This is a genomic window from Micromonospora sp. NPDC051924, assembly GCF_055586005.1.
The window spans coordinates 1-114,068 of record NZ_JBVJJA010000008.1 but is presented as its reverse complement, the minus strand read 5'-3'; the positions used below and the strand labels follow the sequence as shown (position 1 = coordinate 114,068).

Annotated in this window: 99 protein-coding genes, 1 tRNA gene and 1 pseudogene (1 of these 101 running past the window's edge); 60 read left to right on the top strand and 41 right to left on the bottom strand. The window is 73.8% G+C overall.

What is annotated here, in order from left to right; genetic code table 11:
* Positions 1–546 carry the 3' portion of an NAD(P)/FAD-dependent oxidoreductase gene (locus tag ACZ6S5_RS08960; protein ID WP_465999278.1) on the top strand. It extends 423 nt beyond the left edge of the window, so 546 of the gene's 969 nt are visible here — the last part of the coding sequence; its start codon lies off the left edge, out of view; the stop codon is at positions 544–546.
* 9 nt (positions 547–555) lie between these two features.
* Here ACZ6S5_RS08960 and ACZ6S5_RS08955 read toward each other — a convergent pair whose 3' ends face one another.
* A complete protein-coding gene (locus ACZ6S5_RS08955; RefSeq protein ID WP_465999276.1) occupies positions 556–1,248 on the bottom strand; it encodes a TetR/AcrR family transcriptional regulator in 693 nt (230 codons plus the stop codon).
* A gap of 135 nt (positions 1,249–1,383) precedes the next feature.
* On the opposite strand from ACZ6S5_RS08955, the gene ACZ6S5_RS08950 reads away from it, so the two are divergent.
* Entirely contained in the window at positions 1,384–2,301 is a 918-nt protein-coding gene (locus ACZ6S5_RS08950) for an NAD-dependent epimerase/dehydratase family protein (protein ID WP_465999274.1), read from the top strand.
* 4 nt (positions 2,302–2,305) lie between these two features.
* Here ACZ6S5_RS08950 and ACZ6S5_RS08945 read toward each other — a convergent pair whose 3' ends face one another.
* Together ACZ6S5_RS08945 and glpX are read right to left on the bottom strand one after the other, a co-directional pair.
* Positions 2,306–3,277, bottom strand: a complete 972-nt coding sequence (locus tag ACZ6S5_RS08945) for a DMT family transporter (RefSeq protein ID WP_465999272.1) — start codon at positions 3,275–3,277, stop codon at positions 2,306–2,308.
* Positions 3,274–4,305 (bottom strand): class II fructose-bisphosphatase, encoded by a 1,032-nt coding sequence (gene glpX / locus ACZ6S5_RS08940; protein WP_465999270.1) that lies wholly within the window; start codon positions 4,303–4,305, stop codon positions 3,274–3,276. The genes ACZ6S5_RS08945 and glpX overlap by 4 nt, the downstream gene beginning before the upstream one ends.
* A 159-nt stretch (positions 4,306–4,464) precedes the next feature.
* On the opposite strand from glpX, the gene ACZ6S5_RS08935 reads away from it, so the two are divergent.
* From ACZ6S5_RS08935 to ACZ6S5_RS08925, 3 genes are all read left to right on the top strand, one after another.
* Complete coding sequence (locus ACZ6S5_RS08935) at positions 4,465–5,232, top strand: DUF4245 domain-containing protein (RefSeq protein WP_465999268.1); 768 nt, start codon at positions 4,465–4,467, stop codon at positions 5,230–5,232.
* A gap of 111 nt (positions 5,233–5,343) precedes the next feature.
* Positions 5,344–6,153 carry a hypothetical protein gene (locus ACZ6S5_RS08930; RefSeq protein ID WP_465999266.1) on the top strand — a complete coding sequence of 270 codons (810 nt, stop codon included), beginning with the start codon at positions 5,344–5,346 and terminating at the stop codon, positions 6,151–6,153.
* Between the two features lie 213 nt (positions 6,154–6,366).
* Entirely contained in the window at positions 6,367–7,209 is an 843-nt protein-coding gene (locus ACZ6S5_RS08925) for a hypothetical protein (protein WP_465999265.1), read from the top strand.
* Between the two features lie 49 nt (positions 7,210–7,258).
* Here the strand turns inward: ACZ6S5_RS08925 and ACZ6S5_RS08920 are convergent, their stop codons facing one another.
* Positions 7,259–7,471, bottom strand: coding sequence for an exodeoxyribonuclease VII small subunit (locus ACZ6S5_RS08920; RefSeq protein ID WP_465999263.1), 213 nt, complete (start codon positions 7,469–7,471; stop codon positions 7,259–7,261).
* Positions 7,472–7,485: 14 nt separating this feature from the next.
* Complete coding sequence (xseA, locus tag ACZ6S5_RS08915; protein ID WP_465999436.1) at positions 7,486–8,652, bottom strand: exodeoxyribonuclease VII large subunit; 1,167 nt, start codon at positions 8,650–8,652, stop codon at positions 7,486–7,488.
* A 194-nt stretch (positions 8,653–8,846) separates the two neighbouring features.
* Between xseA and ACZ6S5_RS08910 the strand changes: the two genes are divergently transcribed.
* Both ACZ6S5_RS08910 and ACZ6S5_RS08905 read left to right on the top strand, forming a co-directional pair.
* The gene (locus ACZ6S5_RS08910) at positions 8,847–9,833 is read left to right on the top strand and encodes a 4-hydroxy-3-methylbut-2-enyl diphosphate reductase (protein ID WP_465999261.1); all 987 of its coding nucleotides are present in this window, start codon (positions 8,847–8,849) and stop codon (positions 9,831–9,833) included.
* A 40-nt stretch (positions 9,834–9,873) separates the two neighbouring features.
* Positions 9,874–10,284, top strand: coding sequence for a hypothetical protein (locus ACZ6S5_RS08905; RefSeq protein WP_465999259.1), 411 nt, complete (start codon positions 9,874–9,876; stop codon positions 10,282–10,284).
* A gap of 68 nt (positions 10,285–10,352) precedes the next feature.
* Here ACZ6S5_RS08905 and ACZ6S5_RS08900 read toward each other — a convergent pair whose 3' ends face one another.
* Positions 10,353–13,616: a S8 family serine peptidase gene (locus ACZ6S5_RS08900; protein ID WP_465999258.1), complete on the bottom strand. Its 3,264-nt coding sequence runs from the start codon at positions 13,614–13,616 to the stop codon at positions 10,353–10,355.
* Between the two features lie 242 nt (positions 13,617–13,858).
* A complete protein-coding gene (gene rmuC / locus ACZ6S5_RS08895) occupies positions 13,859–14,995 on the bottom strand; it encodes a DNA recombination protein RmuC (RefSeq protein WP_465999256.1) in 1,137 nt (378 codons plus the stop codon).
* Positions 14,996–15,049: 54 nt separating this feature from the next.
* Here rmuC and ACZ6S5_RS08890 point away from each other — a divergent pair, with 54 nt between their 5' ends.
* Positions 15,050–15,895 (top strand): hypothetical protein, encoded by an 846-nt coding sequence (locus ACZ6S5_RS08890; RefSeq protein WP_465999254.1) that lies wholly within the window; start codon positions 15,050–15,052, stop codon positions 15,893–15,895.
* Positions 15,896–16,011: 116 nt separating this feature from the next.
* On the opposite strand, the gene ppc is transcribed toward ACZ6S5_RS08890, so the two are convergent.
* Positions 16,012–18,798 (bottom strand): phosphoenolpyruvate carboxylase, encoded by a 2,787-nt coding sequence (ppc, locus tag ACZ6S5_RS08885; protein WP_465999253.1) that lies wholly within the window; start codon positions 18,796–18,798, stop codon positions 16,012–16,014.
* A gap of 124 nt (positions 18,799–18,922) precedes the next feature.
* Entirely contained in the window at positions 18,923–19,975 is a 1,053-nt protein-coding gene (locus tag ACZ6S5_RS08880) for a hypothetical protein (RefSeq protein ID WP_465999251.1), read from the bottom strand.
* A gap of 83 nt (positions 19,976–20,058) precedes the next feature.
* Between ACZ6S5_RS08880 and ACZ6S5_RS08875 the strand changes: the two genes are divergently transcribed.
* The gene (locus ACZ6S5_RS08875) at positions 20,059–21,099 is read left to right on the top strand and encodes a S66 family peptidase (protein WP_465999249.1); all 1,041 of its coding nucleotides are present in this window, start codon (positions 20,059–20,061) and stop codon (positions 21,097–21,099) included.
* A 29-nt stretch (positions 21,100–21,128) separates the two neighbouring features.
* On the opposite strand, the gene ACZ6S5_RS08870 is transcribed toward ACZ6S5_RS08875, so the two are convergent.
* On the bottom strand, positions 21,129–22,040 hold the full coding sequence (locus ACZ6S5_RS08870; protein ID WP_465999247.1) for a cyclase family protein: 912 nt from the start codon (positions 22,038–22,040) through the stop codon (positions 21,129–21,131).
* A 289-nt stretch (positions 22,041–22,329) separates the two neighbouring features.
* Here ACZ6S5_RS08870 and mfd point away from each other — a divergent pair, with 289 nt between their 5' ends.
* The 4 genes from mfd to ACZ6S5_RS08850 all read left to right on the top strand — a co-directional run bounded on the left by mfd (position 22,330) and on the right by ACZ6S5_RS08850 (position 29,587).
* Positions 22,330–26,037, top strand: coding sequence for a transcription-repair coupling factor (gene mfd, locus ACZ6S5_RS08865; protein ID WP_465999246.1), 3,708 nt, complete (start codon positions 22,330–22,332; stop codon positions 26,035–26,037).
* 56 nt (positions 26,038–26,093) lie between these two features.
* Positions 26,094–26,867, top strand: coding sequence for a hypothetical protein (locus ACZ6S5_RS08860; protein ID WP_465999244.1), 774 nt, complete (start codon positions 26,094–26,096; stop codon positions 26,865–26,867).
* 5 nt (positions 26,868–26,872) lie between these two features.
* On the top strand, positions 26,873–27,868 hold the full coding sequence (locus ACZ6S5_RS08855) for a nucleoside triphosphate pyrophosphohydrolase (protein ID WP_465999243.1): 996 nt from the start codon (positions 26,873–26,875) through the stop codon (positions 27,866–27,868).
* Positions 27,869–27,967: 99 nt separating this feature from the next.
* Entirely contained in the window at positions 27,968–29,587 is a 1,620-nt protein-coding gene (locus tag ACZ6S5_RS08850; RefSeq protein WP_465999242.1) for a DUF885 domain-containing protein, read from the top strand.
* A 4-nt stretch (positions 29,588–29,591) separates the two neighbouring features.
* Here the strand turns inward: ACZ6S5_RS08850 and mgtA are convergent, their stop codons facing one another.
* The 3 genes from mgtA to ACZ6S5_RS08835 all read right to left on the bottom strand — a co-directional run bounded on the left by mgtA (position 29,592) and on the right by ACZ6S5_RS08835 (position 33,989).
* Entirely contained in the window at positions 29,592–32,222 is a 2,631-nt protein-coding gene (gene mgtA, locus ACZ6S5_RS08845; protein WP_465999240.1) for a magnesium-translocating P-type ATPase, read from the bottom strand.
* A 169-nt stretch (positions 32,223–32,391) separates the two neighbouring features.
* A complete protein-coding gene (nudC, locus tag ACZ6S5_RS08840; protein ID WP_465999238.1) occupies positions 32,392–33,300 on the bottom strand; it encodes an NAD(+) diphosphatase in 909 nt (302 codons plus the stop codon).
* Positions 33,297–33,989, bottom strand: coding sequence for a hypothetical protein (locus tag ACZ6S5_RS08835; protein WP_465999236.1), 693 nt, complete (start codon positions 33,987–33,989; stop codon positions 33,297–33,299). Before ACZ6S5_RS08835 ends, nudC begins: the two co-directional genes overlap by 4 nt.
* A 211-nt stretch (positions 33,990–34,200) precedes the next feature.
* Between ACZ6S5_RS08835 and eno the strand changes: the two genes are divergently transcribed.
* The 7 genes from eno to ACZ6S5_RS08800 all read left to right on the top strand — a co-directional run bounded on the left by eno (position 34,201) and on the right by ACZ6S5_RS08800 (position 40,009).
* Positions 34,201–35,484, top strand: coding sequence for a phosphopyruvate hydratase (gene eno, locus ACZ6S5_RS08830; protein WP_465999234.1), 1,284 nt, complete (start codon positions 34,201–34,203; stop codon positions 35,482–35,484).
* Between the two features lie 29 nt (positions 35,485–35,513).
* A complete protein-coding gene (locus ACZ6S5_RS08825) occupies positions 35,514–36,149 on the top strand; it encodes an FtsB family cell division protein (RefSeq protein WP_465999232.1) in 636 nt (211 codons plus the stop codon).
* 23 nt (positions 36,150–36,172) lie between these two features.
* The gene (locus ACZ6S5_RS08820) at positions 36,173–36,730 is read left to right on the top strand and encodes a DUF501 domain-containing protein (protein ID WP_465999230.1); all 558 of its coding nucleotides are present in this window, start codon (positions 36,173–36,175) and stop codon (positions 36,728–36,730) included.
* Position 36,731: 1 nt separating this feature from the next.
* Positions 36,732–37,244, top strand: coding sequence for an amino-acid N-acetyltransferase (locus tag ACZ6S5_RS08815; RefSeq protein WP_465999228.1), 513 nt, complete (start codon positions 36,732–36,734; stop codon positions 37,242–37,244).
* Positions 37,245–37,277: 33 nt separating this feature from the next.
* Complete coding sequence (locus ACZ6S5_RS08810) at positions 37,278–38,567, top strand: hypothetical protein (RefSeq protein WP_465999226.1); 1,290 nt, start codon at positions 37,278–37,280, stop codon at positions 38,565–38,567.
* A gap of 102 nt (positions 38,568–38,669) precedes the next feature.
* Positions 38,670–39,599 (top strand): Ppx/GppA phosphatase family protein, encoded by a 930-nt coding sequence (locus ACZ6S5_RS08805; protein ID WP_465999434.1) that lies wholly within the window; start codon positions 38,670–38,672, stop codon positions 39,597–39,599.
* Between the two features lie 56 nt (positions 39,600–39,655).
* Positions 39,656–40,009: a VOC family protein gene (locus ACZ6S5_RS08800; protein ID WP_465999224.1), complete on the top strand. Its 354-nt coding sequence runs from the start codon at positions 39,656–39,658 to the stop codon at positions 40,007–40,009.
* An 18-nt stretch (positions 40,010–40,027) separates the two neighbouring features.
* On the opposite strand, the gene ACZ6S5_RS08795 is transcribed toward ACZ6S5_RS08800, so the two are convergent.
* Positions 40,028–40,684, bottom strand: a complete 657-nt coding sequence (locus ACZ6S5_RS08795) for a hypothetical protein (RefSeq protein WP_465999222.1) — start codon at positions 40,682–40,684, stop codon at positions 40,028–40,030.
* Positions 40,685–40,761: 77 nt separating this feature from the next.
* Positions 40,762–41,391 (bottom strand): LysE family translocator, encoded by a 630-nt coding sequence (locus ACZ6S5_RS08790; RefSeq protein ID WP_465999220.1) that lies wholly within the window; start codon positions 41,389–41,391, stop codon positions 40,762–40,764.
* Positions 41,392–41,474: 83 nt separating this feature from the next.
* On the opposite strand from ACZ6S5_RS08790, the gene ACZ6S5_RS08785 reads away from it, so the two are divergent.
* The 10 genes from ACZ6S5_RS08785 (at position 41,475) to ACZ6S5_RS08740 (ending at position 50,255) form a co-directional block, all read left to right on the top strand.
* Positions 41,475–41,807 (top strand): PadR family transcriptional regulator, encoded by a 333-nt coding sequence (locus ACZ6S5_RS08785; protein ID WP_091114372.1) that lies wholly within the window; start codon positions 41,475–41,477, stop codon positions 41,805–41,807.
* Positions 41,804–42,784, top strand: coding sequence for an HAAS signaling domain-containing protein (locus ACZ6S5_RS08780; RefSeq protein WP_465999218.1), 981 nt, complete (start codon positions 41,804–41,806; stop codon positions 42,782–42,784). The genes ACZ6S5_RS08785 and ACZ6S5_RS08780 overlap by 4 nt, the downstream gene beginning before the upstream one ends.
* A 285-nt stretch (positions 42,785–43,069) precedes the next feature.
* Positions 43,070–43,756 carry a dienelactone hydrolase family protein gene (locus ACZ6S5_RS08775; protein WP_465999216.1) on the top strand — a complete coding sequence of 229 codons (687 nt, stop codon included), beginning with the start codon at positions 43,070–43,072 and terminating at the stop codon, positions 43,754–43,756.
* Positions 43,749–44,489: a uracil-DNA glycosylase gene (locus ACZ6S5_RS08770; RefSeq protein ID WP_465999214.1), complete on the top strand. Its 741-nt coding sequence runs from the start codon at positions 43,749–43,751 to the stop codon at positions 44,487–44,489. The genes ACZ6S5_RS08775 and ACZ6S5_RS08770 overlap by 8 nt, the downstream gene beginning before the upstream one ends.
* Before the next feature lie 20 nt (positions 44,490–44,509).
* The gene (locus ACZ6S5_RS08765) at positions 44,510–45,253 is read left to right on the top strand and encodes a DUF4129 domain-containing protein (RefSeq protein WP_465999212.1); all 744 of its coding nucleotides are present in this window, start codon (positions 44,510–44,512) and stop codon (positions 45,251–45,253) included.
* A gap of 28 nt (positions 45,254–45,281) precedes the next feature.
* Positions 45,282–45,863 (top strand): hypothetical protein, encoded by a 582-nt coding sequence (locus ACZ6S5_RS08760; protein ID WP_465999210.1) that lies wholly within the window; start codon positions 45,282–45,284, stop codon positions 45,861–45,863.
* 20 nt (positions 45,864–45,883) lie between these two features.
* Positions 45,884–46,870, top strand: coding sequence for an AAA family ATPase (locus ACZ6S5_RS08755; RefSeq protein ID WP_465999433.1), 987 nt, complete (start codon positions 45,884–45,886; stop codon positions 46,868–46,870).
* Positions 46,870–48,234, top strand: a complete 1,365-nt coding sequence (locus tag ACZ6S5_RS08750; protein WP_465999208.1) for a DUF58 domain-containing protein — start codon at positions 46,870–46,872, stop codon at positions 48,232–48,234. Before ACZ6S5_RS08755 ends, ACZ6S5_RS08750 begins: the two co-directional genes overlap by 1 nt.
* 16 nt (positions 48,235–48,250) lie before the next feature.
* Complete coding sequence (locus ACZ6S5_RS08745; protein WP_465999206.1) at positions 48,251–48,823, top strand: hypothetical protein; 573 nt, start codon at positions 48,251–48,253, stop codon at positions 48,821–48,823.
* A gap of 103 nt (positions 48,824–48,926) precedes the next feature.
* Positions 48,927–50,255 carry an NAD(P)/FAD-dependent oxidoreductase gene (locus ACZ6S5_RS08740; RefSeq protein WP_465999205.1) on the top strand — a complete coding sequence of 443 codons (1,329 nt, stop codon included), beginning with the start codon at positions 48,927–48,929 and terminating at the stop codon, positions 50,253–50,255.
* 141 nt (positions 50,256–50,396) lie between these two features.
* On the opposite strand, the gene ACZ6S5_RS08735 is transcribed toward ACZ6S5_RS08740, so the two are convergent.
* Positions 50,397–52,229 carry a hypothetical protein gene (locus ACZ6S5_RS08735; RefSeq protein WP_465999203.1) on the bottom strand — a complete coding sequence of 611 codons (1,833 nt, stop codon included), beginning with the start codon at positions 52,227–52,229 and terminating at the stop codon, positions 50,397–50,399.
* Positions 52,230–52,332: 103 nt separating this feature from the next.
* Between ACZ6S5_RS08735 and ACZ6S5_RS08730 the strand changes: the two genes are divergently transcribed.
* From ACZ6S5_RS08730 to ACZ6S5_RS08715, 4 genes are all read left to right on the top strand, one after another.
* A tRNA-Leu gene (locus ACZ6S5_RS08730) sits at positions 52,333–52,413 on the top strand.
* A gap of 112 nt (positions 52,414–52,525) precedes the next feature.
* Positions 52,526–53,371, top strand: a complete 846-nt coding sequence (locus ACZ6S5_RS08725; RefSeq protein ID WP_465999201.1) for a Bax inhibitor-1/YccA family protein — start codon at positions 52,526–52,528, stop codon at positions 53,369–53,371.
* Between the two features lie 123 nt (positions 53,372–53,494).
* Positions 53,495–54,253: a Bax inhibitor-1/YccA family protein gene (locus tag ACZ6S5_RS08720; RefSeq protein WP_465999199.1), complete on the top strand. Its 759-nt coding sequence runs from the start codon at positions 53,495–53,497 to the stop codon at positions 54,251–54,253.
* A 128-nt stretch (positions 54,254–54,381) separates the two neighbouring features.
* Positions 54,382–54,702, top strand: coding sequence for a hypothetical protein (locus ACZ6S5_RS08715; RefSeq protein WP_465999197.1), 321 nt, complete (start codon positions 54,382–54,384; stop codon positions 54,700–54,702).
* A gap of 4 nt (positions 54,703–54,706) precedes the next feature.
* On the opposite strand, the gene ACZ6S5_RS08710 is transcribed toward ACZ6S5_RS08715, so the two are convergent.
* From ACZ6S5_RS08710 to ACZ6S5_RS08695, 4 genes are all read right to left on the bottom strand, one after another.
* The gene (locus ACZ6S5_RS08710; protein ID WP_465999195.1) at positions 54,707–56,185 is read right to left on the bottom strand and encodes a CYTH and CHAD domain-containing protein; all 1,479 of its coding nucleotides are present in this window, start codon (positions 56,183–56,185) and stop codon (positions 54,707–54,709) included.
* 40 nt (positions 56,186–56,225) lie between these two features.
* Positions 56,226–57,488, bottom strand: coding sequence for an acetyl-CoA C-acetyltransferase (locus ACZ6S5_RS08705; protein ID WP_465999194.1), 1,263 nt, complete (start codon positions 57,486–57,488; stop codon positions 56,226–56,228).
* A gap of 76 nt (positions 57,489–57,564) precedes the next feature.
* The gene (locus tag ACZ6S5_RS08700; RefSeq protein ID WP_465999192.1) at positions 57,565–58,362 is read right to left on the bottom strand and encodes an SGNH/GDSL hydrolase family protein; all 798 of its coding nucleotides are present in this window, start codon (positions 58,360–58,362) and stop codon (positions 57,565–57,567) included.
* Positions 58,363–58,491: 129 nt separating this feature from the next.
* Positions 58,492–59,538: an SGNH/GDSL hydrolase family protein gene (locus tag ACZ6S5_RS08695; RefSeq protein ID WP_465999191.1), complete on the bottom strand. Its 1,047-nt coding sequence runs from the start codon at positions 59,536–59,538 to the stop codon at positions 58,492–58,494.
* 140 nt (positions 59,539–59,678) lie between these two features.
* Here ACZ6S5_RS08695 and ACZ6S5_RS08690 point away from each other — a divergent pair, with 140 nt between their 5' ends.
* Together ACZ6S5_RS08690 and ACZ6S5_RS08685 are read left to right on the top strand one after the other, a co-directional pair.
* A complete protein-coding gene (locus ACZ6S5_RS08690; RefSeq protein WP_465999190.1) occupies positions 59,679–60,035 on the top strand; it encodes a YkvA family protein in 357 nt (118 codons plus the stop codon).
* A gap of 75 nt (positions 60,036–60,110) precedes the next feature.
* Positions 60,111–61,481: a cystathionine beta-synthase gene (locus ACZ6S5_RS08685; protein WP_465999188.1), complete on the top strand. Its 1,371-nt coding sequence runs from the start codon at positions 60,111–60,113 to the stop codon at positions 61,479–61,481.
* Between the two features lie 135 nt (positions 61,482–61,616).
* Here ACZ6S5_RS08685 and ACZ6S5_RS08680 read toward each other — a convergent pair whose 3' ends face one another.
* The 8 genes and pseudogenes from ACZ6S5_RS08680 to ACZ6S5_RS08645 all read right to left on the bottom strand — a co-directional run bounded on the left by ACZ6S5_RS08680 (position 61,617) and on the right by ACZ6S5_RS08645 (position 70,020).
* Positions 61,617–62,567 carry a S1C family serine protease gene (locus tag ACZ6S5_RS08680; protein WP_465999186.1) on the bottom strand — a complete coding sequence of 317 codons (951 nt, stop codon included), beginning with the start codon at positions 62,565–62,567 and terminating at the stop codon, positions 61,617–61,619.
* Between the two features lie 70 nt (positions 62,568–62,637).
* The gene (locus tag ACZ6S5_RS08675; protein ID WP_465999184.1) at positions 62,638–63,147 is read right to left on the bottom strand and encodes a GNAT family N-acetyltransferase; all 510 of its coding nucleotides are present in this window, start codon (positions 63,145–63,147) and stop codon (positions 62,638–62,640) included.
* The gene (locus tag ACZ6S5_RS08670; protein WP_465999182.1) at positions 63,144–64,073 is read right to left on the bottom strand and encodes a ribonuclease Z; all 930 of its coding nucleotides are present in this window, start codon (positions 64,071–64,073) and stop codon (positions 63,144–63,146) included. Before ACZ6S5_RS08670 ends, ACZ6S5_RS08675 begins: the two co-directional genes overlap by 4 nt.
* A 465-nt stretch (positions 64,074–64,538) precedes the next feature.
* Positions 64,539–65,714 (bottom strand): osmoprotectant NAGGN system M42 family peptidase, encoded by a 1,176-nt coding sequence (locus tag ACZ6S5_RS08665; RefSeq protein ID WP_465999181.1) that lies wholly within the window; start codon positions 65,712–65,714, stop codon positions 64,539–64,541.
* Positions 65,711–67,537: an N-acetylglutaminylglutamine synthetase gene (ngg, locus tag ACZ6S5_RS08660; protein WP_465999179.1), complete on the bottom strand. Its 1,827-nt coding sequence runs from the start codon at positions 67,535–67,537 to the stop codon at positions 65,711–65,713. Before ngg ends, ACZ6S5_RS08665 begins: the two co-directional genes overlap by 4 nt.
* A gap of 2 nt (positions 67,538–67,539) precedes the next feature.
* Positions 67,540–69,324 (bottom strand): N-acetylglutaminylglutamine amidotransferase, encoded by a 1,785-nt coding sequence (locus ACZ6S5_RS08655; protein ID WP_465999177.1) that lies wholly within the window; start codon positions 69,322–69,324, stop codon positions 67,540–67,542.
* Positions 69,325–69,529: 205 nt separating this feature from the next.
* Positions 69,530–69,610, bottom strand: a pseudogene (locus ACZ6S5_RS08650) (peptide-methionine (S)-S-oxide reductase MsrA); the annotation flags it as partial.
* 53 nt (positions 69,611–69,663) lie between these two features.
* Positions 69,664–70,020: a YciI family protein gene (locus tag ACZ6S5_RS08645; RefSeq protein ID WP_465999175.1), complete on the bottom strand. Its 357-nt coding sequence runs from the start codon at positions 70,018–70,020 to the stop codon at positions 69,664–69,666.
* A gap of 323 nt (positions 70,021–70,343) precedes the next feature.
* Here ACZ6S5_RS08645 and ACZ6S5_RS08640 point away from each other — a divergent pair, with 323 nt between their 5' ends.
* Positions 70,344–70,820 (top strand): carbonic anhydrase, encoded by a 477-nt coding sequence (locus ACZ6S5_RS08640; protein ID WP_465999173.1) that lies wholly within the window; start codon positions 70,344–70,346, stop codon positions 70,818–70,820.
* 223 nt (positions 70,821–71,043) lie between these two features.
* Here the strand turns inward: ACZ6S5_RS08640 and msrA are convergent, their stop codons facing one another.
* Complete coding sequence (gene msrA, locus ACZ6S5_RS08635; RefSeq protein ID WP_465999171.1) at positions 71,044–71,703, bottom strand: peptide-methionine (S)-S-oxide reductase MsrA; 660 nt, start codon at positions 71,701–71,703, stop codon at positions 71,044–71,046.
* Positions 71,704–71,760: 57 nt separating this feature from the next.
* Complete coding sequence (locus ACZ6S5_RS08630) at positions 71,761–72,177, bottom strand: HIT family protein (protein WP_465999169.1); 417 nt, start codon at positions 72,175–72,177, stop codon at positions 71,761–71,763.
* 109 nt (positions 72,178–72,286) lie between these two features.
* Here ACZ6S5_RS08630 and ACZ6S5_RS08625 point away from each other — a divergent pair, with 109 nt between their 5' ends.
* The 4 genes from ACZ6S5_RS08625 to ilvA are packed head-to-tail and all read left to right on the top strand — an operon-like array spanning position 72,287 to position 77,048.
* Positions 72,287–73,429 (top strand): cystathionine gamma-synthase, encoded by a 1,143-nt coding sequence (locus ACZ6S5_RS08625; RefSeq protein WP_465999167.1) that lies wholly within the window; start codon positions 72,287–72,289, stop codon positions 73,427–73,429.
* A gap of 16 nt (positions 73,430–73,445) precedes the next feature.
* Complete coding sequence (locus ACZ6S5_RS08620) at positions 73,446–74,858, top strand: amidase (protein ID WP_465999165.1); 1,413 nt, start codon at positions 73,446–73,448, stop codon at positions 74,856–74,858.
* Between the two features lie 52 nt (positions 74,859–74,910).
* Positions 74,911–75,831 carry a DUF4328 domain-containing protein gene (locus ACZ6S5_RS08615; protein ID WP_465999164.1) on the top strand — a complete coding sequence of 307 codons (921 nt, stop codon included), beginning with the start codon at positions 74,911–74,913 and terminating at the stop codon, positions 75,829–75,831.
* Positions 75,828–77,048, top strand: coding sequence for a threonine ammonia-lyase (gene ilvA, locus ACZ6S5_RS08610; RefSeq protein WP_465999162.1), 1,221 nt, complete (start codon positions 75,828–75,830; stop codon positions 77,046–77,048). Before ACZ6S5_RS08615 ends, ilvA begins: the two co-directional genes overlap by 4 nt.
* A 146-nt stretch (positions 77,049–77,194) precedes the next feature.
* Here ilvA and greA read toward each other — a convergent pair whose 3' ends face one another.
* Positions 77,195–77,695: a transcription elongation factor GreA gene (gene greA, locus ACZ6S5_RS08605; protein ID WP_465999161.1), complete on the bottom strand. Its 501-nt coding sequence runs from the start codon at positions 77,693–77,695 to the stop codon at positions 77,195–77,197.
* A gap of 129 nt (positions 77,696–77,824) precedes the next feature.
* Positions 77,825–78,259, bottom strand: a complete 435-nt coding sequence (locus ACZ6S5_RS08600; protein WP_465999159.1) for a DUF4307 domain-containing protein — start codon at positions 78,257–78,259, stop codon at positions 77,825–77,827.
* A gap of 213 nt (positions 78,260–78,472) precedes the next feature.
* Between ACZ6S5_RS08600 and mca the strand changes: the two genes are divergently transcribed.
* The 4 genes from mca (at position 78,473) to ACZ6S5_RS08580 (ending at position 84,489) form a co-directional block, all read left to right on the top strand.
* Positions 78,473–79,354 (top strand): mycothiol conjugate amidase Mca, encoded by an 882-nt coding sequence (gene mca, locus ACZ6S5_RS08595; protein WP_465999158.1) that lies wholly within the window; start codon positions 78,473–78,475, stop codon positions 79,352–79,354.
* A gap of 48 nt (positions 79,355–79,402) precedes the next feature.
* Positions 79,403–79,696, top strand: coding sequence for a hypothetical protein (locus ACZ6S5_RS08590; RefSeq protein WP_465999156.1), 294 nt, complete (start codon positions 79,403–79,405; stop codon positions 79,694–79,696).
* A gap of 221 nt (positions 79,697–79,917) precedes the next feature.
* Complete coding sequence (locus ACZ6S5_RS08585; RefSeq protein ID WP_465999431.1) at positions 79,918–82,407, top strand: putative bifunctional diguanylate cyclase/phosphodiesterase; 2,490 nt, start codon at positions 79,918–79,920, stop codon at positions 82,405–82,407.
* A gap of 45 nt (positions 82,408–82,452) precedes the next feature.
* Entirely contained in the window at positions 82,453–84,489 is a 2,037-nt protein-coding gene (locus ACZ6S5_RS08580) for a thioredoxin domain-containing protein (protein WP_465999154.1), read from the top strand.
* A 4-nt stretch (positions 84,490–84,493) separates the two neighbouring features.
* Here the strand turns inward: ACZ6S5_RS08580 and ACZ6S5_RS08575 are convergent, their stop codons facing one another.
* Entirely contained in the window at positions 84,494–85,144 is a 651-nt protein-coding gene (locus ACZ6S5_RS08575) for a pyridoxine/pyridoxamine 5'-phosphate oxidase (RefSeq protein ID WP_465999153.1), read from the bottom strand.
* A 12-nt stretch (positions 85,145–85,156) separates the two neighbouring features.
* A complete protein-coding gene (locus ACZ6S5_RS08570; protein ID WP_465999151.1) occupies positions 85,157–85,738 on the bottom strand; it encodes a PadR family transcriptional regulator in 582 nt (193 codons plus the stop codon).
* Positions 85,739–85,844: 106 nt separating this feature from the next.
* Here ACZ6S5_RS08570 and ACZ6S5_RS08565 point away from each other — a divergent pair, with 106 nt between their 5' ends.
* From ACZ6S5_RS08565 to purE, 3 genes are all read left to right on the top strand, one after another.
* Positions 85,845–86,318 carry a hypothetical protein gene (locus ACZ6S5_RS08565; RefSeq protein WP_465999149.1) on the top strand — a complete coding sequence of 158 codons (474 nt, stop codon included), beginning with the start codon at positions 85,845–85,847 and terminating at the stop codon, positions 86,316–86,318.
* Positions 86,319–86,385: 67 nt separating this feature from the next.
* The gene (locus ACZ6S5_RS08560) at positions 86,386–87,546 is read left to right on the top strand and encodes a 5-(carboxyamino)imidazole ribonucleotide synthase (RefSeq protein WP_465999148.1); all 1,161 of its coding nucleotides are present in this window, start codon (positions 86,386–86,388) and stop codon (positions 87,544–87,546) included.
* A 53-nt stretch (positions 87,547–87,599) separates the two neighbouring features.
* On the top strand, positions 87,600–88,091 hold the full coding sequence (gene purE, locus ACZ6S5_RS08555; RefSeq protein WP_465999146.1) for a 5-(carboxyamino)imidazole ribonucleotide mutase: 492 nt from the start codon (positions 87,600–87,602) through the stop codon (positions 88,089–88,091).
* Positions 88,092–88,110: 19 nt separating this feature from the next.
* Here the strand turns inward: purE and ACZ6S5_RS08550 are convergent, their stop codons facing one another.
* Complete coding sequence (locus tag ACZ6S5_RS08550) at positions 88,111–93,006, bottom strand: SCO7613 C-terminal domain-containing membrane protein (RefSeq protein WP_465999144.1); 4,896 nt, start codon at positions 93,004–93,006, stop codon at positions 88,111–88,113.
* A 150-nt stretch (positions 93,007–93,156) separates the two neighbouring features.
* Positions 93,157–94,584 (bottom strand): UDP-glucose dehydrogenase family protein, encoded by a 1,428-nt coding sequence (locus tag ACZ6S5_RS08545; protein WP_465999142.1) that lies wholly within the window; start codon positions 94,582–94,584, stop codon positions 93,157–93,159.
* 248 nt (positions 94,585–94,832) lie between these two features.
* On the opposite strand from ACZ6S5_RS08545, the gene ACZ6S5_RS08540 reads away from it, so the two are divergent.
* Positions 94,833–95,996 (top strand): acyl-CoA dehydrogenase family protein, encoded by a 1,164-nt coding sequence (locus ACZ6S5_RS08540; RefSeq protein ID WP_465999141.1) that lies wholly within the window; start codon positions 94,833–94,835, stop codon positions 95,994–95,996.
* A gap of 56 nt (positions 95,997–96,052) precedes the next feature.
* Here the strand turns inward: ACZ6S5_RS08540 and ACZ6S5_RS08535 are convergent, their stop codons facing one another.
* Positions 96,053–96,709 carry a hypothetical protein gene (locus ACZ6S5_RS08535; protein WP_465999140.1) on the bottom strand — a complete coding sequence of 219 codons (657 nt, stop codon included), beginning with the start codon at positions 96,707–96,709 and terminating at the stop codon, positions 96,053–96,055.
* Between the two features lie 23 nt (positions 96,710–96,732).
* Between ACZ6S5_RS08535 and ACZ6S5_RS08530 the strand changes: the two genes are divergently transcribed.
* Positions 96,733–97,248, top strand: coding sequence for an acyl-CoA thioesterase (locus tag ACZ6S5_RS08530; protein ID WP_465999138.1), 516 nt, complete (start codon positions 96,733–96,735; stop codon positions 97,246–97,248).
* A 151-nt stretch (positions 97,249–97,399) separates the two neighbouring features.
* Positions 97,400–99,388 carry an acetoacetate--CoA ligase gene (locus tag ACZ6S5_RS08525; RefSeq protein WP_465999136.1) on the top strand — a complete coding sequence of 663 codons (1,989 nt, stop codon included), beginning with the start codon at positions 97,400–97,402 and terminating at the stop codon, positions 99,386–99,388.
* A gap of 139 nt (positions 99,389–99,527) precedes the next feature.
* On the opposite strand, the gene ACZ6S5_RS08520 is transcribed toward ACZ6S5_RS08525, so the two are convergent.
* Positions 99,528–100,217 carry a TIGR03089 family protein gene (locus ACZ6S5_RS08520; protein ID WP_465999134.1) on the bottom strand — a complete coding sequence of 230 codons (690 nt, stop codon included), beginning with the start codon at positions 100,215–100,217 and terminating at the stop codon, positions 99,528–99,530.
* 151 nt (positions 100,218–100,368) lie between these two features.
* Here ACZ6S5_RS08520 and ACZ6S5_RS08515 point away from each other — a divergent pair, with 151 nt between their 5' ends.
* Positions 100,369–101,514: a glycosyltransferase family 4 protein gene (locus ACZ6S5_RS08515; protein ID WP_465999132.1), complete on the top strand. Its 1,146-nt coding sequence runs from the start codon at positions 100,369–100,371 to the stop codon at positions 101,512–101,514.
* Positions 101,515–101,577: 63 nt separating this feature from the next.
* The gene (locus tag ACZ6S5_RS08510) at positions 101,578–102,669 is read left to right on the top strand and encodes a mannose-1-phosphate guanylyltransferase (RefSeq protein ID WP_465999131.1); all 1,092 of its coding nucleotides are present in this window, start codon (positions 101,578–101,580) and stop codon (positions 102,667–102,669) included.
* A gap of 64 nt (positions 102,670–102,733) precedes the next feature.
* Here the strand turns inward: ACZ6S5_RS08510 and ACZ6S5_RS08505 are convergent, their stop codons facing one another.
* Positions 102,734–103,330: an NUDIX hydrolase gene (locus tag ACZ6S5_RS08505; RefSeq protein WP_465999129.1), complete on the bottom strand. Its 597-nt coding sequence runs from the start codon at positions 103,328–103,330 to the stop codon at positions 102,734–102,736.
* Positions 103,331–103,369: 39 nt separating this feature from the next.
* Here ACZ6S5_RS08505 and ACZ6S5_RS08500 point away from each other — a divergent pair, with 39 nt between their 5' ends.
* Together ACZ6S5_RS08500 and ACZ6S5_RS08495 are read left to right on the top strand one after the other, a co-directional pair.
* Positions 103,370–104,407, top strand: coding sequence for a hypothetical protein (locus tag ACZ6S5_RS08500; protein WP_465999127.1), 1,038 nt, complete (start codon positions 103,370–103,372; stop codon positions 104,405–104,407).
* 270 nt (positions 104,408–104,677) lie between these two features.
* Positions 104,678–105,664 (top strand): winged helix-turn-helix domain-containing protein, encoded by a 987-nt coding sequence (locus tag ACZ6S5_RS08495; RefSeq protein ID WP_465999125.1) that lies wholly within the window; start codon positions 104,678–104,680, stop codon positions 105,662–105,664.
* Positions 105,665–105,920: 256 nt separating this feature from the next.
* Here the strand turns inward: ACZ6S5_RS08495 and ACZ6S5_RS08490 are convergent, their stop codons facing one another.
* On the bottom strand, positions 105,921–107,009 hold the full coding sequence (locus ACZ6S5_RS08490; RefSeq protein WP_465999123.1) for a coenzyme F420-0:L-glutamate ligase: 1,089 nt from the start codon (positions 107,007–107,009) through the stop codon (positions 105,921–105,923).
* Positions 107,006–107,953 carry a 2-phospho-L-lactate transferase gene (cofD, locus tag ACZ6S5_RS08485; protein ID WP_465999121.1) on the bottom strand — a complete coding sequence of 316 codons (948 nt, stop codon included), beginning with the start codon at positions 107,951–107,953 and terminating at the stop codon, positions 107,006–107,008. Before cofD ends, ACZ6S5_RS08490 begins: the two co-directional genes overlap by 4 nt.
* A 100-nt stretch (positions 107,954–108,053) precedes the next feature.
* Here cofD and ACZ6S5_RS08480 point away from each other — a divergent pair, with 100 nt between their 5' ends.
* The 5 genes from ACZ6S5_RS08480 (at position 108,054) to ACZ6S5_RS08460 (ending at position 113,911) form a co-directional block, all read left to right on the top strand.
* A complete protein-coding gene (locus ACZ6S5_RS08480) occupies positions 108,054–108,932 on the top strand; it encodes a hypothetical protein (protein WP_465999119.1) in 879 nt (292 codons plus the stop codon).
* Positions 108,933–109,123: 191 nt separating this feature from the next.
* Positions 109,124–111,658: a bifunctional FO biosynthesis protein CofGH gene (locus ACZ6S5_RS08475; protein WP_465999117.1), complete on the top strand. Its 2,535-nt coding sequence runs from the start codon at positions 109,124–109,126 to the stop codon at positions 111,656–111,658.
* Between the two features lie 151 nt (positions 111,659–111,809).
* Positions 111,810–112,088, top strand: a complete 279-nt coding sequence (locus tag ACZ6S5_RS08470) for a hypothetical protein (RefSeq protein ID WP_465999115.1) — start codon at positions 111,810–111,812, stop codon at positions 112,086–112,088.
* 73 nt (positions 112,089–112,161) lie between these two features.
* On the top strand, positions 112,162–113,559 hold the full coding sequence (locus ACZ6S5_RS08465; RefSeq protein WP_465999113.1) for a DUF4331 domain-containing protein: 1,398 nt from the start codon (positions 112,162–112,164) through the stop codon (positions 113,557–113,559).
* A gap of 10 nt (positions 113,560–113,569) precedes the next feature.
* Positions 113,570–113,911 (top strand): phospholipase, encoded by a 342-nt coding sequence (locus ACZ6S5_RS08460; RefSeq protein ID WP_465999111.1) that lies wholly within the window; start codon positions 113,570–113,572, stop codon positions 113,909–113,911.
* The last annotated feature ends 157 nt before the right edge of the window (positions 113,912–114,068 follow it).

Genomic DNA, 114,068 nt, shown 5'->3' with positions numbered 1-114,068 from the left:
GAGCCGGCCGAACTGGCCGGCCGGGACGTGCTGATCGTCGGTGGGGGTGACTCGGCGTTCGACTGGGCGGTCACGCTGGCCCCGATCGCGCGCTCGGTGACCCTGGTGCACCGGCGGGAGAAGTTCCGGGCGCACGCGTCGACCGTGGCGCGGGTGCACGCCCTGCCGGTCCGCGTGATCGTCAACGCCGAGGTGACCCGGCTGTACGGCGAGGACCGGGTGACCGGCGCGGAGATCGCCGTACGTGGCGGGGCGGTGGAGACGTTGCCGGTGGACACCGTGGTCGCCGCCCTCGGCTTCACCGCCGACCTGGGGCCGCTCGCCGAGTGGGGGCTGAAGCTGGACCGCCGGCACATCGTGGTGGACAGCGCGATGGCCACCAACCTGCCCCGGGTCTTCGCGGCCGGCGACATCACCGAATACCCGGGCAAGGTGCGGCTGATCGCCACCGGGTTCGGCGAGGCGGCGACGGCGGTGAACAACGCGGCGGTCGCCATCGACCCGACCGCCCACCTGTTCCCGGGCCACTCCTCGGACGGGAGCTGACCGCCCGGCTCAGGCGGCGGGCAGGCCGATCAGGTCGGCCATCAGCTCCGTCTGGTGGTCGAAGAACTCGTCGCGGTGCGGCATCATCCCGTTCAGGCGGCCGAACACCTCGAAATTGATCAGCCCGAAGAGCTGGGTCCAGCCGGCCATGCCCCGGGCCAGCAGCGGTTCGGGCAGCCCGGGGAAGAAGCCGGCAGCCAGCTCCCCGAGGTCGGCGCGGACCGGCTCGGGCAGGTCGTCGTCGGGCGGGTCCAGCCGGCCGGCGACGACTCCGTCGCGCAGGATACCGACCAGGGTCAGTGGGGGCCGCGATGCCGGCGCGACGGTGTCTTGCGGGGCCGCGTATCCGGGGACCGGGCTGCCGTAGAGCAGGGCGTACTCGGCGGGGTGGTCGAGCGCCCAGGTCCGGGCCGCCTGGCACACGGCGTGCCAGCGTCCCCGCAGGTCGGCCGGGTCGACCGCGGCGTCCGCCGCCTCCACCGCCTCGCCGAGCGCGTCGTACGCCTCGAGGATCAGCGCGGTGAGCAGGTCGTCGCGGCTGGGGAAGTAGCGGTAGATCGCCGAGGAGACCATGCCCATGTCCCGGGCGACGGCGCGCAGGGAGAGGTTCGCGCCGTCGGTGGCCAGGTGGCGGCGGGCCACCGCCTTGATCTCGTCGATCATGCCGGCGCGGACCCGGGCGCGGAGCGAGGGAGCGACCATGCCTCTACTCTGCCACGACTGAGAGCGCCAATCAAAACCGAGAGCACTGCTCTTGACGGCGGTCGTCCACGGGTGCATGCTCTGTTGCGAGAGCGGTGCTCTCGGAACGGACTTCTGCTTCGAAGGGTGGACCCCATGTCCCTGCACGTGATCGTCGGCGCCGGCCCGGTCGGCACCGCCACCGCCCGCCTCCTCGCCGAGCGCGGCGACCGGGTGCGGATGGTGACCCGCCGCGGCACCGGCCCCGCGCACCCGGCGATCGAGCGGGTCGCCGCCGACGCCGCCGACGCCGAGCGGCTCACCGCGCTGACCGAGGGCGCCGTGGCCCTGTACAACTGCGCCAACCCGGCGTACCACCGGTGGCCGGTGGACTGGCCGCCGCTGGCCGCCGCGCTGCTCACCGCCGCCGAGCGGACCGGCGCGGTGCTCGCCACCGTCGGCAACCTCTACGGGTACGGGCCGGTCGAGGGCCCGATGACCGAGGAGACCCCGCTCGCCGCGACCGGCACCAAGGGGCGGGTACGCAACCGGATGTGGGCCGACGCGCTCGCCGCGCACCGGGCCGGCCGGGTCCGGGTCACCGAGGTACGCGGCTCCGACTACGTCGGCGTCGGCGGCACCTCGCTGGCCATGATGGTGCTGCCCCGGGTGCTCGCCGGGCAGCGGGTGTTCCTGCCGGTCGACTGGGCCGCCCCGCACACCTGGACGTACATCCCGGACGTCGCCCGTACCCTGGTCGCCGCCGCGACCGACGAGCGGGCCTGGGGACGGGCCTGGCACGTGCCCAGCGCACCCGCCGTGCCGATGCGGGAACTGGCCGTCCGCGCGGCGGCCCTGGTCGGGGCGCCCACGCCGAAGCTGATCAGGATGCCGTACCCGGTGCTCTGGCTCGGCGGGCTGGCCGACCCGATGGCCCGTGAGCTGCGCGAGACCGCCTACCAGTTCGACCGGCCGTTCGTGATGGACTCCGCCGCCGCCACCGCCGCCCTCAGCGTCGAGCCGACCTCGCTGGACCGCGTGGTCAAGGAGACGGTGACCGGGCTGCGCGGCTGAGCGATCAGCGGCGCGGGGCCGGTCCCTGCGCGGCGATCAGCACCGCGACCAGGGTCAGGGCCGCGCCCAGCAGGGTGCTCGGCCCGGGATGGGAGGCCCGGGTGGGCAGCACCACGTCCAGCAGGACCGCCCCGACGATCTGCCCGGCGATGGTCGCGAGGCCGAGCAGCAGCACCCCGGTGAAGCGGACGATGGCGGCGGCGAACGCGATGAACACGATGCCGATCGGGCCGCCCAGGTAGAGCCAGAACTCGCCCGGCAGTCCGCCGGCCGGGCGACCCCGTACCGCCACCTCCACCACGAACGTGAGGAGCAGCGCCGCCGTGCCGACGGTGAAGTTGACCAGGGTGGCCGTCATGGCGCTGTCGGCGGCCGCCCGGACCCGCCCGTTCACCGCCTGCTGCCAGGCGATGCCCACCCCGGCGGCCAGCGGCAGCAGGGCCAGCGCCAGGGCGGCCGGGTCGCCGAGCCGGTCCCCCACGGCCAGCACCACCGCGAGCACGGTGAGCACCGCACCGACCAGCCGATTCGGGGTGACCGGCTGGCGCCCGGTCGGGCCGATCCCGGCCCGGTCGACCAGCAGGCTGCTGCCGGACTGCCCGGCCACCACGGCCACCGTGAACACCGCCACCCCCAGCGTGCCGATGGTCAGCCCCTGGGTGGCGACCAGGAAGGCGCCGCACACCCCGCCGAGGCACTGCCACGGCCGGAGCGAGCCGTCCCGCAGCGCCGTCCGGAGGGCGACCAGTCCCCGCCGGCCACTGGGGGTGGCGGGGACCAGCACCAGCAGGATCAGCAGGCCCAGGCCGAACGAGACCACCGCGGCGGCGACCCCGTCGGCCAGACGTACGCCGAGCTCGCCGTTGATCCGGGACTGCACGGCCACCGCGACCCCCGAGGCGGTGGCCAGCCCGACGCCGGCGATCCGCCGCGTGGCCGGCAGCGTGGGAGGTGCCGCCGTCCCGGTCGCGCTCACTCCTGTTCGGCCAGGGGCCGGCCGTCGAAGTCGACCGCCGAGTAGAGGGCGAGCTTCTCCAGCCGGTGGTACGAGTCGATCACCCGGATGGTGCCGCTCTTGGAACGCATCACGATCGACTGGGTGTACGCGCCGCCGGCCCGGTAGCGGACGCCGCGCAGCAGGTCGCCGGAGGTGACACCGGTGGCCACGAAGAAGCAGTTGTCGCCGGTGACCAGGTCGTCGGTGAAGAGCACCCGGTCCAGGTCGTGCCCGGCGGCGAGCGCCTTCTCCCGCTCCTGCGCGTCCTTCGGCCAGAGCTTGGCCTGCATCATCCCGCCCATGCACTTGAGCGCGCAGGCCGCGGTGATGCCCTCCGGGGTGCCGCCGATGCCCATCAGCACGTCGACGTCGGATTCGCCCCGGGCTGCCGCGATGGCGCCGGCGATGTCCCCGTCGGAGATGAGCCGGATGCCCGCCCCGGTACGCCGGATCTGCTTCACCAGGTCGTCGTGGCGGGGCCGGTCCAGCACGCACACCGTCACCTCGGCGGTGTCGGAGCCCTTGACCTTGGCGATCCGCCGGATGTTCTCGGCCACCCCGGCGTTGATGTCGACGGCGTCGGCGTACATCGGGCCGACGGCCAGCTTCTCCATGTAGAAGACGGCGCTCGGGTCGAACATCGCGCCGCGCTCGGCCACCGCGAGCACCGCGAGGGCGTTCGGCATGCCCTTGCTCATCAGCGTGGTGCCGTCGATCGGGTCGACCGCGACGTCCACCTCGGGACCGGTCCCGTCGCCGACCTCCTCGCCGTTGAAGAGCATCGGGGCGTTGTCCTTCTCGCCCTCGCCGATCACCACGACACCCTTCATCGGGATCGAGTTGATCAGCTTGCGCATGGCGTCGACGGCCGCGCCGTCGCCGCCCTCCTTGTCGCCCCGGCCGACCCAGCGGCCGGCGGCCATCGCCGCGGCCTCGGTGACCCGGACCAGGTCGAGGGCGAGGTTACGGTCGAGATTCTGCGGCGTCCGCGTCCTGGTGGTTGTCATGACGGCTTCCTCCTCGCGACGTTGCGGGGTGGACCGGCGGTGTACGGCCGTCGCCGCCGCCGGTTTTGTCGCTGATCCTCACACGATCTCAGGTTCCGCGTCCGAGCGGGGCGGAGGAGGCCAGGATCACGTCACCGGGACGGCTGCGAGAATGGCCGGGTGGAACCCGCACAGCCTGCCGACCGCGTACCGACCGACACCACCCCGCCGGACGGCCAGCCGCCGGTCCGCCCGACCGCCGGGCCGGCCCCGGAGGCCGCGGAGCCGGCCCTGGTCGAGTCGGCGGCCGGGCCCGCGCCGCTGGCCGACGCGGGTGAGCCGGCTCTGGTCGAGCCGGTCGAGGGCCCGGCCCGGGGTGGCGCGAGCAGCCACCCGGCCGTCGCCGGCGACCAGCCCGCCCCGCCCGCCCGCAAGGAGAAGGCGCGCTCCGAGCGGTCGCCCCGGGACATGGCGCTCTCGCTGCTGGTCCTGCTGGTGCCGATCGCGCTGCTGCTCGCCTTCTACCGGGGTTTCCTCGGCGGGGACCAGCCGGCCACCGTCGACCCGAACCCCGCCGTCGAGCAGGCCCGGGCGGCCGGCGCCTTCCCGGTCAGCCGGCCCGAGGGACTCGGCAAGGGCTGGCGCACGGTCAACGCCCGCTACCTGGCCGAGACGGGTGGCGCGACGCTGCGGATCGGTTACCTGACCCCGGAGGGCCGGGGAGCGCAGCTGGTGGAGAGCAGCGTGCCCGCCGACAAGCTGCTGCCGGCCGAGCTGAAGGGCGGCCAGCCGCAGGGACCGGTCGACCTGCGGGGCGGGACCTGGCAGCGCTACACCGCGCGGGAGAACGAGCAGGCCCTCGTCCTGCTGGAGCCGAACCGGACGGTGATCGTGGTCGGTGACGCCGGCGAGAACGAGTTGCGGCAGCTCGCGACCGCGCTGCGCTGAACCGTCGCGCTTCCGGTGCCCCCGGCCGTCGGACCGGTCCGCTAGGCTGCCCGGACCTGACGGATCCGGCACACGTGACGTGTCGGGACAGCTCACCGGAAAGAGAACGACGTGAACATTCGACGGTGGAGCGTCGGCGTCCTTGCCGCCGCCCTGTTCGTGCCCGGTCTGGCCGCCTGCAAGACCGGGGCCGACTCGCCGACCGCCGAGAGCAAGTCCGCCGCACCGGCGGTCCCCGCCGACCCGAAGGAGGCGCTGGTCGCCTCCACGAAGGAGATCAAGAAGGGCAACTTCACCTTCACCATCTCCGGCGGCGAGTTCAACGGCGAGGGCACGGTGCACATGCCGACCAAGAGCGCCGAGATGAAGCTCAGCAGCGGGCAGGGCTCCGCCGACGACATGAAGATGCACCTGGTCTTCATCGACACCGACAGCTGGGTCAAGCTGGACTTCGGCGCGATGGCCGATTCCATCCCCGGCTTCAAGGAGATGAAGGACAAGTACCAGCACCTGGACCGCAGCAAGATCAAGGACGCCAAGGAGCTGAACTTCGACTTCGCGGACGTCGACCCGGCCGGCAGCGACAAGATGATCGCCGCGATCACCGACGTCAAGAAGACCGGTGAGGGCACGTACGCGGGCACCATCGACGCCACCAAGGCGACCGACTCCGACGTGCTCGACGCCCAGGCGGTCAAGGCCCTCGGCGACAAGGCCAAGGCCGTGCCGTTCACCGCGAAGCTCGACGCGCAGGGCCGGCTGACCGAGTTCACCGTCGAGGTGCCCGCCGCCGGCAGCGCCCCGGCGTCCACCGTGACCGTCAAGTACGCCGACTACGGCGCCGCGGCCGCCGTCCAGGCCCCGCCGTCCAGCCAGGTCGTCGAGGCGTCCGACAAGGTCTACGACATGTTCAAGGCCTGATCCGGGCCCGGGGGGGGGCGGCGTGCGCCGTCCCCCCCCGACGCGTCGGACCGGACAGGGATTGCGGAACACCGCTTCAGGGAACAGAAGAGGGCACGAGCCGACCCGGCCGCCGCGGCGGCCGGACGGGGCTCGTGCGCCGGAGCCGGTGTGAGGGCTGCGGCGCCAGCCTCCGGCACCTCGTGGGCCGGACGACCCACCTGGAGAGTTCTCGTGAAGATTCGACGCTTCAGCGCGGCGGCCTTCGCCGCGGCGCTGCTCATCCCCGGCCTTACGGCCTGCAACGGCACCGGGACCGGCGAGGCGGGGGCCTCCGCGACCCCCACGGTCTCCGGCAGCATCGCGCCGAGTGGTACGCCGGGCACCGGCGACGCCAAGCAGGCGCTGCTCGACTCCACCAACGCGATCCGCGAGGGGAACTTCCGGTTCACCATGTCCGGCGCGGGCTCCACCGCCGAGGGGCAGGTGCACGAGCCGAGCCAGAGCGCGGAGATGCGGATGACGATCGGCGACCCGTCGTCCGACGTGATGATGAAGCTGGACGTGATCCACTTCAAGCCGGACAGCTGGGTGAAGCTGGAGCTCGGCGGCAAGTCCGCGAGCAGCATTCCCGGGGTGCAGAAGCTCAACCTCGGCAAGTACCAGCACCTCGACCAGACCCGGATCAAGGGCAACCGGGCGCTCGGCTTCGACTTCGACCAGCTCGACCCGGCCGGCAGCGCCGTGCTGACCCAGGGCATCACCGAGGTCCGGCAGACCGGCGACGGCGCGTACGTGGGCACCGTCGACATCTCGAAGGCGGCCCAGGCCGGCTCGCTCGACCCGGCCGTGATCACCGCGCTCGGCGCGCAGGCGAAGACCGTGCCGTTCACCGCCAAGGTCGACCCGCAGGGCCGGCTCAGCGAGCTGGTGCTCCAGGTGCCGGCCGCCGGGCAGAACGCCGCCCAGGACATCAAGATCTCGTACTCGGACTACGGCAACGCGTCCGCCGCGCAGAAGCCCCCGGCCGACCAGGTCGTCGAGGCGCCGCCGGAGTTCTACAACCTGTTCAACTGAGCAGCCGCGTACGACGGGACGGCCCGCGGGGCCGTCCCGTCGGCGTTTCCTAATCCTCGGCGCGCTGCCGGGCGGCGTCGATCCGGGCCCGCGCACCGTCCAGCCAGCGCTGGCAGATCCCGGCGAGCTGCTCGCCGCGCTCCCAGAGCGCCAGCGACTCCTCCAGCGAGGTGCCGCCCGCCTCCAGCCGCTCGACGACCTGGGCCAGCTCGGCGCGGGCCTGCTCGTAGCTGAGCAGCTCGTCCTTCTTCTCGTCAGTCATCGATCCCATTCCGATCAGCCGTCCACGGTCGCGGCGAGTTCGCCCTCGGCGAGGCGCACCCGCAGCGGGTCGCCCTTGGCCACCGCCGACGCCGCGCGGACCACGTGGCCGTCGGCGCGCTGGACGATCGCGTACCCCCGGTCGAGGGTCGCCGCGGGGGAGAGGGCCCGCAGCCGGGCCAGGGTGTGCCGCAGGTCGTCGCCGGCCGCGCCGAGCCGGTGGTCCAGGCAGCGGCCGGCCCGGTCGCGCAACGCGCCGACCTCGGTGGCCCGCTGGTCGACCATCACCTGCGGGCGGGCCAGCACCGGGCGGGAGCGGAGCAGGTCGAGGCGGTGCGACTCCCGGTCGACCAGGTTACGGACCGCCCGCTCCAGGCGGGACCGGGCCTGGCCGATCAGCCGGACCTCCTCGGTCAGGTCGGGGACGATCCGCTTCGCCGCGTCGGTCGGGGTGGACGCGCGGACGTCGGCGACGTAGTCCAGCAGCGGCGCGTCGGTCTCGTGGCCGATCGCGCTGACCACCGGCGTGCGGCAGGCGAAGACGGCCCGGCAGAGCGCCTCGTCGGAGAAGGGCAGCAGGTCCTCGATGCTGCCGCCACCCCGGGCGATGACGATCACGTCGACGGCCGGGTCGGCGTCGAGCACCTTGAGCGCGTCGACGATCTGCGGCACCGCGCTCGGCCCCTGCACCGCGACGTTGACGGTCCGGAACTCCACCGCCGGCCAGCGCCGCCGGGCGTTGGTGAGCACGTCCCGCTCAGCGGCCGACGCGCGACCGGTGATCAGCCCGATCCGGCCGGGCAGGAACGGCGGACGCCGCTTGCGGGACCGGTCGAAGAGGCCCTCGGCGGCGAGCAGCTTCTTGAGCTTCTCCAGCCGGGCCAGCAGCTCGCCGAGCCCGACCTGGCGGATCTCGTCGGCGCGCAGGCTCAGGGTGCCCCGGGCGGCATAGAACTCCGGCTTGGCGTGCAGCACCACCCGCGCACCCTCGCGCAGCTCGGGAGCCCCCGCGTCGAGCACGTCCCGGTTGGTGGTCACGGTGAGGCTGAGGTCAGCCGACGGGTCACGCAGGGTGAGGAAGACGGTGGTGGCGCCCGGGCGCCGGCTGATCTGCGCAACCTGCCCGTCCACCCAGACCCAGCCCAGCCGGGCGATCCAGGCGCCGATCTTCTGGCTGACCACCCGGACCGGCCACGGCTCCTCGGACGTGCTCCGGTCCACCTCACCCGCACCCACCCGCCCACCCTACGGCCCCGGACCGACACCTTCTCCGTCGATCATGAGGTTGACCGCCATGTCGATCTTCCGGAGTGCCGCCAACCCCATGATCAACCGAGTCCGCTGCCGGGGAAAAACCGGGCACGTACGATGGTCGGGTGACTGAGGCTGACACCACTCCCCGGACCGGCAAGCGCGTGCTCCTGGCCAAGCCCCGCGGCTACTGCGCGGGCGTGGACCGGGCGGTGCAGACCGTCGAGGAGGCGTTGAGGCTCTACGGCGCCCCGATCTACGTCCGCAAGCAGATCGTGCACAACAAGCACGTGGTGCAGACCCTGGAGGCCAAGGGCGCGATCTTCGTGGAGGAGAACGAGGAGGTGCCGGAGGGCGCCACCGTCATCTTCTCCGCGCACGGCGTCGCCCCCGAGGTCTACGAGCAGGCCAGGGAGCGCTCGCTCAAGGCCATCGACGCGACCTGCCCGCTGGTCACCAAGGTGCACCAGGAGGCCCGTCGGTTCGCCGCCGAGGACTACGACATCCTGCTGATCGGCCACGAGGGGCACGAGGAGGTCATCGGCACCGCCGGTGAGGCCCCGGCCCACATCCAGCTCGTGGACGGCCCGGACGGCGTCGACAAGATCACCGTGCGTGACCCGAACAAGGTCGTCTGGCTCTCCCAGACCACCCTCTCGGTCGACGAGACGCTGGAGACCGTGGCCCGGCTCAAGCAGCGGCTGCCGCTGCTCCAGTCGCCGCCCAGCGACGACATCTGCTACGCCACCTCCAACCGGCAGCACGTGGTCAAGGAGATCGCGCCGGACTGCGACGTGGTGATCGTCGTCGGCTCGCGCAACTCCTCCAACTCGGTCCGCCTGGTCGAGGTCGCCCTGGACGCGGGCGCCCGCGCCGGACACCTGGTCGACTTCGCCCACGAGATCGACGACGCCTGGTTGGCCGACGCCCGCACGGTCGGGGTCACCTCCGGCGCCAGCGTGCCGGACGAGCTCGTCCAGCAGGTGCTCGCGCACCTCGCCGAGCGGGGCTTCACCGACGTCGAGGAGATCCTCACCGCCAACGAGCGGCTGACCTTCTCGCTCCCGCAGGAGCTCAAGCGGGACATGAAGGCCGCGGCCGGCCGCGGCTGACGGGCGGAACGGATCACGTGTCACGCGCGTCCAACCGGCCATGAAGACTCCTCGGACGGTGCTCGTCGCCGTGGTCGCCGCAGCGGCGTTGACCGCCTGCGCCGCCCCGGGCGCCGACCCCGCCAGCCCCGGAACGACGGGAGCCGCCCCGATGACCAGCGCGCCCGACCCCGGCGTCACGTCCCACGACCCGTACAACCCGCTCGACCCGAGGCCGCCGAGGGGCGGGGCGTCGAAGCCGGCCGGCCCCACCAGCACCCTCACCGGCACCGTGGAGGCCGGGGTGGAGCCGAACTGCTTCCTGCTCGACGGCAACCTGCTGGTCGGCGCGCCCCGCGGCGCGCTGAAGGCCGGTGCCCGGGTGACCGTCACCGGCCATCCGCAGCCGGATCTGGTCACCACCTGCCAGCAGGGCACTCCGTTCGTCGTGGAGTCCGTCCGCCCCGCCTGACGGGTCGGCCCGAACGGCACGGAGCCCGTCCCCGGACCGGGGACGGGCTCCGTGGTTCGGTCAGCTGATCAGTTCACCGCGCCGATCGACACGTTCCCGCGTCCGACGACGGCTCCCTGGTCGGTGACCACGAGCAGTTCGCCGAAGAGGCGGCGACCCTCGGCCGGCGCGGACTGCGCCGTCACCGAACCGCTCAGGCCGGCCGTCGCGCCGTTGTCCAGCGCCACGGTGGTCGCGGTCGTGTCCAGGCTGCCGAGGGCGGCGGCGTAGAACACGTCCCGGTAGTCGTACGTCGTGGTGCCGGCGGGCACCGAGTACCCGTCGATGATCACGTCGTAGGTGCCGGCGGCCGGGTTCGCGATCGACACCGACTCGTCCGAGTCACCGTCGGCCGACGAGGCCACCCGGACCCCGTTGCGCTGGACGACCAGGTCCAGGTCGGCCTTCTGGTCGCTCGGGTTGTTGATCGCCACGTCGAGCCGGGTCGCGCCGGCCGGAACGGTCACGTGGTACGTCTGCCGCTCACCGTTGGCGATGGTGGGCCGGCTGACCGCCGCGCTGCCCAACGGGCCGCCCTTGCCGCTGACCGTGACCGGACCGAAGGCGTTGGTCAGGCTCCAGGTCACCGGGGTGGCCTGGCCGGCGGTGACGGACGGCAGCTCCACCGTCGCCGGGTCGACCTTCACGCCCTGCACCGCGGTGCTGAGCGTGAAGGGGTTCTCCAGCAGCGGAGAGGTACGCCGCGACTCGACCTCGATCTCCCACAGGCCCGGCATCGGGTTGGCGTAGTCCCGCTCGTCCGGCTTGCAGGTGGCCGGGTTCGAGAAGTTGCTGTAGCAGCCGAGGCTGGACGTGCTCTCGACCGGCACCCCGTACGGGTTGAACGCGATGAACCGGGTCTGCGAGCCGTCGGCCAGGCCCGACAGGTTGACCTGCAGCGCCGACGCGCCCGCCGGCACGTTGACGAAGTACGAGGTGAAACCGTTGCGGTCCACCGAGCCGGAGGTGGTGAAGCGGTAGCCCGGGCCGGTCACGTCCCGACCGATGACGATGGTGTTGAGCACCTCGAAGTCGACACCGGCGGTGGCCGGGTCGTCGACCCGCATGACGGCGCTGTGCACGCCGTACCCGCCGTTGGTCTCGAGCTCGAGCGTGACCGGCTTGTTCAGCGGCAGCACCAGGCTGTGCCGGTAGTCGCGGAACGTGCCGTCGTTGCCGAGCAGGGTCACGTCGTGCCGGATGGGCTGGTTCGGGCCGGTCGTCCGGGTGAAGGTCAGGGTGTAGGTCTTGTCCACGTTGGGCGCCTGACCGCCCTGGCTCGCGGCACACGCGTTGTAGACACCGGTACCCGTGCCCGGAGTGGCCAGGTAGCCGGAGAGCGCGGAGCAGACCGGCGCGGTGACCGAGTAGTTCCGCAGCTGGAGACCGTGGCCGGCGAGCAGGTTCCAGGCACCGACGGTGTTGAACATGCCGTTGCCCTGGCCGTGCGCCGGCACCCCCTCGATCCACTTGGCCGAGGAGTAGATCGCGCGACGCAGCTCGGCGGGGGCGACCCCGAACCCGTTGGCCTTGGCGGCCGAGAGCAGCAGCGCCGCCGCGCCGGTGGCCTGCGGCGAGGCCATCGACGTGCCGTTGAGCATCGAGTAGCCCGGCGGCAGCTGGTAGCCGGCCTCCGGCACCGGTCCGCCGGGCTGCCACAGCGGCGTCGTGGAGATGGCCGAGCCGGGGGCGGTGATGTTCGGCTTGAACCCGCCGTCCTCGCGCGGCCCGCGGGAGGAGAAGTTGAACAGCTGGTACGGCGTCCGGGTCTCGGAACCGTAGTTGGCCTGCCAGGTCTCCTTGCTGACCCCGGCGGCCACGCTCACCACGCTGCTCGCCACCGACGGGTCGCCGACGGTGTTGATGCCGGGGCCCGAGTTGCCCGCCGAGATGAACAGCTGCACGCCGTAGTCGTTGATCAGCCGGTCGTAGAGCTGGGCGCGGGCGTTGTTGGCGTCGTTGAGCGCCGGCAGGCCGCCGATCGACATGTTGATCACGTCGACGTGCCGGTTGACCACGAGCTCCACCATGCCGTCGGTGAGCGCCGCGTAGGTGCAGCCGCCGCCCCAGCTGCAGGCCCGGGCCGAGACCAGCTTGGCGCCGGGCGCGGCGCCGTCGAATGCGGGGTCGCCGAACATGTCGTTGGCGGCGGTGATCCCGGCGACGTGCGATCCGTGCTGGGCCTCGACGATGCCGATGTTGACGAAGTCGGCCGTGCCGGGCAGTCCGGCGGGGGTGGTGTCGACGTCCTCGCGGTACTCGACTACGAACGGGGTCCGCTCCGCGACCGGGGTGGCGGGGTTGTCGGTGCCGAAGTGGCCGACGTCGAAGCGCTCCTGGTAGGGGCGCATCACCGGGTCGTCGGTGAAGTCGCGGTTCTGGTTCGTGTCGACCCGGATGTCGTGGGTCTCCGGGTCGTACAGGATGCCGAACGTGTCGGTCTTGTCGCCGTCCTTGTTGATGTCACCGCCGGGCTCGTCGTTGGCGGTGATGCTCTCCGAGAACCGGTTGATCCGCCAGGTCCCCGCCGGCGCCGTCCAGGTGGCGCCCGCGTAGCTGAACGTCGGCCCGGTGACCTGGGTGAGCATGGCGCGCCAGGTGCCGTCACCGTCCAGCAGCGGGTCGGTCGCGGTGAACCAGTCGACGATCTTGCGCTCGCCGGTGGAGGTGGTCTGGAGCGCCGGGTTGTCGAGGTCCACACCGGAGTCCATGATGCCGATCGTCACGCCGCGGCCGTCCCACTCCGGGTGGGCCTGCTTGAACGCGACGGCGCCGGTCTCGTTGGTCGGCATGTACGGGTTGGCGGCCGGGGTGTCGGGGCCGGGCGCCGCCGCAGTGGCCTGCACCGTTCCCTCCGCCGATCCGGTGACCGGCTCGGGCTTCGGCAACGGGATCGACTCGTTCAGGTCGATGGCGGCCACGCCGGGCAGCTTCGCGGCCTGGAGCACGGCGTCGGTGGGCACGGAGGCGCGGACGTATCCGACTCCGTCCACCTCCTTGGCCACCGTGGCGCCCAGCTTGCGGAGCTGGTCGGCGACGTCGCCGGCCTTGCCCTTGTCGGTGGCGACGATCAGGACCACGCGCTTGTCGCCCTTGGCGCGCGCCTGGGCGAGCAGTTCGTGGTCGTGCGATCCGAGCTTGTCGGACCCGTGGCCCTTGGGGGCCTTGGCGGAAGCCTGGGGTGCGGCACCGGCGCTGGTGGCGCTGGCGGTCAGCGTGATCGCACCGGCGGCGACGACCGACGCCGCGAAGCCGGCCGAGACGCGACGCGTCCAGCTTGGAGGTTTGTCCACGTTCTCTTCCTCCGACGAGAAAGGAGCCCTGGGGAATGCAGGGCGGATGAGATGGATCTTCGATGATCGACGGCCGACTGTCACTGGCGCGCTGCGAGTTGTGACCTCGTTGTGTCGTGGGCCGAGCAACGCTGTCACAATGCCCCGAATGGTTGCAGGGTGACAACCACTGCCTCGGGCATCGTGGCACGTCGATCGTCCGTCCCAGCCGACCGTTCGGGTGGCGCAGGCCGACGATCGAATCAGTCGGCGAGCTCCGGCGCCTGCGGCTGGCGGGGCGTGATCTCGACCTGCGCCGGAGCGACCAGTTCCTGGTCGGAGACGCCCAGCTCGGCCAGCTTGCGGGCGCTCACCAGCACCCGCGCCTCCAGCGACCCGACCGCCCGGTTGTACGCGGTCACCGCCCCGCCCAGCGACGCGCCGAGCTTGCCGACGTGCTCGCCCAGGGTGGACAGTCGGCCGTACAGCTCGCGGGCCAGCGAGTGCACGGTGGCGGCGTTGCGGGCCAGCGCCTCCTGCCGCCAGGCGTAGGCCACCGTGCGCAGCAGCGCCACCAGGGTGGCCGGCGTCGCCAGCACCACGTCGCGGGCGAAGGCGTGTTCCAGCAGCGTCGGGTCGCGCTGCAACGCCACGTCGAGGAACGGGTCGGCTGGCACGAACAGCACCACGAACTCGGGGGTCTGGTCGAACGCCGCCCAGTAGGACTTGGCGGCGAGCGAGTCCACGTGTGCCCGCAGGTGCCGCGCGTGCGCGTCGAGCTGGGTGTCCCGCCCCCGCTCGTCGCGCGCCTCCATCGCGGTCAGGTACGCGTCGAAGGGCGCCTTGGCGTCGACCACCACCGTCCGGCCGCCGTGCAGCCGGACCACCAGGTCGGGACGGACCCCCTGGTGGTCGGTGGCGGCGGTGACCTGCTCGTTGAAGTCGCAGTGCTCCAGCATCCCGGCCGCCTCGACGATCCGGCGGAGCTGGTGCTCGCCCCACCGGCCGCGCACCTGCGGGGCGCGCAGCGCGGCGACCAGTTGCTTGGTCTCGGTGCGCAGCTCCCCGGAGACGGTGCTCATCGCGCGGACCTGCTCGCGCAGCTCGGCGTACGCGTCGACCCGGTCCCGCTCCAGCTCGGCCACCCGCTGCTCGTAGCGGCGGAGGGTGTCGTGCAGCGGCGCCACCGCCCGGGCGACGGCCTCCTGGGACTGGGCGGTCGCCTCGTAGCTGAGCGCCCGCATGGACTGCTCCAGCCGACCCTCGCCCTCCCGGGTGGCGGCCAGGGTGGCCTCCAGCCGGGCGATCTCGGCGGCCGTCCGGGAGCGGGCGGCCAGCCAGCCGACCGCGCCGCCCGCGGCGAGGCAGAGCACCACCACGGCCACCGTCGAGAAGGTCATGGCAGAGAGCTTGCCAAACGGGTACGACGTGCGCCCGCTGGGTACCTTCGAGTCATGGAACTTGCCCTGTGGCTGGTCCTGATCCTGATGCTCGGAGGTGCGTTCGTGTTCTGGCGGTGGGGTAGCAGGTCCCGGCGGGCCACCGAGCTGGCCGACGCCCGCGCGGAGGCGCAGCGCTGGTACGAGCGGCTCGGGGGCCAGTTGATGAACCTGCACGGCGACGCCCCGGCGGTCCGCCAGGCGCTGGCCGACGCCGGTGAGCGGTACAACGCGGCCGGCTCCCAGCTGGAGCAGGCGCGTACCCCGCACCAGTTCGCGCTGGCCCGGGAGACCGCGCTGGAGGGACTGGCGTACATCCGGGCCGCGCGTACCGCGATGGGCATCGACCCGGGGCCGGAGCTGCCGCCGCTGGCCGCCGCCCGCGGCGCCGGGATGCTGACCAAGGAGCGCGAGGTCAACGTGCAGGGGCAGACCTACCGGGCCGGCCCGCAGCCGGGCAACCGGACGCCCTACTACTACCCGGGCGGCAACTGGCAGGGTCGGCCGGTGCCCGCCGGCTGGTACTCGACGCCCTGGTGGAAGACGGCGCTCGGCGCCGGCGTCGGCGTGGTCGGCGGGATGCTGATCGCCGACGCGCTCTTCTCGCCCGCCTTCGCCGACCCGGGGTACGGCTACGAGGCCGGCTACCAGGAGGGCTTCCAGGACGGGTTCGGCGACGGCCAGGACTACGGCGACCAGGGCGGCAACGACGTCGGCGGCGACCAGTTCACCGGTGACCAGGGCGACTGGTCCGGCGCCGACTACGGTGGCGGCGACTACGCCGGCGGCGGGGATTACGGCGGTGGCGACTTCGGCGGGGGCGACTTCGGCGGCGGGGACTTCGGCGGCGGCGACTGGTGACCCCGGGGCGACGGCCGCCGACGCCCCACCCGCGCACCTCGACCGCTCGGGCCTCGGTGCCGGTCGCGTCCCGGCCGGGCAGATGACCTGGAAGCGATATGCCGCAGACGTGCGGCTCAGCCGGTGTTGCGCATGCCGGCGGCGATGCCGTTGACGGTGGTGAGCAGCGCCCGTTCCAGCGCCGTACCGTCGTTGGGGGCGCGTCGGCCGCCCGGCGCGGTCGCCACCGCCCGACCGGCGGCGCCGGAGTCCCGGTACTGGCGCAGCAGCGCCACCTGGAGGTGGTGCAGCGGCTCCAGGTAGGTGTCCCGCACCGCCAGGGTGCGCTGGAGCACCGGCGAGTTCTCCAGCAGGGCCGGCGAGTTGGTGACCGCCAGCACCTCCTGCTTGGTCAGCTCGTACTCCTGCTCGATCTTCTCGAAGATCGGGTGCAGCTTCTTCGGGACCAGCGTCTCCACGTACCGGCGGGCGATGGTGAGGTCGGTCTTGGTCAGCATCATCTCGACGTTCGACAGGAACGTGCGGAAGAAGTGCCAGTTCCGGTGCATCTCGGCCAGCACGTCCTCCAGCCCGGCCGCCCGCGCGGCGGCCAGCCCGGAACCGACGCCGAACCAGCCGGGCACGATCTGCCGGGTCTGCGTCCAGCCGAACACCCACGGGATGGCCCGCAGGCCGGCCAGGCCGGCGCCCGTGTTCGGCCGCTTCGCCGGCCGGGAGCCGATGTTCAGCGCGCCGAGCAGCTCGGTCGGTGTGGAGGCCCAGAAGTACGCCGGCAGGTCCGGGTCCTCCACCAGCGACCGGTACGACCGGAACGCCGACTCGGAGACCGCGTCCATGGTGGCGTCCCAGCGTTCCAGCATCTCGGCCGGCTGCCGGGGCGCGGTGTGCAGCAGGGTCGCCTGGAGCACCGCGGCCACCGTCAGCTCCAGGTTCTCCCGGGCCAGCGCGGGCAGGGTGTACTTGTCGGAGATGACCTCACCCTGCTCGGTCACCTTGATCGCGCCGTCCAGCGTGCCGTACGGCTGGGCCAGGATGGCGTCGTGGGTGGGCCCGCCGCCCCGGCCGACCGTGCCGCCCCGGCCGTGGAAGAGCCGCAGGTGTACGCCGTGCCGGGCGGCCACGTCGCGCAGCGCGCGCTGGGCCCGGTGGATCGACCACTGGCTGGTGGTGATGCCGGCCTCCTTGTTGGAGTCGGAGTAGCCCAGCATCACCTCCTGCACGTCGCCCCGGGCCGCGACCAGCGCCCGGTACGCCGGCAGCGACAGCAGCTCGTCCAGCAGCTCGCCGCCGGCGTTCAGCTCGGCCGGGGTCTCCAGCAGCGGCACGATGCCGATCCGGGCCCGGCCGCTGTGCACGTCGATCAGGCCGGCCTCGCGCGCCAGCACCACCGCGGCGAGCACGTCGTCCACGCCGAGGGTCATCGAGATGATGTACGACTCGATCACCTCGGTGCCGAACCGGTCCTGCGCCTCGCGGATCGCGGCGAACACGTCGAAGGTCTTCCGCGCCGACTCGGTGAGCGGGGTGTCCTGGGTGGACAGCGGCCGGCGGCCGGTCAGCTCGTCGGCGAGCAGCTTGGTGCGCTCCAGCCGGGTCAGCGACGGGTAGTCGGACACCTCGCCGACCGCCGCGTAGAGCTGGGCGAGCACCTCGTGGTGTTTCTCGGCGTGCTCGCGGACGTCCATGGTCGCCAGGTGCAGCCCGAACGCGGACACCGTACGGATGGTCGAGGCGAGCCGGCCCACGGCGGTGAGCTGGCCGGAGTTGCGGGCCAGCGAGGCGCGCAGCAGCTCCAGGTCGGCGATCAGCTCGGCCGAGCCGCGGTAGTCCCGCCCCGGCACGTGCGCGGTGCCGTTGCGCAGCCGCTCCCGGGTGTTGGCCAGCTTCGCCTTCACGCAGCGCGCCTTGAGCCGGTAGGGCTCCTCGGCGTTCACCCGGCGGAACCGGGGCGCCACCTCGGGCAGCGCGTCCAGGTCGGCGGCGAGGCTGGCGGAGAGGTCCAGCGACACCGCGCGCAGCCGGCGGGAGACGGAGACCTCGCTGATGAGGGCGTCCATCGCCTTCTCGGTGGCCTCGATGCCGTGCTCGTGCTGGATCCGCAGCACCTCGCTGGTGACCGCCGGGGTGACGAACGGGTTGCCGTCGCGGTCGCCGCCGATCCAGGTGCCGAAGGTCAGCGGTCGCGACGTGGGCGAGGTCTCCACGCCCAGGGTGCGTAGCGTGTCGGCGAGGTCGTCGAGGACCTGCGGGGCGGCCTCGGCATGCAGGTCGCGCAGGTAGTAGATGGCGTTGCGGGCCTCGTCGGTCGGGTCCGGCCGGTCCAGCCGCAGCTCGTCGGTCTGCCACATCAGATCCAGCAGCTCGGCCAGGCGCCGGTTGGCCGGGCCCTCGTCGCTGGCGCCGTAGAGGATCGCGTTGGCGGTCTCGGTGTCCAACTCGTCGGCGACCGCGCGCAGCTTGGAGAGGATCGAGCGGCGGGCCGCCTCGGTGGGGTGGGCGGTGAAGACCGGGCGTACCGCGAGCCGGCGGGCTGCGGCGGCGATCTCCTCGGCCGGCACCCCGCGCTCGGCGATCATCTTGGCCGCCTGGTCCAGCCAGCCGCCGTGCATGGCCCGGCGGCGGCGCAGGTCGCGGGCCCGATGCACCTGCTCGGTGATGTTGGCCAGGTGGAAGTAGGTGGAGAAGGCCCGGGCCAGCTTGGTCCCGGTGGTGACGTCGAGGCCGGCGAGGCGCTGGGCGGCGGCCGGGGCGTCGGAGCGGACCTGGGCGCGGATCTCCTCGACCAGGTCGAGCAGGGGTCGGCCCTCCTGGCGGGCGAGCGTCTGCCCGAGCAGGGTGCCGAGGCGGCGGATGTCGGCCCGCAGCGCGGCGTCCGGGCCGTCGTGGTCGTGCTGGTCGGTCACGGGTGCGCTCCTTACGAGAGTACGAAGGACAGCGCTGTCCGACTCCCTGGATCGTATCCGCGTCGGGCCCGCTGGCAGGAGGGGGACCGCGTGATGATCTGCACTCTGGGACGGGTGGGCCGGCTCAGCCATCAGCGCGTGGCCCACCGGCGGGGGCGGGTCCGGCCCGGCCACGGAGGGCCCGGCGGTGGGCGCGGAAGACCGTCGCGGTGACCAGCCCGAGGATCCCGGCCAGGGCCCACACGGTGAGCCCCGTCAGCGTCCAGCCCATCGACCGGCGGTCGAAGTAGACCGTCGACTTGATCAGGTCGGTGGCCAGCCCCGGCACGTTCCACCGGTGCATCCCGCGCAGCCAGCCGGGCAGGAACTCCGGGGCGTAGATGCCGCCGGAGCCGGGGTTGCCGAGCACCACCAGCAGCAGGATCACGAGGCCGGTGCCGAGCAGGCCGAGCCAGGCCTGCACGGCCGAGGCGACCATCGCGGCGGCGAAGACCGCCAGTGCCCCGACCGCGGCGACCGCCGGAATGTCGTGGTGCCAGACGTCGAGCACCGGGCCGACCACGGTCGCCCCGATGATGCCCAGCACGATCGAGTAGACGGCGAGCGCGGCGGCCCGCAGGCCGGCCCGGGGGAGGCTGACCGGCGCGGTGCCGGTCTTCAGGCCCAGCGCGGTGGAGGCCAGGTAGCCGCCCAGCACGTACCCCACGGCCAGGTAGAACGGCACCAGGCCGCGCGGGTCGCTGCGCTCCACCGGCACCTCGTCGGTGACCTGGATCGGCAGGTTGGCCTGTTGGGCGGCCTGGGTGAACACCTGCCTGACCGCCTCGGCGGCGGCCGGCGAGGAGGCGCTCGCGGTGCTGAGGCGCAACCCGTTGTCCGGGCCCGAGGTGAGCACCCCGTACACCTCCCGCGCGGTGAGGCCGTCGGCCGCGGCGTCCGGATCGTCGTACTCGATGGGCTTGATCTTGTCGGTCCGGCCGCGCACGGCGGCCATCACCGCCTGCGCGCGCTGGTCGCCGAGGACCACCCCGACCGGCACGTCGCGCGGGGTGGGCTGGTGCAGCGCCCCCACGTAGGCGGCGATGAACGCGGTGGCCAGGGCGAGCGTGCCGACCAGCAGCGCCGCGGTGCGCGGCAGCCAGTCGCGTACCGGAAGGACCCGCTCCGCCTCTTCCACGTCCCCACCCTATTGCCGCCATATGCCCGGCTCGTGGGGTTTGTCGGTCGGAAATCGCTGGCCCGGCTCGATAGCGTCGGATCATGACGCTGCCGAGCTATCCCGCCAAGCCGAAGCCGGGCGACCGGGTCGCCGTCGTCTCGCCGTCCGCCGGCCTGCCGGGTCTCTTCCCGCACGTGCACGAGCTGGGCCTGCGCCGGCTGCGCGAGGAGTTCGGGCTGGAGCCGGTGGAGTATCCGACCACCCGGCGGATGGGGGCCGACCCGCGGGACCGGGCGCGGGACCTGACCGCCGCCTTCGCCGACCCGACGATCACCGCGGTGCTCGCCACCGTCGGCGGGGACGACCTGATCACGGTCACCCCTCATCTGGACGACGCGGTGCTGCGGGCCAACCCGAAGCCCTACTACGGGTACTCGGACAACACCAACGTCCTCAACCACCTGTACCGGTTGGGCATGGTGGCGTACCACGGCGGCTCGGTGCTGGTGCACCTCGGCCGGTCCGGCAGGCCGAACCCGGTCACCTTCGACTCGCTGCGCGCCGCCCTCTTCACCTCCGGCTGGTACGAGCTGACGGCGGCGACCGAGTGGGGCGACGAGCCGCGCGACTGGCGGGACCCGGCGACGCTGGCCGAGGAGCCGGTGATGTTCCCGGGTGAGGGCTGGCGCTGGCAGGGGCCGGCGCGGGTGGTCCAGGGGCGGACCTGGGGCGGCTGCCTGGAGATCATCCACTGGCTGCTGGCGACCGACCGGGTCCCGTCGACCGAGGAGCTGGCGGGGTCGGTGCTGGTCTTCGAGACCTCGAACGAGCTGCCGACGGCGCAGGAGGTCTTCCGGATCGTGCGCAACATGGGTGAGCGGGGGTTGCTCGCCGCCTTCCCGGCGATCGTGGTCGGCCGGCCCAAGGCGTGGGACTTCGAGAAGCCGCACACCCTGGCGGAGCGTCGGGCGTGGGGCGAGGCCCAGCGGGAGGCGATCACCCGGGCCCTCGCGGACTACGCCGACGACCCGGTGGTGGTCTTCGACGTCGACCTGGGGCACACCGACCCGCAGCTGGTCATCCCGTACGGCGGGGAGATCCGGGTCGACGCGGTCGAGCGGCGGATCAGCGTGCGCTACTGAGCCGGTGCCTCAGCGGGCGGACCGGGTGGTCAGGCGTCGAGTACGGCGAAGGCACGGACCGGGAAGGTGCCCATGCCGGCCACCCGCGGCGGGGCGGCGGTGAACCGGAACCCCTCCGGGGGCAGGGCGGCCAGGCCGGTCAGATGCTCCACGATCGGGATGCCGGCGGCGAGCAGGGCGCTGTGCGCGGGGCGCTGGCCGGCGGCGGCCGGGGTCATGTCGTCGACGTTGATGGAGTCGATGCCCACCAGCGCCGCCCCCGCCTCGACCAGCCAGTCCGCGCCGTCGGCAGACAGGTAGGGCGCGTCAGGTCCGGCGTACCGGTCGGTGCCGAAGTGCGTGTCCCAACCGGTGTGCAGCAGCACCGCCCGGCCGGCCACCTCGTACGGGGCGAGCAGCAGCCGGTCCACCGCGCGGGTGCCGGCGGGCACCCGGACCACCAGCCCGGGCACGTCGGCGAGGCGGTCGAGCGGGACACCGGTCAGGTCGGCCCCGTCCGCCCAGCGGTGTGCCGGTGCGTCGACGTACGTGCCGGTGTTGGCGATCATGTCGATCCGGGCCACGTGGAACTCGACGCCCGGCGCGTACCGCTCCCGGGACGCCTCGCGGGTCAGCCAGTCGGTGATCCGGGGCGGCTGCCAGCCGGGCAGGGTGATCATGCCGTCGTGGATCACATGGCTCAGCTCGACCAGTCGCCGGCCGCCTTCGTCGGCCGGGACGGCGACGCCGCGGCCGCCCTTGTGCGGTTCCTCGACGATCGTCCGGTTGGTGATCCGCACCTCGCCGACCATGAGCAGTCCGAGGTGTCGGACGAGGAGCGCGCCGAGCTCGTCGTCGTCGATCTCCGGCCTCGGAACGTCCAGCCGGAAGCCCTCGGTCCGCAGTCCTCCGCCGTTGGCGAAGGAGACCTCCGCGTCGAACACCGCCCGGTACTCAGCCATGCCGACACCGCACCACGCCCGCCCGTACCCGTCAAGATCCTTCTCGCGCCCTGCGGTCCGCCGCCAGAGCGCCCTGATTCACGGAACGAGTGGCCATCCGCGAGCCGGAGGCCACTCGTTCCGGGAATCTGCGCCGGTCTTGGGGCGGGGGGCGCGGGCGGGGCGGGGAAGGGGGCTGCGGCTGGGGCCCGGAATGTCCGTGGCGGGGGATAGTCTCGGGAGGTGCACCCCCCGTCCGGCCGGACGCGGGGTCGTCGCCGTGCGTCGATCTTCCTGGAAGTGATCACTGATGCTCACCGGACTCTTCTCCGCCGCCCTGGCCGACCCCGGGCTGGCCCGGGCGCGTGACCTGGCGCGCTCCGGTGCCGCGCAGGTCGACGGCCTCGACATCACCGCCCCCGCGGCGCTGCGCCCGTTCGCCGTCGCGGCGGTGGCCGCCGACGAGCCGGCCGGCGGCGCCGGGCGACCGGTGCTGGCCGTGACCGCCACCACCCGCGAGGCCGACGACCTCGCCTCCGCGCTGGGCAGCCTGCTGCCCCCGGAGCAGGTGGCCGTCTTCCCGTCCTGGGAGACGCTGCCGCACGAACGGCTCTCGCCCCGCTCCGACACCGTCGGTCGGCGGCTGGCCGTGCTGCGCCGGCTGGCCCACCCCGAGGCCGCCGACGCGTACGGGCGGACCGGGCCGCTGCGGGTGGTCGTCGCCCCGGTCCGGTCCCTGCTCCAGCCCCAGCTCAAGGGGCTCGGCGACCTGGAGCCGGTGCAGCTCGCCGCCGGTGACGAGGCGGACCTGGAGGAGGTCGCGCGGCGGCTCACCGACATGGCGTACGCCCGGGTCGACCTGGTCACCAAGCGGGGCGAGTTCGCCGTGCGCGGCGGCATCCTCGACGTCTTCCCGCCCACCGACGAGCACCCGTCCCGGGTCGAGTTCTGGGGCGACGAGGTGGAGGAGATCCGCACCTTCGCCGTCGCCGACCAGCGCACCATCGAGGGCGTCGCGCAGCTCTGGGCGCCGCCCTGCCGGGAGCTGCTGCTCACCCCCTCGGTGCGGAAGCGGGCCGCGGCGCTCGCCGAGGAGCACCCCGAGCTGGCCGAGATCCTCGACAAGCTGGCCGAGGGCATCCCGGTCGAGGGCATGGAGTCGCTCGCCCCGGCGCTGATCGGGCCTGCGCACGCGCCGACTCGCGGCGGGCCGCCCGAGGTGGCGGCCACGCCAAGCGACTCGCCGCATGCGTCGATGGAGCTGCTGGTGGACTGCATGCCGGCCGGCACCCACGTACTGCTCTGCGACCCGGAGCGGATCCGCACCCGGGCGCACGACCTGGTCCGTACCTCCGAGGAGTTCCTCCAGGCCAGCTGGGCCGCGGCCGCCGTCGGCGGCCAGGCCCCGGTCGACCTCGGCGCCGCCGCCTTCCGCACCCTGGCCGACGTACGCACGGCGGCCCGCGCCCTGCGCCAGCCCTGGTGGACGCTGGCGCCCTTCGGCCTGGTGGAGTCCGACGCCGCTCCCGCCCGGCAGCCCTGGGAGGACGAGCCGACCGAGGTCGACGTCACCCCCGACGACGCGATCGCGGTGACCCTGGCCGCCCAGCCCGCCCCGCTCTACCACGGCGAGACCGCCCGGGTGGTCGACGACCTCAAGCGCTGGGCCGGCGAGGGCTGGTCGATCGCGCTGGTCTTCGAGGGGCACGGCCCCGCCCAGCGGGCCGTCGAGGTGCTCCGCGACGCCGGCCTCGGTGCCCGGCTCACCGAGGAGGTGCCGGCCGCGCCGGCCGCCGGCGAGCTGCTGGTCTCCTGCGGCTGCCTGACCGGCGGCTTCGTCGACGAGGCGTCCCGGTTCGTGCTGCTCACCGGCAACGACGTCACCGGTGGCCGGGGCACCTCCACCCGGGACATGCGCAAGCTGCCCAGCCGGCGGCGCAACACCATCGACCCGCTGGAGCTGAAGGCCGGCGACCACGTGGTGCACGAGCAGCACGGCATCGGCCGGTACGTCGAGCTGGTGCAGCGCACCGTCAACGGCGCCAGCCGGGAATACCTGGTCATCGAGTACGCGCCGAGCAAGCGGGGCCAGCCCGGTGACCGGCTCTTCGTCCCCACCGACCAGCTCGACCAGCTCTCCCGCTACGTCGGCGGCGAGCAGCCCACCCTGCACAAGATGGGCGGCTCGGACTGGCAGAAGTCCAAGGCCCGGGCCCGCAAGGCGGTCCGCGAGATCGCCGCCCAGCTGATCCAGCTCTACGCCGCCCGCAAGGCGTCCAAGGGGCACAACTTCGGCCCGGACACCCCGTGGCAGCGGGAGTTGGAGGACGCCTTCCCCTGGCAGGAGACGCCCGACCAGTTGGCCGCCATCGAGGAGGTCAAGCGGGACATGGAGCAGACCGTCCCGATGGACCGGCTGATCTGCGGCGACGTCGGGTACGGCAAGACCGAGATCGCGGTCCGGGCCGCCTTCAAGGCGGTGCAGGACGGCAAGCAGGTGGCGGTGCTGGTGCCCACCACCCTGCTGGTGCAGCAGCACTACAACACCTTCGCCGAGCGGATGAGCCAGTTCCCGATCTCCATCCGGCAGCTCTCCCGGTTCCAGACCCCGAAGGAGACCGAGCGGACGCTGGAGATGGTCGCCGACGGCACCGTCGACATCGTCATCGGCACCCACCGGCTGCTCCAGGCGTCCACCCGGTTCAAGCAGCTCGGGCTGGTCATCATCGACGAGGAGCAGCGCTTCGGCGTCGAGCACAAGGAGCACCTGAAGACCCTGCGCGCGTCGGTCGACGTGCTGGCCATGTCGGCCACCCCGATCCCGCGCACCCTGGAGATGGCGATCACCGGCATCCGGGAGATGTCCACCATCGCCACCCCGCCGGAGGAGCGGCACCCGGTGCTCACCTTCGTCGGGGCGTACGACGACCGGCAGGTGGCCGCCTCCATCCACCGCGAGCTGCTCCGCGACGGGCAGGTGTTCTACCTGCACAACCGGGTCGAGTCGATCGAGAAGGCGGCCCGCCGGATCCGGGAGCTGGTGCCCGAGGCGCGGGTCGCGGTGGCGCACGGCCAGATGGGCGAGGAAGCGCTCGAGAAGGTGATGGTCGGCTTCTGGGAGAAGGAGTTCGACGTCCTGGTCTGCACCACGATCGTGGAGTCCGGCATCGACATCCCGAACGCCAACACGCTGATCGTGGAGCGGGCCGACCTGCTCGGCCTGGCCCAGCTGCACCAGATCCGGGGCCGGGTCGGCCGGGGCCGGGAGCGGGCGTACGCCTACTTCCTCTACCCGTCGGACAAGCCGCTCACCGAGAACGCGCACGAGCGGCTGGCCACCATCGCCCAGCACACCGAGCTGGGCGCCGGCATGTACGTGGCGATGAAGGACCTGGAGATCCGGGGCGCCGGCAACCTGCTCGGTGGCGAGCAGTCCGGCCACATCGAGGGCGTCGGCTTCGACCTGTACGTCCGGATGGTCGGGGAGGCGGTCTCCGCCTTCAAGGGCGAGCACCCGGAGGAGGAGGCCGAGGTCAAGGTCGACCTGCCGGTCGACGCGCACCTGCCGCACGACTACGTCGCGGTGGAGCGGCTGCGCCTGGAGATGTACCGCAAGCTGGCCGAGGCCCGGGACGAGGAGCGGCTGCGCGAGGTGGTCGCCGAGATGACCGACCGGTACGGCGAGCCGCCCGCGCCGGTGCAGAACCTGGTCGCGGTGGCCCGGTTCCGGCTGCTCGCCCGCCGGTACGGCCTCACCGACGTGTCGATGCAGGGCAAGCACATCCGGTTCAGCCCGCTGCCGCTGCCCGACTCGAAGCAGCTGCGGCTGAAGCGCTACCACCCGGACTCGGTCTACAAGCAGGCGCTCGACCAGGTCAGCGTGCCCCGGCCGAGCACCCGCCGGGTCGGCGGCGAACCGCTGCGCGACCAGGCGCTGCTGGAGTGGTGCGCCCAGCTCCTCTCCGACGTCCTGGGTGAGCCGGCGGCGGCGCAGCCGGCCGGGGCGGGGGCCCGGTGAGGCCGGCGGGGTGGGCGGCGTCACAGCCGCGTATCGGCCGTGAGAGAGTGGCCGTCATGCGTGCTCGCCGTCTCTTCGCCGCCGCCAGCGTCGCGGCCCTCGCTGCCCTCTCCCTCGCCGCCTGCGGCCGGTCCGCACCGGACGTCGCCGCCTACGTCGGGGACACCCGGTACTCGATCGACCGGGTGGACGGGATCTACGACGACGCCCAGGCGCAGTACGCCGACGCGGTCCGCAGCCAGCGGACGGCGACGGGCGCCACGCCGGCGCCGGAGGAGCTGCGTTCCGCGGTGACCCGACAGGACGTGCTGAACCTGCTGATCGCCGTCGACCTGGGCAAGCGGGTGGTGGCCGAGAAGCACATCCAGGTGGACGACGAGGTCTCCCCGGAGCAGCTCCAGGCGCAGCTGCAGATGCCGGCCAGCGCCGAGTACGCCAAGCTCTGGGGCGAGTGGGTGGACATCTCCAACGCGCTCCAGCAGAAGCTGCCGCCGGCCGACCTGAGCGATGACGCGATCATGGCCGTCTACCAGGCCATCGCCAAGACCGGTGCGATCCGGTCCGGGCTGTCGGTCGCCCAGGTCAAGGAGGCGTTCGGCGAGGGCGGGTTCGTGCGCAGCGCCACCGCGCTCAGCGCGGCGCTGCACGAGGAGGCGGAGAAGGTCGACACCTCGGTCAACCCGAAGTACGGCCCGATCGGCCTGCCGTCGGTGGTCAGCACCGGCCAGTCGCTGGTCTTCTACGCGCTGCCCTACATCAACCACGACGGCCCGGTCACCGACATCTCGACCCCCGAGGCACCGGAGACCAGCGCCCCGGTCAACCCCTGAGCGGCATGACGGCACGGATCGTCCTGCTGGTCACCTCGCCCCGGCTGCCGGCCGGCCTGCTGACCGCGGCCGCCTGGGACGTCGTACGCGCTGCACCGGTGTTGTCCGGCGCGGAGAGCGAGCTGACCCGGGTGGTCCGGACGGCGGGCGCCGAGGTCGGCGTGATCGCCGAGGGCGCGACACAGGCGTTGCTCGACGCGGCGACGGCCCACGGCACGGCGGTCTGGCTGGCCGGCCCGACCGGCGACGAGGCCCTCGCCCGGGAGCTGGGGCTGCGGCTGGCGCGCGAGCCGGGCCTGGCCGAGCTGGAGCTGATGTACGGCTCCTGGGACCCGCCGGGTGCCCGGCTGCTCGACGCGGTCGAGGTGATGGACCGCCTCGCCTCCCCGGGGGGTGACCCGTGGAAGCGGGCGCAGACCCACCGCAGCCTCGCCGGCTTCCTGCTCGAGGAGTGCTACGAGGCGTACGACGCGATCAGCGCCGACGACACCGACGCGCTCCGCGAGGAGCTGGGCGACGTGCTGCTCCAGGTGCTGCTGCACGCCCGGCTCGCCGAGGAGCTGCCGGAGGGGAAGCGCTGGACCGTCGACGACGTGGCCGGCGGCCTGGTCGACAAGATGGTCCGCCGCAACCCGCACGTCTTCTCCGGTGAGCAGGCCGGTTCGCTGGAGGAGATCGAGGCGAACTGGGAGCGGATCAAGCGGGCGGAGAAGACCCGGGAGTCCGTGCTCGACGGCATTGCGCTGAGCCAGCCCGCCCTGTCCCTGGCCGCGAAGATCCTGGACCGGGCCGGCCGGATCGGCCTCGCCGTGCCACCCCCGCTGGCCGACTCCCAGGTGGACCCCGAGGCCCGGCTCGGCGCCGGCCTCCTGTCGACGGTCGCCGCCGCCCGACAGGCAGGAATCGACCCCGAGGCCGCCCTCCGCCGCGCCACCCTCGCCTACGCCGACGCCGTCCGCGCCGCCGAACGCCGCACCCCACCCCCGGGCAACCAGGATTGATCATGAGGTTAGCGGCGTGAAACGCCCGTTTCGCCGCGGCTCACTTCATGATCAATAAATGGGCGGCCGGCGTGGGTGGCGGTCGGTAGGGTCTTGCGCATGGAGTCGTTCGTGCCGCTCGCGGAGCGGATCGTGGAGGCGTTGCTGGAGAGCCGGCCCGGGCTGGCCACGTCCGTCGGGGACCACCGGTACGACGACCGGCTGCCCGACCTCTCCGCCGATGCCCTCGCCGCGGACCAGGCAATGCTCAAGGACGCGGCCGACGCGCTCTCCGAGATCGACCCCGACTCGCTCGACGTCGACGAGCGGGTCGACCACGCGCTGCTGAGCAGCCTCGTCGACCGGGGGCTGTTCGAGGCGACCGAGATCCGCGCGCACGAGTGGGACCCGCTGCGGCACAACCCCGGCCCGCTGCTGCACGACCTGCTGGCCCGCCCGTTCGCCCCCGCCGAGGTGCGGCTGGAGAGCCTGGCCGGCCGGCTGTCGGCGATGCCGGACGCCCTGGCCACCGCCCGCGCCACCCTGCGCGACATGCCCAGGATCCACGCGGAGACGGCGGTCGGGCAGTTCACCGGCACCGCCGCGCTGATCCGGGACGAGGTGCCGGGGCTACTGGCCGAGGCGCCGGCGATGTACGACCGGGTCGAGCCGGCGGCCACCGCGGCGATCGCCGCGCTGGAGGAGTTCGTGGCGTGGCTGCGGATGGGGCTCGCCGCCGACGCCGGCCCCGGGCGCGACCCCCGGCTGGGCCGGCGGCGCTGGGAGGCGCGGCTCTGGCACACCCTCGACACCGAGCTGAGCGCCGCCGAGGTCCAGCGCCGGGCCTGGGACAACCTGGAGCGGGTCACCGCCGAGATCCGCGCGGCGGCCGCCGAGCTGGTCGGCGGCCCGGCCGACGACGAGACGGTACGCCGGGCGCTGGACCTGCTCGCCGCCGAGCACCCCGACGACGCCACCATCGTGGACCTCGCCTCGGTCTCGCTCGACGAGACGACCGACTTCGTCCGGGCGCACGACCTGATCAGCCTGGTCGACGACCCGTGCGTGATCCAGGAGATGCCGGAGTTCGCCCGGGGCGTGGCGGTGGCGTACTGCGACTCGCCGGGCCCGCTGGAGACCGCCGCCGTGCCGACCTTCTACTGCATCGCGCCCACCCCGGCGGACTGGCCGGCGCAGCGGGTCGAGTCGTTCTACCGCGAGTACAACGACCACATGATCCGGAACCTGACCGTGCACGAGGCGATGCCCGGTCACTTCCTCCAGCTCGCCCACGCCCGCCGGTACGCCGGCCCGACCCGGGTCCGGCCGCTCACCGAGTCGGGCGTGTTCATCGAGGGCTGGGCCGTCTACACCGAGGAGCTGATGGTCCGGCACGGCTTCGGCGGGCTGCCGGTCCGGCTCCAGCAGCTCAAGATGCAGCTCCGGATGACCATCAACGCGCTGCTCGACCAGCTCGTGCACTGCGAGGACCTGCCCGAGGCGGAGGCGATGGCGCTGATGACCGGGCGGGGCTTCCAGGAGGAGGGCGAGGCGGCCGGCAAGTGGCGGCGGGCGTTGCTCACCTCCACCCAGCTCTCCACCTACTTCGTCGGCTACAGCGAGATGGCCGACATCGCCCGCGCCCGGCCCGACGGGGTGTCGGTACGCGACTGGCACGACGCGATGCTGGCGCACGACTGCCCGCCGCCCCGCCACCTGCGCACCCTGCTGGGGATCTGACCACCTAACGGCTGCTGAATCTCGCGGCCCGGCGGTGGGTGCGCCGACGGTGCACCGCCGCCGGTTCGCGGCGCCCCGGGCGGAGCAGGTCGGAGGAGGCGAACAGCGTCCGCTTCGTCACCTCCACCAGCGCCAGGTACGCCGCCACCAGCCCCACCAGCACCGGCAGGAAGATCGCCGGCAGCGGGCGGAAGCCGAGCGCCCCGGCCACCGGCAGGTACGGGATCAGCCACGCCGCCGCGACCGCGCCCAGCGCGGCGAGCAGCAGGGCGCGGCTGGGTCGGCTGCGCCAGAACGGGCTGGTGTGCGTACGGATGGCGAACACCACCAGTGTCTGGGTCGCCAGCGACTCCACGAACCAGCCGGTGCGGAACTCGACCGGCCCGGCGTGCAGCACGCTGAGCAGCAGCGCGAAGGTGAGGAAGTCGAAGAGCGAGGAGAGCGGCCCGAAGGTCAGCATGAACCGGCGGATCTCCCGCAGGTCCCAGTGCGCCGGCCGGGCGAGCTGGTCGGCGTCGACCCGGTCGGTGGGGATGGCCACCTGGCTCAGGTCGTAGATCAGGTTGTTCAGCAGGATCTGCGAGGGCAGCATCGGCAGGAACGACAGGAAGGCCGACGCCCCGGCCGCGCTGAACATGTTGCCGAAGTTGCTGGACGTGCCCATCAGCACGTACTTGATGGTGTTGGCGAAGATCCGCCGGCCCTCGGTGACCCCGTCGGCGAGCACGTCGAGGTCCTTCTCCAGCAGGAGCACGTCGGCCGCGTCCTTGGCCACGTCGGTGCCGCCGGCCACCGAGATGCCGATGTCGGCGGCGTGCAGGGCGAGCGCGTCGTTCACCCCGTCGCCGAGGAACGCCACGTCCCGGCCGGCGGCCCGCTGGGCGTGCACCAGCCGGGCCTTGTCCTCGGGGGAGACCCGGGCGAAGACCGTGGTGGCCTCGATCGCCGCCGGCAGCGCCGCGTCGTCGATCCCGGCCAGCTCGGCGCCGGTCAGCACCCCGGTCATCGGCAGGCCGAGCTGGGCGCAGACCCGGACCGCGACCGCCGGATGGTCACCGGTGATCACCTTGACGCTGATGCCCAGCCGGGCGAGCCGGTCCAGTGCCGCCCGGGCGTCCGGCTTCGGCGGGTCCAGGAAGACCAGCAGCCCGCCGAAGGCGAGGTCGCGCTCGTCGTCCGGCCCGATGCCGGTCAGGCCCGGGGCGGGACGGCCGGCCACCGCGACCACCCGGCCACCGCCGGCCAGCCGTTCGTCGAGGGCGCGCCGCGCCGCCTCCGGTACGTCCCGGCAGAGCGCCATCACCTCCTCGGCCGCGCCCTTGGTCACCAGCATCCGCCCGTCCGGCCCGTCCACCAGCACGCTCACCCGGCGGCGCTGATGGTCGAACGGGAGCAGCCCCACCCGCCGGTACGCGGCCACCGGCTGGGCCGCGGCGCCGGGCGCCGCCCAGAGCGCCCGGTCCATCGGGTTGCCGTCGCCGCCGGTGGTGGCCTCGTTGGCGAGCAGCCCGGCCAGCAACACGTGCTCGTCGGGCCGACCGTCCGGGCCGAGGGTCTCGGTGAGGCTGAGCCGCCCGTCGGTGAGGGTGCCGGTCTTGTCGGTGAAGAGCACCTCGACGTTGCCCAGGTCCTCCACGCAGACCAGCCGCTTCACCAGCACCCGGCGCCGGGCGAGGGCACGGGTGCCCGCCGCCAGGCTGGCGGTGACGATCGCGGGGAGCAGTTGCGGGGTGATGCCCACGGCGATGGCCAGGCTGAACAGCACGGCGTCGATCACCGGCCGGTGCAGCACCAGGTTGATCACGAAGATCACCGCGGTGAGGACACCCGCCACCCGGGCCAGCATCAGCGAGAACCGGCGCAGCCCGCGCTGGAACTCCGTCTCGCCCTGCCGCCCGCCGAGGCCGGCCGCGATCCGCCCGAACGCGGTGTGCCCGGCCGTGGCAACCACCACGCCCAGGCCCGAGCCGGCCCGGACCACCGTGCCCATCAGCGCGCAGGAGGCCAGGTCGTCCAGGGCGGCCCCGGTGGGCACCGGGGCCGGGTCCTTGGCCACCGCCACCGACTCGCCGGTGAGCACCGACTCGTCGCACTCCAGCCGGTGCGTCTCGGTGAGCCGCAGGTCCGCCGGGACCACCGCGCCGAGGTCGATCCGCACCACGTCGCCGGGGACCAGGTCGACCACGTCGACCACCTCGGTCCGGCCGGCCCGGACCACCGGCACGGTGTGGCGGATCCGGTCGTGCAGCGCCGCCCCGGCCCGCTCCGCCCGGTACTCGTTGACGAAGCCGAACCCCACGCTGACGGCCAGGATCACGCCGATGACCAGCGCGTCCGTGCGTTCCCCGACGAAGTAGGAGACGGTGGCGGCGACCAGCAGCAGGCCCAGCAGGGCCGAGCGGAACTGCCGGACCAGCACCGCCGCGGCGGAGACCCGGTGGGTGCGGACCGCGTTCGGGCCCAGCCGGGACCGGCGCCGGAGCACCTCCTCCGGGGCGAGCCCGGCCGGGCCGGTCCCGAGCGCGGCGTGCACCCGGTCGACCGGGAGGGGCGCCGCCTCGGTCACCGGCAGCCAGCCCTCGTCCCGCCGCGCCTCGGCCTGCCGCACCGCCACCGTTCCCGTCGTCCGACCCATCGAGCGGGCCCCCTCACCCATTGCACACCCGGGCTCGACCGCCCGGGCCAGCATCCGCCGCACCGGCGGGCCCGGGTCAGGGCCGTCCGGCCCGTCGTTCGGGGGCGGGTGGGCCGCGTCCCGGGCACGGTCGGGCCGGCGCGGCGGGTGTCGGCGGGTCCGCGTGGGTTCAGCGCGGCGCGCGGGCGGCGACCGCGTCGATCAGCCAGCGCGAGATGGAGTACGCCGGAGGCAGCTCCGTGGGCAGCGCGTCCACCGGGAACCAGCGCGCCTCGGTCAGCTCCTTCGAGTCGACCACCGGCTCGGCGTCCGGCTCGGTGACGGTGGCGGTGAAGCCGGCCAGCAGGGTCCCCGGACCGGACATCGCCCAGGGCTGGCTGTCCACGTACCGGGGCCGCCCGATGGTGAGCCCGACCTCCTCGCCCACCTCCCGGTGGGCGGCCGCCTCCAGTGACTCGCCGGCCTCGACGAACCCGGCCACCAGCGCCCACAGCTCGGTCGGCCCGTACGCGTGCCGGACCAGCAGCAGCTCGTCGGGGCCGCCGGTCCGGCCGGGGCGGGTGATCGCCACCAGCACCGCGACGGAGAGCGGCACGAACCCGGTCAGTCCGCAGCCGGGGCAGCGCCGGGCGGTCTCGCCCGGTACGTCGGCCAGTTCCTCCCGGCAGGCCCCGCACCACCGGTGCGTACGCCGCCAGGTGACCACGGCGAGCGCCCGCCCGGCCAGGTCGGCCAGCGGCGCCGGCAGCTCGGTGGCGAGGCTCCGCCAGCCGCGCCAGCGGCCGGCCAGCGTCTCCGGGTCGGCCACCTCGACGGCCCAGGCGGGAGTCCCGTCCAGCGTGCCGACCGGCACCCAGTCGAGGTCGGCCGGCAGGTCCCCGATTCGGGGCAGGCCGCCGTCCGGGCCGGTCAGCAGCTTGCGGCCGGCCACCGGCAGCGCCAGGTCGCCGGGGGCGGCCGGCCGGCTCCGGTCGGCGCCCGGCACGAAGCCGCTTCGGCCGTCGGCGGCGCCCCGGCCGTCCGAGGCGGCCCGGCCCGGCCCGGTGGCGTCCGGCGGCCCGGCGGGGCCGGTGGTCACGAGGTGGCCGTGCGGCGGTCGACCACGCCGGCCCCGGGCGGCACGTCGAACGCGGTCGCCTGGACCGTGTCGGTGTACCCGGTCAGCGTGAGCTCGGCCGGCCTGCCGTCCAGGGTGCCGGTGAAGCTGCCCAGCACGCCCTCGGTGGTGACGCAGGCGGTGAAGCGGTCCCCGGAGTGGGTGACGTCGACGCAGGTGGCGTGGTGCCCGGCCAGGGTCGTGTCGCTCTGCTCGATGTCCGCCTCGGGGTCGAGGGCGGCGGCGGTGAGCAGCCGGATCACCGCCGGCGGGGTGACCAGCCCGTGCTTGCGGGCCTCGGCGTAGACGATCACGGACGGCTTGCCGGCGGTCAGCACCGGCGGCGACACCGTGCAGGAGGTGCGCCCGCCGGTGGTCGCGCACCGGGTCACCGCCTGCTGGGTCACCGTGATCTTGCCGTCCGGCCAGGTGTATGACGACTGCAGCGGCTCGGTGGTCTGCGCGATCGAGGCGCTCCGCCCGCCGGCGAGCTGGTAGTCGGCGGCCCAGGTCTGCTCCAGCGACCGGTCCATCCGGGAGGCCAGGTCGTTGACCAGATCGGCCCGCCCCAGCGCGGCTCCGGCGTCGTCGACGGCCTGACAGCCGGTGACCGAGAGCGACGTGATGACCGAGGCGGCGAGCACGCGGAGAGTCGTCGAGGCGGCGGGCATGGTGCCCAGCCTTGTCGATTCACGCAACCTCTTGCAAACCCGTTGCCGGTTGAGGCCCGAGAATCCGGGAATGTCCGTGTCTCCGGGTGGGCCCGGTGCGCCCCGAGCGAGGTGCGCCCGAGCGCCGACCGATACGCTGCGTTCAACACCTGCCTCAGCCGCACCGTCGCGGCCCATACCGGACCGGAACACACAAACGAGGAGCGACTCAGTGGCAACCATCGAGGGAATCGTCGCCCGGGAGATCCTGGACTCGCGGGGCAACCCGACGGTCGAGGTCGAGGTCGGGCTCGACGACGGCACGATCGCCCGCGCCGCGGTGCCGTCCGGCGCCTCCACCGGCGCCTTCGAGGCGATCGAGCTGCGCGACGGTGACAAGGACCGCTACCAGGGCAAGGGTGTCGAGAAGGCGGTCGCCAACATCGAGGACAAGATCGTCGACCAGCTCATCGGGTACGAGGCCAGCGAGCAGCGGCTGATCGACCAGAAGATGATCGACATCGACGGCACGGACAACAAGGCCGAGCTGGGCGCCAACGCCATCCTCGGGGTCTCGCTGGCCGTGGCGAAGGCCGCCGCCGGCAGCGCCGAGCTGAGCCTGTTCCGTTACCTCGGCGGCCCGAACGCGCACCTGCTGCCGGTCCCGATGATGAACATCCTCAACGGTGGCGCGCACGCCGACTCGAACGTCGACATCCAGGAGTTCATGATCGCGCCGATCGGCGCGCCCACCTTCCGGGACGCGCTCCGCTCCGGCGCCGAGGTCTACCACGCGCTGAAGTCGGTGCTGAAGAAGAAGGACCTGTCGACCGGTCTCGGTGACGAGGGTGGCTTCGCGCCGAACCTGCCCACCAACGCCGCCGCGTTGGACCTGATCGCCGAGGCCGTGGAGAAGGCCGGCTACCGGCTGGGCACCGACATCGTCTTCGCCCTCGACGTCGCCGCCACCGAGTTCTTCGACAACGGCACCTACACCTTCGAGGGCAGCGCGAAGACCGCCGAGGAGATGAGCAACTACTACACCAAGCTCGTCGGCGACTACCCGATCGTCTCCATCGAGGACCCGCTGTCCGAGGACGACTGGAGCGGCTGGGCCACCCTCACCGCCGCGCTCGGCGACCGGATCCAGATCGTCGGCGACGACCTCTTCGTCACCAACCCGCAGCGCATCGCCCGGGGCATCACCGAGAAGGCCGCCAACGCGGTGCTGGTGAAGGTCAACCAGATCGGCTCGCTCACCGAGACCCTGGACGCGGTGGACCTGGCCCACCGCGCCGGCTTCATGTGCATGATGAGCCACCGCTCCGGCGAGACCGAGGACACCACCATCGCCGACCTGGCGGTGGCCACCGGCTGCGGCCAGATCAAGACCGGCGCCCCGGCCCGCTCCGACCGGGTCGCCAAATACAACCAGCTCCTGCGGATCGAGGAGGAGCTGGCCGACGCGGCGCGGTACGCCGGCGCCGGCGCGTTCCCGCGCTACCGTTCGGCCTGAGCCATGAGCTCCGGGGGAGGGGTGTGACGATGCAGCAGCGCCGCACACCGGGCGGTCAGCGTCCCGCCCGTCGGCCGGGTCAGGCTGGTCGGCCGGCCGCGGCCCGGGCCCGGTCGTCGGCCCGTGACGGCGGCGTCCGCGCCGAGCCGCGGGCCGCCGGCCGGGCACCGGGCACCGCCCGGACCACCGACGGCGTACGCTCCGCGAGCCGTCCCGCCGCGGCCCGGCGTACCGCGGCCGGCGGCATGGTCAAGCGGCTCACCGCACCCCAACCCCGGCGCTTCACCGGGCGCGCCACCGTGCTCTTCGCGGTGCTGATCGCGCTCGCCCTGGCGTACACCTATCCGGTCCGGGTCTACCTCGACCAGCAGGCGGACATCGAGCGGATGGAGGCCTCCCAGGCCGACCAGCGCCACCGGATCGAGGACCTCTCGGCCGAGGCGGCCAAGTGGAAGGACCGGGCGTACATCGAGACGCAGGCCCGGGAGCGCTTCTTCATGGTCAAGCCGGGCGAGACCCCGCTGGTGGTGCTCTCCGACCCGGAGGGGGCCGCGAAGGACGCCGGCAAGGGCGCGAAGGCGGGGCCGCCGAAGCCGCCCGACCCCTGGTACGACACCCTCTGGTCGAGCGTGCAGGCGGCCAACGCCGAGCGCCCCGACAAGTGAGCACGAACGAGAGACAGGTACCAGTGAGCGTCGTACCACCGCAGGACCCGGCGGCGGGTTCCGTACCCTCGCCGGAACGGCAACCGGCCACCGAGGCCGACCTGGCCGCGGTGGCCGCACAGCTCGGACGCCCGCCGCGCGGCACCCGGGCGGTGGCCCACCGCTGCCCGTGCGGCCTGCCCGACGTGGTGGAGACGACGCCCCGGCTGGCCGACGGGACGCCCTTCCCGACGCTGTTCTACCTGACCTGCCCCCGGGCCACGGCGGCGTGCAGCCGGCTGGAGTCGGCCGGGCTGATGAAGGAGATGGCCGAGCGGCTCGCCGAGAACCCGGAACTGGCCGCCCGCTACCGGGCCGCGCACGAGGACTACCTGGCCCGCCGGGAGGCGATCGGGCAGGTGCCGGAGATCGCCGGCATCTCGGCCGGGGGCATGCCCGGGCGGGTCAAGTGCCTGCACGTCCACCTCGGTCACGCGCTCGCCGCTGGCCCGGGGGTCAACCCGTTCGGCGACGAGACCCTCGCGCTGGTGGAGAAGTGGTGGGCCGCCGGCCCGTGCGTGGACGTGCCGGCGGCGGAGTGAGATGACCGCCGCTGACGAGATCAGCGTCCGCCGGGCCCGGACCGGGGACGTCCGCGGCATCCGGCGGCTGGTCGACACCTACACCGACGACCGGCGGCTGCTCAGCAAGGCCACCGTCACCCTCTACGAGGACGTGCAGGAGTTCCGGGTGGCGGTCATCCCGGACGGCACGGTGGTCGGCTGCGGCGCGCTGCACGTGATGTGGGAGGACCTGGCCGAGATCCGCACGGTCGCGGTGGATCCGGCCTGCCGGGGCCGCAAGATCGGGCACCGGATCGTCGGTGAGCTGATCGACGCGGCGCGCGAGCTGGGCGTGGCCCGGATCTTCGTGCTGACCTTCGAGACCCACTTCTTCGGCTCGTTCGGCTTCCGGGAGATCGACGGCGCGCCGGTGCCGCAGCCGGTCTACGAGCAGCTGCTGCGCTCGTACGACGAGGGTGTGGCCGAGTTCCTCGACCTGGAACGGGTCAAGCCGAACACCCTCGGCAACACCCGGATGCTGCTGCGGCTCTGACCACCCCTTGACCGGTCGGGGCATCCTGGCCGGATGCGGATCGTGGGTTGGGCCGGCCGGGGCGTCGCGGTGCTGGTCGCTCTCGCCGCCCTGCTCGGCGTGGTACGCCTCGTCGCGCCGGCCGTCGCGACCGGCCCGACCGGTCGGCCGCCCGGGGTGGATCGGCAGCTCGGTTACCTCCGCGCCGCGCTGGACGGCGGCGCGGGGGAGGACGCCCAGGCCCTGTTCCCGGAGGGGTGGTTCTTCGCCCACGCGCTCTACGGGCTGGCCAGGGTGGAGAGCGGCATGCGGCTGCCGGTGGCCGAGCGGGGCCCGGCGCTGCGGGAGGCCCGGTGGGCGCTGGAGCGGCTGGAGTCCCCGGCCGGCCGGGCGCCGTTCAGCCCCGACCTCACCCCCGCGTACGGGGTCTTCTACCAGGGCTGGACGAACTGGCTGCGCGGCGGCGTGCTCGCCCTGCAGGCACCGGAGCGGCGCGACCCGGCCGAGGTGCGGCGCTTCGCCGAGGCCTCGGCCGCCCTCGCCGCCGCCTTCGACGCCTCGGCGTCGCCGTACCTGGCGGCGTATCCGGGCCAGGCGTGGCCGGTGGACTCGACGGTGGCGGTGGCCTCGCTGCGGCTGCACGACGCGCTGCTGCCGCCCCGCTTCGCGCCCACGGTCCAGCGCTGGCTGGCGGGCGTACGCCAGCGGCTGGACCCCCGGACCGGTCTGCTGCCGCACCGCGTGGACCTGGCCACCGGGGCACCGGCGGAGGTGGCCCGGGCGACCTCACAGAGCGTCATCCACCGCTTCCTCGGCGAGATCGACCCGGCCTTCGCGCGGGCCCAGTACCTGCGCTTCCGGTCGCTTTACGTGGTGACGCCGCTGGGCCTCGGCCCGGCCGTCCGGGAGTATCCGCGCGGTCTCGACGGTCCGCCCGACGTGGACTCCGGGCCGCTGCCGCTCGGGGTGAGCTTCTCCGCCACCGCGGTCACCCTCGGTGCGGCCCAGGTGCAGGGGGACATGGCGCTGGCCGGGGCGCTGGCGAACTACGGCGAACTGGTCGGCCTGCCGCTGGACACCCCGCACACCAAGCGGTACGCCCTCGGCCTGCTCCCGGTCGGCGACGCCTTCCTGGCCTGGTCGAAGACCGCCCGGCCATGGGTGTCGCCGACGCCCGACCCGCCCCCGCGGACCGTCTCGTGGTGGTGGCGGGTCCCGCTGCTGTCCCTGTTGGCGCTGGTCGGCGCGCTGCCCTGGCTGCCATGGGTCGTGTCTGGGATCCGTCGCCGTCGGCCCGCCGCTGCCCCGGGCGAGGCCGCGTCGGTGGCTCGCGGCGTGCCGTGAGGGCTGTCGCCACCACTGCGACCCGGGTCACCGGTCCGGCCGCCGGCGACCGCGGCGTCTGGTCCAACCGGCTGCCGTAGGGTGGCAGCCGTGACGACGCGCGTGGCCGCCATCGACTGCGGGACCAACTCGATCCGACTGCTGGTCGCCGACCTGCCCGACCCGTCCGCCGGGCCGCGGACGCCGCTGGTCGATTTGCGCCGCCGGATGGAGATCGTTCGGCTCGGCCAGGGCGTCGACCGGACGGGCCGGCTCGCGCCCGAGGCGATCGAGCGCACCCGGGTCGCGCTCGCCGACTATTCGGCGGAGATCGAGAAGCTGGGCGCCGAGCGCGTTCGGATGTGCGCCACCTCGGCGACCCGGGACGCCGCGAACGCCGCCGACTTCCGGGCCATGGTCGAGCAGACCCTCGGCGTGGCCCCCGAGGTGGTCACCGGCGACGAGGAGGCCCGGCTCTCGTTCACCGGTGCGGTCCGTGGCCTGCCCGCCGACGCCGAGCCGCCGTACCTGGTGGTCGACATCGGGGGTGGCTCGACCGAGTTCGTGGTGGGCACCCGCGAGGGTGGGGTGCGGGCGGCCGTGTCGATGGACATCGGCTGCGTCCGAATGACCGAGCGCCACCTGCACGACGACCCGCCGAGCCTCGACGAGATCGCCGCCGCGCAGGCCGACATCGCCGTCGCGGTGGACCGCGCGCTGGAGGTGGTGCCGGGACGCGAGGCCGCCACCCTGGTCGGGCTGGCCGGGTCGGTCACCACCGTGGTCGCCATCGCTCAGGGCCTGCGGGAGTACGACCCGGCCCGCATCCACCACGCCCGGGTGTCGTACGAGCAGGTCGCCGAGGTGACCGCCGACCTGCTGGCGAAGACCCGCGAGCAGCGGCTGGCCATCCCGGTGATGCATCCCGGCCGGGCCGACGTGATCGGCGCGGGCGCCCTGGTGCTCCGAGTGATCATGGAGCGTGCCGGGATGTCCTCGGTGGTCGCCTCCGAGCACGACATCCTCGACGGCATCGCCTGGTCCCTGACCTGAGACCCGCCGCATCAGCCGGCCTCGTCCTCGCGGGCGGAGCCGCCTAGGGTCAGCGGATGGCGGTCCGGCGGATAAAGCCCAACATCCTCTCCGACGACTTCGCGGCGAGTCGCCGTTTCTACCGGGATCTGATCGGGCTCGGCGGCGGTGACGGACTGGACTGGATCCTCTTCTTCGGCGGCGACACCCGGGAGGTCCAGCTCTCGGTGATGAAGCTGGACGTCAAGGCGGGTCTGCACGCCGACGTGTCGATCGAGGTCGACGACGTCGACGACGTGCACGACCGCTGTGTCGCCGCCGGGGCGGAGATCGTCTATCCGCTGACCGACGAGCCGTGGGGGCTGCGCCGGTTCTTCGTCCGCGACCCGAACGGGGCGGTCATCGACGTGACCCAGCACCACCACGACTGACGGCGTGCCGCCGGCGGCTCACCTCGGTGACCGGCGCGGCCAGTCCGACAACCGCCCGAACCGGTCCCCGGTGCCGTCCGGCGACGTGCCGTTCGACAGCGTGCCGGCCCAGTCCGAGCCGCCGGTCCGCACCAGGTCCGGCTCGGGCGGCGAGCCGAGGCCGAGGCCGTCCACGCCCAGCGGCCGGTCCTGTCGCGGCGCGGACGGGATGATCTCGTTCGGTGACAGCGGCGCGGGTGTGTCGGCCAGCGGCTGCGGCCACCGCTGCCACCGGCGGATGCTCACGACCCCGACCAGCAGCAGCGAGCCGACCAGCAGCGCCGTTCCGGTCCGCAGCGGGGTCGCCAGGTCGACCTGGTGGCCGTCCAGGGTCAGTTTGCGGTCGAGCAGCCGCATCATCGAGCTCGGGCTGACCAGCAGACCCAGGTAGGTGGCCGAGTAGGCCAGGCCGGTCAGCGCCGCGCCCAGCGGAGAGAACCGCAGCGTGGCGATGAGCCCGAGCAGGAGCCCGGCGGCCGCCAGCACCAGCGCCGGCCGGACGAAGTCACCGCTGCCCCCGGTGCCCTTTTGAGCCTCTGCGAACGCCTGCGCCGACCGGTCCTGGCCAAGGGCGAAGAGGATCCAGGCCAGCGGACCCACGACGGCTGCGGCGATGACCGTTCCGATGTGTCGCATCCGGGCAAGGTACCGATCTTCCGCCCCGACCAGCAGGGGTCATAAGCGAAACTTAAGTAGCGGACCGGGCGGTGGACTCAGGCGCGTTCGGCGGCGAGCCGGGCGCCGAAGCCGAGCAGGGCCATCCCGGTCAGCCCGTCCAGCCAGCGCCGTACCCGCCGTCGGGAGAGCAGTTCGCGGGCCCGGTTCAGCGCCCCGACCAGCACCAGCAGGTACGCCAGGCTGAGCACCGCGTGGCTGAGCGCGTACGTCAGCAGCACCCCGAGCGGCGCCGGGCCGCCGACGAACTGCGGCAGGACGGCCAGGTAGAACGCCAGCACCTTGGGGTTGGTGATGTTGGACAGGAAGCCCTGCCGGAACCCGGTCAGGGCCTGGTCCGGCGCGGCCGTGGCGTCGCCGGCCAGGGGTGGGTACTCCCCGCGCCAGGCGGACCGCCAGGCCTGCACGCCCAGGTAGACCAGGTACGCGACGCCGGCCCAGCGGATCGTCTCGAACAGCGGTTGGGAGCGGACGATGAGCGCGCCGAGGCCGGCCGCGGCGGCGACGCCCTGCACGGCGTTGGACGTGGTCACGCCGATCGCGCTCCACCGGCCGCGCCGTCGGCCGGCGGCCAGGGTGTTGCGGGTGACCACGGCGAAGTCCGGCCCCGGGATCAGGATCAGCACCGTGGCGAAGACCAGGAACGATGCGTAGCTGCTCCACGACATGCCTCCGACCCTACGACCCGCCGGCGGGGGAAGAGCTACTGTTTTCTTGACGGTACTGTGCAATCCGCACTACCGTGCGAAGCGTGGATACGACACAGCTCCTCAAGGGCGTGCTCGATCTGGCCGTGCTGGCCGTGCTCCGGGACGAGGACGGCTACGGCTACGACATCCTCCGCCGGCTGCGCGAGGCCGGCCTGGAGGAGGTCGGCGACGCCTCGGTCTACGGCACCCTGCGCCGGCTCTTCGCCGCCGGCCTGCTGACCACGTACGTGGTGCCGAGCGAGTCCGGCCCGCACCGCAAGTACTACGCGCTCAACGCCGCCGGCCGGGACCAGCTCGCCCGCTCCGGCAAGACCTGGCGCTCCTTCGCCACCACCATGGACGCACTGCTCGACGATCGGGGGATGGCGGCATGACCGTCACGGGGCAGGAGATCGCGGACTACGTCGACCGGGTGCGGGCCGCCCTGGCCGACCTGCCACCCGACGTCCGCGACGAGTTGACCGAGGACCTGCCGGAGCACCTCGCCGAGGTGGCCGCCGAGACCGACGGCACGCTCGTCGACCGGCTCGGCGAGCCCGAGGCGTACGCGATCGAGTTGCGGGCCGCCGCCGGCGCGGATGTCGCCGCCGGCCGGACGTCGGTGGACCGGCGGCTGGCCGCCGCCGGGCACCGGCTCCGGGTCCGACTCGCCAGGTTCGACGGCCACCTCGGCCCGATCCTCGGGTACGCCTCGGCGAGCGAGTTCCTCCGGTTGCTGCGGCCGGCCTGGTGGGTGCTGCGCGGCTACCTGGCGGCGGCGCTGCTCGCCACGATGGCCGGCGGTGACATGTCCCTGCTGCCCCGGCCGTTCCTCAGCGTGGTCGGTGGGATCATCCTGCTCGCGGCCGCGGTGCTGGTCTCGATCGCGCTCGGCCGCAACGCGGACCGGCTGCGGCGCTGGCCGCGCCGGCTGACCGGGTTCGCCAGCGCGGTGCTGGTGGTGTTCGGGCTGGTCCTGGTGGTCAACCTGGACGACCGTTCGCAGCAGGGCGACTTCCGGTTCGAGGGGATCCAGGTCGACAAGCGGTACGACTCAATCCAGGACGTCTTCGTCTACGACGAGCAGGGCCGGCTGGTCCGCAACGCCCGGCTCTTCGACCAGAACGGCGTGCCGATCCGGCTCGGCTGGCCCACCTGCGTCGACGGGAGCGGGATCGTGCCGCCGCCCCGCAACGTCTACCCGTACTGCCCCGAGCAGGCGCCCTTCGCCCCGCCGTCGCCGTCCACCGCGCCGCCCGTGCCGGCCCCGAGCGCGTCACCCACGACGACGCCGACCGCCGGCGCGACTCCCGGCGCCTCGCCGGCCGGCACCCCCGAACCGGCGGCGCCGACTCCGGTGCCGACCCGCTGAGCCCGTCCCGGCAACCCCGGGAAACCGCTGCCTCCACCGAGGCGGCGTACACCGTGGTCGGTCGGGTCGACCACCAGACCGAGGCGCAGAAGGCCTGACCTTCCCGACCGACCACGACGGCGCGGGCCCCGGCCCGCGCCGTCGCCGTGTCCGGGCCGGCGAACGGGAGGTGAACGCCACTCGTCGCGCGTCTTCCCCGGGCCGTGACCGGCGTGGCAGGCTACCCGCACGTAGCACCCACTGTGCGACCAGCCAACGATGACTGACCGCTAGGAGGACGGGGCAATGGGCGAGATGGTGAGCTTCACCGGCAACGGAGGGACGAGCGAGGGGTATCTCGCGATACCCTCCGGCGGTGCGGCCAGCCCGGCGGTCATCGTCATCCAGGACTGGTGGGGTCTGGTGCCCCACGTACGGGCGGTCGTGGACCGGTTCGCCGAGGCCGGCTTCGTCGCCCTCGCGCCGGACTTCCGGCACGGCGGCCCGGCGAGCAAGCCGAGTGAGCCCCGGCAGATGCTGAACAGCACGCAGATGGACGAGGCCGCGACGGACATCGCCGCGGCCGCCGAGTTCCTCGCCGGCCGCCCCGAGGTCGCCGGCAAGGTCGGCTGCGCCGGGTTCTGCGCCGGGGCCAGCCTGGCCCTGTGGTCCGGCACGTTCTCCGAGCGGATCGTCGCCACCGCCGGGTTCTACCCGCGGCTGCCCTGGGAGGGCATGGGCGCAGACTGGGCCGACTACGCGGGCAAGGCCGCCCTCATCCACTGCTCCGAAGCGGACGGCACCTCCGCCGCCGACGGGGTGCAGAGCGTACGCCGGGCCATCGAGGCCGCCAGCGGCAGTTGCCAGACCTACGACTACCCGGGCACCGCGCACGCGTTCTTCAACGAGGACCGGCCGGAGCACTTCGACCAGCGGGCCGCCGCCACCGCCTGGGCCCGCACGCTGGAACTCTTCCGGGCCAGGCTTGGCTGAGCCGCGTACCCCCGCCGAGGTGGTCGCCCGCGCCGCGCGGGCGACCGACCTGGCCGACCTCGACGGCGCGGTGAGCAACTGCTTCGCCTGCCCGCGCCTGGTCGCCTGGCGGGAGGAGGTGGCCCGGACCAGGCGGGCCGCCTTCCGCGACCAGGAGTACTGGGGCCGGCCGGTGCCCGGCTTCGGCCCGCCCGACGCCCGGATCGGCATCCTCGGCCTGGCGCCGGCCGCGCACGGCGGCAACCGCACCGGCCGGATCTTCACCGGCGACCGCTCCGGCGACGTGCTCTTCGCCGCGCTGCACCGCGCGGGCCTGGCCAACCAGCCGACCAGCGTCGCCGCCGACGACGGCCTCGCCCTGCGCCAGACCCGGATCTTCGCCGCCGTGCGCTGCGCGCCGCCGGACAACAAGCCCACCCCGGTCGAGCGGGACACCTGCGCGCCGTGGCTGCACCGCGAGGTCGCGCTGATCCGGCCCACCCTGCGCGTCGTGGTCGCGCTGGGCGCGTTCGCCTGGGCGGCGTGGTGGCCAGTCCTGCGCGACGTGTACGGGCAGCGGCCGCCCACGCCGCGCCCGGCGTTCGGCCATGGGGCACACTGGTCCGGCGGGTCCGCACCGGAGGTGTTCGGCTGTTACCACGTCAGCCAGCAGAACACCTTCACCGGGCGGTTGACACCGGCGATGTTGGACGAGGTTTTCGCCCGGGCGAAGCGGTTGGCCGGGGTGGACTGAGGAGTGCGTGGGGCGGTGGGATGGACCTCGGCGTGCTGCGCAGGTGGTGGCCGATCGCGGCGGTGACCCTGCTGCTCGCCGTCGCGGCGCTCGCCGCCGGTCACTCGTCGATCGGCGCCAGCCGTATCCCGCCCGCCGCGGACACCATCCCGTACGTGCCGGACTATCCCACCGCCGAACCGGCGCCCTCGATCCCGGTCGAACCGCGGGACGCCGGCCCGGCCACCTCGGCCGAGATTCCCCGGTGGATCCTCTGGGCCGCCCTGGCCGTGCTCACCCTGGCCGTGCTGGCCGCCGTCGGGTACGTGTTGTGGACGGTGCTCGGCGGGGCCCTGCGGCGGACCACCCGGGCGGTGCCGGTGCAGCGGACCCGACGTACCGCCGAGGGCACCGCTCGCGAGGTGGTGGCGGCCCTGGACGCCGGCCTGGTGGAGCTGGACGACCGGGACACCGACCCGCGGACCGCGGTGATCGCCTGCTGGGTCCGGCTGGAGGAGGCCGCGGAGGAGGCCGGGGTGCCCCGGCGCGCCGGGGACACCCCCACCGACCTGGTCAGCCGGCTGCTGCGTGGTGATCCGGCGGCCGGCGTCGCGGCGATCGCGAGCGCCGACGTGCTGGACGGCTTCGCGCACGTCTACCGCGAGGCCCGGTACGCCACCCACACGGTCGACGAGCGGATGCGCGACCAGGCCCGGGCCGCGCTGCGCCGGCTGCGCGGCGAGCTGACCAGCCTGGCCGCCGGCACCGCGGAGGCGACGGCATGAGCGCGCGGATCGGCGTGGTGGTGCCGGCGTGAGCACCAGCATCGACGACCTGCTGTCGTTCGCCGAGGAACCGGCCGAGGAGCCGGGCGGGACCCGGCCGGCGCGCCTGCGTCCGGTGCTGCGGACGCTCGCCGTCACCGCGGCGATCGTGGTGGTCGTGGTCGTGGTGCTCCGCGCGGTCGGGCTGCAGGTCTCACTCTGGATCATCGTGGCGGCCGTGCTCGCCGTGCTCGCCGTCCGCCGGGTCACCGGCGCCCTGTCGCCCCCGCCGCCGCCCCGGGCCGGCGCCCGGGCCCCGGCCGGGGAGGAACCGGGCACTTGGAACTGGGCCGCCCGGGACGCGCTGCGCGCCGCGATCAACGGCTGGGAACGCCCGCTGGACTGGTGCGCCGGCAACCGGGAGCGGTTCACCGAGCGGGTCCTGCCGCGCCTCGGTGAGCTGGCCGACGAGCGGCTGCGCCAGAAGCACGGGATCACCCGCGAGTCCGATCCGGACCGGGCCCGCACCCTGCTGGGTGAGCCGCTGTGGACGTTCCTCGGCACCCCCTCCCGCCGCCCCCTGTCGCCGCGCGACCTCGCGGCGATCGTCGCCGAACTGGAGAAGCTGTGAAGAAAGACGTGGACCGGAGCATGCCCCCCGCCGAGGTCGGCCGGCTGGCCCGGAACGTGCTGGACGCGGTCGGCACGGTCGTGGTCGGCAAGCGGGAGGCCCTGGAGCTGGTGCTCGCCGGCATCCTGGCCGGCGGCCACGTGCTGCTGGAGGACCTGCCCGGCCTGGGCAAGACGCTGACCGCCCGGTCGTTCGCGCAGGCCCTCGGGCTGGACTTCCGCCGCCTCCAGTTCACCCCGGACCTGCTTCCCGCCGACGTCACCGGCTCCTTCCTCTACGACCAGCGCAGCGGCGACTTCTCGTTCCGCGCCGGCCCGGTCTTCACCAACCTTCTCCTCGCCGACGAGATCAACCGCACCCCGCCGAAGACCCAGTCGGCGCTGCTGGAGGCGATGCAGGAGAAGCAGGTCTCGGTCGAGGGCGTCACCTACCGGCTGGACGAGCCGTTCCACGTGCTCGCCACCGCCAACCCGATCGAGTACGAGGGGACGTACCCGCTGCCGGAGGCCCAGCTCGACCGGTTCCTGCTCCGGGTGTCGTTCGGCTACCCGGAGCACGAGGAGGAGTGGGAGGTGCTGCGCCGGCGGATCGCCCGCCGCCGCGAGGAGGCCGAGATCAAGCCGGTGGTGGACGCCGGCACGCTGCGCGGCATGCAGGCCGCGCTGGAGGACGTCGTCGTCGAGGACTCCATCGGCCGGTACATCGTGGCGCTGACCGCGGCCACCCGGGAGCACCCGTCCGCGCTGGTCGGCGCCTCGCCGCGCGGGTCGCTGGCGCTGCTGCTGCTCTCCCGGGTACGCGCGGTGCTCGCCAACCGGGACTACGTGGTGCCCGAGGACGTCAAGGCGGTGGCGGTGCCGGCGCTGGCGCACCGGATCACGTTGCGCCCGGAGATGTGGCTGCGTCGGGTCGACCCGTCCTTCGTGGTCGGCGAGGTGCTGGAGTCCACGCCCGCCCCGGCCAGCGGCGCCCTGCCGAGCTACGCGGCCGGACCCGTCGGGCGCTGATGGCCGACCGTCACGAGCCGGCCGGCGGCTGGGCGCCCACCTGGGCGCTCGGCCGGGCCGTGCTGCTCACCGGGCTGCTGCTCGTCGCGGCCGTGCTGCTCGGCCGGATCGACCTGGTGGTGCTGGCCACGCCGTTCGCGCTGGGCACCGCGTACGGGCTGCGCCGACGGCCCGCCGCGCTGCCCGGGCTGGAGCTCGGCGCGGGCGACGCGCACCTGGTCGAGGGCGCGCCGATGGCCGCCACGGTCACCGTCGCCAACCCGGACACCGTCTCCTACGACGTGGCGGTGGTGCGGACCCGGATGTCCCGCTGGCTGCGGGTGGAGGAGGTCGGCTTCGGTGGGACCGGGGTGGACGTGAGCCACTCCGGCGGCGCGGACCGTCCCTTCGTCACCACGGTGCCCCGGGGCACCGCCGTGGACCTGTCGCTGACCGGGACGGCCCTGCGCTGGGGCCGGCATCCGATCGGCCCGGCCGGCACCCGGGTGGCCGCCGCCGACGGGCTGCTGGTCTCGCGCTCGGTGATCACCGAGCCGGTCCGGATGCGGGTCTACCCGATGACCGAGCCGTTCGAGGCGGTCGAGGTGATGCCGCGGGCGGCCGGCCTGGTCGGGGCGCACCACTCCCGGCGGCCGGGGGAGGGCGGCGAGCTGGCCGGGGTGCGCGTCTTCGCGCCCGGGGACCGGCTCCGTCGGATCGACTGGCGGGTCTCGCTGCGGGCCCGGCAGTTGCACGTGGCGGCCACCCTCTCCGACCGGGACGCCGAGGTGGTGGTCCTGCTCGACGTGCTGGCCGAGGCGGGCCGCTCCGGCGGCGTACGCGGCCCGGCGTCGGTGCTGGACACCACGGTCCGGGCGGCCGCCGCCATCGCCGAGCACTACCTGCACCGGGGCGACCGGGTGGCGCTGCTGGAGTACGGCCCGGCCGCCCGTCGGCTCCGCCCCGCCACCGGCCGCCGGCAGTACCTGACCGTGCTGGAGTGGCTCCTCGACGTCAAGGCCGAGTCCTCCCCGCACGAGCCGTACGACCAGGTCTTCGGTCCACAGCTGCTCTCCTCGGACGCGCTGGTGGTGGTGCTCACCCCGCTGCTCGACGAGCGCTCGGCCCAGATGCTCGCCCGGATGGCCCGGGGCGGGCGGTTCGTGGTCGCGGTGGACACCCTGCCGGCCGACCTGCCCCCGCCCCGGGACCGGGGCTGGGCCGAGGCGGCGTACCGGCTGTGGCGGCTGGACCGGGACACGATGATCGGCCAGCTCCGGGAGCACGGGGTGCCGGTGGTGCGCTGGGCCGGCGCCGGCAGCCTCGACCAGGTGCTGCGCGACGTGGCCCGGCTGGCCACCGCCCCACGGGTGGGTGGCCGATGAAGGCGGTGGGTGGCCGATGAACGAGCTGATGGAGGGGCTGAACGAGCGGCTGCGGGCGGCGCGGTTCCTGGTCAACCGGATCAGCCCGGTGCCGCTGCTGGTCCGCGTCGGCATCTTCCTCACGGTGCTGGTCGGCTTCCTGGTCGCGTACCCGGTGGAGGCGCTCGCGCCGCGCTCGCTGCTCGCCCTGGCGGTGGTGGCGGTGCTGCCGGCGGTCGGGCCGCGCCGGGTCTGGCCGACCTTCGCGGCGCTGGTCACGGTCGGTGGCTGGCTGCTCGCCACGGTGGGTTTCGACCGGCCGCCCGCGCTGTGGCGGCTGGTCGCGGTGGCCTCGCTGCTCTACCTGGCGCACACCCTCTGCGCGCTCGCCGCGCTGCTGCCGTACGACGCGGTGGTCGACCCGGACCTGGCGGTCCGGTGGCTGAGCCGGGCCGGCGGAGTGGTGCTGGCGAGCGCCGTGCTGGGCATCGTGCTGGGCTGGCTCGGCGGGGTCGGCGGGGACCGCGGTTCCCAGGCGGCGACCGTCGCGGGGCTGCTGGTCGCGGTGGCGCTGAGCGCCCTTCTCGGCTGGCTGCTGCGTCGCAGATAGCGGGACGTCGCGGGGACGTTGCGCAGGTCACAGGGGTTGTGCTCCGTCACAGAAGTGGGTCTCGAACGGGATTAGCCGAGCCGCCCGGGGAAAGATAGATGACGTGAACCCGAAGCGGATCCTTGTCGTGGGTGCCGGGCACGTGGGCCTGTACGCCGCTCTGCGCCTGTCCAAGAAGCTGAGCTCCCGTGAGGCCGAGGTCATCGTCGTCGACCCGCAGCCGCACATGACCTACCAGCCGTTCCTCCCCGAGGCCTCGGCGGGCAACATCTCGCCCCGGCACGCGGTGGTGCCGCTGCGGCGGGAGTTGCGCAAGTGCACGGTGCTGGCCGGCACGGTCACCCGGATCGACCACGCCCGCAAGACCGCGAGCGTGCAGCCGATCAGCGGCCCGACCCGGGAGGTGCAGTACGACCACGTGGTGGTCGCCCCCGGCTCGGTGTCCCGCACCCTGCCGATCCCCGGCCTGCACGAGCACGGCATCGGGTTCAAGACCATCGGCGAGGCCATCTTCCTGCGCAACCACGTGCTGGACCAGCTCGACGTGGCGGCCGCCACCACCGACCCGGCGGTCCGCCGGCGCGCGCTGACCTTCGTCTTCGTCGGCGGCGGCTACGCCGGCATCGAGGCGCTCGCCGAGATGGAGGACATGGCCCGCGACGCGCTGCGCTACTACCCCGAGCTGCAGCCGGACGACATGCGCTGGGTCCTGGTCGAGGCCACCCAGCGGGTGCTGCCCGAGGTCGACCGGGACATGGGTGCCTACACGGTGCAGCAGCTGCTCAAGCGGAACATGGACATCCGCCTGGACACCCGGCTGGAGTCCTGCGTCGACGGCGTGGTGAAGCTCTCCGACGGCGACAGCTTCCCGGCCGACACCATCGTCTGGACGGCCGGCGTGAAGCCCTCGCCGATGCTCGATGCGACCGACTTCCCGCGCGACGAGCGGCGCCGGGTCACCTGCCTGCCCACCCTCCAGATCGTGGACGGCGACCGGGTGGTCGAGGGCGCGTGGAGCGCCGGCGACTGCGCCGCCGTGCCGGACCTGACCAAGGAGCCGGGCAACTTCTGCTCGCCGAGCGCGCAGCACGCGGTCCGGCAGGCCGCCCGGATGGCCGACAACATCGCGAACGTGATCCGCGGGCGCGAGCCGGTCGACTACAAGCACAAGCACGCGGGCAGCGTGGCCAGCCTCGGCCTGCACAAGGGCGTGGCCCAGGTCTACGGCGTGAAGATGACCGGCTGGCCGGCCTGGTTCATGCACCGCACGTACCACATGTCGCGGATCCCGTCCTTCAACCGGAAGGTCCGGGTCGTGGTCGACTGGACCCTGGCCTTCTTCCTCAAGCGTGAGGTGGTCGCGCTGGGCCAGCTGCACGACCCGCGCGAGGAGTTCGCCGAGGCGTCGGCCCCGATGGGCGCATCCCGCTGAGTTCGCCGGAAAGGACCCCTCCCGTACGCGGGAGGGGTCCTTTCCGTTTGCTCGACTCGATATGCCGCGGAGCGGGGTGTCCGGCAGCCCGGGCACCCCGACCTGCCGCGAACCGTGCCGGTCATCCGGACGTTGGCGGGCTCAGAATCGCCAGGTCCAGGCGTCGGCGACCCGGGTGCCGGGGCCGAAGAGCTGCTCCAGGGTCAGCCGCAGGGTCTCCGCGTGCGGGGCGTCGTCGGTCAGCGCCACGCAGGAGGCGCCCCAGAAGTCGATGTCCCGCGCGGCCTGCCGCCGCTGCTGGTCCCCGATCGCCGGCGGCACCCCGCGCTTCGCCACGTCGGCCAGCAGGGCCGAGGTCGGGCGCTTGTAGGTGCCCATCGCCGCCGAGCCGTCCTTGCCGTACGGGCCGATGAAGAAACCCTCGGGCATGCCGAACGCGGCGTCGGCCGCGGTGCCCCAGCGCATCGGCCCCGGGTCCTTCGGGGTGGCCGCGGGCACCGGGACCAGCACCCCGCCGGGGCGTACGCACTGCCGCCAGTGGCCGGCGGAGATGAACTCGGGCAGCGCCGGCCGGTCGGCCGTGGGCAGCGGTGCGGGGAGGACGCTGAGCAGGGCCGCGCCGACGGCGAGGGGCACCAGCCGCCGGGACCGGCCGCGTTCGGCGAGGGCCCGGTCCACGGCGAGGGCCAGCACCGTGCCGGCCAGCGGCAGCACCGCCAGGGCGAACCGCATCGGCAGCGCGCCGTCCACCACCGGCAGCCCGGCCAGCAGCGCGTACGGGGCGGGCAGGCCGGTCCGCTCGCCGCCGACCACCACCTCGGGGCCGAGCGACATGACGGCGGCCACCAGCCCACCGGCGAAGCAGGCGGCCACCAGCGGACGGCGGCCCAGCCAGACCGCGCAGCCGACGGTGACCAGCAGCAGCGGCCAGCCGAGGAAGGTGTTGTACTCGGCCGGCCCGGTGGTCAGCCGGGCCGAGGCGTCGCTGCCCAGCACGGAGAGCGGAGAGAGGGTCGACCAGCTCGTCAGGTCGGCGGAGAAGTAGTAGGGGCTGAACATCCCGTCGGCGACGCCCTGCGGCCCGGCGAACTGGTGCCACAGCGGGTAGCCCAGCACGAGCAGGGCGAGGCCGGCGGCCACCAGCAGCCCGCCGGCGAAGCCCGGCAGCGCCCGGCGCAGCAGCGCCGGGTCCGCCAGCCCGTACGCGATCGCCATCACCAGGAGGGTGAACGCGGTGAGGAAGAGCACCTCCTCACCGATGAAGATCTGGACGGTGACCACGGCCGCCAGCCCGGCGGCCGAGCTGGCCATCCGCCGGCCGTCCGGCCCGTCCTGGCGGCCGGCCGGGTCGGCGGCCCGGAGCAGCCGGACCACCAGCCAGACGATCACCGGCACCAGCCACTGGGCCGTCATGTGCAGGTGGGCGTTGCTCTGCGAGACCATGCCGGGGCCGAACGCGCAGAGCGCCGCGCCCAGCGCGGCGGCGACCCGCCGGACGCGCAGCGTCCGGGTGAGGAGCAGGTACCAGGCGACCGCCGTGCCCGCCAGGTTCCCGGCCACGAGCAGGGCGAAGCTGACCGGCGCCCCGAACGCCAGGGTGACCGGGGCGAACAGCACGCCCAGCGCGATCACCGTGGTGTTGGCCATCAGGTTGACCCCGTCCGGCGCGTTGAGCCGGTCGGTGAGCAGGCCGAAGTCGCCGAGCAGGGCCCGCGAGTCGACGGCCAGGAACCACTCGTAGAGGGTCTGGTCCGCCGGGTTCAGCGCGAGCACCCGCTGTCCCGGAGCCGGCCAGAGCCCGTGGGTGAGCCACCCGGCCAGCAGCACGAAGAGCAGCGCGACGAGCAGGTCGGCGCGGCGCCGGACGACGGCGGCCAGCAGCCGGGCCGTCCGGGTCGGGCGGGCGACCGCGGGGTCGAGGCGGACGGCCTCGTCGGGTTCGGGCCCGGGGGCCGTGGGGGCGGCGCTGGTCACGGGCTCGACCATATCGGCGTGGCCCCCACGGGGTACGCCGGGTCGCCGCGCAACGGCTACGGTGAGACCTGCACCGCCGCGTGTCGGCGCGCCGGTGTCACCCGCCCGGGTGGTGGAACGGCAGACACGGCCGCCTTAAAAGCGGCTGCCGCAAGGCGTGCGGGTTCGACCCCCGCCCCGGGCACACGAGACTCTCAGCTTTCCCACAGCTTCGCGCCCGGCACGGGGGTGCGGGTCCCGTTTACCCTGGAGGCTGCACGTTCACGTGCATCGACCCCCTGAGGGAGGCCTGAGAAGTGAAGACCTCGAACCCGGTGCTCGCCCGGCTCGGCCAGGCGGCCGACCGCGAGCGGGCGGCCGGGTACGCCCAGCCCGGGCCGTACGGTCAGCCCGGATACCCGCAGCAGTATCAGCCGTACCCCCAGCAGCACCAGCCGTACCCGGCGGCGCCCGGCTACCCGGCGGCCCCGCCCACCGTGACCCCGATGACCCTGGACGACGTGGTCGTCAAGACGGTCACCCTGCTGGGCATCCTCGGCGCCACGGCCGCCGCCACCTGGGCCGTCCTGCCGGACCAGCTGCTCGGCCTGGCCTGGATCGGCGGCGCCGTCGTCGGCCTGGTGCTCGGCCTGATCATCTCGTTCTCCCGGATGGCCAACCCGGCACTGGTCATCGCGTACTCGATCGTCGAGGGCGTCTTCCTCGGCGCGGTGAGCAAGACCTTCAACACCCTCTACGACGGCATCGTGCTCCAGGCCGTGGTGGCGACCTTCGGCGTCTTCTTCCTGATGGCGATGCTCTACAAGTCGCGCGTCATCCGGGCCACCCCGAAGTTCGCCCGGATCATGATCGCGATCATGGGCGGCCTCTTCGCGGTCATGCTGATCAACCTGGTGCTCGCGCTCTTCGGCGTCAACACCCACCTGCGCGACGGCAGCCCACTGGCCATCGGCTTCAGCCTGGTCTGCATCGTGGTCGCGTCGCTGAGCTTCGTGCTCGACTTCGCCAACATCGAGGACGGCGTCCGGATGGGGCTCCCGCAGCGCTACTCCTGGACCGCCGCCTTCGGCATCGTGGTCGGCCTGGTCTGGCTCTACCTGGAGGTGCTGCGCCTGCTCAGCTACTTCCAGGGCGACGACTGACCGTCCCGTACTCCGGCGACGCCCGCCTGCCGCGACCGCGGCGGCGGGCGTCGCCGTTTTCCCGCCGCCGCCCGGCCACCCGGGGCAGAGTGAAGACCGGGGTACGTCGCCGAGGAGGTCGCGGTGCGGAGTGCCAATCCGGTGCTGGACCGGCTGGACGACGTCGGCCGGGCCGAACGCCAGGTGCTGGGGGTCGGCGCCGTCGAGTCGATGACCGTGGCTGACGTGGTCAGCCGGACGGTCGGGCTGCTGCTGCTCACCGGCGTCACGGCGGCGATCGCCTGGGTGGCCGTCCCGCAGGCGTGGTGGATCTCGGCGGCACTGGCCGGCAGCGCCCTGGCCAGCCTGGCGCTGGTGCTGTTCATCTCGCTGAAGCAGGTCACCAACCCGCCGCTGATCGCCGCGTACGCGGTGCTCCAGGGGCTGCTGCTGGGCGTGGCGAGCCGGGCCTTCGAACTGGTCTACCCGGGGATCGTGGCGCAGGCGGTGATCGGCACCTTCGGAGTCTTCCTCGGCATGGCCCTGCTCTACCGGGCGCGGATCGTCCGGGCCACCCCGCGACTGGCCCGGCTGGTCCTCGGCACGCTGATCGGGATCGTGGCGATCGGCCTGGTCAACCTGGTCACCTACCTGCTCAGCGGGCGGCAGGGACTGGAGATGTACAGCCTGACCGCCCGGGTCGGCTGGCTGCCGTACGTCTTCTCGGTGGTGGCGATCATCGCCGGGGCGCTCAGCTTCATCCTCGACTTCGACCTGGTCGAGCGCTCGGCCCGGGCCGGCCTGCCCCGCCGGTACGCCTGGTACTGCGCGTTCGGGCTGCTGGTCGGGTTGATCTTCCTGTACTGGCAGATCCTGCGCCTGCTCAGCTACGTCCGTCGCTGACCGTACGACAACTCCAGCTCGGCTGGCGGCCATAATTCGGCCTCCGCGCCGCTAGGCGGCGCCCCGGTCCGAATGGAGGCCGGTCTGCCGCCGCGCCGCGACCTGGAGCCGTCGTAGACTCGGCCGCGATGAGCGCAGCGGAACTGGACCGGGCGGTGGAACTGCTGGTCCGTCAGGTCGGGCACTGGGAGCAGCCGCGCTGGTCGGCGCAGGCCGAAGGGGGCAACGTGTCCCGGGCCGACCTGGTGCACAAGCTGGTGCAGGAGATCGCCAACCTGGCCGCGGACGCGGCGGGCGAGTCGCGTCGGGAGGTCCCCCGGCTCGGCAGCGACCTGGCCCTGCCCGACCAGCTCCGGGTGGTCGCCGCCGACCTGGTGGCGGCCGGCGCACCCGAGGCGGTGCTGGGCCGGGCCGCGGCCGCGATCGCCGCCACCCGGTCGGCCCTCTGACCGGTCACCGCTTCAGCCAGCGCCGGACCTTCCGCTTCCGGGCCCGGTCCGCGGCCCGGACCAGGGCCGGCACGTCCCGCTCTGCCGCGGTGGCCTGCCGCGCGTGCAGGATCCCGTAGGTGAAGGTGTTCTCCCCGTCGGCGTACGCGCGCAGCGCCTGCTGGCGCAGCACCTCGCGGGTCACCACCGAGTCCTGGTGCGCGCCGAGCTGGTCCTGGAGCTCCTTGAGCCGGTCCACCAGCTTCGCGGCCGGGCCGCCCATGGCCGGCTCGCGCACCTCGACCGCGTACCGGGCCCGCTTGTAGGCCTTCCGCGCCTCGTGCAGCGCCACGTCCGCCCCGTCGGGCAGTGCCCGGTCCAGCCGGTCGTCGGCCCGGGTCACCGCGCGGCGGACCCGGCGGGACACCCAGCGGGCGTCCACCGTCTTCGCGGTCGGCCCCTCCACCAGCGCGTCGAGCCGGCGGAGCAGGTCGGCGTACCGGTCGGAGCCGAGCGCCGCCCGCAGGTCGTCGAGGGCGGTGGCCAGGTCGGCGGCGAACCGTTCGGCGAGCCGCGCGGCGACCGGGCCGAGCACCAGCTCGTCCGGTTCCGCCCGGACCGCCTCGGCGAGCCGGGCGGCCATCACCTGGGTGTCCCGCACCGGGCCGAGCCGGCCGCCCAGCCAGCTCAGCTCCGCCCGCACCGCCTCGCTCTCCCGCCGCTCCCACAGCCCCCGGAACGTCCGCAGGGTGGAGCGGAGCCGGCGTACGGCGACCCGCATGTCGTGCACGGCGTCCTCGTCGCCGCCCCACGCGCCGGGGTGGTTGCCGATCAGCGCGTCGCGCTGGGCGGTCAGGTAGTCCAGCACCGGGGCGGCACCGGGGTCGGCGGGCGCCGGGCGGGCGGCGGCGAGCCGGCCGCCGAGGGCGCGCTGCGACTTGGACACGGGCACCGGGCGGGCGCCGGCCGCGCGCAGCCGGGCGTCCACCGCGTCGAGCAGCGCCTCGTCCCCGTCGACCAGCTCGACCTCGATCTCGTGCCACGCCTGCCGCTCGCCGCTGACCAGGTCGTGCGCCTCGACGCTGTCCTCGGCGACCTCCGCGAGGGCCCGGCCGGCGGTGTCGAGGAGGCGGCGTTCCCGGCGGCGGGTGACGATCCGGGCGGCGGGGGAGACCGCCCCGCCCCGGGCCGCGGCCCGGAAGAGCGCGGCCAACCCGGCCGGCGGCTCGGTGTCCTCCGGCCCGGCGGGGAACTGGTACTCGGTCCGGGCCCCGGTGGCCGCACCCACCTTGAGGTGCCAGCCCGCGTCGTGCCCGCCGGTACGCCGGCGCAGCGCGAAGCCGCTGCGGGCCAGCCGGAGGTCGGGGGTGTCCAGGTAGACCGCGTCGAGGTCGTGGGCGGTGGCGTCGGACGTCGTCACGACGCCACCGCACCCGGTCAGGTCGGGCAGCCGGAACCCCTCGTCGCCGGAGTACTTCCGTTCGCGTTCCACGACGGTTGCCATGGCGCCTCCCGTACCCGGCTGCGACTCCGGGGAATCGACCTCAGCTCAGTCGCTCGAGCACCATCGCCATGCCCTGGCCACCGCCGACGCACATCGTCTCCAGGCCGATGGTCTTGTCGTGCCACTCCAGGGCGTTGAGCAGGGTGCCGGTGATCCGGGCGCCGGTCATGCCGAACGGGTGGCCGACGGCGATCGCGCCGCCCATCACGTTCAGCTTCTCCTCCGGGATGCCCAGCTGCCGGTACGACGGGATCACCTGGGCGGCGAACGCCTCGTTGATCTCGACCAGGTCGACGTCGTCGATGGTCATGCCGGCGCGCTGGAGCGCCTGCTTCGACGCCTCGACCGGGCCGAGGCCCATGATCTCCGGCGACAGGGCGGTGACGCCGGTGGAGACGATCCGGGCCAGCGGGGTGAGGCCGAGCTCCCGCGCGCGCTGGGCGCTCATGATCACCACGGCGGCCGCACCGTCGTTGAGCGGGCAGCAGTTGCCGGCGGTGATCCGGCCGTCCGGGCGGAACACCGGCTTCAGGCCGGTGACTCCCTCCAGGGTCACCCCCGGGCGCGGGCCGTCGTCGGTGCTGACCACGGTGCCGTCCGGCGTGGTGACCGGGGTGATCTCGCGGGCCCAGAAGCCGTCCGTGATCGCCTTCTCGGCCAGGTTCTGGCTGCGGACGCCGAAGGCGTCCATGTCCTCGCGGGTGATGTCGTAGACCTGGGCCAGGTTTTCCGCGGTCTGCCCCATGGCCAGGTAGATGTCCGGCAGTTGGCCGGCCTCGCGCGGGTCGGTCCACACCTCGGCGCCGCCCTGGGCGCGGGCCGCGGAGCGCTCGCGCGCCTCGGCGAAGCGCGGGTTCTCCCAGCCGCCGCCGACCAGTGCCTGCGCCTCGGGGGGCAGGGTGTCCGAGTTGCCCCGCGCGTACCGGGAGACGGTTTCGACGCCGGCGGAGAGGAAGACGTCGCCCTCGCCGGCCCTGATCGCGTGCATCGCCATCCGGGTGGTCTGCAGCGAGGAGGCGCAGTAACGGGTCAGCGTGGCACCGGGCAGCCCGTCCAGGCCCAGCAGGGTGGCGACCACCCGGGCCATGTTGAAGCCCTGCTCGCCGCCGGGCAGGCCGCAGCCCAGGTAGAGGTCGTCGATCGTGGTGGGGTCCAGCGCGGGGACCTTGTCGAGGGCGGCCTGGACGATGGTGGCGGCGAGGTCGTCCGGGCGGACGTCCCGCAGGGAACCCTTGAACGCACGGCCGATGGGGGACCGGGCGGTGGCGACGATGACGGCGTCGCGGGGCGACTCAATCGGCATGAACCAACGTTAACCCGCGGGTAACTTGGCGCGGAAGCTGGCGGGTGGGCGGGAAATGTCACCCCGCTCGGCCGGCTCAGTGGTGCCGGGAGGCGACCGTCGCCGCCGCCTCGACCGCCGGCAGCAGCGCGTGCGCCCAGACCCGGTAGCCGTCGGCGGAGGGGTGGTAGCCGTCGTGGCAGAGCGTCCCGGCGTCCGCCCGGAACACCGGGCCGGTCTCGGTGCCCAGGTCCACCACCGTGCCGCCGGCGTCCAGCACGGCCGCCGTCTGGGCGCGGGCGATCCGCCGGCCGGACCAGGCGATCACCTGCCGCAGCGGGGCGGCGACCGCCCGCACCGCGCCGAGGTCGGGGCAGGTGGCCACGACCACCTCGACGTGCGCCTCGCGCAGCCGGCGCACCGCCGAGCCGAGGTACGCCGCCGCGTCGGCCGGCCGGGCCAGCGCGGTGGCGTCGTTCGCCCCGATCAGGATCACCGCCACGTCGGGCCGCTCGCCGAGCAGCGCCCGGGCCACCTGGGTGGCCAGGTCGGTGGAGCGGGAGCCGGAGACGCCCACGCTGGACAGGTGCACCCGCCGGCCGGGCGGCCCGTCGGCGAGCAGGTGGGCGAGCTGACCGCCGATCGTGTCCTCGAAGCGGGCCACCCCGACGCCGAGGGCCGACGAGTCGCCCAGCAGCACCAGCCGTAGCGGCGGGGCGCCCGTGTGGCCCACCGTGGCCCGCAGCGCGAGGCCGAGTTCGGGCTGGGCGTACTGGCGGTTGCGGGCGGCGATGGCCTGGCCGGCGAGGACCGCTGCCCCGCCCACCGTGCCGGCGACCAGGGAGAGGGCCGCGGCCCGACCCAGTCGGGTGACAAGTTCGTTACGTTGCGTCATGACGACACCTCCCCGGTCCGACGGTGCGGACCGGTCCGCTCGCGGCGCCGGTGGCTGTCTTCCCCCGAACGACCTCGAACATGAGCGTGGCCCGCGTTGTGTCTGCTGATGATGCCCCGCCAGGCCGGCTCATGCCAGCCCCTCCAGGGTCGATGACTCGGCCGAGGAGCTGGCCTGCGGCACCGCGCCGACCCCGAAGAAGGCCCGCCGTCGAAGCTGCGCCCACCGGCCACCGGGGCCCCGGTCGCGGCCCCGGACCTGGGCGCCGCTGACCTCGGTGCCGGCGTGCCGGGCCGCCTCGTGGGCCGCGTCCGGGAGCGACCGGACGCCGCCCCGCGCGCCGAGCGGCACCCGACGGTCCGGACCGGCGCCCAGCGCGGAGAGCACGGTGGGCAGCAGCGCCGCCGCGGCGACCGCGTACCCCTCGGCGGAAGGGTGGAACCGGTCCCAGGCGAACATCCGGGCCGGCTCGGCGGCGAACCGGGGACCGAGCAGGTCACCGAGGGAGACCGTCCAGCCGCCCGCCTCGACCACCGCGACCGTCTGCGCGGCGGCGAGCTGCCGGCTCCAGCGGCGGGCCAGCCAGCGCAGCGGCGGCTGGATCGGCCGGATCGCGCCCAGGTCGGGGCAGGTGCCGACGACCACCTCGCAGCCCGCGGCGCGCAGCGTGCGGACGGCGTCGATCAGGTAACGCACCGCCACCGTCGGCGGGGTGCGGTTGGTGACGTCGTTGCCGCCGATCAGGATGACCGCGATGTCGGGCGCCATCTCCAGGGCCGACTCGACCTGCGGCTTGAGCCCGGCCGACAGGGCACCGACCACGGCGAACCGGTGCAGCCGGACCGGCCGGTGCAGCCGGCGGGACAGCCCGGTGGCCAGCAGCGCACCCGGGGTCTCCCGACGGCGGTGCACGCCGTAGCCGGCGGCCGAGGAGTCGCCGAGGATGACCATGGTGACCGGCGGACCGGGGAGCTTCGGGCCGTACACCCCGTCGCAGCGGGGCGGGGGCGCCTCGGCCATCGGGATGGTGCGCCGGGCCTGCCGGGCCTGACCGAGCAGCACCCCACCCGTCGCGACGGTGGCCGCCACGGTGGCGCCCGTGCCGATCGCCGCCACGCGGGCGATCCGCCGGACACGCTGCCAGCCGGCCGGTGCGACGGAACCAGCGTCCCCCATGAGGTCGACATTATCGCGCCACCACGACACCCGCTCTCCTCGTGATCAGGAGGCTGGGCGACGACCGTTCGGGGTACCTGTCCGGGTGGGGCGGGCTTGCGTCGGCACCGCACCCTGGTCGAGCGGAAAGGGGCGGACTGATGGGGAAGACATTGAAGCGGAGCGCGGCCTTCGCCGCGCTGGCTCGGGCGCTGGCGACGGGGACGCGGGGCGGGCCCTCGCTGGGCGCCCGGCTGGCGGCGCTGCCCAGGATGATCCGGGCCACCGCCAAGGGGGAGTACGACGGCGGCCTCCGGCTGGCTCTGATGGCGGGGGCGACGGCGTACATCGTCTCGCCGATCGACCTGCTCCCCGAGATCCCGCTGGCGATCTTCGGCCTGGCCGACGACGCCGTGATGGTGACCTGGCTGGCCGGCAGCGTGCTCGCCGAGACCGAGCGGTTCCTGGAGTGGGAGGCACGTCGCAGCTCGGTCATCCCTGGACATGTGGTGCCCTGACGCCCCGTACCCTGGGCGACGAACAGAAGTCTTCCCGGCCGCCGTCGGCGGCGGCGCAACGAAGGGCACAACGAGGTGCAGTACTACGACAACGTCGTCGAGCTGATCGGCAACACCCCGCTGGTACGCCTGCGCAACGTCACCGAGGGCATCCAGGCGACCGTGCTGGCGAAGGTGGAGTACGTCAACCCGGGCGGTTCGGTGAAGGACCGGATCGCGCTGCGGATGGTGGAGGACGCCGAGCAGGCGGGGATCCTCAGGCCGGGCGGCACGATCGTCGAGCCGACCAGCGGCAACACCGGCGTCGGCCTGGCCCTGGTGGCCCAGCTCAAGGGCTACAAGTGCGTCTTCGTCTGCCCGGACAAGGTCAGCCAGGACAAGCAGGACGTGCTGCGCGCGTACGGCGCCGAGGTGGTGGTCTGCCCGACCGCCGTCGCGCCGGAGGACCCGCGCTCCTACTACAACGTCTCCGACCGGCTGGCCCGGGAGATCCCCGGCGCCTGGAAGCCCAACCAGTACAGCAACCCGGCCAACCCGCGCTCGCACTACGAGACCACCGGCCCGGAGATCTGGAAGCAGACCGAGGGTCAGATCACCCATTTCGTCGCGGGTGTCGGCACCGGCGGCACCATCTCCGGCATCGGCCGCTACCTCAAGGAGGCCTCGGAGGGGCGGGTCACGGTCGTCGGCGCGGACCCGGAGGGCTCGGTCTACTCGGGCGGCACCGGCCGGCCCTATCTGGTCGAGGGCGTCGGTGAGGACTTCTGGCCGGAGACCTACGACCGGACCGTGGCCGACGAGATCGTCGAGGTGTCGGACAAGCAGTCCTTCGAGATGACCCGGCGGCTGGCCCGCGAGGAGGGGCTGCTGGTCGGCGGCTCCTGCGGCATGGCCGTGGTGGCCGCCCTGGAGGTGGCCCGCAAGGCCGGCCCGGACGACGTGATCGTGGTGCTGCTGCCGGACAGCGGCAAGGGCTACCTGTCCAAGATCTTCAACGACAAGTGGATGGCCCGGTACGGCTTCCTCGACGAGTCCGGCACCGAGCCGACCGTGGCCGACGCGCTCGCCGGCAAGCCGGGCGGCCTGCCCGAGCTGGTGCACGTGCACCCGACCGAGACGGTCCGCGACGCCATCGACTACATGCGCGAGTACGGCGTCTCCCAGCTGCCGGTGCTCAAGGCCGAGCCGCCGGTGGTGACCGGTGAGGTGGCCGGCTCGATCGCTGAGAAGGACCTGCTCGACGCGCTCTTCACCGGGCAGGCGCACCTGCACGACACGATCGAGCGGCACATGGCCGAGCCGCTGCCGATGATCGGTGGCGGGCAGCCGGTCAGCGAGGCGGTCGCGCTGCTGGAGAAGGCCGACGCGGCCCTGGTGCTGGTGGACGGCAAGCCCAAGGGTGTGCTGACCCGGCAGGACCTGCTCGCCCACCTCGGCGCGCGCTGACCCGGACGGTCCCGGCGAGGGCCCTTCCCCGACTGGGGAGGGCCCTCGCGTTCTTTCCTGCCGCCGGGTCACAGCCCGGGCACAAGCAGGGCACAGGGCAGGCGTACCTCCCGGACCGGGACGGCGCGTGACCGGTCAGCGGGTCAGCTCGGTGGGGACCGCCACCACGTCGACGTACGCCCCCTTGCGCAGCACCGTGACCGGCAGCCGGGTCCCGATCGCCGGGCCGAGCATCAGCCGTTGCAGGCCCTGGCCGTCCTGCACCGGCCGGCCGCCGGCCGCGACGATCACGTCGCCGAGGTAGATCCCGGCCACCCCGGCCGGGCTGCCCGGCACCACCTCCACCACCCGCAGCCCGCGCCGCTGCCCGGTCCGCGCGGTGATCTCCGGCGGCAGCGGTACGGGCACCCCGGCCACGCCCAGCCAGGCCCGGCGGACCCGGCCGTCGGCGGTCAGGTCGGCGATGATCTGCCGGGTGGTCGCGTTGATCGGCACGGCCAGTCCGAGGCCGTACCCGGCGACCGCCGTGTTCACCCCGACCACCCGGCCGGCGGAGTCGGCCAGCGCGCCGCCGGAGTTGCCGGGGTTCAGCGCGGCGTCGGTCTGGATCACGTCCTCGATCAGCCGGGTGACCCGCCCGTCCCGGGCCGGCAGCGATCGGCCCAGCCCGGAGACCACCCCGGCGGTGACCGACCCGGCCAGCCCCATCGGGTTGCCGACCGCCACCACCAGCTGGCCGATCCGCAGCCGGTCCGCGTCGCCCAGCTCCACCGGCGCGACGCTCGCCTGTCCGGCCCGCAGCACCGCCAGGTCCGACAGCGGATCCGCGCCGACCACCCGGAACCGGGTCTCGGTGCCGTCGCCGAAGGCGGCTGTGCCGTCGGCGGCGCCCTGCACCACGTGGGCGCTGGTGAGCAGCAGCCCGTCCGGGCCGATGACCACGGCGGAGCCGGCCCCGGCGCCGCGCGCGGTCCGGACCGCCAGGGCGGCCACGCTGGGCAGCACCCGGGCGGCCACGCCGGTCACCACCCGGGAGTACGCGTCGAGCGCGGCGTCCTCCGCCCGCTCGGTGTGCTCGGTGTCCATGCCGGTGCCAACGCGCCGCCGCCGACGCCCATGCCCCGATCAGCTCAGGGCGAACGCCGGAGTCGGTCCGTCACAGCTGCCGGGCGTAGCGGAGCTGGGGGACGAGGGCGGGGCCGATCCGGTCGTCGCGTTCCTCGCCGGTGGCGGTCCAGCCGCCGCGCTCGTAGAAGCGCCGCGCGGACGCGTTGTCCCGGAGCACCCAGAGCACCGCCCGGGACCAGCCGCGCGCCCGCATGGCGGCCAGGGCGTCGACCATCAGCGCCCGGCCGGTGCCCCGGCCCCGCTCGTCCGGCTCCAGATGGATGGCGTTGAGCAGGCCGGTGGCCGGGTCGCCCGCGTCGTCCGGCCCGAGGTAGCTGAACCCGACCAGCCGGCCGTCGCGTACGACGACGGTCATCCGGTGGTCCGCCCCCTCCCAGGTCAGCCGCTCCACCCAGTACCGGCCCATCGCCTCCGGCGTCGGTTCGGCCAGCGCCTCCGGCGGCAGGAACGACGAGTACGCCGCGACCCGGGAGCGCTGGTGCAGCGCGCCGACGGCCATCAGGTCGGCCTCGGTGGCGGGGCGTAGGGAGATCGTCATCCGGCCGAGGCTACCCGCCGGCGCGGCACCGGCACGGTCATCAGGTCCTCGGCGATCACCAGGTCCCCGGTGAAGTGCTCACGGGCCTCGTCGGCGAACCGGCGGGGGTCGGCGTACCGCTGGGAGAAGTGGGTGAGCACCAGCGTGCGTACCCCGGACTCGGTCGCCACCCGCGCGGCCTGCGCGGCGGTGAGGTGGCCGACCTCGGCGGCGAGCGCCGCCTCCGACTCGAGGAAGGTCGACTCGATGACCAGCAGGTCGGCCTGCTCGGCCAGGGCCCACACCCCGTCGCAGAGCCCGGTGTCCATCACGAACGCGAACCGCTGGCCCGGTCGGGTCACGCTCACCTCGTCCCGGGTGACGCGGCGGCCGTCCAGGTCCAGGTGGCCGTCGCGCTGCAGCTTGCCGACGGCCGGACCGGCGATGCCGTACGCGGCCAGCCGCTCCGGCAGCATCCGGCAGCCGTCCGCCTCGACCAGCCGGTAGCCGTACGTCTCGATCGGGTGCCGCAGCCGGCGGGCCTCCAGGGTGCCGATCGGCAGCGTGATCCGCTGCCCGTCGGTGTCGATCGGCTCGGCCACCAGGTCCGCGGTCTCGTAGAAGCTCGACGCGTGGTGCAGTCGGTGGTAGTACTCGGTGCCGCTGGCCGGGAAGTGCACGGTCACCGGGTGCGGCACCCGGTCGAGGGAGAGCCGCTGGATCATGCCGGGCAGACCCAGGCAGTGGTCGCCGTGGAAGTGGGTGACGCAGATCCGGGTGAGGTCGGTGGCCGAGATCCCGGTGTGCAGCATCTGCCGCTGGCTGCCCTCGCCCGGGTCGAAGAGGAGCACCTCGTCGTCCCAGCGCAGCAGGTAGCCGTTGTGGTTGCGCTGTCGGGTCGGGGCCTGGCTGGCCGTACCGAGCACCGCAAGCTCGCGCATCGACACGGTGATCTCCCTGGGCATAAAGCGACCCCCGGGGCTTCCGCGCTCGCGCGCGGGCCGGCTGGACTGGGCCGGCACCCCGGGGGTCGGGTGGCTGTCGTGGTTTCGCCGCACCGCTGCCACACGGTCTCGACGATGGTGCCTGTGCCCGCCTTGCGGCGGACGGGATTACTGTCGAGGACAGCGGCTAGCGGACAGCCACCTCACGAGTCCGATTGCTATACAAGTCTGGACCACCTCCTTTCCCGTGTACCGCCACGCTATCCACTCCCCGGTGGCCCGGCAACGGATTTGGATCACAGGTCGGGTCGGCCCGGCCCGAGACTGTGTGCCGTTCGCTACCAACCTGATGACGTGGATGAATCTGGCCGGGCCGAAGGGAATCGTTCACGACATCAGGTTCGTAGCGTCGCCGCGGACTGTGCCGACCTGGGAGCCGGGACGTCGCCTCGGGCGGCCGCAGCCCGCTCAGTCCAGGCCGATCGGGCCCTCGCGGGGGCCCTCCTCCGACGCCGGCTGGACGGCCAGTGAGGGGAAGTCGGCCAGGTCGCCCTCCGGTTCCGCGTCCCACTCCGGGAAGACCAGCGGGCTCTGCAGGTAGAGGCAGAGCAGTTGGGTGAGGTGGCGCAGGCCGTCGAGGTGGGTGCGTTCGTGCCCGTGGGTGGCGTCCACGCCGAAGCCGAGCAGCGCCACCCGGGCGTGCGCGCCCGCCTCGACCGCAGCGGCCACGTCCGACCGGTAGTAGTCGAAGACGTCCCGGACCAGGTCGACGCCGTGCTCCCGGGCGATCGAGGCCAGGTTGCGGGTCAGGTGGTAGTCGAACGGGCCCACCCCGTCGCCCATGGCCAGGGTGGCGGCGTCCTCCCGGGACTGCTGGCCGGGGGCGACCACCGCCGCGTCCACCGAGACGATCTCCGCCACGTCCGGGTCGAGCCCGTGGCTCGCCCCGTGCCCGATCTCCTCGGTGACGGTGACCAGCAGGTGCGCGGTGACCGCCGGGGTGATCCCCGCGTCGACCATCGCCTTGAACGCGGTCAGCACCGCGGCGACGCCGGCCTTGTCGTCCAGGTGCCGGGACTTCGCGTACCCGGTGGGGGTGATCGTCGGGTTTGCCAGCAGCGCGACGAAGTCGCCGGCGTCGATGCCGAGCGCGCGGAGGCCGGCGATGTCGTCCACCGGCTCGTCGACCCGCACCTCCACCAGCTCCCAGCCGACGCCCTGCAGGTCGACGGCCTCGTTGTAGCGGTGCCCGCTGGCCTTGAGCGGCAGCACCTGGCCGGTGATCATCCGGTCCAGGTCGTCGGTGAAGATCCGGACCTGCGCGCCCTCGGCGAAGCGCGCGCTGTGCGTGCCGATCGGCTTCAGCTCCAGCCGCCCGTTCTCCTTGAGCCGCTTGATCATGCCGCCGATGGTGTCCGTGTGCACCACGATCGCCCGGTCGGCGCCGGTCTCCCGGGGACCGGGCAGGCAGGCGCTCAGCGCCCCGCGCCGGGTCAGCGTCGAACCGATGCCGAGCGCGGAGAGGCGTTCGCCCACGTACTGCTGGACGTGGTCGGTACGCCCCGACGGGCTGGGGATCTCCAGCAACTCCACCAGCACCTGGCGCAGGTAGTCGAGGTCGAGCTCCAACGGCTTCGGGCTCACGCGGCGCCTCCCGTGCCGGCCGGGGACCAGAGCCGCTGGGGTGCCCGGGTGCCGGGGAAGAGCAGGTCGACGAAGCGTTCGGCGGTCGGCTGCGGCTCGTGGTTGGCCAGGCCGGGCCGCTCGTTCGCCTCGATGAACACGTGCTCCGGCCGGTCGGGGGCGGGTACCAGCAGGTCCAGCCCGGTGACCGGGATGTCCAGCGCCCGGCTGGCCGTCACGCACGCCTCGGCGATCTCCGGGTGCAGCTCGGCGGTCACGTCGTGGATGGTGCCGCCGGTGTGCAGGTTCGCGGTCCGCCGGACGGCCAGCACCTGCCCCTCCGGGAGCACGTCGTGCATCCGGTAGCCGGCCTCGGCCACCACCTCGCGGGTCATGTCGTCGATCGGGATCCGCGACTCGCCCCCGGTGGCGGCGACGCGACGCCGGCTCTGCCGCTCGATCAGCTCGGTGACGTCGTGCACCCCGTCCCCGGTGATCTGCGCGGGGCGGCGGACCGCGGCGGCCACCACCTCGTGGTCGATGACCACCACCCGCAGGTCCTCGCCCGCGCGCAGCTCCTCGATAAGCACGTCCGGGCAGAACCGGCGGGCCAGCTCGACGGCGGCGGCGAGCGCCTCCGGCGTACGGACCCCGACGGTGATGCCGTTGCCCTGCTCGCCCCGCGCCGGCTTGACCACCACCGGGCCCACGTCGGCCAGGAAGGCGAGGTCGTCGGCGTCCCCGGTGGCGGTCCGGCCGCGCGGGACCGACAGTCCGGCCTGGGCCAGGATCCGCCGGGTCACCCGCTTGTCGTCGCAGCGGCTCATCGCCACCGCCGAGGTGAGCTCCGACAGCGACTCCCGGGTGTGGATGGTCCGCCCGCCGTTGGTCAGCTTCAGCTCACCCCAGTGCGGGTCGGTCACCTCCACCCGGATGCCGCGCCGCATCGCCTCGTCCGCGACGATCTTCGCGTACGGGTTGAGCTCGTCGTACCCCTCCGGGGTGGCGGCCAGGAAGAGCCGCTCGTTGATCGGGTTCTTCCGCTTCACGCAGAGCGTCCCGGTGCGGTGGAAGCCGAGCCGCTCGTAGAGCCGGATCGCCCCCGAGTTCTCGGCCAGCACCGACAGGTCCACGTAGGCCCGGCCCCGGGCGTCGAGCCGGTCGGCCAGCGCGGTGAGCAGGGCCTGCCCGGTGCCGGGCGGCGCGGTGTTGAAGTCCACGGTGAGGCACCAGAGGCTGGCGCCGTTCTCCGGGTCGGCGAAGACCGCGACGTGGTCGACGCCGGTGATCGTGCCGACCACCTCGCCGGTGGCGTCCTCCGCGACCAGGTGCAGGAAGCGGTCGCTGCCGGCGTTGTCCACCAGCACCTCGACCGGCGCGGTGACCATGCCGTTGCGGGCGTAGATCCGGTTCACCGCGTCCGCGTCGTCGGCGTCCCGCAGCGGGCGGACGGTCAGGCCGGGGATCTCGCCGCCCTCGGTGGCGGCCGGCCGCCGCCCGCCCAGCGGCAGCCGGTAGGTCAGCGACGGGTCGATGAACAGCTCGTCCGGCAGCCGGGAGACCAGCACGTGCGGGTCGCGCAGGTAGATGCAGATGTCCCGGGCGCCGGCCGCCTCGGAGCGCAGCACGTGGGCGACCTCGACCTGCTCGGTGAAGGTCTGCCCGAAGACCAACCGGCCCCAGCCGCAGTCCAGCACCACGCCGGGCCCGTCGGCGGGCTCCTGTCGCGAATCGGGAGCGCCGGGGGCGACCGGGTCGCCGCCCGGGCCGACGCGTTCCCGGCGCCGGCCCAGCACCCGTTCGCGGTCGGTCCGGGCCGCCCCGGTGGCGAGGGTGTCGGTCACGGTCAGTCGATTCCGTGGCTCTGGAGCCACATTTCCAGGAGTCCCAGTTGCCACAGCTTGTTTCCGTTCAACGGGGTCAGTTCGGCGTTCGGGTCGGCGAGCAGCGCGTCGACGTAGTCGGCGCGGAACAGGTCCCGGCGGCGGGCCTGCGGCGCGGTCAGGGCGTCGCGTACCCGGTCGAGGAGCTTGCCCTCGAGGTGGGTGAGGCCGGGCACCGGGAAGTAGCCCTTGGGCCGGTCGATCACCTCGTGCGGGAGGACCCGCCGGCCGATCTCCTTGAGCACACCCTTGCCGCCCTGGGCCAGCTTCAGCTCCGGCGGGCAGCTCGCGGCCAGCTCGACGAACTCGTGGTCGAGGAACGGCACCCGGGCCTCCAGCCCGTGCGCCATGGTCATGTTGTCCACCCGCTTGACCGGGTCGTCGGTCAGCATGACCTGGGTGTCGATCCGCAGGCCGGCGTCGACCGCGGTCTGCGCGCCCGGCCGGGCCAGGTGCGCGGCGACGAACTCGCGGGCCGGGTCGCCGTCGGCCAGCCACGCCGGGTTCAGCACCCGGGCCAGGCCGGCCGCGTCGCGGTCGAAGAAGGCCCGGGCGTACGTGTCGAGTGCCCCCTCCCGGTCCGCCCCGGCCAGCGGCGGGTACCAGTGGTAGCCGCCCAGGATCTCGTCCGCGCCCTGGCCGGACTGAACCACCTTGACGTGCCGGGCGACCTCCTGGCTCAGCAGCCAGAACGCCACGCAGTCGTGGCTGACCATCGGTTCGCTCATGGCCGCGACGGCGGCCTCCAACGGCGGCAGCAGGTCGCCGGTGGGCACCTTGATCTGGTGGTGGTCGGTGCCGAAGGTCTTCGCGACCAGGTCGGAGTAGACGAACTCGTCGCCCTCCCGGCCGCCGACCGCGTCGAAGCCGATGGAGAAGGTGGCCAGGCCGGACTGCCCCTCCCCGGCCAGCAGCGCCACCACCAGGCTGGAGTCCAGACCGCCGGAGAGCAGCACGCCCACCGGCACGTCGGCCACCATCCGCCGGCGTACGGCGGTGGTCAGCGACTCCAGCAGCGCGTCCTGCCAGTCCCGCTCGGTCCAGCCGGACCGGTCGGTGGCGCGGGTGAAGGACGGGTCCCAGTAGACCCGCTCGTGGGTGGTGCCGTCCGGCTCGTACACCCGGACCGTGGCCGGGGGGAGCTTGGTCACGCCGCGCAGGATGGTCCGCGGCGGCGGCACGATGCTGTGGAAGCTCAGGTAGTGGGCGAGCGCCACCGGGTCGATCGAGGTGTCGATCCCGCCGCCGGCCAGCAGCGCCGGCAGGGTGCTGGCGAAGCGGACCAGGCCGGGGGTCTCGGCCAGGTAGAGCGGCTTGATGCCGAGCCGGTCCCGGGCCAGCACCAGCCGACCGGTGTCCCGCTCGCTGATCGCCACGGCGAACATGCCGATCAGGTGGTCGACGAAGTCCAGGCCCCACTCGGCGTACGCCTTGACCACGACCTCGCTGTCGCCGGCGGAGAAGAAGCGGTGGCCCCTGGCCTGCAACTCCTCGCGCAGCTCGCGGTAGTTGTAGATGCAGCCGTTGAAGACGCCGGTGAGCCCTGCGGCGGCGTCGACCAGCGGCTGGCCGCTGGCCGCCGAGAGGTCGATGATTTTCAGGCGACGGTGGCCGAGGGCGACCGGCCCCTGGGACCAGGCTCCACTGTCGTCGGGCCCTCGGTCACTCATCGTGGCCGCCATGCGCTCCACCGCAGCCACATCGGCGCGTGAACCGTCACGACGGAACTCTCCAGCCAGTCCGCACATGCGAGCCCATGCTGCCAGAGGACGTTGCGGTTCGCCTGTTGAGCTGATGTTGGTGATGTTGCGACTTTGCTAGCATGCGCGCCCGCGCGGGCCCGGCCACTGACCAGGGGCGGGGTTTCCGGCCGGCGGCCGGCCGGGTGCCCGAATCGCGCCGGGCCTGCGGTGTGACAAACACCGCAGGCCCGGGAAACGGACATCCGGTCGGTCAGCCGGCGGTACGCGCCACGCCGACCGGGCAGCTCAGCCCGTTCGGGCCGTGGTTGCAGTACCCGTTCGGGTTCTTCGACTCTGGCGGCGGGTGCGGTATTTCCATAACTGGCGCGGCCTGATCGCCACTCATCACCGGGTTGCGGGCTGCCGCCCGAACCGTCGGACCTCCTGGGGCCAGCCGCATGCTTCCGCGAGCTTGCCGGCCCACATCCGGGCTGTTTCCTCGTCGGCCACGTCCACCACCGTCAGCCCGCCCAGCCACTCCTTGGTTTCGACGTAGGGTCCGTCGGTGAACATCAACGTGCCACTCGTGGCGTCGGCGCTGAAGACGGGGCCGTCTTCCTCCAGTCCCCCGGCGAACACGTAAGCCCCGGCTGCCTTGATCTCGTCCACGACCGCCGCGGCGAGTGGCCCACGCCCGCGAAACCACTCCTCGGTGTGGTTACCAACCCACTGCTGGTTGAAGTAGATGAGGTACTCGGCCATGTCTGCTCCCTCGTCTCGGGCGGACCCTCTGTTCGCCCCATCTTCGCTACGAACGGCGTTGGGCCGATGCGACACCTCGGGCTGAAAAATCTTGGCGTCCGACGTGACGTCCGACGGCCCTGGCGCGGATCCACGAACCCACGCCAGGGGTTCGGCAAGGTCAGGCGATCTTCGCCACGCCCACGGGGCAGGTCATGCCGTTAGGCCCGTGGTTGCAATAACCCATCGGGTTCTTCGGCCCTGGCGAACGATGCGGTACTCCGTCGTCGCCCGGATCGGCCGTTCGAGGGCGCCGGGCGGGGCGTCCGGCTTAGGCTCACCAGATGGGCAAAATGGACGGCCTGCTGCAGCGCAATGTCCGTTTCGCTGCCACGGATGCGGTGGATCAGGCACCCAAGATCCCGTTCATCCCCAACAGGCAGCTTTTCGTCATCACGTGCCTCGATCCGCGGGTTGACCCGGCATTCATCTTCGATCTGTCCTTCGGGGACGCCATCGTCTCCCGGTCATTGGGCGGTCGGGTCACTCCCGCCGCGATCCTGGGCCTGGCGTGGATCAGTTATCTGCACGAGATCAAGGCGCCCGACGCGGACTGGTTCGACACCGCTGTCGTGCATCACACGGACTGCGGGATGGGGTTCGCCGATGCCGCGCTGCGGAAAGGGTTCCGCGAGCGAGGCCTTGATGACGCCGCCCTGGCTGACAACGCGGTCTTCGACCCGACCCAGACCGTGCCGGGAGATGTGGAGAAGCTCATCAACACGCCGCAGGTGTCGCCGAAGATCAAGGTCTCTGGATAGGCGTACGACGTGAAGACCGGCAAACTGACCACCGTGGTGCCGCCGCGCAGTCGCGATGACGGATAGCAGTCCGTTCAGTGTCGTCGGTAGATCTGGGTCGGCCCGGCGCACTGTGGCGCGGGCCCGTCGAGGCGCTCAAAACGCGCGGGATCGTGGTTGGCGTCCGGGGGTCCGGTTTCCACGTCGCGGAGACGTAGCGCCCGCACCCCCGGCTGAGCTGCCGTTACTCGACCCGTGCGACGCCCACCGGGCAGGTCATGCCGTTCGGGCCGTGGTTGCAATACCCTCCCGGATTTTTCGTCGGCGCCAAATACTGCTGGTGGTAGTCCTCGGCGAAGTAGTAGTCACCGAGCGGCGCGATCTCCGTGGTGATCTCGCCCTTGCCGGCCCGCGCAACGATCGGCGCGAACGCCCCCCGGGACGCCTGCGCCGTGGCGAGCTGCTCGTCGGTGGTGGCGTAGATCGCCGAGCGGTACTGGGTGCCGACGTCGTTGCCCTGGCGCATGCCCTGGGTCGGGTCGTGGTTCTCCCAGAACACCTTGAGCAGGTCCTCGTAGCTGATCTGCGCCGGGTCGTAGACCACCTGGACCACCTCGGCGTGCCCGGTCATCCCGGAGCAGACCTCCTCGTACGTCGGGTTGGGGGTGTGACCGCCCGCGTAGCCGGCCGACGTGGTGAGCACGCCGGGGAGGGTCCAGAAGAGTCGCTCGGCACCCCAGAAGCAGCCCATCCCGAAGACCGCGACCTGCGAGCCCTCGGGGAAGGGACCCTTCAGCGAGGAAGGGAGCACCTCGTGCCGGTCGGCGATCGGCATCGCGATCGGGCGGCCCGGCAGGGCCTGGTCGGGGGAGATCATCTCGGCCTTCATGCGGCGAAGGAACACGGTGGGACTCCTCTCTTGGCTTTCCCAGCGTGTGCAACACCAACGCTCCCCGCTTCCTTACCCGGTGAGGGCGGCGGCGATCCGGTCGGCGTACTCCCGGGCCTCGGCGTCGTCGGCGTAGCGGGTGCGCGGCCAGAAGAAGCCGCGCAGCCCGTCGCCCTTGGTCCGGGGCACCACGTGGGTGTGCAGGTGCGGTACCGACTGGGACACCTTGTTGTTGACCGCCACGAATGTCCCACCGGACCCCAGACCGGTCTCCACCGCGACGATGATCCGCTGCACCAGCCGAAAGTAGCCGGGCAGCACCTCGGCCGGGAGCGTGTCGAGGGTGACCAGGTGGCTGCGCGGCACCACCAGCACATGTCCCTTGAACACCGGCCGGGTGTCCAGGAAGGCCACCCCGTCCGGCTCGTCGGCGACGGTGAACGCGGGCACCTCGCCCGCCACGATCCCGCAGAACACGCACCCGCTCACCGGGGCAGCGTAATCCGGGACCCCGATCGTCGCCGCACGGCGGGAGCACGGCCCCCTACCGGCCCGGGTTCCATGCACCGGGACGGGCGGGCGGACTAACGTCTCGGGAATGAGTCACGGCTTCGAGACGCTCGCCATCCACGCCGGTCAGGACCCGGAGGCCCGCACCGGCGCGGTGATCCCGCCGATCTACCAGACCAGCACCTACGCCCAGGACGCCGTCGGCGCGCCCCGCCAGGGCTACGAGTACAGCCGCTCCGGCAACCCCACCCGGGACGCGCTCCAGGAGTGCCTGGCCGCGCTGGAGGGCGGCCCGGTGGCACTCGCCTTCGCCAGCGGCCTGGCCGCCGAGGACACCCTGCTGCGGACCGTCTGCAAGCCGGGCGACCACGTGGTCATCCCGGACGACGCGTACGGCGGCACCTACCGGCTCTTCGCCAGGGTCGCCGAACGTTGGGGACTGGACTACACCCCGGCCAAGGTCTCCGACCCGGACGCGGTGCGGGCCGCGATCCGCCCCGGCAGCACGAAGATCGTCTGGGTGGAGACGCCGACCAACCCGCTGCTCGGCATCGCCGACATCGCCGCGCTGGCCGCCGTGGCGCACGACGCCGGCGCGCTGCTGGTGGTCGACAACACCTTCGCCTCGCCGTACCTCCAACAGCCGATCCTGCTCGGCGCGGACGTGGTGGTCCACTCCACCACCAAGTACGTCGGCGGGCACTCCGACGTGGTCGGTGGCGCGTTGATCGCCGCCGACCGGACGCTCGGCGAGGAACTGCGCTACCACCAGAACGCGATGGGCGCGATCAACGGGCCGTTCGACGCCTGGCTCACCCTGCGCGGCATCAAGACCCTCGGCGTACGGATGGACCGGCACTGCGACAACGCCGAGCGGATCGCGGCCTACCTGGATGGCCACGCCAAGGTCGCTCAGGTCATCTACCCGGGCCTGCCCTCGCACCCCGGGCACGAGGTGGCCGCCAAGCAGATGCGCCGGTTCGGCGGCATGATCTCGTTCCGCGCCACGGGCGGCGAGGAGCACGCCGTCGAGATCTGCAACCGGGCCAAGCTCTTCGTGCTCGCCGAGTCCCTCGGCGGGGTCGAGTCCCTCATCGAGCACCCGGGACGGATGACACACGCGAGTGCTGCCGGCTCGCCGCTTGAAGTTCCCGCCGATCTCGTGCGACTGTCTGTCGGCATCGAGACGGTCGACGACCTGCTCGCCGATCTGGAGCAGGCGCTGGGCTGACCGCTGGCTGGGGAGGGTGGCCGTGCAGGACATCATGCCGACGACCTGGGTGGGGGCGACCGCCAGGCAGATCGCCCGGGGCGTACGCCGGGGCGACGTCTCCGCCACCCAGGTCGTGGCCGACCACCTGGACCACCTCGCCCGGACCGACGCCGACCTCGCCGCGTTCCGCACGGTACGCGGCGGGGAGGCGATCACCGAGGCGGAGAAGGTCGACGAGCAGGAGGACCTGGCCAACCTCCCGCTGGCCGGGGTGCCGGTCGCGGTCAAGGAGAACACCCCGGTCGCCGGCCTGCCCACCTGGAACGGGTCGGCGGCGGTGCGTACCCCGGTGGCGGAGGCCGACCACGAGGTGGTCCGCCGGCTGCGCGGCGCCGGTGCGGTGATCCTCGGGGTGACCCGGATGCCGGAGCTCGGCCTCTGGGCGCTCACCGACGACGAGACCGGGGTCACGCGCAACCCCTGGGACCTGTCGCGTACCCCCGGCGGCTCCTCCGGCGGCGCGGCCGCCGCGGTGGCCGCCGGGCTGGTGCCGATGGCGCACGGCAACGACGGTCTCGGTTCGATCCGCATCCCGGCGGCCTGCTGCGGCCTGGTCGGGCTCAAGCCCGGCCGGGGCGTGGTGCCCTGCCAGCTCGGCGCGGACGACTGGTTCGGCCTGACCGAGCACGGCATGCTCACCAGCACCGTCGCCGACGCGGTGGTGGGCTTCTCGGTGCTGGCCGGGCGCCGCCCGGAGAAGCTGGTCCCGCCGCCGCGGCTGCGGGTCGGCGTCTCGCTGCGCTCGCCGGTGCGCGGCGTCTCGCCGGACGCGCCCAACCGGGACGCGGTGGCCGCCGCCGGCCGGCTGCTGGCCGCCGCCGGGCACGACACCGTCCCCGCCGACCCGGTCTACCCGACCCGGCTCGGCCTGCAGGGCATCGCCACCTGGTTCGCCGCGGCCGCCGCCGACGTGCGCGCCGCCGGGGTGGCGCCGCGCCAGCTCCAGCGGCGCAGCCGCCGGCACGTCGCGCTCGGCGAGTGGGCGCAGCGCCGGGGGTACGTCCGGGAGGCCGACCGGCTCGCCTGGCGCGAGCGGTCGGTGAACTTCTTCGCCGACCACTCGGTGGACCTGCTGCTCACCCCGGCGCTGGCCGGCCCGCCGCCGGCGGCCGCCGGCTGGTCCGGCCGATCCTGGCTGGCGAACATGTCGGCCAACATCCGGTACGCCCCGTACGCCGCGCCGTGGAACATCGCCGGCCTGCCGTCCATCGTGGTGCCGGTCGGCCGCCGCCCGGACGGCCTGCCGGTCGGCGTGCAGTTCGTCGGGCCGCCCGGCTCGGAACTGCTGCTGCTCGGCGTCGCCGGCCAGTTCGAGATGCAGGCCCCCTGGTCGCGGCACGCCCCCGGTTACCCCCGGGTCGGCACGGGGTCGCCGGCCACCGCGTGATCGTCTAACGTGTCCGCGACCGTCGCACGCGGACCCGGGGGACGAGACGCCGATGCAGTGCCAGACCTGCGGGGATGCCACGTCCCCGGCCTTCAACGAGTGCCAGCGCTGCGGCACCCCGCTCGGCCAGCCGGCGGTCAGCCCCGGGGTGCCCACGTACGCGGTGCGCGGCCTCGGCACCGCCGCGGCGATCGCGGTCGGCGCGGCCACCCTGCTCTACCTGCCGGGCGCGCTGTTCCCGCTCGTCGGGGTGCGGGTGGCCCGCGCGGCGGCCGAGCAGCTCGACCGCGACCTGCTGACGGGCGCGGCGGTGGCCGAACTCCTGCTCTACCTGCCCTACCTGCTGGCCTTGCTGACCGCGGCCGTCCTGGTGATCATCTGGACCTGGCGGGTGCGGAAGAACCTCGAGGCGTTCCCGGGCGCCCTGCCGACGATGGGCCCGGGGTGGGCGATCGCCGGTTGGCTGGTGCCGTTCGCCAACTTCGTCGTGCCGGCGCGGGTGGTCGGCAACGTGGCCCGGGACAGCCTGTGGCGTCGTAGCGCCCCGGGACTGGTCGGGCTCTGGTGGGCCGCCTGGCTGGTGTTCACCCTCGGCGAGCGGGTGGTGAGCAAACTCGACGACCAGCGGTACGCGCGGCTGACCGAGTGGCCCCGCAACGACGCGGAGTTCGCCACGTACGTCCGCTACTACCAGGACGCGATCGGCCCGCGGCTGGTCCCGCTGGCGGCCTGCCTGGTCGCCGGGGTTGCGTTCGTCGTGCTGATCCGGCGGATCTCCGCCGCCCAGCAGGACCGGATCGCCCGGGCCGTGCCGGCCTGGCCGGTCGCCCCCGGCTGGCCCGGCGCGCCCGCCGGGTACGCCCCCGGCTACCCGACGCAGCCCGTCACCGGGCCGTCGCCGCAGGTCGCGACCGATCCGACCGTGGCGTCGCCGCCGGTTCCCCCGGGTGCGGGTGGCACGATCAAGGCATGACGGAACTGGTCGGTCTCGCCGACGTACAGGCCGCGCGGGAGCTGCTCGCCGGCGTCACCCGCACCACCCCGCTGGAGCCGTCCCGGCCGCTCAGCGCCGTGCTGGGCGGTCCGGCGTGGCTGAAGTGCGAGAACGTGCAACGCGCCGGGTCGTACAAGGTGCGCGGGGCGTACGTGCGGATCTCCCGGCTCTCGGCCGAGGAACGGGAACGCGGCGTGGTCGCGGCGAGCGCCGGCAACCACGCCCAGGGGGTAGCGCTCGCCGCCGGCCTGGTCGGCACCCACGCCACGGTCTTCATGCCGGTCAACGCGCCGCTGCCCAAGGTCGCCGCCACCAAGGGGTACGGCGCCACGGTCGAGTTCGTCGGCAACACGGTGGACGAGTCGCTGGTCGCGGCGCAAACCTTCGCCGATCGGACCGGGGCGGTGTTCATCCACCCGTTCGACCACGCGGACGTGATCGCCGGGCAGGGCACCGTGGCGCTGGAGATTCTCGAACAGTGCCCGGACGTGAAGACCATCGTCACCGGGGTGGGCGGCGGCGGCCTGATCTCCGGGATGGCGGTCGCGGCCAAGGCGCTGCGTCCCGACGTACGGGTGATCGGGGTGCAGGCGGCCAGCGCCGCCGCCTTTCCGCTCTCGCTCAAGGCCGGCGAGCCGGTACGCCTGCCGTCGTTCTCGACGATCGCCGACGGCATCGCGGTCGGCCGGCCCGGCGACCTCACCTTCACCCATGTCCGCAAGCTGGTCGACGAGATCGTCACGGTGTCCGAGGAGGACATCTCCCGGGCCCTGCTGATGCTGCTGGAACGCGGCAAGCAGGTGGTGGAGCCGGCCGGGGCGGTCGGGGTGGCGGCGCTGCTGGCCGGCGCGGTGGAGGTGCAGGCGCCGGTGGTGGCGGTGCTCTCCGGCGGCAACATCGACCCGCTGCTCATGCTCCGGGTGATCGAGCACGGCCTGGCGGCGGCCGGCCGCTACCTGCGGGTGACGGTGCGCTGCACCGACCGGCCGGGTCAGCTCGCCTCGCTGCTCAGCGAGATCGCCGAGCACCGGGCCAACGTCGTGGACGTGGAGCACCAGCGGGCCAACCCGCACCTGCGCCTGGGCGAGGTGGAGGTGGCGCTCTCGGTGGAGACCCGCGGGGTGGAGCACTCGGACACGCTGATCAGCGCCCTGCGGGCCAGCGGCTACCAGGTGGTCTTCGCCGCCGAGTCGTGACCCGCCCGGGCCCCGCGACGACGCGACCGCCCCGGCCGGTGGGCCGGGGCGGTCGGGGCGGGTCGGAGTGTGGCTCGGGTCCGAGGAGGGCCTGTCAGCCTCGGTCGGGTCGGACCCGAGCCGTCCGGCGCGGGTCCGGAGGGCGGTCAGCCGGAGAACGGCTCGAACTTGACCACGGTCACCTTGATGTCGGCGCCGCTGGGCGCCGTGTAGGTGCAGGTCTGGCCGGCCTTGCCGCCGAGGATCGCCTTGCCGAGCGCGGACTCGGGGCTGTAGACGGTCAGGTCGGTGGTGGAGGCGATCTCCCGGGAGCCGAGCAGGAAGGTCTCCGTGTCGTCGGCGTCGTCGTCGAAGTAGATCGTCACGACCATGCCCGGCGACACCGCGTCGGCGGCGGGGGCCTCGCCGACCTTGGCGGTGCGGAGCAGTTCCTTCAGGTAGAGGATGCGTCCCTCGGCCTTGCCCTGCTCCTCACGGGCGGCGTGGTAGCCCCCGTTCTCCCGCAGGTCGCCCTCCTCGCGCCGGGCGTTGATCTCGGCGGCGATGACCGGCCGGTTGGCGATCAGTTCGTCGAGCTCGGCCTGGAGGCGGTCGTACGCGTCCTGGGACAGCCAGGTGGCGGACGCCCCGTTGCCATTGGTGGACACAGGCGGTCTCCTCGGTTGGTGCGGACTGGCTGACAGGTGAACCACCAAGTTACCAGTGCCGGGCACGTCGGGGTGTCGCCGATCACCCCCGGTGCCGGCGGCGGGACCGGGGGTGCGGGGCCGGCCGGGTCAGCCGGCGGGCCGGCAGCGCAGCACCTCGCCGACGAACGGGCGCGCGCTGGTCGGCACCTCCTGCCGGGCGGTGACGTGGCGCTGGCCGGGGCGGGCGGTCACGGTGGCCTCGACGTGCCCGACCTCGGCGCCGTCGTGGGAGCGGGCCCGCAGCAGGCAGGTCGCCGAGCCGCCCGGCGGCACGGTGACCCGGAAGTCGACCACCACCCGGGTGTCGGTGATCCCGGTGTAGGTGATCACCTCAGCCCGGTACTCCGGGTCGCCGTACTGCTGGTAGAGCTTGGCGGCGAACAGCCCGAGGATGGCCAGCAGGACGGCCACCACCAGGGCGAGCAGGAGTGGCCGGCGGCGGCCGGGCTCGCGGCGGCGGCCGTACCGCCCGGGCGGGAAGACCGGCGTGCCCGGGGTGATTGTGGCGTGCGTCTCGCTCACCGGCGGGTATCTCCTGGCGTTGTTGTCGGCGGCATCGGCAAGAATGGCAGAGTCCATCTTCCCAGCCCGGCGCTGAGCCAAGGATGGCAGGTCGGCCGAGTGGCCGACCAGCCGCCGCGGGGGTCTCGGCGGGCGCGGGGGGAGATTCCGGCAGGTCAGCCGGTCCGGCCCGGAGGGGCCTGGTCCGGCCGGCACAGACGAGGAGCGCCGAAGGTGGCAGAGCAGCTGCGTCTCATGGCGGTGCACGCCCATCCTGACGACGAGTCGAGCAAGGGCGCCGCGACCACGGCGAAATATGTCGCCGAGGGGGTCGACGTCCTGGTCGTCACCTGCACCGGCGGCGAGCGGGGGAGCGTGCTCAACCCCAAGATGGACCGCCCGGACGTGTGGGCCAACATCGCCGACATCCGCCGCGCCGAGATGGACGCGGCCCGGGCGATCCTCGGCATCGAGCAGGCCTGGCTCGGCTTCGTCGACTCCGGCCTGCCCGAGGGCGACCCGCTGCCGCCCCTGCCCGAGGGCTGCTTCGCCCTGCAGGACGTCGAGACCGCCGCCGCCCCGCTGGTGCGGCTGATGCGCCAGTTCCGTCCGCACGTCGTCACCACGTACGACGAGGAGGGCGGCTACCCGCACCCCGACCACATCATGACCCACCAGGTGACCGTGGCCGCCTTCGAGGCTGCCGGCGACCCGGAGCGGCACCCGGAGCTGGGCGAGCCCTGGCAGCCGCTGAAGCTCTACTACGACATCGGCTTCTCCCGGGCCAAGATCATGGCGCTGCACGAGGGGATGCTCGCCGCCGGCCTGGAGTCCCCGTACGGCGAATGGATGAAGCGCTGGGAGGACCGGCCGGACAAGGGCGGCCGGATCACCACGCGGGTGGAGTGCGCCGAATACTTCCCGGTGCGGGACGACGCGCTGCGCGCCCACGCCACCCAGATCGACCCGGACGGCTTCTGGTTCCAGGTGCCGATGGACCTCCAGCAGCGCGCCTGGCCGACCGAGGACTACCAGCTCGCCCGCTCGCTGGTGGACAGCCCGCTGCCCGAGTCCGACCTCTTCGCCGGGGTCCGCGAGACGGCCCATGCCCGCTGATCCGGCGACGGCGTACCCTGGTGGGCAGTCGCACATCGGAGGAACACCATGCTGACCACCGCCCAGGTGCTCGCGGAGAACAACTTCGGTGACACCCGTTCGGGTGGTCTGGCCGGTCCGATGGGCCTCTTCCTCATCGTCGCGCTGGCCACCGTCACCGTCCTGCTGATCCGCAACATGAACGCCCGGCTGCGCCGGCTGCCCGACCGGTTCCCGCCGCAGCCCGCCCCGGCCGACCGAGGCCGGGCCGACGCCGCAGTCGTCGATCCGACAGACGGGACCGTCTCGCAGGAATCACCCGCGGAGTCTCCCAACGGCTCCCAGCAGCGCCGAAACGGGTAGTCGGCGCGTGAATCACGTCGAAGCCGGCCGTCGCCCCCTGTTGCGACCACCGGCTTTGGCTTAGCCTTCCGCCGGGGGACCGAAAGTCCCTGAGCCGTGCGCGGAAGGGGGGCGCCGATGTCCGTGGCAGCAGCGGTCACCCACCGTGCCCTCGGACCGCCGGCCGATTGGGTGGGCCCGTGACCTCCGGCAGGGACGCTCATCCCCCTGACCGGCTCGGCCTGCGCGGCACGCCGGCCGGGGTCCTCCTGGTGACCGCCGCCGTCGCGGCCACCGCGCTGGGTGCCGCGGTGCTCGGGCTCACCGTCCCGACGTCCCTCCCGGCCGACGACCCGGTGCCGGCGCCGGCCCGGTTCGCCCTCGCGGTCGCCGTGTTCGCCGTCGCCCAGCTGGCCCGCCTGCGGTTCCGCACCGCCGCCGGCATGGTCAGCATCACCTGGGGCGAGGCCGCCCTCATCGTCTGCCTCTACCTCGTACCGGCCGGTTGGCTGCCGGCTGCGGCTTTGCTCGGCGCCGGGGGCGCCTGGACCGCGATGTCCCTGTGCGCCGACCGGCGGCCGGTGCTGGAGCTGGTCCGGATCGCCGGCTCGCTGACCGCCGCCACCGCCCTCGCCGCCGCGGTGGCCAGCGCGCTCGGCCGGCCGATGCTCGCCGCGCCGACCCCGGAGCTCGCCCTCGCGCTGATCGCCGGCTCGGTGACCTATCTGCTCACCACCGCGTGGCTGGGGGGTGCGAGCCTCGCGCTGCGGCACGGCATTCCGATCGGCCCGCCGCTGTTCGCCGCGCTCCGCGGCAAGCTGCTCATGTTCGTCGGCAACGTGGCGGTCGGCCTGGTGGTGGTCGCGCTGCTGGAGCTGGACCCGCGCTGGCTGCTGCTCCTGCCGCCGCCGCTCTGGCTGCTCCAGCAGACCTACCGGCACCGGCTCCGGGGCGACCAGGAGCGCCGCACCTGGCGGGCGTTCGCCGAGGCCACGGCGGCGCTCAACCAGCTCGACGAGCGGGGGGTGGCGACCGCCGCGGTGACCGGCGCCCTCTCGCTCTTCGGTGCCGAGCTGGTCGAGGTGGACGTCGCCCGGGACGACGGCCGGTGGCGGCGCTACCGCGCGGACACCGGAGGGCAGATACGGGACCGGGAGGTGCCACCTCCGGCCCTGGCCGAGTCCGGCGAGCACGAGCTGGCGCGGTCGCTGACCGTGGGCAGCGTGGAGGTGGGGCAGCTGCGCGTCCACTTTCCCCGGTCCGCGCCGCCCACCGCCCGGGAACGCGACGGCGTGGCCGCGTTCGGCGACGCGCTGGCCGCCGCCCTGCACGACGCGGCCACCCACCGCGAGTTGCGGCTGGTCACCGCCCGCTCCTCGTACGAGGCGGTGCACGACCAGCTCACCGGGCTGCTCAACCGGGCGGCCATGCTCACCAAGGGCGACCAGGCGTTGCGGCAGCTCGCGCACGACCACCCGGTCGCGCTGCTGCTGCTCGACGTCAACCAGTTCAAAGAGGTCAACGACACCCTCGGGCACGCCGCCGGGGACCAGCTGCTGCGGCTGACCGCGAATCGGCTGGCCGCCCTGGGCCGCCGCGGCGACCTGCTCGGGCGGCTCGGCGGCGACGAGTTCGCCGTGCTGCTGACCGCGGTCCCGGTGGTCGACGACCGCGCGGCCCCGATCACGTACGCGCTGCGCCAGGCCCGGGAGATCGCCGAGCGGCTGGCCGCGCCGACCGAGGTGGCCGGGGTGCGGATGTCCGTCGAGGTGGCCGTCGGGGTGGTGGTCGCCGCCGCGGGCGCCGCGGACATGACCGAGCTGCTGCGCCGGGCCGACATCGCCATGTACCAGGCGAAGGAGGGCGGCGGCAGCGTCGCCGCGTACGACAGCTCCCGGGACGCGGCCAGCACCGACCACCTGGCACTGCTGGCCGAGCTGCGCGAGGCCCTGGAGGCCGACGACCAGCTCGTGCTGGCCCTGCAGCCGGCGGTGGACCTGGCCACGGGCGCCCCGACCGGGGTGGAGGCGCTGATCCGCTGGCGGCACCCGCGCCGCGGCTGGCTCGGTCCGGCCGACTTCATCCGACCGGTGGAGAACAGCGAACAGCTCGGCGCCTTCACCCGGTACGTGCTGGACAAGGCCCTCGCGGTGGCCGCCGGGTGGGCCCGCGAGGGCCTCGAGGTGCCGATCTCCGTGAACCTCTCGGCGCGCAGCCTGCTCGACCCGCGACTGCCCGGGGAGATCGCCGACGCGCTGCGCCGGCACCAGGTCCCGCCGCACCGGCTGGTCCTGGAGATCACCGAGACGGTGGTGATGAGCGAGCTGGAGGTCATCGACGAGGTGCTGGCCACCCTGCGGTCGATGGGGGTGCAGCTCGCGGTCGACGACTTCGGCACCGGCTTCTCGTCGCTGACCTTCCTGACCCGGATCGCCGTCGACGAGCTGAAGGTCGACCGCTCCTTCGTCATCCGGATGGCCGACTCCCCGGAGGCGGCGGCGATCGTGCGGACCACCGTCGGGCTCGCCCACGAGCTGGGGCTGCGGGTGGTGGCCGAGGGGGTGGAGACCGCCGAACAGCGGACCGCCCTGGCCGAGCTGGGCTGCACCGCCGCGCAGGGCTACCACTTCTTCAAGCCGATGCCGGCCGACAAGATCGGCGCGGTGCTGGGGTCGCTGCGCGACGGCGCCCAGGGCAACGTCTTCCCGCTCCGCGCCGACGGCGCCTCCTGACCGGCACCACCGGCGGTGGCCGCCGGGGCTGGATATGGTCGTCGGGTGAACCGACTTGCCGAGGCCACCTCGCCGTACCTGCTCCAGCACGCCGACAACCCGGTCGACTGGTGGCCCTGGTGCGACGAGGCGTTCGCCGAGGCGAAGCGGCGCGACGTGCCCGTGCTCATCTCGGTCGGTTACGCCGCCTGCCACTGGTGCCACGTGATGGCGCACGAGTCGTTCGAGAACGAGGGCGTCGCCCAGCTCATGAACGAGGACTTCGTCTGCGTCAAGGTGGACCGGGAGGAGCGCCCGGACGTCGACGCCGTCTACATGACCGCCACTCAGGCGATGACCGGGCAGGGCGGCTGGCCGATGACGGTCTTCGCCACCCCGGACGGCACCCCCTTCTTCTGCGGCACCTACTTCCCCCGGCCGAACTTCATCCGCCTGCTCGGCTCGGTCGCCAGCGCCTGGCGGGACCAGCGGGAGGCGGTGCTGCGGCAGGGCGCCGCCGTGGTCGAGGCGATCGGGGGCGCCCAGGCCGTGGGTGGGCTCACCGCCCCGCTCACCGCCGACCTGCTCGACGCCGCCGCCGCGCAGCTCGCCGAGGAGTACGACGAGACGAACGGCGGCTTCGGCGGGGCGCCCAAGTTCCCGCCGCACATGAACCTGCTCTTCCTGCTCCGGCACCACCAGCGCACCGGCTCGGCGCGGAGCCTGGAGATCGTCCGGCACACCTGCGAGGCGATGGCCCGGGGCGGCCTGCACGACCAGCTCGCCGGCGGGTTCGCCCGCTACTCGGTGGACGGCCACTGGACTGTGCCGCACTTCGAGAAGATGCTCTACGACAACGCGCTGCTGCTGCGGGTCTACACCCAGCTCTGGCGGCTCACCGGGGACCGGCTGGCCCGGCGGGTGGCCCGGGATACCGCCCGGTTCCTCGCCGACGAGCTGCACCGGCCCGGCGAGGGCTTCGCCTCTGCGCTGGACGCCGACACCCAGGGCGTCGAGGGTCTCACCTACGTCTGGACCCCGGCCCAGCTCGTCGAGGTGCTGGGGGAGGAGGACGGCCGCTTCGCCGCCGACCTGTTCGGGGTGACCGAGGAAGGCACCTTTGAGCACGGCACCAGCGTGTTGAAGCTGGCCCGGGACGTGGACGACGCCGATCCGGCGGTCCGGGCCCGCTGGCAGGACGTGGTCGGCCGGCTGCTCGCCGCGCGGGACACCCGCCCCCAGCCGGCCCGGGACGACAAGGTGGTGGCCGCCTGGAACGGGCTGGCGATCACCGCGATCGCCGAGTTCCAGCAGGTCGCCGCCCTCTACGCGTCGCCCGACGAGGAGGACGCCAACCTCATGGAGGGGGTCACCATCGTCGCCGACGGCGCGATGCGCGACGCCGCCGAGCACCTGGCGAGCGTGCACATCGTGGACGGGCGGCTGCGCCGGGTCTCCCGGGACAAGGTGGTCGGCGAGCCGGCCGGCGTGCTGGAGGACCACGGCTGCGTGGCCGAGGCGTTCTGCGCCCTGCACCAGCTCACCGGCGAGGGACGCTGGCTGACCCTGGCCGGGCAGCTGCTCGACGTGGCACTGGCCCGGTTCGCCGCCCCGGACGGCGGCTTCTACGACACCGCCGACGACGCCGAGCGCCTGGTCACCCGGCCGGCCGACCCCACCGACAACGCCACGCCGTCCGGCCGGTCGGCGATCGTCGCGGCGCTGGTCGCGTACGCGGCGCTGACCGGGGAGACCCGCTACCGGGAGGCGGCCGAGGCCGCGCTGTCGACGGTGGCGCCGATCGTCGGCCGGCACGCCCGGTTCACCGGGTACGCGGCCACGGTCGGCGAGGCGCTGCTCTCCGGGCCGTACGAGATCGCGGTGGTGACCGACGACCCGGCGGGCGACCCGCTCGTCGCGGCCGCCCACCGGCACGCCCCGCCCGGGGCGGTGGTGGTGGCCGGCCGGAGCGACCAGCCGGGCGCGCCGCTGCTGGCCGACCGGCCGGCGGTGGACGGGCGGTCGACCGCGTACGTCTGCCGCGGGTTCGTCTGCCAGCGGCCGGTGACCTCGGTCGACGAGCTGGTCGCCCAGTTCGGCTGAGCGGTCACGGCCAGAGCAGCTCCCGAGCCCAGCCGTCCCCGCCGCGGCGGTAGCGCAGCCGGACGTGCCGGCGGTCCCGGTCGGCCTGCCAGAACTCGACGGTCTCCGCGGTGACCGAGTAGACCGTGTGCGCCTCGGCGATCAGCCCGGGGTCGGCGGCCAGCCGGGCCCGCACCTCGGCCAGTTCCCGGTCCAGCTCGGCGCGGCCGGTCAGGACGGCGCTCTGCCGGCCGGCGAGGGTCGCGATCCGGGAGCCCTCCGGTCGGGCCAGGAAGTCCCGGCGGGAGACGTCGGGGTCGGCGGGCCGGGCGGTGCCGCGTACCCGGACCTGCCGCCCCTGCTCGCGCCAGTGGAAGCTCAGCGCTATCCGGGGGTTGCCGGCGAGCTGCCGCCCCTTGGCGCTGGTCGCCGTGGTGGCAAAGTGCCAGCCCTCGTCGTCGAGGTCCTTGAGGATCAGCACCCGTGCGTCGGGCGCGCCGTCGGCGTCGACCGTCGAGACGGTCATCGCGTGCGGCTCGTCGACGCCGGCGGCGATCGCCCCGGCCAGCCAGGAGGCGAAGAGCGGTACCGGCGCGTCGGGCGCGTCGGCGGGATCGAACGGGGGCATCTCGTGCGCGAGCACGGGAAGCCCGCGCAGCAGGTCGCGGGTACTCATGACCTGATCATGTCAATCGGCGGCCGGTGACATCGTCCCGCGGTCTCCGCCGGTCCGGTCCGCCGGCCGCAGCGGCCCGGGCAGGGCGTCGAACCACTCCAGCACGGCCCGCTCGTAGGCCAGCCCGAAGCGCAGCGTCGCCACGGAGTACGGATCGATCTCGTCCGCCTCCGCCGGCAGCGCGGCGGCCACCTGCTCGTACTCCACGAGCCGGGCGGCGTGGGCGGTCCGGTGCCCGGCCAGGTACTCCGCCAGCCGTTCGGGTGGGAGGTGCCGCCCGAAGAGCACCGTCAACAGCAGTGGAAAACGGATGCTCTCCGCCGCCGGCGGCTTTGCGGCCCACTCGGCGAACGTGGCGCGGCCGGCTTCGGTGATTTCGTACGGCTGCCGGTCGCGCCGCCCTCGTGCGCCGGCCCGGACCAGCCCGGCGGACGCCATCGCGGTCAACTCGCGGTAGACCTGGCTCTGGGTCAGCGACCAGAACGCGCCGATCCGCTGCTGGGCGTACTCGACCAGGTCCCAGCCGGTCATCGGACCCTCGTGCAGGAAACCCAGGAGGGAAGCGGCGGTGGCGTTCAACGGCCGGTCCGGCATGGGTGGGCACTCCTTCTCGACTCGCTTGACATCCCATTGTGTCAGGTCGCATGCTGGCCCTATCGACATCCCATTGTGGGAGGTCGACGAGCGGGGGGAGATCGTCATGCGCACGTTCCTGGTCGTCGTCCACGCCCTCAGCGGCACCACCGGGCTGCTGCTTGCGCTGCCAGTGCTGCTCGCTCCGAAGCGGCGGGGCCGCCACAGCCGGCTCGGTTGGGCCTATGCCCTCGCCGCCGTCGGGCTCAGCCTCAGCGCGCTTGGCCTGTTCGCCCTCGATCCGGCGCGGCTGTGGGGACTTGCCATTCTCGGCGCGCTCACCCTGGGCTGGCTGATCGGCGGGCTCTGGGTCGCCCGCCGCCGCCCGCGTCGCCTCGGCGCCCGCGGTTGGCGGATCTGGCACCTCAACCTGATGGGCAGTACGGTGATCGCCTTCGTCACCGGCTTCGCCGTACAGATGACCGATGGCAACCTGATCGCCTGGTTCGCGCCCACCGTGATCGGCTCGGGGTTGATCGCTCGGCGTACCGCTCGCGAGGTGGTCCGTCGCCCGCGCCCTGTCGTGGTCCACTCCGCCTGAATTTGCCGGTCCGCTCCGTGGACCTCGCGGCTGGCAGCGCCGGCCGCCCGGATAGGCTGGCGGCGCTATGGATTCCCGTACCGGACTGCCTGTCGTCGGCATGGTGGGCGGTGGCCAGCTGGCCCGGATGACCCACCAGGCCGCCATCGCCCTCGGCCAGTCACTGCGCGTGCTGGCGCTCGCCCCGGACGACGGCGCCGCGCTGGTCGCGGCCGACGTCCAGTACGGCGACCACACCGACCTCGCCGCCCTGCGCACCTTCGCCAAGGGCTGCGACGTGGTCACCTTCGACCACGAGCACGTGCCCACCGAGCACATCCGCGCCCTCGCCGACGAGGGGGTGAAGCTCTTCCCGCCCGCCGACGCGCTGCTGCACGCCCAGGACAAGCGGGTGATGCGCGAGCGGTTGGGCGAGCTGGGCGCGCCGAACCCGGCCTGGCAGCCCGTCGAGCAGCCCGCGGACCTGGTCGCCTTCGGCGCGGAGGTCGGCTGGCCGGTGGTGCTCAAAGCGGCCCGGGGCGGCTACGACGGCCGGGGCGTCTGGCTGGTCGAGGACGCCGTCCAGGCCGAGGAGCTGGCCACGACCCTGCTCGCCGGGGGCACCCCGTTGATCGTCGAGGAGCGGGTCGCGCTGCGCCGGGAGCTGGCCGTGCAGGTGGCCCGCTCGCCGTTCGGGCAGGTCGCCGCGTACCCGGTGGTGGAGACGGTGCAGCGGGACGGGATCTGCGTCGAGGTGCTGGCCCCGGCGCCCGGCCTGCCGGAGGAGCTGGCGGTCGCCGCCCAGCAGCTCGCCATCGACCTGGCCACCGCGCTCGGCGTGATCGGCCTGCTGGCGGTGGAGCTGTTCGAGGCTCCCGGTGGCCTGGTGGTCAACGAGCTGGCCATGCGGCCGCACAACTCGGGGCACTGGACCATCGAGGGGGCCCGGACCTCGCAGTTCGAGCAGCATCTGCGGGCGGTGCTGGACTACCCGATGGGGGACACCTCGCTCACCGCGCCGGTCGTGGTGATGGCGAACGTGCTCGGCGGCGAGCCGGGCGGGATCTCCATCGACGAGCGGCTGCACCACCTGTTCGCCGCCGAGCCCGGGGCCAAGGTCCACCTGTACGGCAAGCAGGTGCGACCGGGCCGCAAGATCGGGCACGTCACGGTGCTCGGCGACGACCTGGACGACGTACGGGCCCGGGCCGCGCGAGCCGTCCGCTGGCTGCGCGAGGGACACGAGTGAGTGCGAGGAGTGGGCTTGCGGGCCCCGCAGTCGCGAACGAAGGGAAGACCGGAGTGAGCACCGTCGGGCTGATCATGGGCAGCGACTCGGACTGGCCGACCATGAAGGCCGCTGCCGAGGCGCTGGACGAGTTCGCGGTGCCGTACGAGGTCCAGGTCATCTCGGCGCACCGGACCCCGGTGAAGATGATCGAGTACGGCCGCGACGCTGCGGGCCGGGGCGTCAAGGTGATCATCGCGGGGGCCGGTGGCGCGGCTGCCCTGCCGGGCATGGTCGCCTCGGTCACCCCGCTGCCGGTGATCGGGGTGCCGGTGCCGCTGAAGCACCTGGACGGGATGGACTCGCTGCTGTCCATCGTGCAGATGCCGGCCGGCGTGCCGGTGGCCACGGTCTCCATCGGCAACGCGCGCAACGCCGGGCTCCTCGCGGTGCGCATCCTGGCCGCGAGCGACCCGGTGCTGCTCAAGCGGATGGCGGACTACCAGGCGAGCCTGGAGGAGTTGGTCGCCGAGAAGGACGGCGCCCTCCGCGCCTCCCTGTCCTGAGAGCGCCAGCCCCTCGAATTCATCTCATGCCGCGTAGGGCGGTCTGCAGGCGTTCCTGGGCGCGGCGGCGGCGCTCGTTGCTCGCGCCGAGCACCAGCAGGATGAAGCCGACCGGGATCAGCACCAGCCACGGGCCGAGGCTGAACAGCGCGTGCACCGCCGCGACCGCGGTGACCGTGGCGCCGACGATCACCGGCGCCTGCTGCCGGGTCATCGAGCCGAAGATCAGCACCGCCACCGCGCCGAGCAGCAGCAGGACCTGCCGCAGCATGCTGGAGTCGGTGGCCACCACGATCGCCAGCGTGGGCAGGAACGCGGCGACCAGGGCCGGCCCGTACGCCACCCAGCTCGACAGGTCGGGGCGGTGGCGCAGCTCCAGCACGCCCACCAGCAGGGCGAGCGCGGCGAACGGCAGGGTGTACGCCTCGGGCAGCGCCACGTCGGCCACCCGCATCAGGATCCACCAGGCGCTGATCTCGCAGGCCACCACCGACCAGAACAGGATCCGCCGCTCCACCGGCCGGCGGCCGGGCCGGCTGGCCGCCACCCCGAGTACGGCGCCCCAGGCGGCCAGCAGCGCGGCGATGTGCCGCGGCGAGTCGTACGCCAGGGCCAGCGCGATGAGCGCGGCCGCGTAGCCGCTCCACTCCACGGTGGCCGCCTCCCGGTACGCCTCGGGACGGCGCAGCCGGGGCAGGGTGGCGGCGAAGACCTGGAGTGCCGCCCCGACCGCCAGCACCCCGAACGCCGACCAGACCGCGGCGAGACCGGCCACCAGCCCGAGGGTGAGCACGAACAGTTCGGCCATCAGCGAGGCGAAGAGCCAGCCCAGGATGCGGGCCCGCTGGGTGGTGCCGAAGAGCGCGGCGACCACGCCGACGCCCACCGCCCCGCCGAGCGTGAAGAGGGTCAGCTGCCGGGTGGCGAGGCTGCCGGCCAGTCCCGCGCCCCCGGCGGCCAGCCCGATCGCGAAGACCAGCACCCGGGCGACCCGGATCGAGCGGGCCGGTTCGACCAGCGGCGGCGGCGGGGTGAGCGCCAGCCCGAGCATGGCCAGCGTGAAGACCGCCAGCCCGGCCAGCGCGCTCTCCGGCCAGCCGTGGCCCAGCGCCGCCGGCGTGATCAGCAGGGTGACGGCCGCGCCCGGCAGCACCACCGGCACGGCCCGGGACCGCCGACCGCCGCTGAACCCGATCGCGGCGAGCGCCGCCGTGGCGGTGAGCAGCAACGCGGTGAGCACGTGGGTGGGATCCACCGCCTCGGGGGGCGGGGTACGCAGTCCGGGCGGCGGCCCCTGCCACACCCGGGACAGCACCTGCATCGGCTGTACCAGGGCGACCAGCAGCGGCGGCGCGAGGGTCACCAGGGCCAGGGCGACCGGCAGCACCGCCGCCGCGAGGGCCCCGGCCGCCGGGTTGACCCGCCAGCGCAGCTCCGAGCCGTCGTCGGGCCACCGGCGCAGCGCCCCGTTCAGCAGCACCGACCAGCGGCGTACCGGCTGGGCGGAGCCGGCCGGCGGGACGGTGGCCGCCCGGATCAGCTCCGCGAGCACGCCGAGCAGCGCCGCCGCGGCCGCGTACACCCCGGAGGGCAGGTGGGTGAGCACGGCGGCGACCGCGCTGATCGTGCCGCCGCCGACCACGGCCACGCTCGCGAACGGCAGATACTGCGGGACCTGCCGGCGCACCGCCGCCACCGCGGCCAGCCCGATGCTGGAGGCGGCCAGCGCGGCGGTCAGCACCACCTGCGGTGACCGGCCGAACTCGGCGGCCAGGGCGGCCACCGCCCCGGGCAGCGCGAGCAGGGCGGCACCCGCCGCCGCGCCACCCACCTGCACGAGATGCGCCGGCATCCCCTCGGTGCGTACGTCCTCGACCACGGCCGGCGCCAGCGCCCGGGCCAGGGCCGCCACCACCACGCCGATCAGCGCGATGCTGCCCAGGGCCAGCGCGGTGGTCCACGGGCGGACCAGCCCGGCCCCCGCGGCGTGCAGGGCGACCACCCCGGCCACGGTGGCCCGGGACAGTGCGGCACGCGGATCCGCCGCCGCCACCGCCGCGGTGCCGAAGACGGTGGCGGCCATCGCGCCCACCAGCACCGGGGACCACCAGGGCAGGTCGAAGGCGGCCGGGGTGCCGATGGTGGCGAGCACGGCGGCCGCCCCGGCCACGTCGTACTTCCAGGGCGGCGGCAGCAGGATGCCGGCGGCCACCGCCAGCATGGCGAGCGCGACCGGAGCCTGCCAGGTCGCCCCGCCGACCGGGGCGGCCGGCCAGCCGCTCAGGTCACCGGCCCAGATCGGACCCGGGGTGGCCAGTACACCGACCCCGCCCCGCAACGCGCTCCAGCCGGCGATCAGACCGATCACCGTGCCGCCGAGGGCGATGCCGAGGATCGGACCGCGTCGCCACTCCTCGGGCATCGCCCGGGCCGCGACGGCGACCACCAGCACCAGCGCGGCCGCGACCACCAGCTGGCCGCCCGGTGCCAGCACGGCGGCGATCCGGACCAGGGTGGCGATGAGCGCCGCCGTGGTGGCGGCCAGGGCCAGGTCGGAACCGTCCAGGGACAGGTCGGAGCGGCGGCCGGCGTCGATCCTGGGGGCCAGCGCCAGCAGCGCGGCGGCGAGCAGCAGCAGGCCACCCACCCAGGCGTCGGCGGTGGTGGCGCCCGGCGCCCCGAACGCGGCCGTGGCCACCCCCACCGCGCCCAGCACGGTGCCGACCGCGTGCGGCGCGCTGAGGCGCCGCTGGGCGACCTGGACGACGGCGGCGTGGCCGAGGGTGACGCAGACGCCGAGGAAGCTGGCGGCGAGGATCGGGACGGTGACCTCGCGGAGGTTCGCCGGAGTGGCGGCCGGGGCGGTCGGCTCGGTGGCGGCGACGAAAGCGGCGACCGCCCCGGGCAGGGCGAACGCGGCTCCGCCGGCCGCCCAACCGGACACCGTGTCGGCCGCGACGGCGATCCGTACCCGGGGTGCGAGGGAGACCAGCGCGCCGGCCAGGAAGAGCAGGGTCAGCGCGGCGGCGGTGAGTGCGGGCCGGGCGAGCGCGGCGCCGGCGCCGAGCAGGCCCAGGCCGGCGCCGGTGACGGCGTGTACCAGCGCCGCCCGTCGGGTGCCGGCGGCGAGCCCCAGCACGCCGATGCCCACCGCGGTCAGCAGCATCGGCCAGCAGGCGGCGGCCCAGCCGAGCCCGAGGGAGGCCGGCACGGCGAGCGCGGTCAGCGCCGCCCCGACCACGGCGAACTCGCGCCCGATGTCCGGCGGCAGGGCGATCACCGCGGCGATCGTGAGCAGCAGGGCGCTCGCGGCGAGCTGCCAGCCGGTCGGCCCGACGGCCGCCGCCAGCTCGCCGTGCCACCGGCTCAGGTCCGCCGACCAGGCGGGCAGCGACGCGCGGACCGGGGCCAGCCCGGCGCGCAGCGCGCCGCCGGCCACCACCAGGCCGCTGACCGTCAGCGCCACCGCCGAGGCGAGCTGCGGGCCGCGCCGGGCGGTTTCCGGTACGGCCCGGACGGCGAGCCCGGTCAGCGCGATGACCGCGGCGATGAGCAGCAGCGACCGGCCGGGGAAGGCGACCGAGGCGACCCGGCCCAGGGCGCCGATCACCGCGAGGGTGACGATGCCGGCGCCCACGTCGGGCAGCGGCGGCCGGCGCAGCACCAGCGTCCCGGCCAGCCCCACGACCGCGGCGAGCAGCAGCACCGCGCCCGCCGCGGCGGCGGCGGGCACCGTGTCGGCGCGCAGCAGGGCGGTGACCGCGTACGCCAGGGCGACGGCGACCGCGATGCCGTGCAGCACCCAGGCCAGCTCGCGCAGCCAGGGCACCGGGCGGGCCGGGGACGCCGCCGGTGCGCCGCCGGCCGGTTCGCCGCCGAGCACCTCGGCGGACTCCTCCGGGTCCGCCTCGGGCCGCTCGTCGGCGGCGCGTTGCCGGGGCGGGGCGGGCGGGGTGGGCAGGTCCCGCCGGACCGGCCGCTCGACGACCACCGCCGAGCGGGCCAGGGCGAGGTCGACGACGGCCACCACGGTCAGCACCAGCGCCCAGCCGGCCGGCCCGGTGATCCGCTCGTACGCCAGCAGCGGCAGCACCGGTTGGGCGGCCAGGACGGTGGCGAACCGGGGGGCGCGCAACCCCGTGGCGTACGCGTACCCGACGGAGACCACGGTGGTGACCAGGAAGATCGACCCGGCGAAGGCCGGCCCGGAGGTGGCGCCGCCGATCCGGTCCACCGCCCACAGCGCGTACCCGGCCAGCGGCAGCAGGAGCAGCCCCACCGAGGCGATCGTCTCGGCGGTCGAGGTGAGCCCCCGGCGGGCCAGCACCGGCGGTGCGAGCAGCATCAGCACCGTCGCCACCAGCAGCACGCCGAGCCGGGCCAGCGCGTCCATCGAGCTGGTGGCGACCGCGGCGAAGACCACCGCCGCGACACCGAGCAGCAGCGCGCCGAGCCCGAGCGGGATGTTCTGCACCTCACGGGAGGACGCCTCCGGCGGGTGCTCCGGGTCGTCCACGTCGAGCCACTGGGGCCGGGTTCGGGAGGGCGGCGGGAGGTCGTCCGGGCCGGGCGGCGGGGTGCCCTGCCGGGGCACCCGGGGCGGCGCGCCGGTGGTGGCCGTGGGCGGGCGTCGGCCGGGGCGGCGGCGCAGCACCCGCCGGGGTCGGCTGGCCTGCTTGACCCGCTCCTCACCGGCGTGCGCGAGGATGTCCCGCTGGAAGAGGGCGGCCTGCATCTTGGCCGCGATCTGCCGCTGCTCGCGGGCGATCTCGGCGTCGCGCGCCTTCATCTCCGCGATCGAGCGCTCGATGTCGGCCAGGTGCTCGGCCCACTGTGGCTGGTCCGCCCCGCAGTGCGGGCAGACCACGGCCGGCTTGATCTCCCGTCCGCACGAGGCGCACCTGAAGGTCTGCACGACATCCTCCGTCCGGCCGGCCCGTGGTACGGACCCCCACTGTCGCAGCATGCCTTGGCGGGGCGCGGATTTCGACCGTTGACGGCGCGTTCGGGGCAACAAAAAGGACGGCCGTGGCGGATCGCCACGGCCGTCCGGTGCGTCAGCGGGTCAGGGGCGGCCCATGCCCCGGTACTCCCAACCCGCCTGGGCCCACAGTGTGGAGTCCAGGCAGTTGCGGCCGTCGACCACCTTGCGGCCGTTGACCAGCTCGCCCAGCGCGACCGGGTCGGCGTTGCGGAACTCGGCCCACTCGGTGAGGACGCAGACCAGGTCGGCGTCGCGGACCGCGTCGGTCATGCTCGCCTCGTACGTCAGCTCCGGCACCGCCCGGCGGGCGTTCTCCATGCCCTGCGGGTCGAACACGCGCACCTCGGCGCCGGCCTTGTCGAGCAGCGCGGCGACGGCGAGGGCCGGGGCGTCCCGGACGTCGTCGGTGTTGGGCTTGAAGGTCGCGCCGAGCACGGCGATCCGGGTGCCGGAGAGGTCGGGCCCGGCCGGCCCGGACCGGCGGCCGAGCAGGTCGGCGGCGAGCTGCACCACCCGGGTACGCCGGCGCAGGTTGATCAGGTCGACCTCGTGCAGGAAGCGCAGCGCCTCCCCGGCGCCGAGTTCCTGGGCGCGGGCCTGGAACGCCCGGATGTCCTTGGGCAGGCAGGCGCCGCCGAAGCCGAGGCCGGCCTGGAGGAAGCGGTTGCCGATCCGGGGGTCGTACCCGATCGAGCGGGCCAGCTGGGTGACGTCGCCGCCGGCGGCCTCGCAGACCTCGGCCATCGCGTTGATGAAGGAGATCTTGGTGGCCAGGAAGGCGTTCGCGGCGACCTTGACCAGCTCGGCGGTGGCGAAGTCGGTGACCACCAGGGGCACCTCGCGGTCCTCGGTGGCGGCCAGGTCGAAGACGCCCTTGTGGGCGGCGTAGAGCATGCCGTTGGCCCACTCGCTCTTGACCCCGACCACGATCCGGTCGGGTCGCAGCACGTCGTCGACGGCGAAGCCCTCCTGGAGGAACTCGGGGCTCCACGCCACCTCGACGCCCAGGTCGGCGGGGGTGTGCTTGCCGACGAGCTGCTCCACCCACTCGGCGGTGCCCACCGGCACGGTGGACTTGCCGACGATCAGCGCCTTGCGGGTCAGGTGCTGGGCCAGGCTGGTCACCGACGCCTCGACGTACGACAGGTCGGCGCCCATGCCGTCGGCCCGCTGCGGGGTGCCGACGCAGATGAAGTGCACGTCGCCGAAGTCGGCGGTCTCCTGGATGTCGGTGCTGAACCGCAGCCGGCCGGCGGCCAGGTTGCGCCGCAGCAGCTCGTCCAGGCCGGGCTCGTGGATCGGGACCTCGCCGGCGTTCAGCTTGGCGATCTTGTCCGCGTCGACGTCGAAGCCGAGCACCTCGTAGCCGAGCTCGGCGTAGCAGATGGCGTACGTCGCACCGAGGTAGCCGGTGCCGAGGAAGGTGACGCGGGGCCGGGCCGCGCCGGAGGGCGGGGTCACCGCCGCGATGGCCGGCACCGGCTGGGTGTTCGGGTACGGGATCGTCACGCCTGTCTCTCCGCTCGCACTGGCGGCGCTTCCTTGCGTCGCAATCTGCTCCGGCGCCTGGCCGGGCACCGAGGGAAGGGATTGTCCTCTTGTCTGAGGGTAGTTGTGTCGCGCGGACGCCTGCCGGGCGCGAGCCTACCCGCCGGTAACGTCTGGCCGGACCCTGTGGCTATATTTCAGTCTGCGGCAGTCGGCGGCCTCCGGGCGCCACAGACTGCGCATGATAGCGGTGAAGGGGAGGGGCCGACATGGCCGCAGAGGAGTCGTTCGACGTCTACCGGTTGCCCGAGGAACACGAGGCGATCCGGGAGGCGGTCCGTGAGGTCTGTGCGGCGAGGGTGGCCCCGCACGCGGCCGAGGCGGATGAGACGGGTGAGTTTCCGAAGGCGTCGTACGACGCGCTGCGGGCCGCCGATTTCCACGCCCCGCACATCCCGGTCGAGTACGGCGGCGCGGGCGCGGACGCCCTGGCCACCGCGATCGTGATCGAGGAGGTGGCCCGGGCCTGCGCCTCGTCCTCCCTGATCCCGGCCGTGAACAAGCTCGGCACCATGCCGCTGCTGCTGGCCGGCTCCGAGGAGCTGAAGCGGAAGTACCTGACCCCGGTCGCCGCCGGCGAGGCGATGTTCTCGTACTGCCTCTCCGAGCCGGAGGCGGGCAGCGACGCCGCCTCGATGACCACCAAGGCGGTCCGCGACGGCGACCACTGGGTGCTCAACGGCGTGAAGCGGTGGATCACCAACGCCGGCGTCTCCGAGTACTACACGGTCTTCGCTGTGACCGATCCCACAGCCCGGTCCAGGGGCATCTCGGCCTTCGTCGTGGAGAAGTCCGACGCCGGGGTCAGCTTCGGCGCCCCGGAGAAGAAGCTCGGGATCAAGGGCTCGCCCACCCGCGAGGTCTACTTCGACAACGTGCGCATCCCGGCGGACCGCATGATCGGCGCCGAGGGCACCGGCTTCGCCACCGCCATGCGCACCCTGGACCACACCCGGGTGACCATCGCCGCCCAGGCCGTCGGCATCGCACAGGGCGCGCTGGACTACGCCAAGGGGTACATCCAGGAGCGCAAGCAGTTCGGCAAGCCGGTCGCCGACTTCCAGGGCATCCAGTTCATGCTCGCCGACATGGGCATGAAGCTGGAGGCGGCCCGCCAGCTCACCTACGCCGCCGCGGGCAAGTCGGAGCGGGGCGACGCGGACCTGACCTACTTCGGCGCCGCCGCGAAGTGCTTCGCCTCCGACGCCGCCATGGAGATCACCACCGATGCGGTGCAGCTCCTCGGCGGGTACGGCTACACCCGCGACTACCCGGTCGAGCGGATGATGCGGGACGCCAAGATCACCCAGATCTACGAGGGCACCAACCAGGTGCAGCGCATCGTCATGGCCCGTCAGCTGCTCAAGGGCTGACCCGGACGACGGCACGATCGGGCGGGCGGGCCGGGTGACCGGCCCGCCCGCGGCGGTCAACGGGTCTCGGTGGTGCCCTCCGGTCGGCCGGCCGCGCGCGGGGGCGCGGACCACGGCGACTCGCCGCCGGTGCGGCGGGGCAGGGGTTCGGTGGGGGTGGGGTCGGGATAGCCCAGGCTGAGTGGGTCGGTGTCCTTCGACGCGTCGCTCGGCGGCCAGTCGCTGAACGGCTGGGAGGTCGTGACCGGCGTGTCGACCGGGGTCAGCTCCGCCTCGGCCGCCGACTGTCCCGGCCACTGCCGCCAGCGCTGCCCGCTGAACACGGCCATCAGCAGCAGCACGCCGATCAGGAACAGCGTGCCGTTCTCCAACGGCTGGCGCAGCGGCAGCGGATCCCCGAGCATCTTCCAGCCCTCGGGGACCCGGTTGCGGACGGTGAACGGCGCGACGAACATCCCGAGGTACGGGACGGCCAGCAGCAGCCCGGTCACCAGCGGACCGAGCGGCGAGAAGCGCAGCGTGGCGAGCAGGCCGAGCAGAATGCCGGCGACGCCCAGATAGACGGCCGGCTCGATCAGGTTGGGCGTGCTGTACGTACCGAGTTCCACCCAGCGGTGGATGGTGCGTCCAGATCCGTCCTGACCGAGAGTGACGAGCACCCAGGTGACGGGCGCCACCACCAACCCGGCGAGGAAGCTCCAGAGATGTCGCATCCGCGCACCGTACCGTTTTCGACATGACAGAGCACCCCTCCGCCCCACCGGGCAAGCCGACCTCGTACTCGCGGGTCACGCTGAGTCGCATCATGACCGCCGTCGATGTCAATCTGTACGGGACCGTGCACGGTGGGGTACTGATGAAGTTCGTCGACGATGTCGCCGGGGCGGCCGCCGCCCGGCACAGCGGGGGCACCGCGGTCACCGCCTCGATCGACGAGATCGTCTTCTCCGAGCCGGTCCGGGTCGGCGACCTGGTGCACGCGCACGCTCAGGTCAACTGGACCGGGCACACCTCGATGGAGGTGGGGGTGAAGGTGGTCGCCGAGCGCTGGGACTCGGCCGAGGACGAGCCGGTCCGGGTGGCCACCGCGTACCTGGTCTTCGTCGGGGTGGACGTGGGCGGCGCACCCCGCCCGGTCCGGCCGGTGCTGCCGGAGACCCCGGAGGACGAGCGCCGCTACCGGGAGGCGGAGATCCGCCGGGCGCACCGCCTCGCCCGGCGCCGGGCGATCCAGGCGCACCGCGCCGGCTGAGGGCGGATCCACACATGCCGGGGTGAGGGGGTGTGGGCCGGCCACGCCCCCTCGGCGGCACCCGGTGCGGACAATGGCCAGGCGAGGTAGGGCAAGATGGCGCCACGGCCCATGCACAGTGTCGTGACGGGGCCTCAGGGAGGGTGGAGCAGTGGGTGACGTGCTGTGGACGCCGCCGGCCGACGTGCGTGAGCGGTCCCGGATCGGCGACTACCTGCGCTGGCTGGCCGAGCACCGGGGGCTGGAGTTCGCCGACTACGACGCGCTGTGGCGCTGGTCGGTGACCGACCTGGACGCCTTCTGGCGGTCGATCTGGGACTACTTCGAGGTGGTCGCGCACACCCCGCCGACCGCCACGCTCGCCGACCGGACCATGCCGGGCACCCGGTGGTTCCCCGGCGCGACGCTCAACTACGCCGAGAACGTGCTGCGGATGCCGGGCCGGGGCGACGACGACCCGGTGGTGGTCGCGCACGGACAGACCCGGGCGCCCGAGACGCTGACCGCGGGGCAGTTGCGCGAGCAGGTCCGCCGGGCGGCGGCCGGGCTGCGCCGGCTCGGCGTCGGCCAGGGCGACCGGGTGGCCGCGTACGCGCCGAACATCCCGGAGACCTTCGTGCTGCTGCTGGCCACGGCCAGCCTGGGCGCGATCTTCTCCTCCTGCGCCCCCGAGTTCGGCACCCGCAGCGTCACCGACCGGTGGCAGCAGATCGAGCCGAAGGTCCTGGTCGCCGTGGACGGCTACCGGTACGGCGACAAGCCGGTCGACCGGCGGGGCGAGGTGGCCGCCATCCGGGCGGCCCTGCCGTCGCTGGCGCACACCGTGAGCATCGCGTACCTGGACCCTTCCGGCGAGGCGCCCGACGGGGCGATCTCCTGGGCCGAGCTGGCGGCGGAGACCGACGAGCCGCTGACCTTCACCCCGGTGCCGTTCGACCACCCGCTCTACGTGCTCTACTCCTCCGGCACCACCGGCCTGCCGAAGCCGATCGTGCACGGCCACGGCGGCATCCTGCTGGAGCACCTGAAGATGCTGGCCCTGCACCACAACCTGGGCCCGGCCGATCGGTTCTTCTGGTTCACCACCACCGGCTGGATGATGTGGAACTTCCTGGTCTCCGGGCCGGCGGTGGGCGCCACGATCGTGCTGTTCGACGGCAACCCGGGCCACCCGGACCTGGGCGCGCTCTGGCGGCTCGCCGCGGAGACCGGCACCACGTACTTCGGCACCTCCGCGCCGTTCCTGCTGGCCTGCCGCAAGGCCAACCTGGTCCCCAAGGCGATCGCCGACCTGTCGACGCTGCGCGGGGTCGGCTCGACCGGCGCGCCGCTGCCCGCCGAGGGCTTCACCTGGGTATACGAGAACGTCGGCGACGCCCTCCAGCTCCAGTCGCTCTCCGGCGGGACGGACGTCTGTACCGGTTTCGTCGGCGGCGTGCCGCTGCTGCCGGTGCACGCCGGCGAGATCACCTGCCGGGCGCTCGGCGCCAAGGTGGAGGCCCGTTCGGCCGACGGCACCCCGGTGATCGGCCAGCTCGGCGAGCTGGTGATCACCGAGCCGATGCCGAGCATGCCGGTGGGCTTCTGGAACGACCCGGAGGGCACCCGCTACCGGGAGGCGTACTTCGAGGTCTACCCGGGCGTCTGGCGGCACGGCGACTGGATCACCGTCAACGAGCGGGGCGGCTGCGTGATCACCGGCCGCTCCGACGCCACCCTGAACCGGGGCGGCGTCCGGCTCGGCACCGCCGAGTTCTACTCGGTGGTCGAGGGGCTCGACGAGGTGGTCGACTCGGTGGTCGTGCACCTGGAGGACGACGAGGGCGGGGCCGGCGAGCTGTTGCTCTTCGTGGTGCTCGCGGAGGGCCTCGAACTGGACGACGAGCTGCGCAAGAAGATCTGCCGCGAGCTGCGTACGGCCCTGTCGCCCCGGCACGTCCCGGACGAGATCCACCAGGTCCGCGCCGTCCCACGCACCCTGAGCGCCAAGAAGCTCGAGGTCCCGGTCAAGAAGATCCTCACCGGCACGCCGGTCGACAGCGCCGCCGCCAAGGGCGCCCTGGCCAATCCCGACTCCCTCGCCGCCTTCGCCGCCTTCGCCCAACGCCGCGCCACCACCGACAACCCCACCCCCGCCTGACCCCCACCCCCACCCCCACCCCCCACCCCCACCCCCGCTCTCGGCGATCTTGCACTTGTGGTGCCCCCAAAAGGGGCGTGATGCCGCAGATCGGCAACCCAAAGTGCAAGATCGCCGGGGTGGGGTGGGGTGGGGTGGGTCAGGTCAGGGTGCGGGTGACCTTTTCGGTGGCGGTGCGGGAGTCGAGGCGGGACGGGTCGAGGTTGGCGCAGAGGACCAGGGTGGCGTCGGCCGCGAGCGGGGTGAGGAGCCAGTCGACCGGGTCCGGGTAGGTGGTCGTGTCCACCAGGATGCGGTCGCCGGGGGTGAGGCAGAGCTCCGTGGCCCGGGCCTCCGCGCGGGCCAGCAGCGCCGCGTCCGCCTCGCCACCCTGGGGGTACGGGGTGAAGTGGTCACCGTGCCCGCGTACCGCCGAGACGAAGTCGGCGAAACCGGCCGGCACCGCCCGCATCGGCAGGGCGAACGGGTCCAGCGCCAGCGCGTACCGCTCCCCGGCCGACCACCGGTCTGCCGCGTCGACCCTCGACGCGGCGGCGAAGAGCACGTCCACGTCGCCCGGGGCGTCGACCACGGTCAGCTTCGCCGACCAGCAGCCGAGCAGCACGGCGGCGGTCTGCCAGTGCGGGGGCAACAGCACGGCGGCCGTGTCGCCGGGCCCGAGGCCGACCTCGTCGACGATCAGGTTGGCCGTCTTGGCCACCCAGTTCGCGCAGGTCGCGCCGGACAGTTCGGTGCGCTCGCCGGTGGCGTCGTCGTACCAGGTCAGCAGCGGTCGGGTGGGATCGGTCGCGATCGCGTCGGCGAACACCCGGGCAATGTTGTCGGCCATCGGCGCGAACGATACGCGGTCCGGGTCCGTACTCGATGACAACGACAAGTCGGCGTACCGTCGGGTCGCAGTCAGCGTCGGGACCCCGGCCCGGCGTAGGCTTGCCGACAGTGTTGTTCCCCACAGACCCGCCAGCCTGAGGAGTCGCCCCGTGACCGCCGGTCGCCCGCCCCGCGTGCTCATCGACGCCACGAGTGTCCCCGCCGACCGTGGCGGCGTCGGTAGATACGTCGACGGCCTGCTCGGCGCGCTCGGTGGCGTCTGCGGGTCCGCCGTGGACCTGGCCGTGGTGAGCCTCCGCACCGACCTCGAGCGCTACACCCGGATGCTGCCCGGGGCCGAGGTCATCCCCGCCCCGGCGGCGGTCGCGCACCGCCCGGCCCGGCTCGCCTGGGAGCAGACCGGCCTGCCGCTGCTGGCCCAGCAGGTCGGCGCCGAGGTGCTGCACTCGCCCTTCTACACCTGCCCGCTGCGGGCCGGCTGCCCGGTGACGGTCACCGTGCACGACGCGACCTTCTTCACCGAGCCGGAGCACTACGACAAGTCCCGCCGGACGTTCTTCCGCAGCGCGATCAAGACCTCGCTGCGCCGCGCCGACCGGGTGATCGTGCCGAGCAAGGCCACCCGGGACGAGTTGATCCGGCTGCTGGACGCCGACCCGACCCGGATCGACGTGGCCTACCACGGGGTCGACCAGGCCGCCTTCCACGCCCCGAGCGAGGAGGAGAAGGCCCGGGTGCGGGCCCGCCTCGGCCTGGGCAGCAGCAGCTACATCGCCTTCCTCGGGGCCAAGGAGCCGCGCAAGAACGTACCCAACCTGATCCGGGGCTGGGCCCGCGCGGTGGCCGACCGGGAGAACCCGCCGGCTCTGGTGATCGCCGGTGGCCAGGGGCACGACGACGACATCGACCGGGCGGTGGCCGAGGTCCCCTCGCACCTGCGGCTGCTCCGCCCGGGCTACCTCCGCTACGCCGACCTGCCGGGCTTCCTCGGCGGCGCGCTGGTCGCCGCCTACCCGTCGTACGGCGAGGGGTTCGGCCTGCCGATCCTGGAGGCGATGGCATGCGCGGCCCCGGTGCTGACCACGCCGCGGCTCTCATTGCCCGAGGTGGGCGGCGACGCCGTGGCGTACACCAGCGAGGACCCGGACCAGATCGCCACCGACCTGGCCGCCCTGCTGGACGACGAGCAGCGCCGGCTCGCCCTGGCCAAGGCCGGTTTCGACCGGGCCAAGGAGTTCACCTGGGAGTCCAGCGCGGAGGTGCACATCGCCGCCTGGAGCCGGGCGCGCGCCTGAACGTCCGCTGCGGGTCGGCGCGACCATCCGTGACCGCTCGCCCGCTTCGGGCATGATGTGCTGATGTTCTACGCCGTCATCCCGGCGGGAGGCAGTGGCACAAGGTTGTGGCCGCTGTCCCGTGCGGGCCATCCCAAGTTCCTCCACCCGCTGACCGGCACCCCGGCCTCGCTGCTGCAGGCAACGGTGGACCGGCTGGCACCGCTGACCACACCGGAGCGCACGCTGGTGGTCACCGGGGCCGCGCACGTCGCGGCGGTGGCCCGGCAACTGGCTGGCCTGCCGGAGGAGAACATCCTGGTCGAGCCCTCGCCCCGGGACTCCTGCGCGGCGATCGCCCTGGCGGCGGCGGTGATCGCGCAGCGCGACCCGGCGGCGGTGATGGGATCGTTCGCCGCCGACCACCTGATCGGCGACCCGGCGCGCTGGGCCGAGGTGGTCCGGCAGGCGATCGTCGGCGCCGAGCAGGGGCTGCTGATGACGGTGGGCATCACCCCGACCCGGCCGGAGACCGGCTACGGCTACCTGGAGACCGGCGACCCGGTGGGCGGCGGCCCGCTGCGCCCGGTGGCCGAGTTCAAGGAGAAGCCGGCCGCCGAGGTGGCCGAGGTCTACGTCCGTTCCGGCCGGCACCTCTGGAACGCCAGCATGTTCGTCTGGCGGGTGGATGTCTTCCTCGCCGAGCTGGCCCGGCAGCAGCCGGCCCTGCACGCCGCGATCACCGCCATCGCCGCGGCATGGGGCACCCCCGAGCAGGACGACGTCCTGGGCACCGTCTGGCCGACCCTGCCGAAGATCTCCGTCGACTACGCGGTGATGGAGGGCGCGGCGACCGCGGGCCGGGTGGCGACCGTGCCCGGCGACTTCGGCTGGAACGACGTCGGCGACTTCCACACCCTCGGCGAGGTGCTCCCCGCCGACGCCCACGGCAACGTGGTGCTCGGCGGCGACGGCAAGCCCGGCGTGCTGCTGCACGACACCACCGGCACCGTGGTGGTGACGCAGTCCGGCCGCCTCGTCGCCACCGTCGGGGTGCACGACCTGATCGTCGTGGACACCCCGGACGCGCTGCTGGTCTGCCCCCGCGACCGCGCCCAGGACGTCAAGAAGGTCGTCGACGAGCTCAAGGACCGCGGCGAGGAAGGCCTGGTCTGACCCGTCACGTCGATCATGAGGTTGGCGGCACCTGTGGAGATCCACATCGCCGTCAACCTCATGATCAGGATGGACCGGGGGTGGCGGCGGTGGGGTGGCGGCGGGTCAGGGTGGCCAGGGCCGGTGGGATGAGGTGGGCGGTGCCGTCGGCCAGCGGGTCGGGGAGGCGGTCCGGCGGGAACCAGCCCAGCGCCTCGGACTCGTCGCTGACCCGCTCGATCGCCCCGGCCGGGGCGAGCACCACGAACCGGACGTCGTAGTGCAGCGAGCCGCCGTGGCAGGAGACCGGGTGGATGTCCACGTCGATCGGCGCCGGGTCGACCACCAGCCCGGCGATGCCGGACTCCTCGGTCGCCTCGCGCAGCGCGGCGGCGGCCAGGGTCGGGTCGCCGGGCTCGCAGTGGCCGCCGAGCTGCACCCACTTGCGGAACTTGCCGTGCAGGCAGAGCAGCACCCGCTCCCCGGTGGTGTCGAGCACCAGGGCGCTCGCGGTGACGTGCCCGGGCCGGTGCGCCCGGCTCAGCGCCACCGGGCCGGCGGCCAGCAGCTCCAGGGTCCGGTCCCGGTTCGCGGCGGCGGCCGGGCTGGTCGCCGTCCAACGGCTCAGCACCGCGGTGGCGTCGGCGTGCAGGTCGGCGTACGTCCCCAGGTCGGTGTGCACCCCGACACTCTACGAGCGGCCGCTCCGTACCCTGGCCGGGTGACCCTGCGACTCGTGGAGTTCGTCGTGGCCGGCAACGAGGCCAGCGACCTGTTGCCGGTCCGTTCCGCGGCGCTGCTGCGGGCCCACAACGCCCGGCGTGGCTTCTGGACCGTGCTGGACGAGGGGCCGGTGGAACGCTGCCTGGCGCTGCTGCTGGAGCGGGCCGACGGCGGGTGGGTCGCGCACCACGTGGCCGCCGACGCCGGCCCGGAGAACGGCCGCACCGAGGACGGCGAGGCGCTCGCCCACCACGACGGCTGGGTGTACGTCTTCGGCTCGCACTTCGGCTCGAAGGCCGGCCCGCTGCGGCCCCGCCGCGCGTTCGTGGCCCGGTTCCGGGAGGAGGACGCCGCCGCCGGCACGTTGCCGGTGCAGGTGGTGCGCAACCGGTTCCGGCTGCACCGGGCGATCAACGACGCGCTCGCGGCCGCGCCGCTCAGCACGCTGCCGACCGGGGACCGGGTGCGGGACCGGTTCATCGTGGAGACGCTGGCCCGCGGCACCGCCCGGGCCAAGAGCTGGGTGACCCGGCTCGCCGCGGACGACCTGCCGGTCAACGTCGAGGCGGCCGCGTTCACCCCGGCCGGCACGGTGCTGCTCGGGCTGCGCTTCCCGATGACCGCCGAGGGTGAGCCGATCCTGGTCGAGTTGGCCGGGGTGGCCGACATGTTCGGCAGCGACCGGGGCTGGCCCCGGGCGGTGGGCGCGTACGCGCTGACCGGGGTGACCCCACCGGGCACGCTGACCGGCTTCCGCGCGATCGCCGCCATCCCCGACGGCGGGTACGCCGCGGTGATCGGCTCGATCGACGCGCTGGGCAAGGGTTCGGTGCTGCTGGACGACCATCCGCACGGCGGCGAGGTGACCTCGCGGCACGTCGCCTTCCGGTGGGAGCCCACGCCGGACGCCCGGGTGGCGGGGAAGCTGGTGGCCGAGCTGGCGCCCTTCCACCAGGTGGAGGGGCTGGCCGAGCTGGACGGGAGCTGTTATTACGTGACCGACGAGGACCACCGGGTGGCGCTCTGGATCGGCTGAGCCGGCCGGTCCCGGGGGGCGACCGGTGACACCCCTGCGGAGGAAGCCGCAGACCCTCGTGGTGCCGCCCGGTCGCCCGTGCCCCGATCTCCCGGTAGCCCCGGACCGGTGGGGTCACCTCCGGCTCCGACGGGCACCGGTAGTCTGCCGAATCCGCCCGGGCGCCGTCGAGGTTTTTCAGCCCACGCTTAAAAGTGGAGATTAGTGCCAACGGGTACAGTGCCAGGTGGAGGCGGGCAATCCCTCTGCCTGCCCCCGGGAGAGCGCTCCATGCTGAAGGTCATCTTCTCGAGCGAGGACATCCTGCGGACCAGGGTGGCCCCCGCCGCGGACCCGGTCTGGGAACTGGTCCTCAGCCTGCACCTGCTTCAAGGCCGCGGGCGGGAGCCGCTGCTGCTCGAATGGCGGCGGGCGGTGGCCGGCGCACTCCGTACGGAGAGCGACGCCGAGCGGTTCCGGCTCCTGTTCGCCCTCAACCCGCCCCGCGGCTACTTCCCCGACTTCCTCACCCCGTACGCCTCGCGGGACGGGTTCGAGGCGGGGCTGGCGGCGGTCCGCGGCACCCCGGTCGGCATGCTGCGCCGCGACCTCACTCTGCTGGCCGAGGAGAACAGCCTGCCCTCCCCGGCCGACGCGCTGGCCCGTGGCGAGCCCGAGGTGCTGCGCCACCTCACCGACTCGATGGCGCGCTACCAGTCGCTCGCGGTGGCCCCGTACTGGTCGCGGATCCAGGCCTCGGTCGAGGCCGACCGGGCACGGCGGGCCCGGGCCATGCTCGACGGCGGGCCCGAGGGGCTGCTCGCCAGCCTGCGGCCCAGCATGCGGTGGGCGGACGGCGTCCTCGAGGTGCTCGACTACCCGGACACCCGCGAGCTGCGCCTCGACGGCCGTGGCCTGTTGCTGGTCCCGTCCTTCTTCTGCGCCCGGACCCCGGTAGCGCTCCTCGATCCGGAGCTGCCCCCGGTGCTGGTCTACCCGGTCGACCGGCTCGGCGGACTCGCGACCTCCCGCGATGCGGACGACGGCGACCGGGAGGCGCTTGCCGCCCTGATCGGCCGGACCCGGGCCGCCGTGCTGGCTGCCGCCGACAACGGCTGCACCACCGGCGAAATGGCCCGCCGGCTCGGCATCTCCGCCGCCGCGGCCAGCCAGCACGCCAGCGTGCTGCGCAACGCCGGCCTCCTGGTCAGCCACCGCGACCGCAACACCGTCCTGCACACCCTGACGCCTCTCGGCCGCGCCGTCCTCGACGCCTGACCCGCCCCGCCCACCGCCGAGGCCGCTATTTCGCCGACCTGGCGGCCTCGGACCGGCCCGGACGCCGCCACCTCGGCGATCTGTCGATGCGGCTCCCCGGCGAGGCGGCCGAAGTGTGTCAGCCCGGTGCCGTCGGAGGTGTCTGGTCAACTCGTCCTGCGGCAGGTCGGGCCGTCGACCGTCCCGGACCGCGCGACGTGCCGCAACCCGGGCGATCCGGGCTGGCGGGACCGGGCCCGGTGGGCCCGCGGGCGGGTCAGATGGCCAGCGCGGCGCTGGCGGTACTGCCGGTCGGGGTCGGGAGGAGCGCCGAGGGGACGCCTTCGGCGGCCAGCGCGGTACGCAGGCGTTGCACGTCGGCGCCGAAGCGCACCAGGTCCGCCGGGTCCACCGGGGTCGGCGGCGCGCCCAGCACCAGGCCGGTGGCGTGCTCGGGCCAGCCCGGCACGCCGGCGACCAGGCCGGCGCGTACCTCCTCGTCGGTGACGTGGGTGAAGACCGTGCCGGGCGCGACCACCTCGGCGACCGCGGCGATCGCGCGGTCGACGGCGGCCGGGTCGGCCGGGTCCGGGCCGGGGCCGTCGGCCAGGGTGGCCGCCTCCCGGAGCCCGGCGGCCTTCGCCTCGGCGGTGCCGAGCGAGAAGAGGTCCAGCGTGGCGTCCCGGACCAGGACCCGGGCGCCCTCGCCGTCCTCCGTGCCGGCCACGCCCGGGTAGCCCCGGACGACGGCCACCGGCACCTGGTCGCACTTGCCCTTGATCAGCTCACCGGCGCCGGCCAGCTCGTCCACCACGGCGAGCTGGGTGAGGTGCAGCTCGTTGCCGTACGGGTCGATCTCGCCGCGGTGGTCGCGGATCGCCGGCATCCCGGCGACCCCGAGGGCCACGTCGGTGAGGCCGTTGCGCCACGGCCGGCCCATGGTGTCGCTGATGATCACCGCGACGTCCAGGTGGTACTGCTCGCGCAGCGCGGCCCGCAAGGCCCGGGCCGACGCGTCCGGGTCTCTCGGCAGCAGCACCAGGCGGGTCTTGTCCACGTTCGACGCGTCGATCCCGGCGGAGGCCATCACGAAGCCGTGATGGGTCTGCACGATCCGGGTGGCACCCCGGGTGGCCACCACCCGGGCCGTCTCCCCGGCGAGCACCTCGTCCTTCGCGGCGAGCCGCTCGGGGCCGTCGGCGGGCACGTCGACCAGGCGGCCCTCCGCCTTGGACACGATCTTGCTGGTCACCACCAGCACGTCGCCGTCGCGCAGCCACGGCGCGGCGCTGGCGATCACCGCCGCCAGGTCGTCGCCCTCGGTCACGTCGCCGATGCCCGGCACCGGCAGGATCTCCAGTCTCACACCAGCTCCAACGCGGCCCGGACCATCGTCGCCGTGGCCGCCTCGTCGGTCATCCTTAGCGGCGCCGAGCGTACGGTCACGTCCGGCACCACCGTCCCCTCGTCCTCGGGCGCGACCAGCCAGCCGTCGAGCAGCCCGCCCGCCGACCGGCCACCGTAGAGGCCGCCCACCCCGGCCGCGCTGCACTCCACGCCGAGCACCGCCAGGCAGCGGTCGGCCATGCCGCGTACCGGCGCGCCACCGATGATGGGGGACACCCCGACCACCGGGGCCGGCCCGTCGGCCACCGCGTCGCGCAGCCCCGGCACGGCCAGGATCGGGGCGATGCTCACCACCGGGTTGCTCGGCGCGATCAGCACCACGTCGGCCGCGCCGATCGCCTCCAGCACGCCGGGCGCCGGCTTCGCCGTCTCCGCGCCGACGAAGACGAACCGGTGGGTCGGGACCTGCGCCCGGTGCCGCACCCACCACTCCTGGAAGTGGATCGCCCGCTGGCCACCGTCGAGGTCCACCACGGCGTGCGTCTCCAGCCGGTCGTCGGTCGCCGGCAGCAGGCGTACGCCGGGCTGCCAGCGGGTGGCGAGCGCCTCGGTCACCTGGGACAGCGGGTAGCCGGCGTTGAGCATCGTCGTCCGGACCAGGTGCGTGGCGATGTCCTTGTCGCCCAGCCCGAACCAGCTCGGCTCGGCGCCGTACGCGGCCAGCTCGGACTTGACCGTCCAGGTCTCGCCCACCCGGCCCCAGCCCCGCTCCGGGTCGGCGCCCCCGCCCAGCGTGTACATCACGCTGTCCAGGTCGGGGCAGACCTTGAGCCCGTGCAGCAGCAGATCGTCACCGACGTTGACCACGGCGGTCACCTCGGCCCCCACCTCCCGGGCGTACGCCCGGACGCCGAGCAGGAACCGGGCGCCCCCGATCCCGCCGGTCAGAACCACGATGCGCATGGCGTCCATCCTTCCGCACGCGCGGCCGTCGATCGGGTGGTGCCCGGTGCGACTAGGCTCACGTCTGGCAACTGTCCGTTTTCGTCCCCAGGGGGAGTTCGTGACCAGCCCCGCCGAGCCCGCGTCCGGCGACGCGACGCAGGCCAGCCAGGTGACCAAGCCACTGCGCGAACTGGCCGCGCTCGTCCTGCTCGGCGCGAACGCCGTGCTGCTCTTCGTCGGCCTGCTCCGGCTGCTGGTGCCGATGGACGACTACAGCACCTTCAGCAGTCGGGCGGGAAGCACCTTTTTCGCCTTCGTCGGCGTCGAGTCGGCGGTGCTGCCGGTGCTGGCCGTGCTGCTCGCCACCCACGTACGCCCGGCGCTGCCCAAGGCGAAGCTGATCACCCAGGCCGCCCTCGGCGAGTACGCGTTCGCCGCCCTGTTCGGCGCGCTCACCCTGCTGATCTGGCTGGTCGGCCGGCTCGCCGCCGCCGAGGTGCTGGACGCCTTCTTCGGCCTGCTCACCCGGGTGGCCTGGCTGGCCATCTTCGGGATCGCGGCGTTCGTGGTGTTCCACATCTGGCGCCGCCTCTACTTCGTCCCCAAGCCCAAGCCGCAGCCCGGCGTGTACGGGCAGCCGCAGCCGGGCTGGCCGCAGCAGCCGGGTGGCCACCCCGGCCAGCCGGGCGGCTACCCGGCCCCCGGCCCGGGCGGATACGTCCCCGGCGGCCAGCCGAACCAGCCGGGCGGCTACCCGGTGCCCGGCCAGTACGGTTCGCCGCAGTCGGCCCCGCCGTTCAACGCCGGCCCGCCGCACGCCCCGCAGTCCGCGCCGCCGTTCGGCGCCCCGCACCCGGCTCCGCCGTTCGGCCAGCCGCCGTCGGCGGACCCGACCCAGGCCATCCCGCGCCAGCCGGCCGAGTTCGGCCAGCCCGCCCCGCAGGACAGTGACCGCACCCAGCGCTTCGACCGGGACGACCCGAACCACCCGTACTGACCCGTCCGCGACCGGCGCCCGTCGCCGCGCCGCCGGCCGAGGCGACACGTTCACGGAAAGAGTGGCTTCCCGACGCCCGGGGGGCCACTCTTTCGGTGACAGACGCCCCGCCAGGTCGGGTGGGGGCCGCCAGGTGGGCTCGGGTGACGGGGGCGGGCAAAGGCGGGGCTGCCAGCGCCTAGGCTGGACGGATGGTTGATCGCACCGAGCCCGCGCCGACGGAGGCGAGTGTCCGGCGGGCGCTGCGCCGGGCCGAGACCGGCCGGGCGCTGGACGTCGACGAGGCGAGCGCGTTGCTGGCCGCGCGCGGCGACGCGCTGGAGGAGCTGCTCCGGATCGCCGGTGAGGTGCGCGACGCGGGGCTGCGCGAGGCGGGCCGCCCGGGCGTGGTCACCTTCTCCAAGAAGGTCTTCATCCCGCTGACGCGGCTCTGCCGGGACCGCTGCCACTACTGCACCTTCGCCACCGTGCCGCACCGGCTGCCCGCCGCCTACCTGGAGCGGGACGAGGTCCTCGCGATCGCCCGGGCGGGTGCCGCGCAGGGCTGCAAGGAGGCGCTGTTCACCCTCGGCGACCGGCCGGAGGAGCGCTGGCCGGCGGCCCGGCGGTGGCTGGACGAGCGGGGCTACGACTCCACCCTCGACTACCTGCGTGCCTGCGCGGTGGCGGTGCTGGAGGAGACCGGCCTGCTGCCCCACCTCAACCCGGGCGTGCTGTCCTGGTCGGAGCTGCAACGGCTCAAGCCGGTGGCGCCGAGCATGGGCATGATGCTGGAGACCACCGCGACCCGGCTCTGGTCCGAGCCGGGCGGGCCGCACTTCGGCTCGCCGGACAAGGAGCCGGCCGTCCGGCTGCGGGTGCTCGACGACGCCGGCCGGGTCGGCGTGCCCTTCACCACCGGCATCCTGATCGGCATCGGGGAGACCCCGGCCGAGCGGGTGGACGCGCTCTTCGCGATCCGCCGGCGGATGCGGGAGTACGGCCACCTCCAGGAGGTGATCGTGCAGAACTTCCGCGCCAAGCCGGACACCGCGATGCGCGGGATGCCCGACGCGGAGTTGCACGACCTGGCCGCCACGGTCGCGGTGGCCCGGATCCTGCTCGGCCCGAAGGCCCGCGTTCAGGCCCCGCCGAACCTCATCGAGGGGGAGTACGACCTGCTGCTGCGCGCCGGCATCGACGACTGGGGCGGCGTCTCGCCGGTCACCCCGGACCACGTCAACCCGGAGCGCCCCTGGCCGCAGCTCGACGAGCTGGCCCGGCGTACCGCGCGGGCCGGCTTCACCCTGCGCGAGCGGTTGACCATCTACCCCGAGTACGTCCGGGCGGGCGATCCGTGGCTGGACCCGCGCCTGCTGCCGCACGTCACCGCCCTCGCCGATCCGGAGACCGGGCTCGCCGTCGAGACGGCCCGCCCGGTGGGCCGGCCCTGGCAGGAGCCGGAGGAGGTGTTCGGGGGGCGGACCGACCTGCACGTCACCATCGACACCACCGGCCGGACCGGAGATCGGCGCGGCGACTTCGACAGCGTCTACGGCGACTGGGCCGAGGTCGCCGGCAAGGTGGCTCCCGAGGCGCTCGCCCGTCGCGCGGACGTACCCGGAAACGGTGGCGTGGACGCCGAGCTGCGCGCGGGCCTGCGGCTGGTCGCCGACGATCCGGCGGCGCTGCTCGCGCCGGCGCACGAGGCGAAGGCGCTGGCGCTGTTCGGGGCCGACGGGCCGGCGCTGGACGAGCTGTGCCGGATCGCCGACGACGTCCGCCGGGACGCGGTCGGTGACGACGTCACCTACGTGGTCAACCGCAACATCAACTTCAGCAACGTCTGCTACGTCGGCTGCCGGTTCTGCGCGTTCGCTCAGCGGGAGACGGACGCGGACGCGTTCCGGCTCTCCCTGGACCAGATCGCCGACCGGGCCGAGGAGGCGTGGGCGGCCGGCGCCAGCGAGGTGTGCCTGCAGGGCGGCATCGACCCGAAGCTGCCGGTCACCGGGTACGCCGACATCGTCCGGGCGATCAAGGCCCGGGTGCCGGGCATGCACGTGCACGCGTTCTCCCCGATGGAGATCGTCACCGCGGCGGCGAAGGCGGGCGTGCCGGTGAAGGAGTGGCTGCTCCAGCTTCGCGAGGCCGGGCTGGACACCATCCCGGGCACCGCCGCCGAGATCCTCGACGACGAGGTGCGCTGGGTGCTCACCAAGGGCAAGCTGCCGGCCGCCGCCTGGGTGGAGGTGGTCAGCACGGCCCACGAGCTGGGCATCCGGTCCAGCTCCACGATGATGTACGGCCACGTGGACCATCCCGGCCAGTGGCTCGCCCACTTCCGCGTGCTGGCCGGGGTGCAGGACCGCACCGGCGGCTTCACCGAGTTCGTGGCGCTGCCGTTCGTGCACACCAACGCGCCGATCTACCTGGCCGGGATCGCCCGCCCCGGGCCGACCTGGCGGGAGAACCGGGCGGTGCACGCGATGGCCCGGCTGCTGCTGCACGGCCGGATCGCCAACATCCAGTGCTCCTGGGTGAAGCTCGGCGACGAGGGCACCGTGGCGATGCTCCGGGGCGGCTGCAACGACCTGGGCGGCACCCTGATGGAGGAGACCATCTCCCGGATGGCCGGGTCGGGCAACGGTTCGGCCCGGACCGAGGAGCAGCTCAGGGCGATCGCGGCGGCGGCCGGCCGGCCGGCCCGCAGGCGGACGACCGCGTACGGTCACGTTCGCGCCTGACGTCGAACCTTTCCCCGCCGCCGGCCGTACCAGTGGATGCCGGCGGCGGTTGCGGCGAGGGCCGCCGCCGGTGACCCCCTCGGGGCACCCGGCGGCGTCCGGGTCTCCGGCCCACCGCGGGCGCTGCGGCGCCGGCCCGGAAAGGTTGCCCATGACCAGTGACCAGCGGAAGCGGCCCTGGCCGCGACTGACCCGCCGGCAGACGTTGACCGCCGCCGCGAGCGCCACCCTGGGCGCCGCCGCCCTCACCGTGCCGGGCCTGTCGGCCGCACAGAACACGCCCGTCAGGGGCCGGCGGGACGAGCCGATCGTGGTCCACCTCCGCGACGCGGCCTCCGGCGCGATGGACGTCTTCGTCGGCACGACCCGGATCCAGGTACGCGACCGGGCCCTGGCGGACCGGCTGGTGCGCGCCGCCGGTCGGCGCTGAGCCGCCCGCGTCGCCCCGGGCGGCGCGATTCTTCCCCTCGACCTCTTCTTTCCCGACGAAGGTGTGGTCCGCCATGTCCTCTCACCGTGAAGCCCCGGAGATAGCCAAGGATCCCGTGGCCGACAGTTCCGACCTGTACGCGTTCGTCAGTCCCGATCACCCGGACACGGTCACGTTGATCGCCAACTACGTACCGGTGCAGCTTCCGTCCGGCGGCCCGAACTTCTTCGAGTTCGGCGACGACGTCCGGTACGAGATTCACATCGACAACGACGGCGACGGCTATCCGGATGTCACCTATCGTTTCGAATTCACCACCGAGATCACGAATCCGAACAGTTTTCTCTACAACACCGGGCCGATCGAGTCGCTGGACAGCAAGAACTGGAACCGGCGCCAGTTCTACCGGTTGACCCGGGTCGCGGACGGACGGGAGCGGGTGCTCGCGCACAAACTGCCCTGCCCGCCGTGCAACGTGGGTCCGCTCTCCACGCCGAAATACCACGACCTCGTCCGGCAGGCCACGTACCGGCTGTCGACGGGGGAGCGGGTCTTCGCCGGGCAGCGGGCGGACGGCTTCTTCGTCGACCTGGGCGCCATCTTCGACCTCGGCACGCTCCGGCCGTTCCAGCAGTTGCACGTCGCCGGCAAGAAGCTCTTCAAGACCGAGGGGCAGCCGGTCAACGCGTTGGACCGGACCAATGTGCACAGCATCGCCGTGCAGGTGCCGCTGAGCACGGTGCGCCGCAGGGCCGGCAGGTACGGCTACGCCGACCGGGCCGCGACGATCGGGGTGTGGACCACGGCGTCCCGCCAGCAGGTCCGGGTGCTCGGCGACCGGGTGGCCGCGGACACCGCCGCCGGCCCGTTCACCCAGGTGTCCCGGCTGGGAAATCCGCTGTTCAACGAGGTCGTCGTGCCGATGTCCAGAAAGGACCTGTGGAACACCCTGCCGCCCAGCGAGGACAAGCGGTTCGCGCAGTTCGTCGAGCACCCCGAGCTGGCGACCCTGCTGCCCGCGCTCTATCCGGGCGTCTTCCCCAACCTGGACGCGCTGAACAAGTCGAAGAAGCCCCGTGCGGATCTCGTGGCGATCCTGCTCACCGGCATCCCGGCCGGGCTGATCGACGGGTTCGCCAACACCACCGGCGACGTACAGGCCGACATGCTGCGGCTGAACACCGCCATCCGCCCGAACCGCAAGCCCGACCGGTTCGGCGTGCTCGGCGGCGATCTGGCCGGCTTCCCCAACGGCCGGCGGGTCGGCGACGACGTGGTCACCATCGCGCTGCGGGCGATCGCCGGCCTCACCGTGCCGCTGGTGGACAAGACCTTCAAGCCGGACGCCGCGGCCGCCGCGGTCACCCCCGGGCTCACCGCGGCCGACGTGACCGCGCCGTTCCTCGGTGACTTCCCGTTCCTCGGCACCCCGTACGACGGGTTCGACAACCCGCCGGCGAAGAAGTCGTGAGGGACCGGCCGTGCACCAGCACCAGCACACCCTGGGGCCGTCGGAGAGCGGCAGCGTCGTGCTCGACCTGGGCGGCGACTCGGGCGCACTGATCATCTACACCGGCCGCGAGCTGTACGGCCGGGAGATCGAGATCAGCCGGGTCGACGGCGACGGGTCGCGCACCCACTCGGCCGTACGCGAGCGGCACGTCCAGGACGGGGTCCTCCACAGTGCCGTGTATCCGGATCTGGCGGCGGGCCTCTATACCGTCTTCTGGGACGATCACACATCGGCCGGGGCGATCGCCGTCACCGGTGGCGCGGTCGCCGAGTTCGTCTGGCCGACCAGCTCACCATCGGGAGCGAGCTGACCCTACGCACGCTGCCGCCGTGGGGGGGGGGGGGGGGGGGGGGGGGGGGGGGGGGGGGGGGGGGGGGGGGGGGGGGGGGGGGGGGGGGGGGGGGGGGGGGGGGGGGGGGCGAACACGAGACGGTGGGGGGGGGGGGGGGGGGGGAAGGAGGGGGGCG

What these genes read in the sequence shown, in the direction of transcription:
- ACZ6S5_RS08570 (WP_465999151.1), bottom strand. Translation starts at nt 85,738, where the DNA reads ATGCCGGACCGGCCGTTGAACGCCACCGCCGCTTCCCTCCTGGGTTTC.
- ACZ6S5_RS08955 (WP_465999276.1), bottom strand. Translation starts at nt 1,248, where the DNA reads ATGGTCGCTCCCTCGCTCCGCGCCCGGGTCCGCGCCGGCATGATCGAC.
- ACZ6S5_RS08950 (WP_465999274.1), top strand. Translation starts at nt 1,384, where the DNA reads ATGTCCCTGCACGTGATCGTCGGCGCCGGCCCGGTCGGCACCGCCACC.
- ACZ6S5_RS08540 (WP_465999141.1), top strand. Translation starts at nt 94,833, where the DNA reads ATGGCCGCAGAGGAGTCGTTCGACGTCTACCGGTTGCCCGAGGAACAC.
- ACZ6S5_RS08470 (WP_465999115.1), top strand. Translation starts at nt 111,810, where the DNA reads ATGACCAGTGACCAGCGGAAGCGGCCCTGGCCGCGACTGACCCGCCGG.
- ACZ6S5_RS08800 (WP_465999224.1), top strand. Translation starts at nt 39,656, where the DNA reads ATGGCGGTCCGGCGGATAAAGCCCAACATCCTCTCCGACGACTTCGCG.
- ACZ6S5_RS08870 (WP_465999247.1), bottom strand. Translation starts at nt 22,040, where the DNA reads ATGGCTGAGTACCGGGCGGTGTTCGACGCGGAGGTCTCCTTCGCCAAC.
- ACZ6S5_RS08640 (WP_465999173.1), top strand. Translation starts at nt 70,344, where the DNA reads ATGGGCAAAATGGACGGCCTGCTGCAGCGCAATGTCCGTTTCGCTGCC.
- ACZ6S5_RS08920 (WP_465999263.1), bottom strand. Translation starts at nt 7,471, where the DNA reads ATGACTGACGAGAAGAAGGACGAGCTGCTCAGCTACGAGCAGGCCCGC.
- ACZ6S5_RS08860 (WP_465999244.1), top strand. Translation starts at nt 26,094, where the DNA reads ATGCGTGCTCGCCGTCTCTTCGCCGCCGCCAGCGTCGCGGCCCTCGCT.
- ACZ6S5_RS08690 (WP_465999190.1), top strand. Translation starts at nt 59,679, where the DNA reads ATGGGGAAGACATTGAAGCGGAGCGCGGCCTTCGCCGCGCTGGCTCGG.
- ACZ6S5_RS08565 (WP_465999149.1), top strand. Translation starts at nt 85,845, where the DNA reads ATGCGCACGTTCCTGGTCGTCGTCCACGCCCTCAGCGGCACCACCGGG.
- ACZ6S5_RS08875 (WP_465999249.1), top strand. Translation starts at nt 20,059, where the DNA reads ATGACGCTGCCGAGCTATCCCGCCAAGCCGAAGCCGGGCGACCGGGTC.
- ACZ6S5_RS08615 (WP_465999164.1), top strand. Translation starts at nt 74,911, where the DNA reads ATGCAGTGCCAGACCTGCGGGGATGCCACGTCCCCGGCCTTCAACGAG.
- rmuC (WP_465999256.1), bottom strand. Translation starts at nt 14,995, where the DNA reads ATGACCTTCTCGACGGTGGCCGTGGTGGTGCTCTGCCTCGCCGCGGGC.
- ACZ6S5_RS08765 (WP_465999212.1), top strand. Translation starts at nt 44,510, where the DNA reads ATGGACCTCGGCGTGCTGCGCAGGTGGTGGCCGATCGCGGCGGTGACC.
- mgtA (WP_465999240.1), bottom strand. Translation starts at nt 32,222, where the DNA reads ATGGGTCGGACGACGGGAACGGTGGCGGTGCGGCAGGCCGAGGCGCGG.
- ACZ6S5_RS08780 (WP_465999218.1), top strand. Translation starts at nt 41,804, where the DNA reads ATGACCGTCACGGGGCAGGAGATCGCGGACTACGTCGACCGGGTGCGG.
- ACZ6S5_RS08905 (WP_465999259.1), top strand. Translation starts at nt 9,874, where the DNA reads ATGAAGACTCCTCGGACGGTGCTCGTCGCCGTGGTCGCCGCAGCGGCG.
- ACZ6S5_RS08855 (WP_465999243.1), top strand. Translation starts at nt 26,873, where the DNA reads ATGACGGCACGGATCGTCCTGCTGGTCACCTCGCCCCGGCTGCCGGCC.
- ACZ6S5_RS08790 (WP_465999220.1), bottom strand. Translation starts at nt 41,391, where the DNA reads ATGTCGTGGAGCAGCTACGCATCGTTCCTGGTCTTCGCCACGGTGCTG.
- ACZ6S5_RS08745 (WP_465999206.1), top strand. Translation starts at nt 48,251, where the DNA reads ATGAACGAGCTGATGGAGGGGCTGAACGAGCGGCTGCGGGCGGCGCGG.
- ACZ6S5_RS08815 (WP_465999228.1), top strand. Translation starts at nt 36,732, where the DNA reads ATGACCGCCGCTGACGAGATCAGCGTCCGCCGGGCCCGGACCGGGGAC.
- ACZ6S5_RS08675 (WP_465999184.1), bottom strand. Translation starts at nt 63,147, where the DNA reads ATGACGATCTCCCTACGCCCCGCCACCGAGGCCGACCTGATGGCCGTC.
- ACZ6S5_RS08795 (WP_465999222.1), bottom strand. Translation starts at nt 40,684, where the DNA reads ATGCGACACATCGGAACGGTCATCGCCGCAGCCGTCGTGGGTCCGCTG.
- ACZ6S5_RS08655 (WP_465999177.1), bottom strand. Translation starts at nt 69,324, where the DNA reads ATGTGCGGACTGGCTGGAGAGTTCCGTCGTGACGGTTCACGCGCCGAT.
- glpX (WP_465999270.1), bottom strand. Translation starts at nt 4,305, where the DNA reads ATGACAACCACCAGGACGCGGACGCCGCAGAATCTCGACCGTAACCTC.
- mfd (WP_465999246.1), top strand. Translation starts at nt 22,330, where the DNA reads ATGCTCACCGGACTCTTCTCCGCCGCCCTGGCCGACCCCGGGCTGGCC.
- ACZ6S5_RS08715 (WP_465999197.1), top strand. Translation starts at nt 54,382, where the DNA reads ATGAGCGCAGCGGAACTGGACCGGGCGGTGGAACTGCTGGTCCGTCAG.
- ACZ6S5_RS08695 (WP_465999191.1), bottom strand. Translation starts at nt 59,538, where the DNA reads ATGGGGGACGCTGGTTCCGTCGCACCGGCCGGCTGGCAGCGTGTCCGG.
- ACZ6S5_RS08890 (WP_465999254.1), top strand. Translation starts at nt 15,050, where the DNA reads ATGGAACTTGCCCTGTGGCTGGTCCTGATCCTGATGCTCGGAGGTGCG.
- cofD (WP_465999121.1), bottom strand. Translation starts at nt 107,953, where the DNA reads ATGCGCATCGTGGTTCTGACCGGCGGGATCGGGGGCGCCCGGTTCCTG.
- ACZ6S5_RS08590 (WP_465999156.1), top strand. Translation starts at nt 79,403, where the DNA reads ATGCTGACCACCGCCCAGGTGCTCGCGGAGAACAACTTCGGTGACACC.
- ACZ6S5_RS08465 (WP_465999113.1), top strand. Translation starts at nt 112,162, where the DNA reads ATGTCCTCTCACCGTGAAGCCCCGGAGATAGCCAAGGATCCCGTGGCC.
- ACZ6S5_RS08530 (WP_465999138.1), top strand. Translation starts at nt 96,733, where the DNA reads ATGACAGAGCACCCCTCCGCCCCACCGGGCAAGCCGACCTCGTACTCG.
- ACZ6S5_RS08700 (WP_465999192.1), bottom strand. Translation starts at nt 58,362, where the DNA reads ATGACGCAACGTAACGAACTTGTCACCCGACTGGGTCGGGCCGCGGCC.
- ACZ6S5_RS08705 (WP_465999194.1), bottom strand. Translation starts at nt 57,488, where the DNA reads ATGCCGATTGAGTCGCCCCGCGACGCCGTCATCGTCGCCACCGCCCGG.
- ACZ6S5_RS08775 (WP_465999216.1), top strand. Translation starts at nt 43,070, where the DNA reads ATGGGCGAGATGGTGAGCTTCACCGGCAACGGAGGGACGAGCGAGGGG.
- ACZ6S5_RS08680 (WP_465999186.1), bottom strand. Translation starts at nt 62,567, where the DNA reads ATGGACACCGAGCACACCGAGCGGGCGGAGGACGCCGCGCTCGACGCG.
- ACZ6S5_RS08535 (WP_465999140.1), bottom strand. Translation starts at nt 96,709, where the DNA reads ATGCGACATCTCTGGAGCTTCCTCGCCGGGTTGGTGGTGGCGCCCGTC.
- ACZ6S5_RS08825 (WP_465999232.1), top strand. Translation starts at nt 35,514, where the DNA reads ATGCAGCAGCGCCGCACACCGGGCGGTCAGCGTCCCGCCCGTCGGCCG.
- ACZ6S5_RS08810 (WP_465999226.1), top strand. Translation starts at nt 37,278, where the DNA reads ATGCGGATCGTGGGTTGGGCCGGCCGGGGCGTCGCGGTGCTGGTCGCT.
- ACZ6S5_RS08475 (WP_465999117.1), top strand. Translation starts at nt 109,124, where the DNA reads ATGGTTGATCGCACCGAGCCCGCGCCGACGGAGGCGAGTGTCCGGCGG.
- ACZ6S5_RS08835 (WP_465999236.1), bottom strand. Translation starts at nt 33,989, where the DNA reads ATGCCCGCCGCCTCGACGACTCTCCGCGTGCTCGCCGCCTCGGTCATC.
- ACZ6S5_RS08495 (WP_465999125.1), top strand. Translation starts at nt 104,678, where the DNA reads ATGCTGAAGGTCATCTTCTCGAGCGAGGACATCCTGCGGACCAGGGTG.
- ACZ6S5_RS08755 (WP_465999433.1), top strand. Translation starts at nt 45,884, where the DNA reads ATGCCCCCCGCCGAGGTCGGCCGGCTGGCCCGGAACGTGCTGGACGCG.
- ACZ6S5_RS08710 (WP_465999195.1), bottom strand. Translation starts at nt 56,185, where the DNA reads ATGGCAACCGTCGTGGAACGCGAACGGAAGTACTCCGGCGACGAGGGG.
- ilvA (WP_465999162.1), top strand. Translation starts at nt 75,828, where the DNA reads ATGACGGAACTGGTCGGTCTCGCCGACGTACAGGCCGCGCGGGAGCTG.
- ACZ6S5_RS08575 (WP_465999153.1), bottom strand. Translation starts at nt 85,144, where the DNA reads ATGAGTACCCGCGACCTGCTGCGCGGGCTTCCCGTGCTCGCGCACGAG.
- ACZ6S5_RS08510 (WP_465999131.1), top strand. Translation starts at nt 101,578, where the DNA reads ATGTTCTACGCCGTCATCCCGGCGGGAGGCAGTGGCACAAGGTTGTGG.
- ACZ6S5_RS08625 (WP_465999167.1), top strand. Translation starts at nt 72,287, where the DNA reads ATGAGTCACGGCTTCGAGACGCTCGCCATCCACGCCGGTCAGGACCCG.
- ACZ6S5_RS08850 (WP_465999242.1), top strand. Translation starts at nt 27,968, where the DNA reads ATGGAGTCGTTCGTGCCGCTCGCGGAGCGGATCGTGGAGGCGTTGCTG.
- ACZ6S5_RS08520 (WP_465999134.1), bottom strand. Translation starts at nt 100,217, where the DNA reads ATGGCCGACAACATTGCCCGGGTGTTCGCCGACGCGATCGCGACCGAT.
- ACZ6S5_RS08750 (WP_465999208.1), top strand. Translation starts at nt 46,870, where the DNA reads ATGGCCGACCGTCACGAGCCGGCCGGCGGCTGGGCGCCCACCTGGGCG.
- ACZ6S5_RS08645 (WP_465999175.1), bottom strand. Translation starts at nt 70,020, where the DNA reads ATGGCCGAGTACCTCATCTACTTCAACCAGCAGTGGGTTGGTAACCAC.
- ACZ6S5_RS08560 (WP_465999148.1), top strand. Translation starts at nt 86,386, where the DNA reads ATGGATTCCCGTACCGGACTGCCTGTCGTCGGCATGGTGGGCGGTGGC.